General features: G+C 71.7%; 106 protein-coding genes, 1 tRNA gene and 2 pseudogenes (1 of these 109 cut by a window edge). 62 read left to right on the forward strand and 47 right to left on the reverse strand.

Going from position 1 to position 114,307, the window contains the following annotated elements; all coding sequences use genetic code 11:
* Positions 1–68: 68 nt before the first annotated feature.
* The 3 genes from AB0K82_RS18030 (at position 69) to AB0K82_RS18040 (ending at position 3,103) form a co-directional block, all read left to right on the forward strand.
* Positions 69–872, forward strand: coding sequence for an enoyl-CoA hydratase/isomerase family protein (locus AB0K82_RS18030; RefSeq protein WP_364398359.1), 804 nt, complete (start codon positions 69–71; stop codon positions 870–872).
* 231 nt (positions 873–1,103) lie between these two features.
* The gene (gene bioB, locus AB0K82_RS18035; protein WP_364398168.1) at positions 1,104–2,162 is read left to right on the forward strand and encodes a biotin synthase BioB; all 1,059 of its coding nucleotides are present in this window, start codon (positions 1,104–1,106) and stop codon (positions 2,160–2,162) included.
* 146 nt (positions 2,163–2,308) lie between these two features.
* The gene (locus tag AB0K82_RS18040; protein ID WP_364398361.1) at positions 2,309–3,103 is read left to right on the forward strand and encodes an aldo/keto reductase; all 795 of its coding nucleotides are present in this window, start codon (positions 2,309–2,311) and stop codon (positions 3,101–3,103) included.
* Positions 3,104–3,155: 52 nt separating this feature from the next.
* On the opposite strand, the gene AB0K82_RS18045 is transcribed toward AB0K82_RS18040, so the two are convergent.
* Positions 3,156–5,024: a Xaa-Pro dipeptidyl-peptidase gene (locus AB0K82_RS18045; protein WP_364398169.1), complete on the reverse strand. Its 1,869-nt coding sequence runs from the start codon at positions 5,022–5,024 to the stop codon at positions 3,156–3,158.
* Between the two features lie 269 nt (positions 5,025–5,293).
* Here AB0K82_RS18045 and AB0K82_RS18050 point away from each other — a divergent pair, with 269 nt between their 5' ends.
* The 4 genes from AB0K82_RS18050 to AB0K82_RS18065 all read left to right on the forward strand — a co-directional run bounded on the left by AB0K82_RS18050 (position 5,294) and on the right by AB0K82_RS18065 (position 8,630).
* Positions 5,294–7,249, forward strand: a complete 1,956-nt coding sequence (locus AB0K82_RS18050; RefSeq protein ID WP_364398363.1) for an ABC transporter ATP-binding protein — start codon at positions 5,294–5,296, stop codon at positions 7,247–7,249.
* Between the two features lie 134 nt (positions 7,250–7,383).
* Positions 7,384–7,566 (forward strand): hypothetical protein, encoded by a 183-nt coding sequence (locus AB0K82_RS18055; protein WP_364398171.1) that lies wholly within the window; start codon positions 7,384–7,386, stop codon positions 7,564–7,566.
* 123 nt (positions 7,567–7,689) lie between these two features.
* Positions 7,690–8,205: a hypothetical protein gene (locus tag AB0K82_RS18060; protein ID WP_364398172.1), complete on the forward strand. Its 516-nt coding sequence runs from the start codon at positions 7,690–7,692 to the stop codon at positions 8,203–8,205.
* Positions 8,206–8,231: 26 nt separating this feature from the next.
* Entirely contained in the window at positions 8,232–8,630 is a 399-nt protein-coding gene (locus AB0K82_RS18065) for a hypothetical protein (RefSeq protein ID WP_345347083.1), read from the forward strand.
* A gap of 334 nt (positions 8,631–8,964) precedes the next feature.
* Here AB0K82_RS18065 and AB0K82_RS18070 read toward each other — a convergent pair whose 3' ends face one another.
* The 5 genes from AB0K82_RS18070 to AB0K82_RS18090 form a co-directional block, all read right to left on the reverse strand.
* Positions 8,965–9,867: a sulfotransferase gene (locus tag AB0K82_RS18070; protein ID WP_364398174.1), complete on the reverse strand. Its 903-nt coding sequence runs from the start codon at positions 9,865–9,867 to the stop codon at positions 8,965–8,967.
* A gap of 169 nt (positions 9,868–10,036) precedes the next feature.
* Positions 10,037–10,447, reverse strand: coding sequence for a glycoside hydrolase family 3 N-terminal domain-containing protein (locus tag AB0K82_RS18075; RefSeq protein WP_364398365.1), 411 nt, complete (start codon positions 10,445–10,447; stop codon positions 10,037–10,039).
* Positions 10,378–11,145 carry a glycoside hydrolase family 3 N-terminal domain-containing protein gene (locus tag AB0K82_RS18080; protein WP_364398176.1) on the reverse strand — a complete coding sequence of 256 codons (768 nt, stop codon included), beginning with the start codon at positions 11,143–11,145 and terminating at the stop codon, positions 10,378–10,380. The genes AB0K82_RS18075 and AB0K82_RS18080 overlap by 70 nt, the downstream gene beginning before the upstream one ends.
* 185 nt (positions 11,146–11,330) lie before the next feature.
* Complete coding sequence (locus AB0K82_RS18085; protein ID WP_364398178.1) at positions 11,331–12,086, reverse strand: glucose 1-dehydrogenase; 756 nt, start codon at positions 12,084–12,086, stop codon at positions 11,331–11,333.
* A gap of 42 nt (positions 12,087–12,128) precedes the next feature.
* Positions 12,129–12,869, reverse strand: a complete 741-nt coding sequence (locus AB0K82_RS18090; protein ID WP_364398180.1) for an SDR family oxidoreductase — start codon at positions 12,867–12,869, stop codon at positions 12,129–12,131.
* A 320-nt stretch (positions 12,870–13,189) separates the two neighbouring features.
* Here AB0K82_RS18090 and AB0K82_RS18095 point away from each other — a divergent pair, with 320 nt between their 5' ends.
* The gene (locus tag AB0K82_RS18095) at positions 13,190–14,146 is read left to right on the forward strand and encodes an LD-carboxypeptidase (protein ID WP_364398182.1); all 957 of its coding nucleotides are present in this window, start codon (positions 13,190–13,192) and stop codon (positions 14,144–14,146) included.
* Positions 14,143–15,006 carry a hypothetical protein gene (locus tag AB0K82_RS18100; RefSeq protein WP_345347066.1) on the forward strand — a complete coding sequence of 288 codons (864 nt, stop codon included), beginning with the start codon at positions 14,143–14,145 and terminating at the stop codon, positions 15,004–15,006. The genes AB0K82_RS18095 and AB0K82_RS18100 overlap by 4 nt, the downstream gene beginning before the upstream one ends.
* A 43-nt stretch (positions 15,007–15,049) precedes the next feature.
* Here AB0K82_RS18100 and AB0K82_RS18105 read toward each other — a convergent pair whose 3' ends face one another.
* Entirely contained in the window at positions 15,050–15,640 is a 591-nt protein-coding gene (locus tag AB0K82_RS18105) for a TetR/AcrR family transcriptional regulator (RefSeq protein ID WP_364398183.1), read from the reverse strand.
* Positions 15,641–15,896: 256 nt separating this feature from the next.
* Between AB0K82_RS18105 and AB0K82_RS18110 the strand changes: the two genes are divergently transcribed.
* Positions 15,897–16,835 (forward strand): alpha/beta hydrolase, encoded by a 939-nt coding sequence (locus tag AB0K82_RS18110; RefSeq protein ID WP_364398185.1) that lies wholly within the window; start codon positions 15,897–15,899, stop codon positions 16,833–16,835.
* A 316-nt stretch (positions 16,836–17,151) separates the two neighbouring features.
* Here AB0K82_RS18110 and AB0K82_RS18115 read toward each other — a convergent pair.
* Both AB0K82_RS18115 and AB0K82_RS18120 read right to left on the reverse strand, forming a co-directional pair.
* Positions 17,152–17,418 (reverse strand): annotated as a pseudogene (locus AB0K82_RS18115) (IS5/IS1182 family transposase); the annotation flags it as partial.
* A gap of 121 nt (positions 17,419–17,539) precedes the next feature.
* Positions 17,540–19,339, reverse strand: coding sequence for a glycoside hydrolase family 15 protein (locus tag AB0K82_RS18120; protein ID WP_364398186.1), 1,800 nt, complete (start codon positions 19,337–19,339; stop codon positions 17,540–17,542).
* Positions 19,340–19,490: 151 nt separating this feature from the next.
* Between AB0K82_RS18120 and AB0K82_RS18125 the strand changes: the two genes are divergently transcribed.
* Positions 19,491–21,041 carry an MFS transporter gene (locus AB0K82_RS18125; RefSeq protein WP_364398188.1) on the forward strand — a complete coding sequence of 517 codons (1,551 nt, stop codon included), beginning with the start codon at positions 19,491–19,493 and terminating at the stop codon, positions 21,039–21,041.
* 6 nt (positions 21,042–21,047) lie between these two features.
* On the opposite strand, the gene AB0K82_RS18130 is transcribed toward AB0K82_RS18125, so the two are convergent.
* A complete protein-coding gene (locus AB0K82_RS18130) occupies positions 21,048–21,728 on the reverse strand; it encodes a hypothetical protein (RefSeq protein ID WP_364398366.1) in 681 nt (226 codons plus the stop codon).
* Between the two features lie 145 nt (positions 21,729–21,873).
* Between AB0K82_RS18130 and AB0K82_RS18135 the strand changes: the two genes are divergently transcribed.
* On the forward strand, positions 21,874–23,280 hold the full coding sequence (locus tag AB0K82_RS18135; protein WP_364398190.1) for a PLP-dependent aminotransferase family protein: 1,407 nt from the start codon (positions 21,874–21,876) through the stop codon (positions 23,278–23,280).
* Between the two features lie 100 nt (positions 23,281–23,380).
* Here AB0K82_RS18135 and AB0K82_RS18140 read toward each other — a convergent pair whose 3' ends face one another.
* Positions 23,381–24,274: an alpha/beta fold hydrolase gene (locus tag AB0K82_RS18140; protein WP_364398191.1), complete on the reverse strand. Its 894-nt coding sequence runs from the start codon at positions 24,272–24,274 to the stop codon at positions 23,381–23,383.
* Positions 24,275–24,296: 22 nt separating this feature from the next.
* Positions 24,297–25,106, reverse strand: coding sequence for a formate dehydrogenase accessory sulfurtransferase FdhD (gene fdhD, locus AB0K82_RS18145; protein ID WP_364398193.1), 810 nt, complete (start codon positions 25,104–25,106; stop codon positions 24,297–24,299).
* A 143-nt stretch (positions 25,107–25,249) separates the two neighbouring features.
* Here fdhD and fdh point away from each other — a divergent pair, with 143 nt between their 5' ends.
* The 3 genes from fdh to nrfD are packed head-to-tail and all read left to right on the forward strand — an operon-like array spanning position 25,250 to position 30,370.
* Positions 25,250–28,468, forward strand: a complete 3,219-nt coding sequence (fdh, locus tag AB0K82_RS18150; RefSeq protein ID WP_364398194.1) for a formate dehydrogenase — start codon at positions 25,250–25,252, stop codon at positions 28,466–28,468.
* A gap of 4 nt (positions 28,469–28,472) precedes the next feature.
* Complete coding sequence (locus tag AB0K82_RS18155; RefSeq protein WP_364398196.1) at positions 28,473–29,309, forward strand: 4Fe-4S dicluster domain-containing protein; 837 nt, start codon at positions 28,473–28,475, stop codon at positions 29,307–29,309.
* Positions 29,309–30,370, forward strand: a complete 1,062-nt coding sequence (nrfD, locus tag AB0K82_RS18160) for an NrfD/PsrC family molybdoenzyme membrane anchor subunit (protein ID WP_364398198.1) — start codon at positions 29,309–29,311, stop codon at positions 30,368–30,370. The genes AB0K82_RS18155 and nrfD overlap by 1 nt, the downstream gene beginning before the upstream one ends.
* 54 nt (positions 30,371–30,424) lie before the next feature.
* On the opposite strand, the gene AB0K82_RS18165 is transcribed toward nrfD, so the two are convergent.
* The 3 genes from AB0K82_RS18165 to selD form a co-directional block, all read right to left on the reverse strand.
* Positions 30,425–31,195 carry a hypothetical protein gene (locus tag AB0K82_RS18165; RefSeq protein ID WP_364398200.1) on the reverse strand — a complete coding sequence of 257 codons (771 nt, stop codon included), beginning with the start codon at positions 31,193–31,195 and terminating at the stop codon, positions 30,425–30,427.
* A 150-nt stretch (positions 31,196–31,345) separates the two neighbouring features.
* On the reverse strand, positions 31,346–31,987 hold the full coding sequence (locus AB0K82_RS18170; protein ID WP_364398202.1) for a trimeric intracellular cation channel family protein: 642 nt from the start codon (positions 31,985–31,987) through the stop codon (positions 31,346–31,348).
* Between the two features lie 69 nt (positions 31,988–32,056).
* The gene (gene selD / locus AB0K82_RS18175; protein WP_364398204.1) at positions 32,057–33,064 is read right to left on the reverse strand and encodes a selenide, water dikinase SelD; all 1,008 of its coding nucleotides are present in this window, start codon (positions 33,062–33,064) and stop codon (positions 32,057–32,059) included.
* Between the two features lie 209 nt (positions 33,065–33,273).
* Between selD and AB0K82_RS18180 the strand changes: the two genes are divergently transcribed.
* The 3 genes from AB0K82_RS18180 (at position 33,274) to AB0K82_RS18190 (ending at position 34,482) form a co-directional block, all read left to right on the forward strand.
* Positions 33,274–33,540 carry a DUF6412 domain-containing protein gene (locus AB0K82_RS18180; protein WP_364398206.1) on the forward strand — a complete coding sequence of 89 codons (267 nt, stop codon included), beginning with the start codon at positions 33,274–33,276 and terminating at the stop codon, positions 33,538–33,540.
* Positions 33,541–33,667: 127 nt separating this feature from the next.
* A complete protein-coding gene (gene yidC / locus AB0K82_RS18185; RefSeq protein WP_364398207.1) occupies positions 33,668–34,372 on the forward strand; it encodes a membrane protein insertase YidC in 705 nt (234 codons plus the stop codon).
* Positions 34,373–34,386: 14 nt separating this feature from the next.
* Positions 34,387–34,482 (forward strand) — tRNA-Sec (locus AB0K82_RS18190).
* A gap of 6 nt (positions 34,483–34,488) precedes the next feature.
* Here the strand turns inward: AB0K82_RS18190 and AB0K82_RS18195 are convergent.
* Positions 34,489–35,316: a helix-turn-helix transcriptional regulator gene (locus tag AB0K82_RS18195; protein ID WP_364398209.1), complete on the reverse strand. Its 828-nt coding sequence runs from the start codon at positions 35,314–35,316 to the stop codon at positions 34,489–34,491.
* 103 nt (positions 35,317–35,419) lie between these two features.
* Between AB0K82_RS18195 and AB0K82_RS18200 the strand changes: the two genes are divergently transcribed.
* Complete coding sequence (locus AB0K82_RS18200) at positions 35,420–36,799, forward strand: MFS transporter (protein ID WP_364398210.1); 1,380 nt, start codon at positions 35,420–35,422, stop codon at positions 36,797–36,799.
* A gap of 127 nt (positions 36,800–36,926) precedes the next feature.
* On the opposite strand, the gene AB0K82_RS18205 is transcribed toward AB0K82_RS18200, so the two are convergent.
* Entirely contained in the window at positions 36,927–37,463 is a 537-nt protein-coding gene (locus tag AB0K82_RS18205; RefSeq protein ID WP_364398212.1) for a hypothetical protein, read from the reverse strand.
* Positions 37,464–37,884: 421 nt separating this feature from the next.
* On the opposite strand from AB0K82_RS18205, the gene AB0K82_RS18210 reads away from it, so the two are divergent.
* The 3 genes from AB0K82_RS18210 to AB0K82_RS18220 all read left to right on the forward strand — a co-directional run bounded on the left by AB0K82_RS18210 (position 37,885) and on the right by AB0K82_RS18220 (position 46,655).
* Entirely contained in the window at positions 37,885–42,495 is a 4,611-nt protein-coding gene (locus tag AB0K82_RS18210; protein WP_364398213.1) for a HAMP domain-containing protein, read from the forward strand.
* A 91-nt stretch (positions 42,496–42,586) separates the two neighbouring features.
* Positions 42,587–45,034 carry a SpoIIE family protein phosphatase gene (locus AB0K82_RS18215; RefSeq protein WP_364398215.1) on the forward strand — a complete coding sequence of 816 codons (2,448 nt, stop codon included), beginning with the start codon at positions 42,587–42,589 and terminating at the stop codon, positions 45,032–45,034.
* 94 nt (positions 45,035–45,128) lie between these two features.
* Complete coding sequence (locus AB0K82_RS18220; protein WP_364398217.1) at positions 45,129–46,655, forward strand: alpha/beta hydrolase domain-containing protein; 1,527 nt, start codon at positions 45,129–45,131, stop codon at positions 46,653–46,655.
* Between the two features lie 513 nt (positions 46,656–47,168).
* Here the strand turns inward: AB0K82_RS18220 and AB0K82_RS18225 are convergent.
* Together AB0K82_RS18225 and AB0K82_RS18230 are read right to left on the reverse strand one after the other, a co-directional pair.
* Entirely contained in the window at positions 47,169–47,369 is a 201-nt protein-coding gene (locus tag AB0K82_RS18225; protein WP_364398219.1) for a hypothetical protein, read from the reverse strand.
* 211 nt (positions 47,370–47,580) lie between these two features.
* Positions 47,581–48,399, reverse strand: a complete 819-nt coding sequence (locus tag AB0K82_RS18230; protein ID WP_364398221.1) for a GPR1/FUN34/YaaH family transporter — start codon at positions 48,397–48,399, stop codon at positions 47,581–47,583.
* A 355-nt stretch (positions 48,400–48,754) separates the two neighbouring features.
* Here AB0K82_RS18230 and AB0K82_RS18235 point away from each other — a divergent pair, with 355 nt between their 5' ends.
* On the forward strand, positions 48,755–49,510 hold the full coding sequence (locus AB0K82_RS18235) for a protein phosphatase 2C domain-containing protein (RefSeq protein ID WP_364398223.1): 756 nt from the start codon (positions 48,755–48,757) through the stop codon (positions 49,508–49,510).
* A 128-nt stretch (positions 49,511–49,638) separates the two neighbouring features.
* Here AB0K82_RS18235 and AB0K82_RS18240 read toward each other — a convergent pair whose 3' ends face one another.
* Positions 49,639–51,099, reverse strand: coding sequence for an MFS transporter (locus AB0K82_RS18240; RefSeq protein ID WP_364398224.1), 1,461 nt, complete (start codon positions 51,097–51,099; stop codon positions 49,639–49,641).
* An 86-nt stretch (positions 51,100–51,185) separates the two neighbouring features.
* On the opposite strand from AB0K82_RS18240, the gene AB0K82_RS18245 reads away from it, so the two are divergent.
* The 6 genes and pseudogenes from AB0K82_RS18245 to AB0K82_RS18270 all read left to right on the forward strand — a co-directional run bounded on the left by AB0K82_RS18245 (position 51,186) and on the right by AB0K82_RS18270 (position 55,646).
* Positions 51,186–51,581, forward strand: coding sequence for a MarR family transcriptional regulator (locus AB0K82_RS18245; protein ID WP_364398226.1), 396 nt, complete (start codon positions 51,186–51,188; stop codon positions 51,579–51,581).
* 98 nt (positions 51,582–51,679) lie between these two features.
* Positions 51,680–52,633, forward strand: coding sequence for a hypothetical protein (locus AB0K82_RS18250; protein ID WP_364398228.1), 954 nt, complete (start codon positions 51,680–51,682; stop codon positions 52,631–52,633).
* Between the two features lie 228 nt (positions 52,634–52,861).
* Positions 52,862–53,635, forward strand: a pseudogene (locus AB0K82_RS18255) (DJ-1/PfpI family protein); the annotation flags it as partial.
* Between the two features lie 172 nt (positions 53,636–53,807).
* Entirely contained in the window at positions 53,808–54,341 is a 534-nt protein-coding gene (locus AB0K82_RS18260) for a DJ-1/PfpI family protein (RefSeq protein ID WP_364398229.1), read from the forward strand.
* A gap of 269 nt (positions 54,342–54,610) precedes the next feature.
* Entirely contained in the window at positions 54,611–55,486 is an 876-nt protein-coding gene (locus AB0K82_RS18265) for a helix-turn-helix transcriptional regulator (protein ID WP_364398231.1), read from the forward strand.
* Between the two features lie 25 nt (positions 55,487–55,511).
* Positions 55,512–55,646 carry a DUF397 domain-containing protein gene (locus AB0K82_RS18270; protein ID WP_364398232.1) on the forward strand — a complete coding sequence of 45 codons (135 nt, stop codon included), beginning with the start codon at positions 55,512–55,514 and terminating at the stop codon, positions 55,644–55,646.
* Between the two features lie 159 nt (positions 55,647–55,805).
* Here AB0K82_RS18270 and AB0K82_RS18275 read toward each other — a convergent pair whose 3' ends face one another.
* Positions 55,806–57,254, reverse strand: a complete 1,449-nt coding sequence (locus AB0K82_RS18275) for an MFS transporter (RefSeq protein ID WP_364398234.1) — start codon at positions 57,252–57,254, stop codon at positions 55,806–55,808.
* An 85-nt stretch (positions 57,255–57,339) separates the two neighbouring features.
* Between AB0K82_RS18275 and AB0K82_RS18280 the strand changes: the two genes are divergently transcribed.
* Positions 57,340–57,828 (forward strand): MarR family transcriptional regulator, encoded by a 489-nt coding sequence (locus AB0K82_RS18280; protein ID WP_364398236.1) that lies wholly within the window; start codon positions 57,340–57,342, stop codon positions 57,826–57,828.
* Between the two features lie 90 nt (positions 57,829–57,918).
* On the opposite strand, the gene AB0K82_RS18285 is transcribed toward AB0K82_RS18280, so the two are convergent.
* The gene (locus AB0K82_RS18285; protein ID WP_364398237.1) at positions 57,919–58,869 is read right to left on the reverse strand and encodes an ornithine cyclodeaminase family protein; all 951 of its coding nucleotides are present in this window, start codon (positions 58,867–58,869) and stop codon (positions 57,919–57,921) included.
* A 144-nt stretch (positions 58,870–59,013) separates the two neighbouring features.
* On the opposite strand from AB0K82_RS18285, the gene selA reads away from it, so the two are divergent.
* The 3 genes from selA to AB0K82_RS18300 all read left to right on the forward strand — a co-directional run bounded on the left by selA (position 59,014) and on the right by AB0K82_RS18300 (position 63,317).
* Entirely contained in the window at positions 59,014–60,318 is a 1,305-nt protein-coding gene (gene selA / locus AB0K82_RS18290; RefSeq protein ID WP_364398239.1) for an L-seryl-tRNA(Sec) selenium transferase, read from the forward strand.
* On the forward strand, positions 60,309–62,051 hold the full coding sequence (gene selB, locus AB0K82_RS18295) for a selenocysteine-specific translation elongation factor (RefSeq protein ID WP_364398241.1): 1,743 nt from the start codon (positions 60,309–60,311) through the stop codon (positions 62,049–62,051). The genes selA and selB overlap by 10 nt, the downstream gene beginning before the upstream one ends.
* A gap of 72 nt (positions 62,052–62,123) precedes the next feature.
* On the forward strand, positions 62,124–63,317 hold the full coding sequence (locus AB0K82_RS18300) for an RtcB family protein (RefSeq protein ID WP_364398243.1): 1,194 nt from the start codon (positions 62,124–62,126) through the stop codon (positions 63,315–63,317).
* 343 nt (positions 63,318–63,660) lie between these two features.
* On the opposite strand, the gene AB0K82_RS18305 is transcribed toward AB0K82_RS18300, so the two are convergent.
* Together AB0K82_RS18305 and AB0K82_RS18310 are read right to left on the reverse strand one after the other, a co-directional pair.
* The gene (locus AB0K82_RS18305; RefSeq protein WP_364398245.1) at positions 63,661–64,014 is read right to left on the reverse strand and encodes a PRC-barrel domain-containing protein; all 354 of its coding nucleotides are present in this window, start codon (positions 64,012–64,014) and stop codon (positions 63,661–63,663) included.
* 443 nt (positions 64,015–64,457) lie between these two features.
* Positions 64,458–64,946, reverse strand: a complete 489-nt coding sequence (locus AB0K82_RS18310; protein WP_364398247.1) for a DUF4232 domain-containing protein — start codon at positions 64,944–64,946, stop codon at positions 64,458–64,460.
* A gap of 220 nt (positions 64,947–65,166) precedes the next feature.
* Between AB0K82_RS18310 and moaA the strand changes: the two genes are divergently transcribed.
* From moaA to AB0K82_RS18330, 4 genes are read left to right on the forward strand one after another with little or no spacing between them, the layout of a single operon-like run.
* Positions 65,167–66,156: a GTP 3',8-cyclase MoaA gene (gene moaA / locus AB0K82_RS18315; RefSeq protein WP_364398249.1), complete on the forward strand. Its 990-nt coding sequence runs from the start codon at positions 65,167–65,169 to the stop codon at positions 66,154–66,156.
* 9 nt (positions 66,157–66,165) lie between these two features.
* Positions 66,166–66,477, forward strand: a complete 312-nt coding sequence (locus AB0K82_RS18320) for a DUF3467 domain-containing protein (RefSeq protein WP_364398251.1) — start codon at positions 66,166–66,168, stop codon at positions 66,475–66,477.
* On the forward strand, positions 66,464–67,048 hold the full coding sequence (locus AB0K82_RS18325; RefSeq protein WP_364398253.1) for a molybdenum cofactor guanylyltransferase: 585 nt from the start codon (positions 66,464–66,466) through the stop codon (positions 67,046–67,048). Before AB0K82_RS18320 ends, AB0K82_RS18325 begins: the two co-directional genes overlap by 14 nt.
* Positions 67,041–67,286: a DUF6457 domain-containing protein gene (locus AB0K82_RS18330; protein WP_364398255.1), complete on the forward strand. Its 246-nt coding sequence runs from the start codon at positions 67,041–67,043 to the stop codon at positions 67,284–67,286. Before AB0K82_RS18325 ends, AB0K82_RS18330 begins: the two co-directional genes overlap by 8 nt.
* Positions 67,287–67,348: 62 nt before the next feature.
* Here AB0K82_RS18330 and AB0K82_RS18335 read toward each other — a convergent pair whose 3' ends face one another.
* Entirely contained in the window at positions 67,349–68,125 is a 777-nt protein-coding gene (locus AB0K82_RS18335) for a YoaK family protein (protein WP_364398256.1), read from the reverse strand.
* A gap of 142 nt (positions 68,126–68,267) precedes the next feature.
* Between AB0K82_RS18335 and AB0K82_RS18340 the strand changes: the two genes are divergently transcribed.
* Complete coding sequence (locus tag AB0K82_RS18340) at positions 68,268–69,557, forward strand: acyltransferase (RefSeq protein WP_364398258.1); 1,290 nt, start codon at positions 68,268–68,270, stop codon at positions 69,555–69,557.
* A gap of 14 nt (positions 69,558–69,571) precedes the next feature.
* Here AB0K82_RS18340 and AB0K82_RS18345 read toward each other — a convergent pair whose 3' ends face one another.
* Positions 69,572–69,778, reverse strand: coding sequence for a hypothetical protein (locus AB0K82_RS18345; RefSeq protein ID WP_364398259.1), 207 nt, complete (start codon positions 69,776–69,778; stop codon positions 69,572–69,574).
* 214 nt (positions 69,779–69,992) lie between these two features.
* Between AB0K82_RS18345 and AB0K82_RS18350 the strand changes: the two genes are divergently transcribed.
* Positions 69,993–70,571, forward strand: a complete 579-nt coding sequence (locus AB0K82_RS18350; RefSeq protein WP_364398260.1) for a hemerythrin domain-containing protein — start codon at positions 69,993–69,995, stop codon at positions 70,569–70,571.
* On the opposite strand, the gene AB0K82_RS18355 is transcribed toward AB0K82_RS18350, so the two are convergent.
* The gene (locus AB0K82_RS18355) at positions 70,561–71,217 is read right to left on the reverse strand and encodes a hypothetical protein (protein ID WP_364398262.1); all 657 of its coding nucleotides are present in this window, start codon (positions 71,215–71,217) and stop codon (positions 70,561–70,563) included. The genes AB0K82_RS18350 and AB0K82_RS18355 overlap by 11 nt on opposite strands.
* Positions 71,218–71,376: 159 nt before the next feature.
* On the reverse strand, positions 71,377–72,408 hold the full coding sequence (locus AB0K82_RS18360) for a cation diffusion facilitator family transporter (protein WP_364398264.1): 1,032 nt from the start codon (positions 72,406–72,408) through the stop codon (positions 71,377–71,379).
* Between the two features lie 399 nt (positions 72,409–72,807).
* On the opposite strand from AB0K82_RS18360, the gene AB0K82_RS18365 reads away from it, so the two are divergent.
* Both AB0K82_RS18365 and AB0K82_RS18370 read left to right on the forward strand, forming a co-directional pair.
* Entirely contained in the window at positions 72,808–73,740 is a 933-nt protein-coding gene (locus AB0K82_RS18365; RefSeq protein WP_364398266.1) for an ATP-binding cassette domain-containing protein, read from the forward strand.
* Positions 73,737–74,573, forward strand: coding sequence for an ABC transporter permease (locus AB0K82_RS18370; protein ID WP_364398268.1), 837 nt, complete (start codon positions 73,737–73,739; stop codon positions 74,571–74,573). The genes AB0K82_RS18365 and AB0K82_RS18370 overlap by 4 nt, the downstream gene beginning before the upstream one ends.
* Positions 74,574–74,818: 245 nt before the next feature.
* Here AB0K82_RS18370 and AB0K82_RS18375 read toward each other — a convergent pair whose 3' ends face one another.
* Positions 74,819–75,133 carry a DUF3099 domain-containing protein gene (locus AB0K82_RS18375; protein ID WP_364398270.1) on the reverse strand — a complete coding sequence of 105 codons (315 nt, stop codon included), beginning with the start codon at positions 75,131–75,133 and terminating at the stop codon, positions 74,819–74,821.
* A 283-nt stretch (positions 75,134–75,416) separates the two neighbouring features.
* On the opposite strand from AB0K82_RS18375, the gene AB0K82_RS18380 reads away from it, so the two are divergent.
* Positions 75,417–75,629 carry a dodecin gene (locus AB0K82_RS18380; protein ID WP_364398271.1) on the forward strand — a complete coding sequence of 71 codons (213 nt, stop codon included), beginning with the start codon at positions 75,417–75,419 and terminating at the stop codon, positions 75,627–75,629.
* A 264-nt stretch (positions 75,630–75,893) separates the two neighbouring features.
* On the opposite strand, the gene AB0K82_RS18385 is transcribed toward AB0K82_RS18380, so the two are convergent.
* Positions 75,894–77,285 (reverse strand): metallopeptidase TldD-related protein, encoded by a 1,392-nt coding sequence (locus AB0K82_RS18385; RefSeq protein WP_364398273.1) that lies wholly within the window; start codon positions 77,283–77,285, stop codon positions 75,894–75,896.
* The gene (locus AB0K82_RS18390; RefSeq protein ID WP_364398274.1) at positions 77,282–78,781 is read right to left on the reverse strand and encodes a TldD/PmbA family protein; all 1,500 of its coding nucleotides are present in this window, start codon (positions 78,779–78,781) and stop codon (positions 77,282–77,284) included. The genes AB0K82_RS18385 and AB0K82_RS18390 overlap by 4 nt, the downstream gene beginning before the upstream one ends.
* Positions 78,782–78,896: 115 nt before the next feature.
* On the opposite strand from AB0K82_RS18390, the gene AB0K82_RS18395 reads away from it, so the two are divergent.
* Together AB0K82_RS18395 and fabI are read left to right on the forward strand one after the other, a co-directional pair.
* On the forward strand, positions 78,897–79,601 hold the full coding sequence (locus AB0K82_RS18395; RefSeq protein ID WP_364398276.1) for a beta-ketoacyl-ACP reductase: 705 nt from the start codon (positions 78,897–78,899) through the stop codon (positions 79,599–79,601).
* Between the two features lie 71 nt (positions 79,602–79,672).
* Entirely contained in the window at positions 79,673–80,437 is a 765-nt protein-coding gene (fabI, locus tag AB0K82_RS18400; protein ID WP_364398278.1) for an enoyl-ACP reductase FabI, read from the forward strand.
* A gap of 157 nt (positions 80,438–80,594) precedes the next feature.
* On the opposite strand, the gene AB0K82_RS18405 is transcribed toward fabI, so the two are convergent.
* Both AB0K82_RS18405 and AB0K82_RS18410 read right to left on the reverse strand, forming a co-directional pair.
* The gene (locus AB0K82_RS18405) at positions 80,595–80,696 is read right to left on the reverse strand and encodes a DUF397 domain-containing protein (protein ID WP_364398280.1); all 102 of its coding nucleotides are present in this window, start codon (positions 80,694–80,696) and stop codon (positions 80,595–80,597) included.
* Positions 80,693–81,502, reverse strand: coding sequence for a helix-turn-helix transcriptional regulator (locus tag AB0K82_RS18410; RefSeq protein WP_364398281.1), 810 nt, complete (start codon positions 81,500–81,502; stop codon positions 80,693–80,695). Before AB0K82_RS18410 ends, AB0K82_RS18405 begins: the two co-directional genes overlap by 4 nt.
* A 161-nt stretch (positions 81,503–81,663) precedes the next feature.
* Between AB0K82_RS18410 and AB0K82_RS18415 the strand changes: the two genes are divergently transcribed.
* From AB0K82_RS18415 to AB0K82_RS18430, 4 genes are all read left to right on the forward strand, one after another.
* A complete protein-coding gene (locus tag AB0K82_RS18415; RefSeq protein ID WP_364398368.1) occupies positions 81,664–82,062 on the forward strand; it encodes an ATP-binding protein in 399 nt (132 codons plus the stop codon).
* A complete protein-coding gene (locus AB0K82_RS18420) occupies positions 82,059–82,391 on the forward strand; it encodes a hypothetical protein (protein WP_364398283.1) in 333 nt (110 codons plus the stop codon). The genes AB0K82_RS18415 and AB0K82_RS18420 overlap by 4 nt, the downstream gene beginning before the upstream one ends.
* A gap of 135 nt (positions 82,392–82,526) precedes the next feature.
* Positions 82,527–83,033, forward strand: coding sequence for a hypothetical protein (locus AB0K82_RS18425; RefSeq protein ID WP_364398285.1), 507 nt, complete (start codon positions 82,527–82,529; stop codon positions 83,031–83,033).
* A 12-nt stretch (positions 83,034–83,045) separates the two neighbouring features.
* Complete coding sequence (locus AB0K82_RS18430) at positions 83,046–83,900, forward strand: phosphotransferase (RefSeq protein ID WP_364398286.1); 855 nt, start codon at positions 83,046–83,048, stop codon at positions 83,898–83,900.
* Positions 83,901–83,951: 51 nt separating this feature from the next.
* Here AB0K82_RS18430 and AB0K82_RS18435 read toward each other — a convergent pair whose 3' ends face one another.
* From AB0K82_RS18435 to AB0K82_RS18450, 4 genes are all read right to left on the reverse strand, one after another.
* Positions 83,952–85,214 (reverse strand): MFS transporter, encoded by a 1,263-nt coding sequence (locus AB0K82_RS18435; RefSeq protein ID WP_364398287.1) that lies wholly within the window; start codon positions 85,212–85,214, stop codon positions 83,952–83,954.
* 174 nt (positions 85,215–85,388) lie between these two features.
* Positions 85,389–86,036 (reverse strand): hypothetical protein, encoded by a 648-nt coding sequence (locus AB0K82_RS18440; protein ID WP_364398289.1) that lies wholly within the window; start codon positions 86,034–86,036, stop codon positions 85,389–85,391.
* 83 nt (positions 86,037–86,119) lie between these two features.
* Positions 86,120–87,724 (reverse strand): helix-hairpin-helix domain-containing protein, encoded by a 1,605-nt coding sequence (locus AB0K82_RS18445; protein ID WP_364398291.1) that lies wholly within the window; start codon positions 87,722–87,724, stop codon positions 86,120–86,122.
* A gap of 167 nt (positions 87,725–87,891) precedes the next feature.
* On the reverse strand, positions 87,892–88,830 hold the full coding sequence (locus AB0K82_RS18450; protein ID WP_364398292.1) for an aldo/keto reductase: 939 nt from the start codon (positions 88,828–88,830) through the stop codon (positions 87,892–87,894).
* A 274-nt stretch (positions 88,831–89,104) separates the two neighbouring features.
* On the opposite strand from AB0K82_RS18450, the gene AB0K82_RS18455 reads away from it, so the two are divergent.
* A complete protein-coding gene (locus AB0K82_RS18455) occupies positions 89,105–89,923 on the forward strand; it encodes an undecaprenyl-diphosphate phosphatase (protein ID WP_364398294.1) in 819 nt (272 codons plus the stop codon).
* 100 nt (positions 89,924–90,023) lie between these two features.
* On the opposite strand, the gene corA is transcribed toward AB0K82_RS18455, so the two are convergent.
* A complete protein-coding gene (gene corA / locus AB0K82_RS18460; protein WP_364398296.1) occupies positions 90,024–90,995 on the reverse strand; it encodes a magnesium/cobalt transporter CorA in 972 nt (323 codons plus the stop codon).
* Between the two features lie 103 nt (positions 90,996–91,098).
* Between corA and AB0K82_RS18465 the strand changes: the two genes are divergently transcribed.
* The 3 genes from AB0K82_RS18465 to AB0K82_RS18475 are packed head-to-tail and all read left to right on the forward strand — an operon-like array spanning position 91,099 to position 93,114.
* Positions 91,099–91,761 (forward strand): histidine phosphatase family protein, encoded by a 663-nt coding sequence (locus AB0K82_RS18465; protein WP_364398298.1) that lies wholly within the window; start codon positions 91,099–91,101, stop codon positions 91,759–91,761.
* Between the two features lie 9 nt (positions 91,762–91,770).
* A complete protein-coding gene (locus tag AB0K82_RS18470; protein ID WP_364398300.1) occupies positions 91,771–92,322 on the forward strand; it encodes a DUF3090 domain-containing protein in 552 nt (183 codons plus the stop codon).
* Between the two features lie 27 nt (positions 92,323–92,349).
* Positions 92,350–93,114: an SCO1664 family protein gene (locus tag AB0K82_RS18475; RefSeq protein ID WP_364398302.1), complete on the forward strand. Its 765-nt coding sequence runs from the start codon at positions 92,350–92,352 to the stop codon at positions 93,112–93,114.
* Between the two features lie 130 nt (positions 93,115–93,244).
* Here AB0K82_RS18475 and AB0K82_RS18480 read toward each other — a convergent pair whose 3' ends face one another.
* On the reverse strand, positions 93,245–94,219 hold the full coding sequence (locus tag AB0K82_RS18480; protein ID WP_364398303.1) for an alpha/beta hydrolase-fold protein: 975 nt from the start codon (positions 94,217–94,219) through the stop codon (positions 93,245–93,247).
* Between the two features lie 103 nt (positions 94,220–94,322).
* A complete protein-coding gene (locus tag AB0K82_RS18485; protein WP_364398305.1) occupies positions 94,323–95,936 on the reverse strand; it encodes an IS200/IS605 family accessory protein TnpB-related protein in 1,614 nt (537 codons plus the stop codon).
* Between the two features lie 422 nt (positions 95,937–96,358).
* On the opposite strand from AB0K82_RS18485, the gene mshC reads away from it, so the two are divergent.
* Complete coding sequence (gene mshC / locus AB0K82_RS18490; RefSeq protein ID WP_364398370.1) at positions 96,359–97,621, forward strand: cysteine--1-D-myo-inosityl 2-amino-2-deoxy-alpha-D-glucopyranoside ligase; 1,263 nt, start codon at positions 96,359–96,361, stop codon at positions 97,619–97,621.
* A gap of 45 nt (positions 97,622–97,666) precedes the next feature.
* Here mshC and AB0K82_RS18495 read toward each other — a convergent pair whose 3' ends face one another.
* Both AB0K82_RS18495 and AB0K82_RS18500 read right to left on the reverse strand, forming a co-directional pair.
* Positions 97,667–98,515 (reverse strand): PAC2 family protein, encoded by an 849-nt coding sequence (locus tag AB0K82_RS18495; protein ID WP_364398307.1) that lies wholly within the window; start codon positions 98,513–98,515, stop codon positions 97,667–97,669.
* 100 nt (positions 98,516–98,615) lie between these two features.
* On the reverse strand, positions 98,616–99,074 hold the full coding sequence (locus AB0K82_RS18500) for a universal stress protein (RefSeq protein ID WP_345346810.1): 459 nt from the start codon (positions 99,072–99,074) through the stop codon (positions 98,616–98,618).
* Between the two features lie 195 nt (positions 99,075–99,269).
* On the opposite strand from AB0K82_RS18500, the gene metH reads away from it, so the two are divergent.
* Positions 99,270–102,743: a methionine synthase gene (metH, locus tag AB0K82_RS18505; protein ID WP_364398309.1), complete on the forward strand. Its 3,474-nt coding sequence runs from the start codon at positions 99,270–99,272 to the stop codon at positions 102,741–102,743.
* A gap of 72 nt (positions 102,744–102,815) precedes the next feature.
* Here metH and AB0K82_RS18510 read toward each other — a convergent pair whose 3' ends face one another.
* The 5 genes from AB0K82_RS18510 to AB0K82_RS18530 all read right to left on the reverse strand — a co-directional run bounded on the left by AB0K82_RS18510 (position 102,816) and on the right by AB0K82_RS18530 (position 105,337).
* Positions 102,816–103,313, reverse strand: coding sequence for a S26 family signal peptidase (locus AB0K82_RS18510; RefSeq protein ID WP_364398311.1), 498 nt, complete (start codon positions 103,311–103,313; stop codon positions 102,816–102,818).
* A 37-nt stretch (positions 103,314–103,350) separates the two neighbouring features.
* Positions 103,351–104,058 (reverse strand): hypothetical protein, encoded by a 708-nt coding sequence (locus AB0K82_RS18515; RefSeq protein ID WP_364398313.1) that lies wholly within the window; start codon positions 104,056–104,058, stop codon positions 103,351–103,353.
* A 40-nt stretch (positions 104,059–104,098) separates the two neighbouring features.
* Positions 104,099–104,602, reverse strand: a complete 504-nt coding sequence (locus AB0K82_RS18520) for a TlpA disulfide reductase family protein (protein WP_364398315.1) — start codon at positions 104,600–104,602, stop codon at positions 104,099–104,101.
* Positions 104,602–105,099 carry a MauE/DoxX family redox-associated membrane protein gene (locus AB0K82_RS18525; RefSeq protein ID WP_364398371.1) on the reverse strand — a complete coding sequence of 166 codons (498 nt, stop codon included), beginning with the start codon at positions 105,097–105,099 and terminating at the stop codon, positions 104,602–104,604. Before AB0K82_RS18525 ends, AB0K82_RS18520 begins: the two co-directional genes overlap by 1 nt.
* A 70-nt stretch (positions 105,100–105,169) precedes the next feature.
* A complete protein-coding gene (locus tag AB0K82_RS18530) occupies positions 105,170–105,337 on the reverse strand; it encodes a hypothetical protein (protein ID WP_364398317.1) in 168 nt (55 codons plus the stop codon).
* 175 nt (positions 105,338–105,512) lie between these two features.
* Here AB0K82_RS18530 and AB0K82_RS18535 point away from each other — a divergent pair, with 175 nt between their 5' ends.
* The 8 genes from AB0K82_RS18535 to AB0K82_RS18570 all read left to right on the forward strand — a co-directional run.
* On the forward strand, positions 105,513–106,169 hold the full coding sequence (locus AB0K82_RS18535) for an HAD family phosphatase (RefSeq protein ID WP_364398319.1): 657 nt from the start codon (positions 105,513–105,515) through the stop codon (positions 106,167–106,169).
* 170 nt (positions 106,170–106,339) lie between these two features.
* Complete coding sequence (locus AB0K82_RS18540; protein ID WP_364398321.1) at positions 106,340–106,768, forward strand: hypothetical protein; 429 nt, start codon at positions 106,340–106,342, stop codon at positions 106,766–106,768.
* A 254-nt stretch (positions 106,769–107,022) separates the two neighbouring features.
* Positions 107,023–108,021, forward strand: a complete 999-nt coding sequence (locus AB0K82_RS18545) for an ABC transporter permease (protein ID WP_364398323.1) — start codon at positions 107,023–107,025, stop codon at positions 108,019–108,021.
* 46 nt (positions 108,022–108,067) lie between these two features.
* Entirely contained in the window at positions 108,068–109,816 is a 1,749-nt protein-coding gene (locus AB0K82_RS18550; RefSeq protein ID WP_364398325.1) for an ABC transporter substrate-binding protein, read from the forward strand.
* Positions 109,817–109,895: 79 nt separating this feature from the next.
* Positions 109,896–110,909: an ABC transporter permease gene (locus tag AB0K82_RS18555; protein WP_364398327.1), complete on the forward strand. Its 1,014-nt coding sequence runs from the start codon at positions 109,896–109,898 to the stop codon at positions 110,907–110,909.
* Positions 110,906–111,967 carry an ABC transporter ATP-binding protein gene (locus AB0K82_RS18560; protein WP_364398329.1) on the forward strand — a complete coding sequence of 354 codons (1,062 nt, stop codon included), beginning with the start codon at positions 110,906–110,908 and terminating at the stop codon, positions 111,965–111,967. Before AB0K82_RS18555 ends, AB0K82_RS18560 begins: the two co-directional genes overlap by 4 nt.
* Before the next feature lie 91 nt (positions 111,968–112,058).
* On the forward strand, positions 112,059–113,144 hold the full coding sequence (locus AB0K82_RS18565) for a dipeptide ABC transporter ATP-binding protein (RefSeq protein ID WP_364398331.1): 1,086 nt from the start codon (positions 112,059–112,061) through the stop codon (positions 113,142–113,144).
* A gap of 81 nt (positions 113,145–113,225) precedes the next feature.
* A protein-coding gene (locus AB0K82_RS18570) for an ABC transporter substrate-binding protein (RefSeq protein WP_364398333.1) crosses the window boundary here: on the forward strand, positions 113,226–114,307 show its 5' portion. 631 nt of this gene lie beyond the right edge of the window; only the first 1,082 of its 1,713 coding nucleotides appear in the window; the start codon lies at positions 113,226–113,228; its stop codon lies beyond the right edge, outside the window.

Here is a 114,307-nt window from a genome sequence, read left to right on the forward strand (position 1 = left end):
CGCGGCGGAACACTCTTCCTGCGGACGTCGCGCCGCTGCCCGGCATCGACCCGGATATCTCCCAGTCGATGGACCTGTTCGAGGCCGAGCACACCCTACCGCTCGACCCTGCCGAGCTTCAGCGAGCAGGCCTGCGCCTCGACGTCGACGGCGCCGTGGCGACGATCAGCCTTGCCCGGCCGGAGCGGCGCAACGCCCTGACCTTCAGCACCTGGCACACGCTCGCCCGCATCGGCGAGACGCTGCCCGAGACCGTCCGCGTCGTCGTCGTACGCGGCGACGGTCCCTCCTTCTCCGCAGGCATCGACCTGCGGCTCTTCAGCCCCGAGGGCGTGCCCGGCGAGGACACCTCCGGCCCCCGTGACGAAGAGTTCATCGCGGGACTGCAGGCGGGCTACCTCTGGCTCCGCCGCCCCGACATCGTCTCGATCGCGGCCGTGCAGGGGCACGCCATCGGCGGCGGCTTCCAGCTCGCGCTCTCCTGCGACCTGCGCGTGGTCGCCGACGACGTGAAGTTCGCCATGAAGGAGCCCGCGCTGGGCATCGTCCCGGACCTCACCGGCACCAAGCCGCTCGTCGACATCGTCGGCGTGCCGCGCGCCCTGGAGATCTGCCTGACGACGCGCACCGTCTTCGCCGAGGAGGCCGCCCGCCTCGGCCTGGCCGAGCTGGTCGTGCCCGCCGCCGAGCTCGACTCCGCGGTCGCCGACCTCGTCGCGGCGATCCTCCAGGTCCCGCCGGCCACCGCGGCCGCGACGAAGCGCCTCATTCGGCAGGCGCCGCACAACACCCTGGCGGAGCAGGCGGCGGCCGAGCGCCGCGAGCAGGTGCCCCTGCTCGGCGACCCGGCCGGCGCATCACCGGCCTCCTGACCCTGGGCCGCCGGCACGTCGCCGGAATTCTGGCCCTCGGCGGTCGGCGCGTCTCTGGCCTCCTGATCCGCGGTCTGCGGCGCGTGGATGGTCCCGATCCGCGGCCGCCGGCGGGTTCACGGGGCGCTCCGGGAGCGCTCACGTCAAGTAGATCGCGCCTACAAGCCACGGTCCGCCCTGTTGTGCCGGTGGCTCCTCCGCGCGTCGACCGGCACACGGCAGACTCGCCCCATGGACGATCTCGTGGATCCGATCGTGGCCAAGGCGATGCGCCGGGAGGCGCTGACCCGGGATGAGGCCCGTACGGTGCTCGCCGTCTCCGACGAGGGCACGCTCGAACTGATCGCGGCAGTGGGGCGGGTGCGGCGGGCGTTCTTCGGGAACCGGGTGAAGCTCAACTACCTGGTCAACATGAAGAGCGGCCTGTGCCCGGAGGACTGCTTCTACTGCTCGCAGCGCAAGGGGTCCGACGCCGACATCCTGAAGTACTCCTGGCAGGACACCGAGGAGATGGTCCGCGCCGCCGATCAGGCGGTCGCGCGCGGCGCCCGCCGGGTCTGCCTGGTCGCCAGCGGCCGGGGCCCCGCACAGCGGGACATCGACCGGGTCAGCGCGGCCGTCCGGGAGATCGCCGCGCGCGACGTCGAGGTCTGCGTGTGCCTCGGCCTGCTGAAGCCCGGCCAGGCCGAGCAGCTGCGCGAGGCGGGTGCGTTCGCCTACAACCACAACCTCAACACCAGCGCCGAACGCTACGGCGACATCTGCACGACCCACGGTTTCCAGGACCGGGTCGACACGGTCAACGAGGCGGCGGCCGCCGGGCTGTCGCCGTGCTCAGGAGCGATCTTCGGCATGGGGGAGGGCGACGAGGACGTCATCGACGTCGCGTTCGCGCTGCGCGAGCTGAACCCGGACTCGGTCCCGGTCAACTTCCTCATCCCGTTCGAGGGGACGCCGCTCGCGGGGAGGTGGGAGCTGACGCCGCTGCGCTGCCTGCGCGTCCTCGCGCTGTTCCGGCTGGTCTTCCCGGACGTGGAGGTGCGGCTGGCCGGCGGACGGGAGATCCACCTGCGCGGCCTGCAGCCGCTCGCGCTGCACGTCGTGAACTCGATCTTCCTCGGCGACTACCTCACGAGCGAGGGCCAGGCCGGCGACGACGATCTGCGCATGATCGCCGACGCGGGCTTCGTCGTCGAGGGCGCCGAACGGTCCACCGGACCCGAGGCCCGGCACGACCTCGTCGTCATCCGGGAGCGAGGAATAGGGACGGACACAGAGGGCAATACGTGACAGTCCGCCCCCTCGGCGGCAAAACGGGCCCGGCTGGAGGGGAGTTCCGGCCGGGCCCGTACTCTGCGAGGAGCGATTACTTCGACGACGATGGAAGGACCTTCGTGTCAAGCGTCCCGACGATCACGCTGAACACCAGTGCCGCCATGCCGCAGCTGGGGTTCGGCGTCTGGCAGGTTCCCGATGAGGAGGCGGCCCCCGCGGTCGGCACCGCCATCGAGGCGGGCTACCGCAGCATCGACACCGCGGCGGCCTACGAGAACGAGGAGGGCGTCGGCAAGGCCATCGCCGCCGCCGGCGTGCCCCGCGACCAGCTGTTCGTGACCACGAAGCTGTGGAACGGCGACCAGGGGTACGACGCCGTGCTGCGGGCGTTCGACCTGAGCCTCGACAAGCTCGGGCTCGACTACGTCGACCTCTACCTCATCCACTGGCCGCTGCCGGCCAAGGCCGCCTACGTGGAGACCTGGAAGGCGTTCGAGAAGATCTACAAGGAGGGCCGGGCCAAGGCGATCGGCGTCTCGAACTTCCAGATCCCGCACCTGCGGCGGCTGTTCGAGGAGACCGACGTCGTCCCCGCCCTCAACCAGATCGAGCTGCACCCGTACCTCCAGCAGGCGGACCTGCGGGCGTTCCACGCCGAGCACGGCATCGCCACGGAGGCGTGGAGCCCGCTCGCCCAGGGCGGCGGGCTGCTCAAGGACGACACGGTCACCCGGATCGCGTCCGCGCACGGCAAGACCCCCGCGCAGGTCGTCCTGCGCTGGCACGTCCAGATCGGCAACGTGGTGATCCCCAAGTCGGTCACGCCGTCCCGCATCAGGGAGAACATCGACGTCTTCGACTTCGAGCTGAGCGACGACGACCTGGCCGCCATCGCGGGCCTGAACCGGGACGAGCGCACCGGCCCGGACCCGGACACCTTCAACCTCGGCGCCTGAGCGCAGCCCAGGATGGGGCGGGCGGCGTCACGCCGCCCGCCCCATCGCCGTCTCAGCGCGGGGCGACCGGCAGGTGCAGGGTGCTCACCCCGGGCTGCACGGTCAGCCTCGTGCCGGCCGGATAGCGCAGCGTGTAGTCGTAGTCGGTGGACAGCACCACGACGCCGAGCCGGTGGCCCGCCTTGAAGACGTAGTCGTTCGGCTGGAAGTCCCAGGCGAAGTCGTACGTCTTCCCGGCCTTGAGCGGGTCGGTACGGGCCGGGTCGTGCCGGTTGCGCGCGTCCAGCCAGCCGCGCGTCACGATCTTGAACGGCTTGGTCTCGGTGACGTGCGCGGTCCGGGTGGTGCAGCCGTCGTCGTCGGGGACGCCCTCGCCGTAGCAGACCTGTTCGCCCGTGCTCGCTACCACACCGGTCGGCCGGGTGTCGGTGCCGTAGTCGACCAGCAGCGCGGTGAGGTACGGCGAGCGGCCGTCGAGTGAGGCGCGCAGCGAGATGCGCGGCGTGCCGCCGACCCGCACCGGCTTGGTGAGCTGTGGCGTCAGGTAGACCAAGCGGTTCGGATCCGGGGTCGTCGGGTCGGCCGCGAGCTGCTCGGCCGTCCGGGTGCGCCCCGCGTCGACCATCGACTGCGCCGCGCCGCGCCGCGGCTTCGCGGCCAGGTCACCGGAGGCGTTCAGGTGCAGGTCGACGGTGCGCGTGCCGGGCTCCGGCCAGTCCGCGTGCTGCTCCCACTGCCCGGGCGCCCGCTCGATGTCGACGCGCGGCTCCTGCATGATGCCGTTGTCGATCCCGTACAGCCAGTGGTCGAACCAGTGGTGCGTCTGCCGCAGCCACTCCTCGATCCGCCAGCGGAACGGCGTGTTGTGGTTCGCCTGGTGGAGCCACAGCTTCCGGGGGACGCCGACGCGCGCCAGCGCGTTCCACCACTGCACCGACTGCTTGGTCTTGACGTTCCAGTCGTTCAGGCCGTGCACGACGAACACGGCGGCGCGCACCTTCCGCGCGTCCTGGACGTAGTTCCGCTCGTCCCAGAACCGGCTGTAGTTGCCGGTGTCGCGGTCCTGCCTCGCCTCGATGTCGGCGATGACCTGCTTGCAGATCTCCCGGTCCGCGCGCGTGTAGACGTACTTGGCCAGGACGTCGAGGTCCTCGCCCTGAAAGCCGCCGGGCGCGAGCACGCCGCCGTTGGCGCGGTAGTAGTCGTACCAGGAGGAGATCCCGGCGATCGGCACGATCGCCTTGAGCCCCGGCACACCGGTGGCGGCCGCCATGTTCGGCAGCGTCCCGTCGTAGGACTGACCGATCATGCCGACCTTCCCGGTCGACCAGGTCGCCTTGACCGGGGTGCCGTCGGGGGCCCAGCCGCGGGCGCGGCCGGTCAGCCAGTCGACGGCGGCGCGGACCCCGGCCTGTTCGTTGCGCGCGCCCGAGGTCGGGCAGCCGGTCGAGCCGCCGGTGCCCAGGCTGTCGAGGTCGGCGACGGCGTAGCCGCGCGGCAGGAAGTAGTTGTCGTAGTAACCGGGGAAGGCGCCGGCGAGGACGTCGGCCGACCGGTTCTGCCGCAGCCCGCGGGCGCTCAGGCCGTCGATGTCGACGTCGTGGTTGGGCACGTCGTTGCCGCCGGCCCAGTACGGGCTCGGCTCGACGATGGTCGGGACCTTGAGGCCCTGGTCGGTCTCCTTGGGGCGCATGATCCGCATCTGCACCCGGTCCCGGACGCCGTCGTGGTCGCTGTCGACCGGGACCTCGATGTTCACCGTCTGGGTAGTGGCGTCGGCGCGGGAGAAGACCGGCTGGGTCTCCCCACCCGACACCGTGGCGTGGGGGGTGGGCGCGGCGTCGGCGGGACGGGCGGAGATGGCGGGCGCGGCGGTGATCGTGGTGATCGCCAGGACCACGCCGAGCGTGCGTTGTCGCATGGGGGCTCCGTTGGGGGGTTGTCGGGGCTTGTGACATTCCACGCAAGATCGACTTCCGGCACAAGTCCGTGGAAGGGAGGACTAGGTCGCGGGTCCGGGGGCCGGTTCGGCCGGACGGCGGATGGCGGGGAACCGCGTGCATGGCGCAGGCTGGGATGGAGGCGAGCGACGAACCGGAAACCCGGGGGAATCAACCAACGATCCGGTACGTTCTTGCCGACGCGCTTACATGATTACGTCGCGAATCCTCGGGAGGGACCGCCGTGGGGATGCCGGACAACGGCTGGATGATGATGGCGTCGTTCCGCCGCGACAGGTCGGTCGTCAAGGAACGGCTCAAGGCCGGGACGGTGCGCCGCATCGCCGGGTACGCCCGCCCGTACATCCGGGAGCTCGTGCTCTTCCTGGCGCTGAACGCCGTGGCCGCCGTCATCGTCGTGGCCAACCCGCTGCTGCTGAAGACCATCATCGATCACGGGATCGTGCCGCACCGGACCGGGATCGTGATCACACTGGCCTCCGCCGTCGCGGGCCTCGCCCTGGTGGAGGCGCTCATCGGCCTCGGCCAGCGGTGGTACTCCGCGCGCATCGGCGAGGGGCTGATCTACGACCTGCGCACCCAGGTGTTCGACCACGTGCAGCGCATGCCGGTCGCGTTCTTCATGCGCGCCCAGACCGGTTCGCTGGTCAGCCGCCTGAACAGCGACGTCATCGGCGCGCAGCGCGCCCTGACCACCACGCTGTCCTCCGTCGTCTCGAACGTGATCAGCCTGGTCCTCGTGCTGGTCACGATGCTCGTGCTCTCCTGGCAGGTCACGCTGGTCGCCCTGGTGCTGCTGCCGATCTTCATCTTCCCCGCCAAGTGGGTGGGCCGGCGGCTGCAGAAGATCAGCCGGGAGCAGATGCAGCTCGACGCGGAGATGAGCTCGCTCATGACCGAGCGGTTCAACGTCGCCGGCGCGATGCTCGCCAAGCTGTACGGTCGTCCCGAGGAGGAGTCGGCGGGCTTCGCCGACCGGGCCCGGCGGGTGCGCGACATCGGGGTGACGTCCGCGATGTACGGCCGGGTCTTCTTCACCGCCCTGACGCTGGTGGCCTCGCTGGCGACCGCCATGGTGTACGGGGTCGGCGGATCGCTCGTCGTCGACGGCAGCTTCCAGCTCGGCACGCTCGTCGCCCTGGCGACGCTGCTCACCCGCATGTACGGTCCGCTGACCGCGCTGTCCAACGTGCACGTCGACGTGATGACCGCGCTGGTCAGCTTCGACCGGGTCTTCGAGGTGCTCGACCTCAAGCCGATGATCGACGAGAAGTCCGACGCCCGGCCCCTGCCGGAGCGCTTCTCGGCCTCCCCTGGCACGGACGGCCCCGCCGGGTCCGCGGCGGATGATCTGGATCTGCTCGTGGCGGACGACGCGCCGGCGATCGAGTTCGACGACGTGGTCTTCCGCTACCCGGCGGCCGCCGAGGTCTCGCTGGCCTCCCTGGAGTCGATCGCGCGGACGGACACCGCGCCGAGCCGCGAGGTGCTGCACGGAGTGAGCTTCCGCGTCGCTCCGGGGACGATGACCGCTCTGGTCGGGCCCTCCGGCGCCGGTAAGACGACCATCACCCAGCTCGTGTCCCGGCTGTACGACGTGACGGAGGGCGTCGTCCGCATCGGCGGCCAGGACGTACGGGACACGACCCTCGAGTCGCTGCGCGGCACGGTCGGCGTGGTCACCCAGGACGCGCATCTGTTCCACGACTCGATCCGCGCCAACCTCGCGTACGCCCGGCCCGACGCCACGGACGAGGAACTGGCCGAGGCGCTCCGGGCCGCGCAGATCTGGGAGCTCGTCGAGAGCATGCCCGACGGTCTCGACACCGTCGTCGGAGACCGGGGCTACCGGCTGTCCGGCGGGGAGAAGCAGCGCCTGGCCATCGCCCGGCTGCTGCTGAAGGCCCCCTCGGTCGTGGTGCTCGACGAGGCCACCGCCCACCTGGACTCCGAGTCCGAGGCCGCCGTGCAGCGGGCGTTGCGCACCGCCCTGGCCGGCCGCACGTCGATCGTCATCGCCCACCGGCTGTCGACGATCCGCGAGGCCGACCAGATCCTCGTGATCGAGGACGGCCGTGTGGCCGAGCGGGGCCGGCATGACGAGTTGCTCGCCGGGGGCGGGCTGTACAGCGAGCTGTACCACACGCAGTTCGCCCGGCAGGACGTGCCCGACGCGGTGCACTGAGCCTCTCACGGCGGCCGGCGCGGCCCTCTGGGGCGCCGCGCCGGCCGCCGGGAGGCGGCCCGTCCCGCGTACAACGCCCGTTCGCGGGTAGACGGACTCAGCGAGCATCCGTCCACGAGTGAAGGGAACGGTCGATGGCGATGCCGGGTGACCGCGCCCGTACCCATATCCCGCCGCCGCGTGAGATCTGGCCGAGCAGCGAGCTGTTCCGCGAGGTCGGCCGTATCGCCGCCGAAGAGCTCGAACGCCCGGCACCGGACGCCCGCTCGCGGGATTCGGATAACACCCCTGATGAGCAGGGTGCCGACCGGTCATGACGCAGACGATCGGCTCCGTTTCGGGCAGCGGGGTGGAATAGGCTTTTTGTCCTTTGCGGTGATTTGTCGGCGCTCGGTCAGCGCACAGGAATGAGCCGGTGGCGACGAGGGTAGATCCTCGGCGTGAGCTTTCCGTATACCAAGCGGGCACGCTGGGTGACCATCGTCGCGTTGATCGCCTGCGCCGGGGCTCTGCTGCTGACCGGCGCGAGGACCGACCCGCCGGGCCCCGACGCCCCGTCGGCGGGTCCGGACCCGGGCGGGCCGGGCGCGTCGTACGCCGACCGCTCTCGCGTCTTCGGCCTGGTCATGGTCGGCCCGACGGCGGAGGTCGTGCTGTTCGCGCCGGCCCGCAAGGTCCAGCCCGGCGGGCCGGAGACGGTGCGCCCGGCGGACGTGGGGCGTTACGTCCCGCTGCGGCTGGCGCCCGGGGCGGTGATCCGGGCGTCCGCCCCGATCGCCAACGACGGCGTCACCGACTGGGTACGCGGCGTCCGGCTCACTCCGGAGGAGTTCCGCGCGCTGCTCGTCAAGCTGCAGGCGCGGCTCCACCCGCTGCTGGACCGGTCGCACATGTTCGAGCTGTGGTTCGACGGCCGGGGCCGGGTCACCCGGATGCAGCACTACTTCAGTCCCTGAGCGGGACGCGGATCGGGGGAGACGAGATGAGACGTTCGCACGCCATGGTGGGCGCGGTCTTAGGAGCCGCGCTGGCGATGACCGGCTGCCGCCAGAGAGTCGAGCCGGTGGACCGGGACGTGAACGTCTCCCATCATCAGACCGCCCGGGCCGGGTCCGCCCACCACCGGCCGCTCCGCGAGGGCCGGCACCACCGGCCGTCGATCGCGGGGATCAGGGCGGGGGTCGTTCGCGACGTCCCGGAGCCCCGGAGAGGGGGACGGCGGCCGCCCCCGCTGCCGGCGAACGGATGCGCCACCGTCCGCGAACCCGGCCACGGCGTCGCCGTGCGCTGCGTGCAGGGATCCGGCGAGGACTTCGACCGATCGCACGACGCCGTCCTGCGCGGGCCCACCGACGCCCCCGACGACGACAACGAGGACTGAGCCGGCTCCGGCGTTCCGGGCCGGCGCCCCGAAACGCCGACGCGCCGGCGCCCCGGAACGCCGACGTCGGGGGACGCCGACGTGCCGGCGCCCGTTCGGCGCGGCCGGCCCCGCGGACCGTCCGCGGGGCTTCACCTGAGCGCATTCTCATCGCAACGCCGCCGTCGCGCGCTCGGGACAGTGTGGGAGCAGGCGGCGAATCGTCACTGCGGAGTGAGTGGGATGGTGAAGAACAGGCGCGGGATGCGGCGGATCACCGCTCTTCTCGTCGGGTGCGGTGCGGCCGGACTGGCGATCGGCTGGCGGTACGCCGAACGCGGGAGCCCGCCGACGGCTATCCCCGGTCGCTGAGCCGGTAGCCGAGGCGGGTCAGCTCGGCCCCGGCGATCTTCTCCACCTGGGTGACCTGCTTGGGCGTCAGCCCCTCCTGCCACCGGCCGACGCCTCCGTCGTGGAGGCCGTACAGCGCGGTGCGGGAGACCCGCTGGCCTAGGTAGTCGGACAGGGCGGAGACGACCTCGCGGGGCCGGGCCACGAGCTCCTCGTACCGGACCGTGAGCAACTGCTCCTCGGGCGTCTGCGCCCGGAGCCGGGCACTGAGCCGGATCGACCCCCGCCAGCGCAGCGCGCACTTGACCGCGACCCCGGCCTGTGGCCAGCGGGCGCGCTCGGTGACGTCCTCGACCCCGAAGAAGGGGTTCGGGAAGACCTCGTCGAGGTTGGCGAACCCGGGCCGGAACCAGGCCAGGCAGCGCTCGTCGGTGAGCATTCCGGCGACGACGTCCCGGCCGTCCCGGATGATCTGGATGAGCTGCGCGTCCGGGAAGGCGTCCAGGATCACGTCCGTGCTGTAGATCAGGTCCGGGGTGGCGTCGGCGAACCGCTGGACGCCGCGCGGATCCGCGCAGGTGCCGTCGGCCCCGATCCGGCCCAGTCCGCGGCAGTCCGCCGGGCACTCGCCGCAGCCCTCGCGCGTCACCTGCCAGGTGTGGGCGTACGCGTCACGCAGGACGCGCGCCGCGCCCTGCCCTCGCTCATTGGCGATCGAGGGTCGCCGGGCGAAGGCGTACACCGTGCGGACCACCCCGGGGCGTCCCATCGTGACGTGGAACGCGCCCGAGCGTCTGAGCGCGCGGGCGAGGAGGTCCGTTCCCGAGTGGGGTGCGCCCAGGAGGAAGACCGGGCGACGGACCTTGGTGCCATTGACCACCAGGATGTGGGGGGACGTCGTGCGCATGGGTCCCATAAGTCTGCCACTCTCGTCAGGTCGACTTCGCCCTGATCGCCACTCATGGAGCCTCTCCCCGGATGCGTCGGCCGTGCCCACGACCGGTTGACGGACACATCGGATGTTAGTGCCAGAAAACCGGATTCTGCCGCAGGCGCGGAGGGGCGAACGCGGGAATTCAGCCGGACCTGTGGCGAAGATCGGAGACCCGGGTCCGCGCGGCGTCGAAGGCGCGCCGGTCCAGTCGTCCGCTCCGCAGGGCAGCGGCCAGGCCGGAGACGACCGCCTGCCCGTCGGCGACCCGCTGGGAGCAGACGAGGATGAGGTCCATCCCGGCCCGCGCCGCCGCGACCGCTCGCTCCGCGTACGTGCCGAACCCCTCCAGCCCCCCGGCGTTGATCGCGTCGCTCACGGTCACGCCCCGGAACCCGAGCCGGCCGCGGAGCGACCCGAGGACGACCGGGGACAGGCCCGCCGGCCGCGCCGGGTCCAGCGCCGGATAGACCGCCCAGGACGGCATCACGAGCCGAACGCCGGCCGCGATCGCCGGAGCGTACGGGGGTTCGTCGACGCTCCGCAGGACCGACAGGGGGACCGCAACGTGACGGGCCGCAGGTCGGTGTTCTCGTCCGGACCGGCCGCGCCGAGCCCCGGGAAGTGCTTGACGGTCGCCGCGACCCCGGCCCGCTGCTGCGCCGTGACGAAGGCGGCGCCCAGCCGGCCGCAGACGGCCGGATCCGTGCTGTACGAGCGGCCGAGCCGGTCGGCGAAGTCGCCTTCCGTGCGATGGACGTCGAGGACCGGCGCGAGGTTGACGTTCATCCCGACGCCCGTGAGCAGCCGTCCGGCCTCCGTGCCGGCCCGAGCCGCCGCCGCGGCGGGATCGGACGCCTGACCGATCTCCTTCTGCGAGCCGACGGGGCCGCCCGGGAGCCGTCGTACCCTGCCGCCCTCCTGGTCGGTCATCAGCAACAGCGGAGCCGGCACCGGACCCGCCTTCCGCGCGACCTCCAGCCGGCGGGTCGCCGCGGCGATCTGGTCCAGGCTCGTGACGTTGTCCGCGAAGAAGATGACGCCCGCCGCGGTCCCGGCCTCGATCTGCGCCAGCAGCGCGGGCGGCACGGTGGAGCCGGAGTAGGAGAAGATCACACACTGCCCGGCCTGCTGCTCCGGCGTCAGACCGGTCCACGGGCGCGCGAGGGCGGCGGGCGCCGGCGCGAGCGCCGCGACGGTCAGGCCGGCGCGGAGGGCCTCCCGCCGGGTCAGCGGCCGGTCCGGGTGTTCCATCACGTCCCCCGGTTCGAGTGCGGAGCCCGCCTCCTCGGCCCGGCGAGCGGCCGCGGCCCGTGGCCCACGCCGCCCGCGTGCGGGCTCTTCCTTCGATTGTGGAACGCCGCCGTGCCCGGGACCGGACCGGGGCCGGTGGGACGACGGTCCGGGTCGTCCCGTGCCGTGATCAGGACACCGGCGGCTCAGTCGCCCACGATGTCGTCGGTCATGCGCTGGTTGCCCGCCAGCAGCCCGCCGTCCACGGGCAGCGTCGTCCCGCTGATCCACGCGGCCTCGTCGGAGGCCAGGAAGGCCACCGCGGCTGCGACGTCGTCCGGAGTGCCGACGCGGCGCAGCGGATACCAGCCGGCGACGCGGTCCAGGACGCCCGGGCGGTGGCTCTCGCGCTCGTCCCACGCGCTGGTGCGGATCGTGCCCGGTGCGACGGCGTTGCAGCGGATCCCGGCCGGGCCGTAGCGCACCGCGACGCTGCGCGTGAGGCTGAGGACGCCCGCCTTGGCCGCGCTGTAGGCCTCGTTTCCGAGATGGGTGATGCCGTTCACCGAGGCCACGTTGACGATGACGCCCCCACCCCGCCGCAGCATCGCCGGCAGGACGGCCTGGGTGCACAGGAACGTTCCCTTCAGGCACAGATCGACGTCCCGGTCCCAGGCGTCCTCGGACAGTTCCTCGAACGCCGCGTCGACCGCGCCGCCGGCGTTGTTCACCAGGACGTCGACGGGCAGGTCCGCCAGCGCCGCCCGGACGCCGGCGCCGTCGGTCACGTCGACGGCGACCGCGCGAGCGCAGGGGATCTCACCGGCCGTACGCCCGGCGCTCGCGGCGTCCAGGTCGGCGACGACGACCCGGGCGCCCTCCGCCCCGAACCGCAGGGCGATCGCCCGCCCGATCCCGGCGCCGCCGCCGGTCACCACCACCGAACGCCCGGAGAATCGCATCCCCCGATGATGCATCATCGCCGCGTCGGACGGCCGAGCAGGTCAGCGGCCCGGGAACGCGCCCCCGTTGACGTGGATCACCTGGCCGGTGATGTGCCCCGCCGCAGGGGACGCCAGGAAGGCCACGGCCACCGCGACCTCGGCGGGCGTGGCGACCCGCCCGGTGAACGTCTCGGAGCTCGATCGCGCGCGCCGCTCCTCCGACAGCGTGCCGTTGAAGAACTCGGTGTCCTCGACCAGGCCGGGCGCCACGGTGTTCACGGTGATGCCCCGCGGGCCGAGCCGCGCTCCGAGGTCGGCGGCCAGGTTGTGCACCGCCGCCTTGGCGGCGCCGTACGACCCGTTGCCACGTGCGCCGCCGCCGCGCGCGCCCGCGATCGACCCGACCAGGACGACCCTGCCGTTCGCGGCCAGGCGCGGCGTCAACGCCGTCGTCACCAGGACCGCGCTGACGACGTTCTGGTCGTACTGCGCGAGCCACAGTTCGCGCAGGCCCGCCAGGTCGCCGTCGGCCGGCGGGGAAAGACGGCGCGTGGCGTTGCCGCCGGCGTTGTTCACCAGCACGTCGACCCGCTCGGGCAGCGCCGGGAGCGCTTCCTCGACCGCGACCGGATCGGCGGCGTCGAACGCCACGGCCCGCGCCCCGATCGCGGCGGCGGTCTCCTCGAGCACCTCCTTCCGGCGGCCGGTGATGGTCACGTCGACGTTCTGGGCGATCAACGCCTCCGCGATCGCCCGGCCGATGCCGGTCCCGCCGCCGGTCACCACGGCCGTCCGCGTCATGACACACTCCTCGTTCAGGTCCGAACAACTCGCCGATCACGCTAGGGGGTGTCCGGACGGCGCCGCGCGCCGCCCAGGTCATCGCCGGAGCCGATCTCGGGCGGGCCGCCGAGTGACCGAGGCGTTTCGGATCGTTAAGGAACGGCAAAGACCGTATGATCTCCCTTGCCGCGTGATCCGCGAGCCGATCGGGGACGTTCTGACCGCAGGGTGTCAGGGGCGAGCTGACACCGGAGGCTCGGTCACGCGACACCTGACCTCTTCCGCTGCGGGGGTTGTTGGTGCCATGCTCTGACGCAGCACATAACAAGGAGGGGCGGATGCGCGACCCCGGGGGCGGTCAGCCATCGTCACTGCACGCCGGGGATCGAGTCGCCGTCATCGCCCCCAGCGGGCCGGTCGACCCCGGCCGTCTCGAGCGCGGTGCCACGGTGCTGCGGAGCCTCGGCCTCGAGGTGACGTTCGGGCGGCACGCCCTCGACATCGCTCCGACCCTGCCCCACCTCGCCGGCGCCGACGCCGACCGCGCGGCCGACCTGCAGGCGGCCTGGTGCGACCCGGAGATCGCGGCGGTCCTGTGCGCCCGCGGCGGGTATGGCGCCGCGCGGCTCCTCGACCACCTCGACTGGACCGCGCTCGGCCGCGCGACACCGAAGCCCCTGCACGGGTCCAGCGACATCACCGCCCTGCACGTGGCGTTCGGACGACGACTCGGGGTGACCACCTCGTTCGGGCCGATGGTCGCCTCCCTCATCGCCGACGGCGAGCCGGAGGCGGTCGACCACCTGCGAGCCGCCCTGTTCGACCGCGGCGCGCCCGTCACCGGCACGCGCGCGCTGCGCCCGGGCCGCGCGACCGGCCCTCTGACCGGCGGCAACCTCGCTCTCCTGACCTCCCTGCTCGGCACGCCGTACGCCCCGGAGCCGGCCGCCGGCCGCATCGCCTTCCTCGAGGACGTCGGCGAGGCGCCCTACCGCGTCGACCGCATGCTCACCCAACTACGCCAGGCGGGCTGGTTCGACGGCGTCGCGGGCATCGTGCTCGGCACCTGGACCGGCTGTGGCGACCTCGACGCGGTGTTCGCCGACCGTCTCGGCCCGCTCGGCGTGCCGATCCTCGCGGGGGTGCCGGTCGGGCACGGCCCCCGCCAGCTCACCATCCGGCTGGGCGCTCCGGTCCTGCTCGACGCGGACGCGCTCGTACTTCATCCGGGCGTGCCGGACGCCCGGGGACGGCGGTCCGGACCTCCGGGCGCCTTCGCGGGGGAGACACCATGACGACGTACGAACGCCGCGACCATCGGCCCGCACCGGCCGGTGGAGACGACCGGGCCCTCGACTCGCTCGTCGTGCTGGTGGCCGAGAGCCACGGGTACGGCTGCCGTCCCGTCCAGAACGACGCGATGCTCCTCGACGGCCCGCAGCGTCTCCACATCGGCATGCGCAACCTGCGCCAGCTGGCCCGCCAGGTGCCGCGCGACGACTGGCCCGCACTGGTCGCCGACCACGTCGGCACCATCATCACCGCCATCGAGGAGCCGCTCGACCTGCGCGACTTCGCGCTGGTGCGCGGCCTCCTGCGGGCCCGCGTCTACCCGGCCGAGGCCCGCACCGGACGCCTCATCTGCCGGCCGTTCGCGCCCGGGCTCATCGAGGCGATCGTCGCCGATACTCCCACGACCGTGCGCACGATCGTCACCGACGACGCCATGACGTGGCCGGTGACGGCCGACGAGCTGTTCGCCGTCGGCCGCGAGGGCGTGCGCGCCGACGGCCCGCTGGAGTGCGACGTCATCGACGACACCGGCATCCGCGTGCTGGAGGGACAGACGTTCTACGCCGCGACGCACCTGCTGTGGCTGGACTCCTACCTCGACCCGGGACCGTACGGCGCGCTGGCCGTCGCCCCCACCCGGAGCGCGATCGCCGCCTGCGCCATTCGCAAGAACACCGCGATGATCACGGCTGAGCGCCTGCACGCCTTCGCCAGGAACGCCTACGACGAGGGCCCCGGCTCGCTCACCCCGGAGCTGTTCTGGATTCGGAACGGCACCCTCACCCTCCTGGAGTCCCGCACGATCGGCGGCCGCCTGGTGCTGCCCGCCGACTTCATGCACTTCCTCGACACCCTCCCCTGATCCCCACGCCACCGCAGTCCGTCAGCGCGGGGTTCCTGAGCGCCTAGTCGCGCGCGTGCAACGCTTGCGAGAGCGCGTCAACGGTCACGCGCACTATGGCCAGGAGCTGCGCCGGGCTCGCCCCGGCTCTGCTCATGACGGCGAGAGACTGGTTGACGGCCGCCGCGTGTTCAGCGAAGGCATCGGCGTCCTGGTCGGTCAATCGCCCGGCCTTCAGCGCGGCGCGCAGGCGCAGGCGCTGGAAGCCGAGCGCCTCCTTCGCGTGCGCCGCGACGCTCGGGCTCAGCACCGGGATCGCCATGGCCGACTGGGCGACCAGGCATCCATCTGGCAGTTCGGGATCGGCGATGCGCTCGAGGGTGACGTCGAAGAACGCGCGAACAGCCGCAAGCGGTTCCGAGGCTGCACACGACAGGGCGGCGTCGTACTTGTCGCCGTAGCGCGCGGTGTAGCGAGCCAGGCAGCGCAGGAAGAGCGTGTCCTTGTCGCCGAGCGAGGAGTAGATGGAGCTGCGGTTCAGGCCGGTCGCCCGGGACAGATCGTCGACTGAGGTGTCGGCGTAGCCGGCGCGCCAAAACTGGATCATCGCGGCGTCAAGCGCCGTGTCCATGTCGAACTGCTTCTTGCCTGCCACGTGGCACTTCCTTGCCGGTGTGTCGATGTCTCGGGCCATGCTGCGCACCATTCTATCTTGAACCAATCAGTTCAAGATGTGCTAGCCTCCGAGCATGGTCATGGCCGGGCGTCCCCCACACCTCGCGACAGCGCGGCAAGCACACCACCGACGTAGGACCGGGACAGCCCTGCTGGCCATCGGAATGATCGTCATCGAGGAGGCGCTCTGGATCCACTCCGCGCCTGTCTTCATCGCCCGCCTTCGGAGGATTCCCGTGACTGACCCTGCGCCCACCACTCAGCATGTCCCCGAAGCCAACCCTGTCCGCGGCCTGCCCCTGCACGACCTGGACGGGTTCACCCACCGCTGGGTCGACGCAGCCGGCATCCGCCTTCATGCCGTCGAAGGCGGCCAGGCTTCCGGTCCGGCCGTTGTCCTGCTCGCCGGATTCCCGCAAACCTGGTGGGCCTGGCGAAAGGTCATGCCCAGCCTCGCCGGCCGGTTCCGCGTCATCGCGATCGACCTGCCGGGCCAGGGCCACTCCGAGCGCCCGGAGTGCGGCTACGACACCCATACGGTCGCCGCGCACGTCCACGCCGCCGTGAACGCTCTCGGAGTGCCGACCTACTGGCTGGCCGCCCATGACATCGGCGCCTGGGTCGCCTTCTCCCTCGCCCTCAACTACGAGAGCCAGCTGCACGGAGTCGCCCTGCTCGACGCCGGAATCCCCGGCATCACTCTGCCGGAAGCGATTCCCACCGACCCGGCCCGGGCGTGGAAGACCTGGCATTTCGCGTTCCACCTTGTGCCCGACCTGCCCGAGACCCTGATTGCCGGCCGCGAACGGGAGTACGCCAACTGGTTCCTGAAGGTGAAGTCCCTCGCTCCCGGCACGTTCGACGACGCCGACCTCGACCACTACGCAGCGGCCCTCGCCGCCGACGGCGGCCTCCGCGCCTCCCTCGCCTACTACCGAGACGCCGCCGAGTCGGCGCGCAAGAACCACCAGGCACTCAGGCGGCAGCACCTGACCGTGCCCGTCCTCGGAATCTCCAGCAGCCACGGCTCCATTCCGGACATGGCGGCCTCCATCAGCCCGTGGGCCGACAACGCCACCGGAGTCGTCGTGCCCGACGCCGGGCACTTCATCCCCGATGAGCAGCCCGAAGCCGTCGCTGCCGCTATATCCGGCTTCATCGACGGCGGCGACTGACGCCGCTCAGACCTGCCCGGCGCCCACCCGCCCAGGCGCGCGGCCACCACGGGCGAGGCTTTCGCCGAGCAGCCGGTACGGCCCCGCACGACCATCCCGAGGAGAAGAACGGGCAATCTCCACAGATCGCACACCAGGGTCGCCCGGCCTCTTCCACCGGCGTCTACCCACAGGAGAATTGTCTCCGCTGAGGAGACACCACCAGAAACGACGCCCCACCCAGCGGGCGGACCGGCAGGTGCCGCACGCACCCCTTGCCGCGCCGTCACAGATCGACCACCACGTGATCCATGGCAGTGCGGAGACCAAGGTGATCGCTGGAGTTGCCCTTGCCGGCGATCAGGTGCGCCGGACGGGTGCGTGGCCGGCCCGCGCCGGGCCGGGCGATGCGGATGGCCTCGACGACCCGCACCAGACGGGAGCAGGCCTCGACGTTGCCGGGCGTGACCACGAACGACAGCGGCAGACCGCGGCTAGGTGGACCTTGGTCGCCAGCCCGCCCCGGGACCGCCCGAGCGCCTGGCGTGTCCCGACTCGTCCCTGCCTCATCCCCTTTGCGGGCTCCGGCGGCGTGCTGATGCGCCGGCCCGATCCGCTGCCAGGCCGCATCGGTTGACTCATGTCGCCGCACCACGACCCACCATCAAGGCCGGCCCCGAGACCGACCTCAGCCGAACACCAAGAATCACCGGATCGGGACGACCTCAGGCCGTTGCCGTTCCACGGCGGACGCCGTCGTGGCCCTCCAGGTCGTAGGCGGTGAGGACGAGGGGCACGTGGCTGAACGCCTGCGGGAAGTTGCCGACCTGGCGGCGCAGCCGCGGGTCGTACTCCTCGGCCAGCAGGCCGACGTCGTTGCGCAGGTCCAGCAGCCGCTCGAACAGCTCGCGGGCCTCGTCGACCCGGCCGATCTGCTGGAGCGCGCCGGCCAGCCAGAAGCTGCAGGCGAGGAACGCGCCCTCGCGGCCCGGCAGGCCGTCGACCCCGGCCTCCTGTTCGCCGGTCTCGTACCGCTGGACGAAGCCGTCCACGGTGAGCTCCCGCTGGATCGCCTCGACCGTGCCGACGACGCGCGGGTCGTCGGGGGGCAGGAAGCCGACGCGGGGGATGAGCAGCAGTGCGGCGTCGAGCTCCCTGGACCCGTACGACTGGGTGAACGTCCCCCGGTCGGAGTCGAACCCCTTGGCGCACACCTCACGGTGGATCTCGTCGCGCAGCGCCCGCCACTGGTCGAGCGGGCCCTGCCGGTCGAATGTCTCGATCATGCGTACGGCGCGGTCGACCGCCACCCACGTCATGACCTTCGAGTGGACGAAGTGCCGGCGGGGACCGCGGATCTCCCACAGTCCCTCGTCCGGGTCGCCCCAGTGCTCCTCGAGGAAGCCCGTCAGCGCGCGCTGCAGCGACCAGGCGTGCCGCTCGGGCTGGATGCCGGTGTTCAGCGCGAGGAACAGCGAGTCGGCGACCTCGCCGAAGACGTCGAGCTGCAACTGCTTGGACGCCGAGTTGCCGACGCGGACCGGACGGGAGTCCTCATACCCCGGCAGCCACGGCAGCTCGTACTCCTCCAGCCGGCGCTCGCCCGCGACGCCGTACATGATCTGCAGATCCTCGGGGGTGCCGGCCGCGGCGCGCATCAGCCAGGACCGCCAGGCCTTGGCCTCGTCGCGGTAGCCGCTGCGCAGCAGGGCCTCCAGCGTCATCGTCGCGTCGCGCAGCCAGCAGAAGCGGTAGTCCCAGTTGCGCACGCCGCCGACGTCCTCGGGCAGCGAGGTGGTCGCGGCGGCGACGATGCCGCCGGTCGGCTCGTAGGTCAGGGCCTTCAGCGTGGCCAGCGAGCGGACGACCGCGTCGCGGTACCGGCCGTCGTAGGTGCAGTGCCGCGCCCACTCGGTCCAGAACCGCTCGGTGCCGTCGAGGGCCTCGTACGGGTCGACGTCACGCGGGGCGGGCAGGTGCGAGGGGTGCCAGGTGCAGACGAACGGCAGCGAGTCGCCCTCGCACACCACGAACGTCGCGCGGTGGGCGAAGTCGCGGCCCTCCAGTTCGATCGGGCTGCGTAGCCAGACCGAGTCGGGCCCGGCGGTGGCGGTGAGGTGGTCGCCGATGCGGCGCATCCAGGGGACGACCCGGCCATAGTCGAAGCGGAGCCGCAGGTCGAGGCGCATGGGCACCCGGCCGGACACGCCCTCGATGATGCGGACGACGTCGGCCGCCTCGCCGCGTTCCGGCATGAAGTCGATGACGCGGACGGTGCCCTCCGGGGTGTCCCACTCGGTCTCCAGGATCATCGTGTCGCCGCGGTAGCGGCGCCGGGTCGCCCGGCCGCCGGAGACCGGGGCGATCTGCCAGCGGCCGTTGTCGGGCGTGCCGAGCAGCCCGGCGAAGCAGGCGGGGGAGTCGAACCGGGGCAGGCACAGCCAGTCGATGGAGCCGTCCACCCCCACGAGCGCGCAACTGAACAGGTCGCCGATGAGTGCGTAGTCCTCGATTCGCCCGGGCAACGCCGCCCCCTCCCGTCGCGGATGTTCGTCGTACCGTAGCGCGGCACGAGTCCGACGTGACCGCAGGACGTATGACATCGTTGTTTACCGCTCGATCGCTCGGTTACGTCTCTCCTGTCCCTCGCGAGGGCGCGTGGACCAAGGAGATGACATGCACGAGACCGGTGACCCGGCCTCTCCGCCGGACGTCGTTCGCAGTCTGGTACCCGCCCGGATCGACCGACTGCCCTGGTCGCGGTTCCATACCCGGATGATCGTGGCGCTCGGTGTCGCCTGGGTGCTGGACGGCCTGGAGATCCAGATCGCCAGCATCGTGGGGCCGGTCCTGCAGCATCACGGCACGCTCGGGCTGAGCTCCCGGGCCGTCGGCTTCGCCGCGACGGTCTACCTGCTCGGCGAGGTCGCGGGCGCGCTGATCTTCGGCCGGTTGTCCGACCGGCTCGGCCGCCGCAAACTGTTCATCGCCACGCTCGGGCTGTACCTGGCGGCCAACGCCCTGACCGCCCTGTCGTTCAACTACGGGATCTTCCTGCTGTTCCGGTTCATCGCCGGGATGGGCATCGGCGGGGAGTACGCCGCGATCCACTCGGCGATCGACGAGCTGATCCCCGCCCGGTACCGGGGCCGGGTCGACCTGGCCGTCAGCGGCACCTACTGGTTCGGTGCGATCCTCGCGTCCCTGGGCGAGTACGTCCTGCTCAACCCGAGCCTGCTGCCCCAGAACCTCGGCTGGCGGATCGGCTTCCTGATCGGCCCGGTGATCGGTGTGGCGATCTGGACGCTGCGCAGAACGCTGCCGGAGAGCCCCCGCTGGCAGCTCATGCACGGGCGCGCCGAGGAGGCGGAGGAGACGGTCGCGTACATCGAACGCGAGGTGGAGGCGTCCGGTCACCGGCTGCCGCCCGTCGACGAGAGCCGGTACCTCGACGTCCACCCGCACGAGTCCGTGTCGTTCCTGACCGTCGGGCGCACGCTCTTCCGGGAGTACCCGTCGCGGTCGCTGCTCGGCGCCACGCTGATGATCAGTCAGTCGTTCCTCTACAACGCGATCTTCTTCACGTACGGCCTGGTGTTGAGCCACTTCTATGGGGTGGCCGACCACGACGTGCCGAAGTACTTCTTCGCCTTCGCGGCCGGGAATCTGCTCGGCCCGCTGCTCCTGGGGCCGCTGTTCGACACCATCGGCCGCAAGCGGATGATCGCCGGGACCTACCTGTTGTCCGGCACACTGCTCGCGGTCAGCGGCTACCTGTTCAAGCTCGGCGAGCTGTCCGCCCTGACCCAGACGATCCTCTGGTCGGTGATCTTCTTCATCGCCTCGGCGGCGGCCAGCTCCGGCTACCTGACCGTCAGCGAGATCTTCCCGCTGGAGCTTCGGGCCCAGGCGATCGCGCTCTTCTTCGCGATCGCCCAGGTGTTCGGCGCCCTCGGCCCGACGATCTTCGGGGCGCTGATCGGGGACCAGGACCACCCGGATCCCGGACGGCTGTTCGTCGCCTACCTGATCGCGGCGGGGATCATGCTCGTCGCCGGAGTGGTCGAGGCGGTCTACGGCGTCCGGGCGGAGCGCGCCTCGCTGGAGGACGTCGCGACGCCGCTGTCGGCGGCGCGCCGGGCGGCCGAACAGGTCGGTCGCCGGCTCGATCCGGGCTCCGGGGCCGGCCCGGCCGGCACCGGGCCGACCGGGACGGCGGGCGCCTGACAGGCCCTAGCGGGCGTCGCCGCATTCGGCGGGCACCGCGGCGGCCGGGACGGGGGTTCCGCCCTCGCCCTCCGGCCGTTGCCGCGCCGCCGCGCGGGGCGTCTCCTCGCGCGGCGCCTTCCTGATCTCCAGCCTCGGGATGAAGACGTGCGTGAGCGGGCCGATCGCGACCGCGTAGAGCAGTGTGCCGATGCCCACGGTGCCGCCCAGCAGCCAGCCGACGGCGAGCACCGTCAGCTCGATGCCGGTGCGGACGACGCGGATGGAGTGGCCGCGGGCCGCCAGGCCGGTGGTCAGGCCGTCCCGCGGTCCCGGTCCCAGGCCGGCCCCGATGTAGCACCCCGTGGCGAACCCGCCGATGAGGATCGCCGCGACGAGGTAGCCCCACTGCGCGACGACCGTCCCGGGGTGGGGGAGCGCCCAGAGGAAGAGGTCGGCGAACGCGCCGACGAGGACGGCGTTGCTGATCGTTCCGATGCCGGGCCGCTGGCGGAGCGGGATCCACAGGGCCATCACGGCCACGGCGGCGATGATGATCCAGGTGCCGATGGACAGGCCGGTCTGGCGGGCGAGCCCCTGGTGGAGGGTGTCCCACGGGTCGTTGCCGAGCCCGGAGGCCACCTGCAGGGCGATCCCCAGCCCGTAGAGGGCCAATCCAACGTACAACTGGGCCAATCGGCGGACCATCACCGGTCTTCTCCGCTCACGTGTGACTGCTTCCAGCAGGAACGCCGATGGGTCGGCGCCCGGCTCTCGGACGTGGCTCATTCACCCATGGAAGTGGCTTGCAGATTAATGGCCAATCAGGAAAAGTGGCCATATGACGTCGCGAGTGATCAATGCCACGAGCCTCGCCCGGCTGCTCGGTGGCACGCCGCAGAGCCGTCCCCGGTACGCGGCGGTGGCCCGGAGCATGCGGGCCCTCGTCCTCGACGGCCGGCTCCCGCTGCGCACGCGGCTGCCCGCCGAGCGCGATCTCGCGGCCGCGCTGGGACTGAGCCGGACGACGGTGACCTCCGCGTACGACGCCCTGCGCGCCGAGGGGTACGTCCAGAGCCGTCAGGGGGCGGGCAGCTGGACCGCACTGCCCGCCGGCAGCCCGAGGGCGGCCCGGCAACGGCTCGCCGAGGACCGCTCGCTCATCGACCTGGCCTGCGTCACGCCGTCCGCTCCCCGTGGTTTCGAGGACGACGTCGCCGCCGCCGTGGCCGAGCTTCCGCCCTACGCGTGCGGTCCCGGCTACGAGCCGCTCGGGCTGGCGCCGCTGCGCGAGGCCGTCGCCGCCCGCTACACCGCGCGCGGCGCGCCGACGCTGCCGGAGCAGATCCTGGTCACGACCGGTGCCCAGCACGGGCTGTGCCTCGTGCTTCAGGCGCTCGTCCGTCCCGGGGACTCCGTGCTCGTCGAGTCGCCGACCTACCCGCACGCCCTCGACGCGCTGCGCCGCGCGGGAGCGCGCCTGGTGCCCGCGGGCGTCAACGCCGGCTGGGATCCCGAACTCATCACGAGCGGCCTGCGGCAGTCCGCCGCCCGGCTGGCGTACCTCATCCCGGACTTCCAGAACCCCACCGGCCTGCTGATGGACGATCAGGTCCGCGCCGCGCTCGTCTCGGCCGCACGGGCCACCGGAGCGTACGTCGTCGGCGACGAGACCTTCGCCGAGCTCGCCGTGGACGACGTCGCGCGGCCGCGTCCGCTGGCCGCCCACGACACCGACGGACGCGTGATCAGCATCGGGTCGGCGTCCAAGGTGCTGTGGGGCGGCCTGCGCATCGGCTGGATCCGGGCGACGCAGGCGCTCGTCCGCAGGCTGGCCGAGGCCCGCGACACCGTCGACCTGGCCAGCCCGGTGCTCGAGCAGCTCATCGTGGCCCGGTTGCTCGGCCGCATCGACGCGGTGGCCGACGAGCGGCGCGCGATGCTGCGGGAGCGCCGCGCGGTCCTCGTCGAGGCCCTGCGCCGCGAGTGCCCCGACTGGACGTTCACCGTCCCGCCGGGCGGGCTGTCACTGTGGGCCCGGCTGCCGGGGACGTCGAGCACGGCGCTCGCGACGGCGGCGGCCCGCTACGGCCTGCACGCCGTGCCGGGGACGGCCTTCGGCGTGGACGGCGTCCTGGACGACCACCTCCGCGTGCCCTACGTGCTCCCGCCGGAGGTGCTGCGCGACGCCGTCTCCCGGCTCGCCGCGGCCGCACGGGAGGCCGTCGGCGCCCAGCCGCCTCCTCCCGCCTTCGTCTAGCACCCCCTGGACCGCGCGCCGGATGCCCGGAGCGCTCGGCTCGGGTACGGCCCGTTCACGGAGCACGCCGCCAGTGCCTCCCGAGCTCACGTGCGCGGCTTCAGGCGGCGGAGGCCTGCTCGGCGTGCTCGGCGATGAGCCGCGCGAACTCCGCCGGCCGGGTGAGGAGCCCCCAGTGCGACGTGGCGACGGGCCGTACGCGCAGGCGCCCGGTGAACGGGCGCGGCGCCTCGGCCGTCAGCGCCGCGGTGGCGTACGTGTCCTTCGTCGGCACGATGACCTGCGTCGGCACGGTCACCTTCAGGGAGACGCCGGTCCGGCGCGCGCTGCGGGTCCCGCCGAGCATGTTCGCCCGGTAGAGGTTCAGCCCGGCCACGGCGTCCTGGAGGAGCGTCGGCGCGGGGTGCCCGTCGCCGGCCGGCACGCCTTCGAGCCGCTCCAGGCGCCGGCCCCACCGGCCGGCCAGCCCGCGCCTCCAGACCAGCTCCGGCACGACCGGCACCTGGAAGGCCGCGAGATACCAGGACCGCGCCAACTGCCGCGCGACGACCGGCACGCCGGACGGCCGCCGCGGGCGCGTCCGGAACCAGTGCGAGGCGTGCGCCAGGCAGGGCCCGGAGATGGAGGTGAAGGACGCGAACCGGTCGGGCATCTCCCGGACCGCCTCCCACGACTGGATGGAGCCCCAGTCGTGGCCGACCAGGTGCACCGGCGCGTTGGGGGAGACGGCGTCGAGCACGGCGCGCATGTCGGCCACCAGGTGCTGGAACCCGTACGCCTCCCGCCGCGACGGACGCGAGGACGCGCCCGCGCCCCGCACGTCGTACGCCACGACGTGGAAGCGGTCCGCCAGCCGGGCGGCGACCGCGTCCCATACCGCGTGGGTGTCCGGGTACCCGTGCACGAGCAGCACCGTCGGCCCGGAGCCGCGCTCGTACACCGCCAGCTCGACGCCGTCGCCGTGGACCCGGCGGGTACGCGTGTCGTCCGACATGACGCCTACCGTAGGCCCGCGGTCAGTCCTTGATCCGCTCGGCCCCCGTGTAGACGTTCATCGAGGACCCGCGGAGGAAGCCGATGAGCGTCATGCCGGCCTCCTCGGCGAGTTCGGCCGCGAGCGAGGACGGCGCGGACACGGCCGCGAGCGCCGGGATGCCCGCCAGCATGGCCTTCTGGGTGAGCTCGAACGACGCGCGGCCGCTGACCAGGAGCACATGACCGGTGAGCGGGAGCCGCCCGTCCTTCAGCGCCCGGCCGACCACCTTGTCGACCGCGTTGTGCCGTCCGACGTCCTCCCGGAGCGCGACGAGCGTGCCGTCCGCGTCGAACAGCCCGGCGGCGTGCAGCCCGCCGGTCCGCTCGAAGACCCGCTGCGCCTCGCGGAGCGTGTCCGGCAGGGCGGCCAGGACCTCCGGGTCGAGGACGGTCGTGTCGGACCGCAGGTCGTAGCGCGCCCGCTGCCGGAGGGCGTCGATGCTCGTCTTCCCGCAGACCCCGCACGCGCTGGTCGTGTAGAAGGAACGCTCCACCGAGACCTCCGGCGGGCCGACCTCCGCGGCGAGCGCGACGTCGACGACGTTGAACGTGTCGGTGTCGGCGCAGTAGCGCATGGCGGCGACGTCCTCCGGCGCCCGGATGACGCCTTCGGCGTACAGGAGGCCCGTCACCAGGTCGAAGTCGTTTCCCGGCGTCCGCATGGTGACCGACAGCGGGCGCCCGTCCAGGCGGATCTCGAGGGGTTCCTCGACGACGAGGGTGTCCGGTCTCGCCCGGCGTCCGCGTTCGTCGATGTGCGCGATCCGCCGCCGCACGGTCACTCGGCCCATGATCCGACCGTACCGCCTGTGCTACTCGTCGGAGCGGGCGCGGTCCGCCGCGTCGGATGAGAAAACCGCGGCCCACGGTGTTATAAAGAGCCCGGAAAGGGCACTGGACGACGAGATCGACACGGGAAGGGGGAGGCGCGGGCGTGGGCATCGAGTCCTGGCCGGTGATCCGGCAGCTCACCGGCACCGACCCCCTGGGGCGCGGCCGGTCCGCGCGCTCCTCGCGGACGGACGGCCTGCGGGCCCGGACCGAGCGGGCCGACCGGGTCGTCGACTCCATCTGCCCCTACTGCGCCGTCGGCTGCGGGCAGAAGGTCTACGTGAAGGACGAGAAGGTCGTCCAGATCGAGGGCGACCCGAACTCCCCGATCTCCCGCGGCAGGCTCTGCCCCAAGGGCTCGGCCAGCAAGCAGCTCGTCACCTCGCTGAGCCGGCAGACCAAGGTCCTGTACCGCCGGCCGTACGCCACCGAGTGGGAGCCGCTCGACCTCGACGAGGCGATGGACATGATCGCCGACCGGGTCATCGCGGCCCGCCGCGAGGGCTGGCAGGACACCTTCGAGGACAAGCCGGTGCGCCGCACGATGGGCTTCGCGAGCCTCGGCGGCGCCACCCTCGACAACGAGGAGAACTACCTCATCAAGAAGCTCTGGACCGCGCTCGGCGCGATCCAGATCGAGAACCAGGCCCGTATTTGACACTCCGCCACCGTCCCCGGTCTGGGGACCAGTTTCGGACGTGGCGGCGCGACGACGTTCCAGCAGGACCTCGCGAACTCCGACTGCATCGTCATCCAGGGCTCGAACATGGCCGAGTGCCACCCGGTCGGGTTCCAGTGGGTGATGGAGGCGAAGGCGCGCGGGGCGCGGATCTTCCACATCGACCCGCGGTTCACCCGCACGAGCGCGATGGCGCACCGGCACATGCCGATCCGCGCGGGCAGCGACATCGTCCTGCTCGGCGCGCTGATCAACCATGTGCTGAGCGGCGGGCACGACTTCCGTGAGTACGTCCTGCGCTACACCAACGCCTCGGTCATCCTGAGCGACGACTTCCAGGACACCGAGGACCTCGACGGGCTGTTCTCCGGCTACGACGCCGAGTCCTCGTCGTACGACCCGGAGACCTGGGCGTACGCCGGGGGCGAGCAGGAGGCGCCGGCCGCCGGTGCGCGCGACGAGCAGGAGAAGGGCGACGAGGACGGGCCGTCGGGCCGCATCACCCAGGAGCACGGCCCCGGCGCCACGTACGAGGCCACGCCGTCCCAGACCGGCCACGCGGAGCGGCGCGACGAGACGCTGCGGCACCCGCGCTGCGTCTACCAGGTGCTGAAGCGGCACTTCGCGCGCTACACCCCGGAGATGGTCGAGCAGGTCTGCGGCATCGCGCCGGACGCCTTCGCCGAACTCGCCGAGGCGATCGTGGCGAACTCCGGGCCGGACCGGACCACCGCCTGGGTCTACAGCGTGGGCTGGACTCAGCACACCGTCGGCGCGCAGTACATCCGCACCGCCTCGATCCTGCAGCTCCTGCTGGGCAACATCGGGCGGCCCGGCGGCGGCATCCTCGCGCTGCGCGGGCACGCGAGCATCCAGGGCTCCACGGACATCCCGACGCTGTTCAACCTGCTGCCCGGCTACCTGCCGATGCCGTACGCCCACCACCACGAGGACCTCGACACGTACCTCGAACGCGCCGCGGGCGACACCGGCTTCTGGGGGCGCAAGCGGTCCTACATGGTCAGCCTCCTCAAGGCGTGGTGGGGTGACGCGGCGACCGCGGACAACGACTTCTGCTTCGACTACCTGCCGCGCCTCACCGGGGACCACGGCACGTACCACACCGTGATGGACCAGATCGAGGGGAAGGTCAAGGGCTACTTCCTGCTGGGTGAGAACCCGGCGGTCGGCTCGGCGGGCGGCCGGCTGCAGCGCCTGGGGCTGGCCGCGCTGGACTGGCTCGTCGTACGGGACCTGCAGCTCATCGAGAGCGCGACGTTCTGGAAGGACTCCCCGGAGATCGAGACCGGTGAGCTGACCTCCGAGGGGATCGGCACGGAGGTGTTCTTCCTGCCCGCCGCCTCCCACGTGGAGAAGGACGGGACGTTCACCAACACCCAGCGGCTGCTGCAGTGGCACCACAAGGCGATCGAACCGCCGGCCGACGCCCGCAGCGACCTGTGGTTCATCTACCACCTCGGCCTGCGGATCCGCGAGCGGCTGGCCGGCTCCGCCGATCCGGTCGACCGGCCGATCCTGGACCTGACGTGGGACTACCCCGAGGAGGGGCCGCAGCGCGACCCGTCCGCGGAGGCGGTGCTGCGCGAGATCAACGGCCACGACGCCGACGGCGACCTCCTGACCGGGTTCACCGCGCTCAAGGACGACGGTTCGACGTCCTGCGGCTGCTGGATCTACTCCGGCTGCTACACCGACGGCGTCAACCAGACCGCCCGCCGCAAGCCGGGTTCGGAGCAGTCGTGGGTGGCGCCCGAGTGGGGCTGGGCCTGGCCGTCGAACCGCCGCATCCTGTACAACCGCGCCTCCGCCGACCCGCGGGGCCGCCCGTGGAGCGAGCGCAAGGCGTACGTCTGGTGGGACGGCGAGCAGTGGACCGGCCACGACGTCCCCGACTTCGAGAAGACCAAGCCGCCGTCGTACGAACCGCCGGCGGACGCGAAGGCCGAGGCCGCCATCGGCGGGGCCGACCCGTTCATCATGCAGACCGACGGCAAGGCCTGGCTGTTCGTGCCGCGCGGGCTGGTCGACGGGCCGCTGCCCGCCCACTACGAGCCGCACGAGTCGCCGGTGGAGAACCTGCTGTACAAGCAGCAGGGCAACCCCGTACGGCAGACCTACGAGCGTCCGGGGAACCGCTACGACCCCGTCGGCAGCGACGTCTACCCGTACGTCTGCACGACCTACCGGCTCACCGAGCACCACACGGCGGGCGGCATGAGCCGGTTCCTGCCCTACCTGTCCGAGCTGCAGCCGGAGATGTTCTGCGAGGTGTCGCCGGAGCTGGCCGCCGAGCGGGGCCTGGTCCACGGCGACTGGGCGACCGTCATCTCGGCGCGCACGGCCATCGAGGCGCGGGTCCTCGTCACCGAACGCGTCCGGCCGCTGCGGATCCAGGGCCGGGTCATCCACCAGATCGGACTGCCGTACCACTGGGGGTCGGCCGGCGCCGTCCGCGGCGACTCCGCCAACGACCTGCTGCCGATCGTGCTGGACGCGAACACCCACATCCAGGAGAGCAAGGCGGCGACCTGCGACATCCGACCCGGACGCCGCCCGCAGGGGCCGGCCCTGCGCGCCCTCGTGCGGCGCTACCGCCGTATGGCCGGGATCCCGGAGGACTGACGGAATGAGCAACAGCCTGTACGGCCCCCTCCCAGACGTCGCGGAGGACGCCGGCTACACCGACGCGCCCGAACGCCGGGGGTTCTTCACCGACACCTCGGTGTGCATCGGCTGCAAGGCCTGCGAGGTCGCCTGCAAGGAGTGGAACGCCGTCCCCGACGACGGGTTCGCGCTGACCGGTATGTCGTACGACAACACCGGCGCGCTGGGCGCCAGCACCTGGCGGCACGTCGCGTTCGTCGAGCAGACCCGGCCGCATCAGGTCGGCGAGGGCGCCGACACCCGCTGGCTGATGGCCTCCGACGTGTGCAAGCACTGCACGCACGCCGCCTGCCTGGACGTCTGCCCCACCGGTGCGCTCATCCGCACCGAGTTCGCCACCGTCATCGTGCAGTCCGACGTCTGCAACGGCTGCGCGTACTGCGTGTCCGCCTGTCCCTACGGCGTCATCGACCGCCGCGAGGACGACGGGCGCGCGTGGAAGTGCACGCTCTGCTACGACCGGATCGGCGACGGCCTCGAACCCGCCTGCGCCAAGGCCTGCCCCACCGACTCCATCCAGTACGGCCCGCTCGACGAGCTGCGCGCACGCGCCAAGGCCCGGCTGGACACACTCCACGAGGAGGGCGTGACGGAGGCGCGTCTGTACGGTGAGGACGACGGCGACGGCGTCGGCGGGGCCGGCGCGTTCTTCCTGCTGCTCGACGAGCCGGAGGTGTACGGCCTGCCGCCGGACCCGGTCGTCACCACCCGCGACCTGCCGGCCATGTGGAGATGGGCCGGCGGCGCCGCCCTGGCCCTGGCCGGGGGAGTGGCCCTGTCCTTCCTCGGGAGGCGCTGATGCGGCCGGACCGGGACGAAGAACGGCACGCGGGGGAGCGCGGCGAAACGCGCGAGCGACGCGGCGAAGAACGGCACGCCGGGGAGCGGGAGCGGCGCGGTGGGCGTCGGGAGCGGCGCGGCGGAGGGGGATCCGGGGGCCGCGAGGAGCGGATGGTCCCGCGCGCGGACTTCCGGTCCTACTACGGCCGCCCGATCCTGAAGAAGCCGCGGTGGAAGGCCCCGCACATGCCCGGCTACCTCTACCTGGGCGGGCTCTCGGGCGCCTCCTCGACGATGGCGGCGCTGGCCGACGCCACCGGACGGCACCGGCTGGCGCTGACCGGCAAGGTCACGGCGGCGGCCGCGGCCACCGCGGGCGCCGGACTGCTCGTCGCCGAACTCGGCCGCCCGGAGCGGTTCCTCAACATGCTCCGCGTGTTCAAGCCGACCTCGCCGATGAGCGTCGGCTCGTGGATCCTCGCCGGGCAGGGCGGCTTCACGGCGGTGGCCGCCGCCTCCGCCGTCACCGGGATCGCCCCGGGGCCGGGCCGTGCGGCCGGCGCGGCGGCCGCGGTCACCGGTCCCCTCGTCGCGACCTACACGGGCGTACTGCTGGCCGACACGGCCGTGCCCGCCTGGCATGAGGCCTACCGGCACCTGCCACTGCTGTTCGCGGGCAGTTCACTGGCGAGCGGCGGAGCGGTCGGCATGATCGCCACGCCGCGCGCCGAGGCCGGCCCCGCCCGCCGGATGGCGCTGCTCGGCGCCGGTCTGGAGCTGGCCGTGGCCGGCGCCCTCGAGCGCGGCGTCGGCCTGCGCGAGAGCCCGGAACTCGTCTCCGAGCCCTACCGGACCGGACGGCCCGGGGCGCTCCTGCGCGCCGGGCGGGCGCTGACCGTCGCCGGGGCGGTCGGGACCGTCGCGGCGGGCCGGAGCCGGGCGGCCGGCGTCATCGCCGGCCTGGCGCTCACCGGGGGCGCGCTGTGCACCCGCTTCGCGGTCCTGTACGCCGGGCACACCTCGGCGGAGGACCCGAAGTACACGGTCGTGCCACAGCGTGAACGCCGGACCGTGACCTAGGACCTGTCCCCGGACACGCCCTGGCGGCCGTCGGCCCGGCGCGCAGGCCCTCGCTCAGAGCTTCTTCATGCAGAGCACGAAGCTCAGGATGGTGATGGTGTTCTTCCGGCGGTACGCCGCCGTGTAGCCGGGCACGCCCTTGCACTTGTCCCAGTCGGACGTTCCGCTGATCCGCTTGAGCACCTTGTAGGTCCCCGAGTGGCAGGTCGTCTCCTCCAGGTGCGGGGTCGACTGAGTGCCGCTGTTGCGCACGCAGTCGCCCGGCTGCACCGTCGCCGCCGCGTCCAGGGTCGGGGAGGACGAGGGGCTGTCGCTCGGGCTCGGCTCGACCGTCGGATAACCCCCCGTGGGCACGCCGGTCGGCAGGCTGTACGACGGGGTGGGCAGCGAGATCGGCTTCTTCGGGTCGTCGCCACTGCTCAGCGCCCACGCGATCGCGCCACCACCTCCGAGCACGACCAGCGCCGCCACGATCGCCACCACGATGAGCGGACCGTTGTTCTTGCGCGGCGGCCCCGGCGGTGGGCCCCATCCGCCCGGACCCGACGGCTCCGACGGGCCGAAGCCGCCGCCTCCGCCTCCGCCCCACGGCGTGTTGGGCGGAGGCTGCTGGCCGCCGCCGTACGGGTCACTCGGGTAGTAGGGCTGCTGCCCGCCCTGGCCCGGGTAGGGCTGCTGGCCCCCGCCGCCCTGGCCGGGATAGGGCTGCTGCTGCCCCGGGTAGCCCCCCTGCCCCGGGTACGGCTGCTGGGGAGGGTAGCCGCCCTGACCCTGCGGTTGGTTCGAGTACGGCCCTTGGCCGTAGCCCTCAGGTGATTCGTGCACGGACGACCGCCCCTCGTTGCATTACCCCACAAAGCTGTACTAGCCAACTAGTCTGCGGGCCGGTGCGCAAACCGGCCTTAACCTAAGACGTTAGGTTCCGGGTCCCGGATCCCGCCGATCCGTGCCTGACCGAAGCCGGACAGTACCGGATCATGTGCGATCCTCGAGCCCCCGGGCGCGCGGCATCTGCCAGCGCATCCGGAGCGCCAGCAGGCGGACGCCGAACGCCAGGGCGGCTGTGACGAGGGTCACAAGATATCCGTGCGCTCCGAGCAGGTACGCGCCCGTGGCCGTCCCGGCGCCGAGGAGGGCGGGAACGATGTACAGCTGCCGGTCGTGGAGGACGTTCGGCACCTCCCGGGCCAGCACGTCGCGCAGGATGCCGCCGCCGATCGCCGTCGTCACTCCCAGCGCGGCCGCGGCGGGCGCCCCCAGCCCGTACGTCAGCGCCTTCATCGCGCCGGCCACGCTGAACAGTCCCAGCCCTGCGGCGTCGAGCACCAGCACCGTACGGCGGATGCGCTCCAGGTGCGGATGCCAGGCCGCGGTCAGCGCCGTCGCCACCAGCGGCACCATCGTGTAGCCGACGTCTCGGAACGCCGCCGGCGGCACGGCCCCGATGACGAGGTCGCGCAGCACGCCGCCGCCCAGGGCGGTGATCTCCGCGAGCACCGCCATCCCGACGACGTCGAAGCGCTTCCGGACGGCGACGAGCGCGCCGGTGACCGCGAAGACGAAGATCCCGGCGAGGTCGACGACGTACTCGACCTCGGTGCCGTGGACGGAGCTCACAGCTGGATCATGCCGTGTCCGCCGTCGCGCCGGGCGCGAGGGGTGGTGGAACCGTGGCGTACGGGCGTGTCACCGGACGATCAGGGCGGCGGCCTCACGGGGGATGAGTTCCCCCACCACCGGCGCGCCGGGCAGCTCACCGGCGACGAGCAGGCCCCCGGACGTCTGGGCGTCCGCGAGGAGCAGGCGGTCCTCCTCCGGCACGCGGCCGAGATCCGCGTGCGGCGTCACCCAGGCCAGGTTGCGGCGGGTGCCCCCCGAGACGTACCCGGCGCGCACCGCGTCGCGCGCGCCGTCGAGATAGGGGACGGCCGCGGCGTCCACCACCGCGGTGACGCCACTCGCCCGCGCCATCTTGTACAGGTGGCCCAGCAGCCCGAACCCGGTGACGTCGGTCGCGCAGCGGTGCCCGCGCTCCAGCGCGGCCCGGGACGCCTCGGCGTTCAGCGTCGTCATCGCCGCGACGGCGTGCGGGAACACCTCACCCGTCGCCTTGTGCCGCGTGTTCAGCACCCCGACGCCGAGCGGTTTGGTCAGCGAGAGCGGCACCCCGGGCCGCCCGGCGTCCAGCCGCAGCAGCCGCGCCGGATCCGCCAGGCCGGTGACCGCCATGCCGTACTTCGGCTCTGGATCGTCGACGCTGTGCCCGCCCGCGACATGGCAGCCGGCCGCGCGCGCCACGTCGAGACCGCCGCGCAGCACCTCGCGCGCCAGCTCCATCGGCAACGTGTCCCGGGGCCAGCCCAGGAGGTTCACCGCGACGACCGGGGCGCCGCCGACGGCGTAGACGTCCGACAGCGCGTTCGTCGCGGCGATCCGCCCCCAGTCGTACGGGTCGTCGACGACGGGGGTGAAGAAGTCGGCGGTGGCCACCACCGCCCGGTCACCCTCGATCCGCACCACCGCGGCGTCGTCGCCGTCGTCCAGCCCGATCAGCAGGTCGTCCGGGCGGTCGGCGTCGATCAGCCCGGCGACGACCTCCTCCAGCTCCCCGGGCGGGATCTTGCAGGCGCATCCGCCGCCGTGCGCGAACTGCGTCAGGCGATAGGTCGTCCCGAGTGCGTCACCACTGCCCATGACGTGAACCTATCCTGGGCGCCGGTCCGGCCCGCCGGTTCGGTCCGGCGCGGCGAGAAGCGTGATTCGGCGCGGGGCCGCTCTGCGCCGGATCGCGGCCATGGGCATCCCCCGCGCCGGCGCACCATGATCCAGACCGGTTCCCCGGACCGCGGACGGCGAGGTCCGCCGGCGGGAACCCGGCACGCGGCCGGCGCGTCTGTAAGGGCATGGTCCGGGTACTCGCCGCCGCCGTCGCGGCGATGATCGCGTGGTGGGATCTCGCCGACGCGCTCACCCCGTCCGTGGTCCTGGCCGCGGCGGCGGCCCTCGCGGTCGCCGGACTCATCGTCCTGGTCGCCGGCCGAGCCCCGGTGGCCGTCGCCGCGGGCCCGCGGGTCCGCGCGGCCGCCCTTCGCGACCGCGCGGGCCGGTCCGCCCTCGTACGCCTCCGCGACCCCGACGCCCCCGGCCGTCCTCGAGTGCGCGCCCCTTAGGCGGGAGAGTTCGCCGTACCGCCCCTCCCCGCGTCCGCGGTCCTCCTGACCGCGCGCCTGCCGGGGACGGGCGGCGTACGGCCGTTCGCCGTTCCCACTCGATCACCTGCCGAAGGGTCCTTCTCCCATGCTCGCCGTTCTCGACGGTCCCGTCCGCGTGGCGTACGACCTCGTCACCGGGCTCACGTCCGCTCTCCACCCGCTCACCGGCGGCCTCAGCGCCGCCCTCGCGATCGTCGTCTTCACCGCCGGGGTCCGCCTCGCCCTCCTTCCGCTCAGCCGCCGCCAGGCGGCCGCAGGGCGGGCCCGCCAACGGCTGGCCCCGCAGGTCGAGGCGCTGCGCCGCCGCCACCGCGACGACCCCGTCCGCGCCCACCAGGAGGTGACCGCGCTGTACCGGGCCGAGGGCACCTCGATGTTCGCCGGCATCGGCCCGGCGCTGCTGCAGATGCCCGTCTTCACCGTCGTCTACCGGCTGTTCCTGTCCCCGGCCGTCGGCGGCCACGCGAACCTGCTGCTGGCGAACACCCTCTTCGGAGTGCCGCTGGGGAGCCGATGGCTGCTGTGGCCCGGGGCCTTCGGCCCGCACGGGCTGGTCTTCCTCGCCCTGTTCATCCTGCTGGCCGTGGTGGCCTGGTGGACGTCACGCCGAATGTACGCCGGTCAGCCGGTCCCGGCCGGACCGCTCGGCAGGGCGATGCGCCTGCTGCCGTTCGGCACCGTCGCGATCGCCGCGTACGTCCCGCTGGCGGCCGGCCTGTACCTGCTGACGTCGACCGCGTGGAGCGCCGCCGAACGCGCCATCCTTTGGCGCGGCGTCACCGCGGGGTGAGTAGGCTCTGCGGCGGAGGCGGGAGGGTGCCTGGTGGCCCTCGTGGTCTTCAAAACCATTGGACGGCGCTCGGCGTCGTCGGCGGGTTCGATTCCCGTGCGCCTCCGCCACCAGATCTAATGCCCCGTTGACCAGAGCCGGGCCAGCGCGGCGTGCGAGTCGGAGCCCGGGTCGGCGCTGTAGGCGACCAGCCGCTGCCCCGCGGCCCCTGGGGCGGCCAGTACCGCGTAATCCAGCGTCAGGCGGCCGACTCGTGGGTGGCGTAGTTCCTTACGCCCGTCGTCCTTCTGGCGCAGTTCCCGGGCCGTCCACAGTCGACGGAAATCGGGGCTGACCTCGTGGAGTTCGGTGACGAGCTCGGTGAGTTCGGCGTCGTCGGGGCGGTGCCCGCTCGACGCGCGCAGGTGGGCCACCGAGTCCGCGGCGATGTGCGGCCAGTCGACGAACAGCCGCTTGGCCTCCGGGTCGGTGAACACGTACCGGACGTTGTTGGGGCGACGCGGACCGTCGACCAGGTGCCCGAACAGCGCGCCCGCGGTGTCGTTCCATGCCGGCACGTCGCTGTTCCTGTTGATCACATAGGCGGCGGTGGGCGGACGGAGCAGTCCGAGCATCCGGCGGCTTCCTTCCGTGAGCTCCTCCGGCTCCGGCGCCGGGCAGGTATCGCCGGCCAGCGCGAACAGGTGCTCGCGCTCCGGCTGGGACAGCCGCAACGCCCCGGCCAGCGCGCCCAGCACACTCGCCGACGGATGCAGCGCGCGACCCTGCTCCAATCGGACGTAGTAGCCGTCACTGACGCCGGCCAACCGGGCGATCTCCTCCCGGCGCAGTCCGGGCGTACGCCGAGCACCCGTGACCGGCAGTCCCACCTCGTCCGGCGTCAGCAGTGTTCGCCGCGCCCGCAGGAACGCGCCGAGCTCCCGTGCTCTGAGTCGACTGGCCAACCCCACCGCTCCTCGTCCTGTCCGGCGTCGCCGGTCAGGGTAGCCCCGTCAGGTACACCCTCACCGATTGCCCGTCGGTCACCTTGATCAGCAGTCTGGAGCGGTGAACATCGCATTGACCGCCGATCTCCCCGTTGCCGCTGCTTCGTCGAGGGCACGGTGGACTCTGTTCGCCGCCTCGTTCGGGTTCTTGATGGTCAGCCTCGACGCGACGATCGTGAATGTCGCGCTGCCGACCCTGAGCCGCGAACTGGGCGCCGGGCTGACCCAGTTGCAGTGGGTCGTGGACGGTTACACGCTGATGTTCGCCGCGTTCCAGCTGATCGGCGGATCCCTGAGTGATCGGCTGGGCGCGCGTCGCGCGTTCACCATCGGCCTCGGCCTGTTCGTGCTCGCCTCAGTGGCCTGCGGCCTGGCCACGTCGCCGCGCATGCTCATCGCGGCACGGTTCGTCCAAGGCGTCGGCGCTGCCACGCAGCTACCGGCGTCCCTGGCCATGATCCGGTACGCCTACACGGACGCCACGGCACGCACCAGAGCGGTCGGGGTGTGGGCGGCGGCCGGCGGCGCGGCCGTGGCAGCGGGGCCCGTGCTCGGCGGGCTCCTCCTGGTCTGGCTGGGCTGGCGATCGTTGTTCCCGGTCAACCTGGTGATCGGAGCGGTCGGCCTGCTGATGACCGCCAAAGCGGACGCCACCCCCTCCGCCGGCAGGCGCCGCCTGGACCCGGTCGGCCAGGTGGCCGTGATGCTGGCATTGTCCGGGCTCACCTTCGGGCTGATCGAGGGCGGCACCTTGGGGTGGGGTTCGGCGCCGGTGCTGGGGGCGCTGCTGATGGCCGTGATCGTCGGCGTCTTCTTCGTGTGGTGGGAAAGGCGGGTCCCCGAGCCGATGCTGCCGATGCGGCTGTTCGCGCACGCGAAGTTCGGCGCGGCCAGCGTGGCCGGCTTCGTGCAGAACTTCGCCTACTACGGCATCGTCTTCCTGCTGAGCCTGTTCCTCCAGAATCAACGGGGCGATTCGGCGCTGGCCACCGGCCTGATCTTCCTGCCGATGAGCATCGCCGCGATGACGTCCAACATGCTCGGCGGTCGCCTCACCGGACGGCTCGGCCCCCGGCCGCCCATGACGGTCGGTCAGCTCGTCTTCGCGCTCGGCCTGCTCGGGCTACTGGCAGCCGGGCCGGACGCCCCGTACTGGGTGCTCTCGCTGACCACGCTACCGGTCGGCGTCGGCGCGGGAGCCGTAGTCCCCGCCATGACCAGTGCCGTGCTGGAATCGGTCGAGCCGGAGTACGCCGGGGTGGCCTCCGCGCAGCTGAACACCGCCCGGCAGGTCGGCGGCGCGGTCGGTGTCGCGCTCTTCGGCACGCTCGTCGCCGGGTCCTTCATCCCGGGCCTGAGGCTGTCGCTGGTGATCGGATCCGCCGCATTGGTCATCGGCTCCGCGACGGCGGCCCGCTGGGTCCGTGCCCGCCAAAGCTGAACCCGCGCGATGACGTAGTCGCCAGGCCCCGCACCGGCACCCCGAACGACCCGAGCCGCGTGCCGGTCCGGCGGCCGTGACCTGAGCTGGTCCGTGGTCGGTTGAAGCCGGCGGCACTCCAGACCGTTCAGCGGGGAGTGCCGCCGATCTGCGGTGGATCTTGGCCTCGGACCTTGAAGATCTGCGGCCCGTACTCTTCCTTGATCCTCTCGAAAGTCTGGCGGAATTCCTTGAACCGCTCGCGCAGCCGCTCGCCGGAGAGTTCGCCCGCATCGGTGGTGAAGTCGCGCAGCGCCTTCTGGAACCTGACCGCGGCCTGATGAGCGATCTGTGACTGCTCTCGGTCACGGCTGAGGCCCTGGACGTACTGCCCGACGGCCGCGAGGAAACCCAGCGACGCCGGCACCCACGTGGGTGCCCGAACAGCCACCGCCAGCGTGACCGCGAGTGCCAGCACGCCCGAGGCCAGCGCCACGGCCTTGAACCTGATCGACCGGATTCTCGCTCCCCGGATGACCCAGTCGGTGTGGTCTCCCGCCCAGACCACGTACTTCTCTTGAGACGGAAGCAGGCCGTCGGGAGGCTCGTACCTCGGGAAGGCTCTCGGATCAGGCCTGTATTCCTCGGTCACCGACACTCTGAGCAGCGTGACGACTCCGATCATGGCGAGCAGGATCCGGGAGACCGTCCGGCTCAGAGCCCTGCGACGACCCACGATCATCTCCTTCCGGCGCGTCGAGCGTAAGCGGTTCGTCGACCACCGAGCCGATGGTCGTCCGTTGTGAGGTCCATCGCCCCCGATGCCGGAAACGCAACCCGGTCTCGCAATGCCGGTGTCGTCGGTGGCGCGCCGCCCCCGCGCGCGCGACGCCGCCGCCGACCGCCACTCGGCCGCTGGAGTCGGCCGGCCGGGCATCGGCGAAAACGGCGGGGGCCGCGGTGGCCCCCGGGGAGGCGACCGCGGCCTTGAGGTACGGTCGGTTCCTGCTAGTTGTCATAGGGCAATTTATGAGATCGCGCAGGAAAACCGAGGTTTCTCCTCGTGATCGACATATGCCTGTCCGTTATGAAGCAAGGAAATGGTCATGGTGGATCCCGCAGGCAGGGCAGTGCGCAGTGAGCGCGGGCGGGCGCGAACCCCGGGCAAGGTCGGTGAGGCCGAGCTGCGGCAGCTGCTGGCGGGATTGACGGCCGTCCGTGACGGCGATTTCGGCACCCGCCTGCCCGAGGACGGCGACGGGCTGCTCCATGAGATCGCGACCGTCTTCAACGGGATGGTCGACCAGCTGTCCCTGTTCACCAACGAGGTGACCCGGGTCGCCCGTGAGGTCGGGACCGAAGGGCAGCTGGGCGGGCAGGCGGAGGTTCCCGGGGTGTCGGGGACCTGGAAGGACCTGACCGACTCGGTGAACGCGATGGCCGGGAACCTCACCACCCAGGTGCGGGACATCGCGCAGGTCGCCACCGCGGTCGCCAAGGGCGACCTGTCGCAGAAGATCGACGTCGATGCGCGCGGGGAGATCCTGGAACTGAAGAACACCGTCAACACGATGGTGGACCAGCTTTCGTCGTTCGCCGACGAGGTCACCCGGGTCGCGCGTGAGGTCGGCAGCGAGGGGCGGCTGGGCGGGCAGGCCAACGTGAAGGGCGTGTCGGGGACCTGGCGGGACCTGACCGACTCGGTGAACTTCATGGCCGGCAACCTGACCGATCAGGTCCGCAACATCGCCCAGGTGACGACGGCGGTGGCCAAGGGCGACCTGTCGCAGAAGATCACCGTGTCGGCTCGCGGGGAGATTCTGGAGCTGAAGAACACCATCAACACGATGGTGGACCAGTTGTCCTCCTTCGCCGACGAGGTCACGCGGGTGGCCCGTGAGGTCGGCACCGATGGCCGCCTCGGCGGGCAGGCGCAGGTGAGCGGGGTGGCGGGCACCTGGCGGGACCTGACCGACTCGGTGAACTTCATGGCCGGCAACCTGACCGATCAGGTCCGCAACATCTCCCAGGTCGCCACCGCGGTCGCCAGCGGTGACCTGTCGCAGAAGATCACCGTGTCGGCTCGCGGGGAGATTCTGGAGCTGAAGAACACGATCAACACGATGGTGGATCAGCTGTCCTCCTTCGCCGACGAGGTCACGCGGGTGGCCCGTGAGGTCGGCACCGAGGGCCGGTTGGGCGGCCAGGCCGACGTCAAGGGCGTCTCGGGCACGTGGAAGGCGCTGACCGAGTCGGTGAACGTCATGGCCGACAACCTGACCGCCCAGGTCCGGTCGATCGCCCAGGTCACCACCGCGGTCGCCAAGGGCGACCTGTCGCAGAAGATCCGCGTCGACGCGCGCGGGGAGATTCTGGAGCTGAAGGACACCATCAACACGATGGTGGATCAGCTGTCGGCCTTCGCCGACGAGGTCACGCGGGTGGCCCGTGAGGTCGGGACCGAGGGCAACCTCGGTGGCCAGGCCACCGTGCGCGGGGTGTCGGGAACCTGGAAGGACCTGACCGACAACGTCAACGTCATGGCCTCCAACCTGACGGGACAGGTCCGGTCGATCGCGCAGGTGGCCACGGCGGTGGCGAAGGGCGACCTGTCGCAGAAGATCACCGTGGAGGCCAAGGGCGAGGTCGCCGCGCTCGCCCAGACGATCAACACGATGGTCGACACGCTCGGCGCGTTCGCGGACGAGGTCACGCGCGTGGCCCGCGAGGTCGGGACCGAGGGCCAGCTCGGCGGCCAGGCGCGTGTGCCGAACGTCGCCGGGACGTGGAAGGACCTCACCGACAACGTCAACTCGATGGCCAACAACCTGACCAACCAGGTCCGGAACATCGCCCAGGTGACCACGGCGGTCGCGCAGGGTGACCTGACCAAGAAGATCGACGTCGACGCGCGGGGGGAGATCCTGGCGCTGAAGACCACGATCAACACGATGGTGGACCAGTTGTCGGCGTTCGCCGCCGAGGTCACACGGGTCGCCCGCGAGGTCGGCAGCGAGGGCCGCCTCGGCGGCCAGGCCGAGGTCGAGGGCGTGTCGGGCACCTGGAAGCGGCTCACCGAGAACGTCAACGAGCTGGCCGGCAACCTCACCCGGCAGGTCCGCGCGATCGCCGAGGTCACCAGCGCGGTGACGTCCGGCGACCTGACCCGATCCATCACGGTGGACGCGTCCGGTGAGGTCGCCGAGCTCAAGGACAACATCAACCTGATGGTGAAGTCCCTGCGTGAGACCACCCGGGCCAACCACGAGCAGGACTGGCTCAAGACGAACCTGGCGCGCATCTCCGAGCTGATGCAGGGACACCGCGACCTGTCGGTGGTCGCCGAGCTGGTCATGGACGAGCTGGCCCCGCTGGTGGACGCCCAGTACGGCGCCTTCTACCTCGCGGAGGACAACGGCCGGCTCGAACTTCGGCTGGTCGGTTCCTACGGCTATCCCGAAGACGACGATCCGGCCGCCCCGGCGCGTCCGGCCCGGTTCCGGCCCGGGCGTTCCCTCGTGGGCCAGGCCGCGCGCAGCCGCCAGACCATCGCGGTCGACGAGGTCCCGCCCGGGTATCTCACCATCTCGTCGGGCCTGGGGGCGGGCAACCCGGCGAGCCTGATCGACCTGCCGATCGTGGCCGAGGACCAGGTTCTGGGCGTGATCGAGCTGGCGTCGCTGAAGCCGTTCAACCCGGTGCAGCGGGACTTCCTGGAGCAGCTGCGCGAGAACCTCGGCGTCAACGTCAACACCATCATCGCCAACGCCCGTACCGACGAGTTGCTCGCCGAGTCCCAGCGGCTCGCCGGCGAGCTGCGGGCACGCTCGGAGGAACTCCAGGCCCGCCAGGAGGAGCTGCAGCGCTCCAACGACGAGCTGGAGGAGAAGGCGGAGCTGCTGGCCCAGCAGAACCGCGACATCGAGGCCAAGAACAGCGAGATCGAGCAGGCCCGCCAAGAGCTGGAGAACCGCGCTCAGCAGCTCGCCCTCGCCTCGAAGTACAAGAGCGAGTTCCTGGCGAACATGAGCCATGAGCTGCGCACCCCGCTCAACTCGCTGCTCATCCTCGCCCAGCTGCTGGCCCAGAACCCGACCCGCAACCTCACTCCGAAGCAGGTCGAGTACGCCGGCATCATCCACTCGGCGGGGTCGGATCTGCTGCAGCTCATCAACGACATCCTGGACCTGTCCAAGGTCGAGGCGGGCAAGATGGACATCAGTCCCGAACGAGTCCCGCTGCGCCATCTGGTGGACTACGTGGAGGCCACCTTCCGGCCGCTGACAGCCCAGAAGAACCTGACGTTCCGGATCACCACGGCGCCGGGCTCGCCCACCGAACTGCTGACCGACGACGCCCGGCTGCGGCAGGTGCTGCGCAACCTCCTGTCGAACGCGGTGAAGTTCACCGAGTCGGGGAGCGTCGAGCTGCGCATCGAGCCCGTGGAGGCGGCCGAGCTGCCGCCCGCCTTCCAGGCGCACGGCCCGGCCCTCGCGCTGCGCGTGGTCGACACCGGCATCGGCATCGCCGAACACCAGCTCGAGTCCATCTTCGGGGCCTTCCAGCAGGCGGACGGCACCACCAGCCGCAAGTACGGCGGCACCGGCCTCGGCCTGTCGATCAGCCGGGAGATCGCCTACCTGCTCGGCGGGGTCATCACCGCCGACAGCACGCTCGGGCAGGGCAGCACCTTCACCTTGTACCTTCCGACCGCCCGGCCCGACTTCGAGGCGGCGATCGAGGTCGCGCCGTCCGAGGACGATCGGCCGGCCGTCGCCGCCGGCGAGCCGGCGGACCCGGATCCGGTGGCGGAGCGGTCCCCGGCGGTGGAGGCGGCGTCGCCGCTCCCGCAGCGGGACGACTCGGGGCGGCGACGGCTGCTGGTGATCGAGGAGCGTCAGGGCGGACTGCTGTCCCTCGTCGCCGAGAACGCCGCCGCCGACAGCCACCACATCGGTGATCCGCGCGGCCCGGTCGAGATCGTCACGGTCGTCGGGGCCGATGAGGCGGCGTCCGCCCTGGCCAGCGCACCCTGTCACTGCGTGGTGCTGCAGATGGACATGCCCGACGACGCGGCACTGCGCTTCCTGCGGGCGATGGACGGGGACTCGGCGCTGGAGGGCCTGCCGGTCCTGGCGCACAGCGGCCGACGGCGGGACCCGGAACGCGAGCAGCGGTTCACCGAGCAGGTCGCCTCACGCGGCCTGGAGCTGCTGAGCAGCCTGGACGAACTGCGCGAACGCATCACCCTGCACCTGTCGGCGGAGCATCCCGGCGCCATGGTGCCGCTCGTCAGCCACGAGGACACCGCCGCGCAGGCTCCCGCCGAGATCGACACGTCCCTGGCCGGGAGGCTCGCGCTCATCGTCGACGACGACCCCCGCAACGTCTACGCGCTGACCGGCATCCTGGAACTCCACGGGATGCGGGTGGCGCACGCCGAGAACGGCCGGGAGGGCATCGAGGCCCTCAGCGCCCATCCGGACGTCGACGTCGTGCTGATGGACGTCATGATGCCGGAGATGGACGGCTACACCGCGACCGCCGCGATCCGGGCGATGCCCCAGCACGCCGACCTGCCCATCATCATGGTGACGGCCAAGGCGATGCCCGCGGACCAGGAGAGGAGCCTGGCCTCGGGCGCCAACGCCTACATCACCAAGCCACTGGACGCCGCCGACCTGATCGCCTGTATCCATCGCTGGCTCGACGCCTGATCCGGCGCGCCCAGTCACGAACACCCGTCGGCAAGGAGAGATCTCAGTGGACAGCGCCCGGCGATCTGGCACGCCCGGTGATCCGACGCCGGTGGATGCGCCCGTCGGCGCCCCCACCGGGGGCGGGGGAGCAGCCGGCGCGGCGCTGCCCGAACGCTCCCGTGCCGGCACGAACGGTACGGACCCGGCCGTCAGCCGGCTCGCCGCCACCGTCGTGCGGCTGCGCCGGCAGGTCGAGCAGGCCCAGTTCGACGCCGACGGCCGCAGCGTCATCGAGTTGGCCAAGGGCGTGCTGGTCGAGCGGCTGCACTGCGCGCCGGCCGAGGCCGCCCGGCAGTTGGAGGACCTGGCCGCCGAGACGGACCTGCCGGTCCTGCAACTGGCCGCCGAGATCATCAACCAGGCCGCCCGTGACCAGGTCGCCGAGGTGACCAAGGCGTTCCTGGCGCAGGCGTCCGGCGGCCGGTCATGCGACGATCCGGAGGAGAACAGCGGGACCACGGTCGCCACGCGGCTTCGTACGGCCGAGAGCGGCGTGCTCGCCGCGGCCGACACCCAGGCCGTCGCCGACTCCCTGCTGACACACGCGCTGCGGCCACTGGACGCCGTCTCCGTCGCCGTCTGGGCCGTCGCGCCGGACGGCTCCATGAGCCTCGCCGGAGCGGCCGGCTTCCGCGCCGACGAGGCCGCCCGCTGGCACTACGTGCCCCCCGGCGTCACCACGCCCGCCTCCAAGGCCCTGCTCGAGCGGCAGCCGGTCTGGTTGCCCTCGTTCGCCGAGACCGGACTGCCGTCCGTCGGCCGTCACGACACCCCTGACGGCGGCCGGGTCGCCATCCCGACCGGTACGGGCGGGCGCCTCACCGGCGTGCTGGAGATCTGCTGGCCCGGCTCCCCACCGCCGCGGTCGCCGCAGATCGAGCGGCAGTTGGAGGCCCTGGCACAGCTGTGCGCGCACACGCTGGAGACCCGGCCCGCCGCCGGACTGCCGGGCCCGGCACTGTCCGACTCCGCCTACCGGGACCTCACCGAGCTCATCGACCTCGTCGACGGCCTGCACGACCCGGCCCTGGTCCTCCGCCCGCAGATAGACGCCGACGGCCACCTGATCGACTTTCGGATCCATCACGCCAATCCGCGGTTCGTCGACCCGGTGGGCCGTCCCCGCAGCAGCGTCACCGGGGCGCTCCTGCTCGAGGCCTACCCCCTCGCAGCCGGTCAGAGTGGCCTGTTCGACAAGGTGGAGCGCGTCTATGCGACCGGGGAGCCGTTCCGCGCCGACGACACTCTCCTGACCACCCTGGTCGACCAGGTACCGCTGACGTCTCCGGCCGACATCAGCATCAGCCGGCACAGCGACAGCGTGCTGCTCATCTGGCGGGTCAAGGACCAGGCCGACCGCCTGGCCAGCCTTCTCCAGCACGCCCAGCGCCTCGGGCGGGTCGGAGGCTTCGAGGAGAACCTCGCGACCGGAGAGATCACCTGGAACGACCAGATGTTCGCGTTGTTCGGCCTGCGGCCGACGGCGGTTCCGATCCCGCTGACCCAACTGCCGGCCCATGCCCACGCCGACGACGAGACCGGTATCGGCCGCTTCCTGCGCACCCTGCTGCACCAGCGGCGATCGGCGTCCACCGCCTTCCGCCTGAAACGGCCCGACGGCATCACCCGCCACCTGCGCGTCGTCGCCGAACCGGTCCTGGACGGCACCGGCCACGTGCTGCTCGTCCGTGGGGCGTACCAGGACATCTCGGCTCAGCACTGGACCGAGGTGGCTCTCGCCGCAACGCGCGATCAACTGGCGCACACCGAAGAGCAGGCCGCCGAGAACAACCGGCTCACGCTGAAACTCCAGCGCGCGATCATGCCGCCGACCCGCGGCCCCATCGACGCCGCCGGCCTGCGCGTGGCCGTACGCTACCGGCCCGCCGAGGACGACCACCTGGTCGGCGGCGACTGGTACGACGCGGTGGTGCTGCCGTCCGGCCGGGTCCTGCTGTGCGTCGGAGACGTCGCCGGCCACGGGATCGAGGCCGCGACCGGCATGGTCGTGCTGCGCAACGCCCTGCGCGGCCTGGCCACCACCGGTGCCGGCCCCGGCCAGCTGCTGCGCTGGCTCAACCTGGTCGCCCACCACCTCACCGACTACGTCACCGGCACCGCCGTCTGCGGTCTGTACGACCCCGGCACCCGCACGCTGGAATGGGCGCGGGCGGGCCACCTGCCCCCGGTGCTCGTCCGCGACGGGCGAGCGACCGCACTGCCCCTGATCGGCGGGATGCTCCTCGGCGGCCCGCCCGACAGCCAGTACGAGGAGGGCCGTCTCACCCTCGAAGCCGACGACGTTCTCCTGCTCTACACCGATGGCCTCGTCGAACGCCGGGACACCTCCATGGGCGACACCCTCGACCGGCTCCTCGTCACCGCGGGGCAGCCGGCCCCGAGCCTGGAGGACCGTCTCGACCACCTCCTCACCCACAGCGACGCCGACACCGACGACGACACCTGCCTCATCGGGATCCACCTCCCGCCTTCATGAGGCAGAGCCGAAGACCGGTGATTTCCCCGATTCGCGGCCGGGACGGGCGGCCGACACTGTGCTTCCCCGACCCCTGTTCTCCAGGAGGCACCCCGTGCGCCCACCCGTTCGGCTTCCGCGGCGGCCGATGATCGCCGCCGCGCTGGCAGCGGTGCTCTGTGCCGTCTTCCTCGGCGTTCCACCGGTGACCTCGGCCGCGCAGGCCGCGGCCGCCGCCCCGACGATCTCGGTCCCGCCCAGCGGCGGCCACGGCTTCCCGTTCCTCGCGGCGGCGGAGGACCTCGGCGCGTTCGGTTACACCGAGAGCGAGTACTTCATCGCGGGCATCGCCACCTCCTACGTCAAGTCCGGGATCTGGACCTCGGACGGCCGATGGGACGTCCACGCGGCCCTCCGCGCCCCGTACAAGACCCGGATCCTCGTCCGCCGGCCCACCGACCCGGCGAAGTTCAACGGCACCGTCGTCGTCGAGTGGCTCAATGTCAGTGGCCAGCTCGAGATCTCTCCGGACTACTGGTTCGCCCGAGACGAGCTGCTCCGCAAGGGCTACGCGTGGGTCGGCGTCTCGGCGCAGGCGGTCGGCGTGAACGGCGGCCTCGGCCAGATCCACGGTCTCAAGGGCTGGGACCCGGCGCGGTACGGCACCCTCTTCCACCCCGGCGACGCGTTCTCGTACGACATCTTCTCCCAGGCCGGGCAGGCGCTGCGCACCCCGAACGGGCCGAACCCGCTCGGCGGGCTGCACATCAGAACGCTCCTCGCCGACGGCGAGTCGCAGTCGGCCGGGTTCATGACGACGTACGCCGACGCCGTCCAGCCGGTAGCGCGGGTCTACGACGGCTTCATGATCCACAGCAACAGCGCCATCGCCGCGCCGATCAGCGGCAACGCCGCCGACACGCTGCTGATGCCGAATCCCTCACGGATCCGGACCGACCTGTCGGTCCCGACGTTCGTCGTGCTCACCGAGACCGACGTCCCGCTCGCGTCCGCCGCCCGGCAGCCGGACACGAACCGGGTGGTGCACTGGGAACTGGCCGGCACCTCGCACGGCGACCAATGGGCGTACGACCTCGGTGACCCGACGCTGCAGAAGTCGGCCGGCTCCGCCGCCCCGCAGCCCGACTGCGCCGCGGGGTCGGCCCCGTACAACGACGGGCCCGGCCACTACGCGATGAACGCCGCCCTGCGCCACCTGACCGACTGGGCGCAGGGCGGAGCCCCGCCGCCGAGTGGTCCGGCGCTCGACGCCGACGTGCGCGACCCGAGCACCGGCCTGGCCACCGGCGGGATCCGGCTCCCCGACGTGGCGGTTCCGACGCGTACGCTCACCGGGCTGCGGGACATCAGCGGCAGCGGCGTCTTCTGCGGTCTGTACGGCGCCACGGACCCGTGGAACGGCGACGCCGACCCATGGGACCGGCACGACGCGGGCGACCCGTCCGACCCCGCCGCTCCGCCCAACGCCGAACCGGTGCTCAGCCGGCTGTACCCGACGCACGCGGACTATGTGAGCAAGGTGCAGGCGGCCGCGCAGGCATCGGTGAACGCCGGCTATCTCCTGCCGGAGGACGCCACGACCATCGTGACCGCCGCGCAGAACTCCGGCATCGGCGGCTGACCTCCACGCCGGCCGTCGGCCCCGTCCCGGGACCGGATCGTACGCCCCCGCCCCGGGCGGGACCGGCCCGGGCCGGTCCCGCCCGGCAGGCGGCGGCCGGCGTGCCTGACCGGGCGGACCGGGACAGTGGGCCTTGCCGCGCCCGGCCGTTCTCACGCGGATGGGACGATCTTCGCGATCACCGAGGGGAGCGGGTCGCCGTCGAGCGCCTCCCGGAGCTCCCGTACGCCCTCGGCCCGCCGCGCCGGGCCGGGCTGAGGGGGAGGTGGTGCTCGATCCGTTGGTTGAACGTGTCTCGGAAGCGTCGGTGGAGCCCGTCGTCCGCACGGATCCGGCCGGCGATCCGTACGAGGGCCGCGGTGCCGGCGAGGTCGTCATCGGGCACCGGGTCCATGACGCTCCAGAGCAGGAGTAAGGATCGCCATCATCGCACGAAGTGGCCGATGACTCACGGAAAGTGCGCGCCGGGGGGAGGCGTGTGCTCCGAGGTCGTACGGAGGTGGCGTCGCGCGCTCAGACGGCGGTGTGGCCGGTGCAGACGTGGTCCGACGAGGCGTCGGTCTGGAGGAGCACCGTGTCACATCCGGAGCAGGCCCATACGCCCTCGGGGACGACCACACTCCAGGTCGCCGCGTCGTCACGCGCGCAGGCGATGCGGTACGCGCGGAGGGAACGGCGCGTCAGGGATCTACAGAACCCGGCCACACGAGACATGGGGGACTCCCGCTGGACAAACCGTGTCGAATCAGACGTGTTCGTCGAGCGTAGCGGACCATGAGGCAGTCCCTGACCAGGGGTTTCCTCTATCGGGCGACCGGACGACCTTCACCGGTGAGGTCTCGCCTCTTCCGTCGCCCGTCTCCGGCCGTGCCCGGGGCGGCGCTGTCCGCGCTGCCCCAGGGCGACGTCCGCGGTTCCGAGGCGGTCACTGGCCGATCTTGACCCCCGGCTGACCGTACTTGTACTCCAGCGGCCGGGTGATCCTCCGGCCCGGGATGTTGGCCGCGGCGCTGTACTTGCCCAGCGGCAGCATGGTCCGTCCGAAGCTACCCTCCACCATCATGGCGCCGGCGATGTACAGGGCAGCGGCGGCGGATGCCACGAAGAGCCAGCCCGCCACGATGACCGGCCACGACGCCCCGGAGACGAAGCCGGCGGCGGCGAACCCGGCCGCCACGGCGAGCAGGACCAGCATCACCGTCAGGCCCATGTTCTCGGCCGTCGCGGCCATCGCGCAGAGTGCGGTGATCAAGCACAGCGCGATCAACCAGAAGGCGAACGGCGTGTTGGCGGCCCCGATGTGCGGTGCCAGCAGGATCGGGAAGGTCCCGGCGGCGACCAGCATGAACATGAAGCCGAACGCGAGCCAGAACGCCCCCCATATCCCGTGTACGGCGGTGGCCAGACCGTCTCGCGCGCGATAGGACCACATGCCCGCCAGGAACTGCGCGAGCCCGCCGGCGGTCAGCACGAAGGGGAACAGGATCACCGGGCTCAGCGCGTTCCCGTACCAGCGCGCCATCCACGCGCCGACCATCAGGTTCGCCGTCGCCAGCCCGAAGAGCCCCAGGATCGACGGCGCCGCGATGGGCTGCAGGAACACCCGGCTTCTGTCCTGCCAGAAGGAGAACTCCTGCTGTTCGGCCTCCATCTCCCCGCCGGTGGGCGTCGCGCCGACCTCGTGCCCTCGAGCTCCGGCTCCCGTAGGTCTGTTGTAGGCGCCTTGGCCCCTTGACTCGGTCATGGCATCCTCCCCCCTAGCTCACGGATGCCCACCCTGTCCATACCGCGAATTTCTCCGCCAAAAACCTCTTATGGGTAGATATTGGCGTATTGACCCAGCATTATCGCAAGCCTCACAAAGGTCATTTCATTTCGCCGAACACCGCGGACACTCCCTGATATCCGGTGCCGCATTCGTCCTTGCCCTTGAATGATCTCTTCGGGATGGAGGGCATCGCCGGGCTCGTTCCGTCCCACCGTGGGCCCGGTCATGCCGGATACCCGCCCGCGGCCGATCGCCGCTACGGTCAGGGGCGGCGAACACCGGGCGTGGGCAGGGCGCCCGCCGGGATCCCAGGGGAAAGGACGTTCGGTCGGTGCAGATCACCTATGCGACCCAGGCGGCACCCGGCACCGTCAACGAGGACTGTGTGGTCGCCGGCCCGGACTGGGCGGTCGTGCTGGACGGGGCGACCGCGCCGGCCGGCGTGGACAGCGGATGCGTGCACGACGTCGCGTGGCTGGTGCGGCGGCTCGCGGGGGCGCTCGGCGCCCGGCTGGCCGAGGCCGCGGACTGTGCGCTCACCGACCTCGTGGCCGACTCGATCGAGCAGGTCTGCGCGTCGCACGCCGGAACCTGCGAGCTGGCCAACCCGGACAGCCCGTCATCGACGCTGGCGGTGACGCGGCGGCGCGGTGGCCGGGTCGAGTGTCTGGTCCTGGCCGACTCGCCCATCGCGGTGCGCGGTCGTGACGGCTCTCTTCACCTGGTGGAGGACGATCGGCTCTCGCACCTGCCGGGCGGGCGCCCGTACACGCTGGAACAGGTCCGGACGCACCGGAACCGGCAGGGCGGGTTCTGGGTGGCGAGCAGTGCCCCGGAGGCGGCCCATCAGGCGGTGACGGCGGTCTTCTCCGCGTCGGAGGTCGACCAGGTGGCGATGTTCACCGACGGAGCGACCCGTTTGGTCGAGCATTACGGGTACGACTGGCCGCGGCTCCTCGAGGTCCTGCGCGACGGCGGCCCGGCACACGTCATCGGTCTTGTCCGGCGGGCGGAACGGGCTCGGCCGATACCCGGGGCGAAGCCGCACGACGACGCCACCGCGCTGCTCGCGACCGTGCCGGCCTGACTGAGGGCCGCCATCGGCACGCCTCGGCACCGGATCCGGCTCCGGCCACCGAATCGGCCCTCGGCCCACGCGCCACGGCCGGATCACCCGGGTCGGACACCCCGGGTGATCCGGCGAGCGGTGGCGGTTCAGCGCTGGGCGGCGTGCCGTGCCGACCGGCGGCGCAGCAGCGGGACGACCGAGATCAGCAATCCGCCGAGGGCCACGGCCGTGACGAAGACCAGGCCGGGCCGGTACTGCGCGAGCATCGCGGCGGGGGAGTGGGACCCCGGCCTCGTGTCGTCGCCCGTGATGATCGCGGTGGTGACCGCAAGGACCAGCGCGGCGCCGACCTGCCCGGCCGTCTGCACGAGCCCGGCGGCCAGTCCCTGCTCGTCGTCCTCCACGCCCGCGGTGGCCTGCACGTTGATGGACGGGAAGCCGAGGGCGAAACCGGAACCGAGCAGCAGCGCTGTCGGAAGGACGGCCAGGACGTAGACCGGATGCGTGTCGACGCGCAGGAACAGCAGGTAGCCGACCGACATCGCGGCCAGCCCGCCGACGATGAACCGGGCCGTGCCGAACCGGTCGATCAGCGTGCCCGTGAACGGCGCGCTGAACACCACCAGGAGCCCGGCGGGCAGCAGCGCCAGGGCCATCGTCAGCGGCGCCCAGCCGAGAACGGACTGCAGGTACAGCGTGACGACGAACTGGAACGAGGTGTAGGAGCCGAGCAGCGCGACGATCGCCAGGTTGGCGCGTACGAGCGTGCCCTTTCGCAGGATGCCCAGCCGGACCAGCGGGTGCGGGACACGACGCTCGACCAGGATGAAGGCGCCGAGCAGGACGACGACGGCGCCGAACAGCGCCAGCGTCACCGGTGCGGTCCAGCCGCGGTCCGGGGCGGACACGAGGTCGTACACCAGCAGCAGCATCGCGGCCGTGGACGTGAGGGCTCCGAGGAGGTCGTGGCCGCCGTCGGAGGCCGGGCGGTCACGGGGGATCAGCGACAACCCGGCGACCAGCGCGACGAGCGCGATCGGCACGGGCATCAGGAAGGTCCAGCGCCAGCCGAGCCCGGTCATGAGGCCGCCGAAGATCAGGCCGAAGGAGTAGCCGCTGGCGCCGAAGACCGTGTAGATCGAGAGCGCCTTGTTGCGCGCCCGGCCCTCCGCGAACGTCGTGGTGATGATCGACAGGCCGGTGGGCGCCGTGAACGCCGCGCTGACCCCCTTGATGAAGCGGGTGGCGATCAGCAGCGGCCCCGAGTCGACCAGGCCGCCGAGCAGCGAGGCGACGGCGAACACGGCCAGTGCGATCAGGAACACCCGCCGCCGGCCGAGCAGGTCGGCGGTGCGGCCGCCGAGCAGCAGCAGACCGCCGTAGCCCAGGACGTATCCGCTGACGATCCACTGGAGGCTGGAGGTGGTCAGGTCCAGCGCCCTGCCGATGGACGGGAGCGCCACGCCGACCATCGACACGTCGAGTCCGTCGAGGAAGAGGACCAGGGAGAGAACGGCCAGGATGCCCCACAGCCGGGCGGGCCACCGGTCCCGGACGGCCGGGGCGCCGGGAAGCGTGCGTGAGTCGGGGAGTGCTGTCGTGGTCACGGCGAAGAAGTTACATGCACATGCATCAGTTGTCCACGCATTAAATGCGTTTGCATCTTTGTTCAACGCGTGTTAAGGTCCGGGCCATGACGGAGACGGGCGAGACCGAGCTCGTGCGCCGCTGGCGCGACGTTCTGGCCTGCTACAGCACGGTCTCCTGCGCTCTCGATCGTGCGCTGCAGGAGACGCACGGGATCGGCATGAGCGAGTTCGAGGTGCTCGATCGGCTGATCGACGCCTCCTGCGAGGACCTCCGCATGCACGATCTCGCGACCTCGATGTACCTCAGCCAGAGCGCGCTGTCGCGGACGGTCGCCCGGCTGGAGCGCGACGGCCTCGTGGAGCGGTCCATGTGCGCCGACGACCGGCGCGCGATCTTCGTGAAGCTCACCGCCGCCGGGCGAGAGCGCCACACGCGGGCGAGGACGACACAGCGCGCCGTCCTCGCCGAGCATCTGACGGCCGAGCCGGCCCGGGCCTGACCCCGCGGGGTCGGCGGCGGGCGTAGCATCGGGAAAGACCGACCCCCGACCCCTGAGCCGCGCGCCCTCGGCCGACAGCAGGCGGCGGCAGGAGAGCCGTGCATCACGGATCAGGCCGTTCCCCGGACCCCGTGTTCCCGCCCGTCACCGCCCCCGGACGCGAGCTGCGTGCTCTCGGCTACGCCGAGGACCCCATCGCCCGGCCGCTCATTTATCCCGGCCGGCGGCCGCCCGGATCCGGTCTCCTGGTCGACGGATGCTTCCTCGACCTGCGCGTGACGCCCCCACCGCCCGTCGCCCGGCCGCCCGGCCGGCCGATCCCCGTCGCGGCCGAAGCCGGCGCGACTCCGCCGGCCCCGCAGTCCCCACCCGGTCACTGGGTCCTCGACGCGTCGGCGGTGCCGCCGCACGTGTTCGGCGGGCCGGAGATCCCGCTGGACGAGGCGCTGCGCGCCTGCGGCCGCCCGGTCATGGCCGACCGCCGGCCGGTGCTGGCCGTCGGGTCGAACGCCGCACCGGCCCAGATCGCCCGGAAACTGGCGGGGCGGACGCGCCTGGTCGTCCCGATGACGTACGCCCACGTGTCCGGGCTGACCGCCGGGGCGTCCGCGCACGTGAGCCGGCCCGGATACGTGCCGGCCGTCCCGGTGCTGACACCCGGCGCGAGCACCGAACTCGTCGTCCTGTGGCTGGACGACGAGCAACTCGCCGCCGTCGATCGTACGGAGCCGAACTACCACCGGGTGCGGCCGTCGGCGTCGGTGACCGTCGCGCTGCCCGGCCTCGCACCGCTCGGTTGTCACCTCTACGCCGGGCGGCACGGCTGCCTGACCGACGCGGGCGGCGTCCCGATCCGCCTGGCCGGACAGCCCGGTCTGCTGGCCGGGCTCCTGGCGGCGTCTCCCCGCCTGGTCCGGCTGACCGGCGCCCGTACCCCGGAGGAGTTCGTCGCCCGTGCCCGAGCCGACGCCCGCCTGCGGGACGACGTACGGCGGCTGTGGCGTCGGGAGGGGATCGTGCTCGCCCAGCCGGAGCTCGCCCCACTGCCCTGAACAGCGTCCCACGGCGCCCGGTCGACCACTCGCGGCGGGTGGAACAGGATCCGGCCCAGCGTCGGCCGGAGGGGATACGGCTCAGGGCGGGCCGATGGCGTGATCCGTGGGGTGTGTGTCGTTGACGCCACATGGGGGACCGGAGAGCCTGAAGTCGTGGACGCCCTCCGGATCTGCTTCGTCATCTTCGACGGCTTCCAGCCGCTGGACCTCATCGGACCGTACGAGGTGTTCGCCGACGCCGGGTACCGGTCGCGGATCATCGCTCCGCGGGCCGGGCTCGTACGCTCCGGCAGCGGTCTGCCCGTCCACGCGGAGTACGGGGTCGGCGACGTCGACCCCGCCGGTGTGGACACGCTCGTCGTGGTGGGCGGTACGGGCGTCGACGCGGCGCGGCTCGACTCCGCGCTGGTCGGCTGGATCGCCGCGGCGGGGGCCGCGGCCCGGCGCGTCGCCTCCGTCTGCAGCGGGGCCCTCCTGCTGGCGGCGACGGGTCTGCTGGACGGCCGGCGGGTGACGACCCACTGGAAGCGCCGCGACCAGCTCGCCGCCGAGCATCCGCAGCTGATCGTCGACTGCGATCCGATCTTCATTCGGGACGGCAGGTTATGGACGTCCGCGGGGGTGACGGCGGGCATGGACCTGGCGCTCGCCCTCGTCGAGAAGGATCTCGGCCGGGACGCCGCCCATGAGGTGGCTCGCGAACTCGTGATGTTCCTGCGCAGGCCCGGAAGTCAGTCGCAGTTCAGTGTTCCGCTGTGGTCGGCACAGCCGTCGAGCGACCCGATCCGCGTCGTCGTGGACGCGGTGCACGCGGCGCCGGGGGCGCGGCACGGCATCGGGGACCTGGCGGCGAGGGCCGGCCTGAGCCCACGCCACCTGCAACGCCGGTTCACCGCCGAGCTCGGCGTGCCGCCGGCGGCGTACGTCGAACGGGTCCGGGTGGAGGCGGCGCGGCGTGCGCTCGCCGAGGGGGACGACCCGGTCGAGGCCATCGCCCGGCGGTGCGGCTTCGGGACCGCCGAGACGCTGCGCCGGGCGTTCCACCGGCACGTCGGCGTCCCCCGTCCGACTACCGGGACCGTTTCCGATCGACCAGGGAGTACGCGTGACCACTTATGGACTGTTGGTGTTCGACGGCGCGGAGGAACTGGACGTCGTGGGGCCGTGGGAGGTGTTCACCGCCTCCTCCATGCTCCGCGACGGCGCCGACACCGCGGTGACCATCGCCGAGAGGTCCGGACCGGTGCGCTGCGGCAAGGGGCTCCGGGTGCTGGCCGACCATTCCTTCGGCGACCACCCGCCGCTGGACGTCCTGCTGGTGCCGGGCGGACAGGGCACCCGGCGTGAGGTGTCCAACCCGGCGCTGATCGACTGGATCGCACGGACCGACGCCTCCTGGGTCACGGGGGTCTGCACCGGCGCGCTCCTCCTGCACGAGGCGGGGCACGCGCGTGGTCGTCGGGTGGCGACGCACCATGCCTTCGAGGACACGCTGCAGGCGCGGGGCGACGTCACGGTCGTACGCGACGCGCGCTACGTCGTCGACGGGAACCTCGTCACCAGCCAGGGCGTCTCGGCCGGCATCGACATGGCGCTGTGGCTGGTCGGCCGGCTGCACGGCAGGGATCACGCCCGGGCCGTCCGCAGATACATCCAGTACGAGCCCGCTCCGCCGTACCTCGCGGACGAACCTCAGGACGCCTGACCGGAGGCGATGTGGGTAGCGTCACAAGATGGGTACTGCGGGGTCGAACGGGCAGATGGGCTGCTATGTATGCGGGGTAAGAGTCGGATCGTCCAACCGGGACGATCCAACTCGCTGTGCGACGTCCGCTAAGGTATATTGCGTCGCAAGTTTCACTAAATGTTGTGACGGCGATTTCTTGACACTATTACGGCCGACCTCTATAACGGTTATGCCGAGTGGTAGCGCACGACCGGTGAGGTCTCGCCGGTCGGCTGGGGAGGAACAAGGTGCCCGGGCCCGGAAGTGGCACGGTTCGTAACCGCAGACTGGCCACGGAGTTGCGCCGCCTCCGCGAAAGAAGCGAACTGACCGGTGATGACGTCGCCGACCGACTCGGATGGTCGGCCTCGAAGGTCAGTCGCATCGAGAATGCCCGCCAAGCCCCCCGTCTGGGAGACGTGAGGAGCTTGCTGGACCTCTACGGTGTCGACGGTACGTACCGGGACCAACTGCTCCAGTTGGCCCGGGATGCCGGTCGAAAGGGCTGGTGGGAGGCGTATTCGGACGCTCTCCCTGAGCCGTACGCCTCCTATATCGGTCTCGAGATGGAGGCGGAGGAGATCCTCCAGTGGGAGACCCAGGTCGTGCCCGGCCTGCTGCAGACGGAGGCGTACGCCTCGGCCGTCGAGCAGGGGTCGCACTCGATCGAGGTCATCCCGCCGAGCCGGGTCGACGCGCGCGTGGAGACTCGGCTGGCGCGTCAGTCCGTGCTCACCCGCGAGTCGCCGCTGCGGCTGTCCCTCGTCCTGGACGAGGCCACCCTGCTGCGCCGCTTCGGAGACGCGAGCGTCATGGGCGAGCAACTCGAACGCCTTCTGGAGTTGGCCGAGTTGCCCAACGTCACGCTCCAGGTGCTTCCACTTGATGGGCCCCATCCGATCACCACGGGGTCCTTCACGCTTCTGCAGTTCCCGCAAGTCGGCGGAATCAAGTTCCACGACGTCATCTATATCGAGCATCAGAACGGCTGCTCGTATCTCGAAGAAGAGACCGAGACCTACCGGCATCGGCTCAGTTTCGAGCGACTCAGCGCAGAGGCGCTCGCGCCTGCGGAATCCATGGAATTGATCTCCAGGATCACCCGGGATGCGTGGGGTTCTTAGCCGAAAACGGAGGGGGGTGATAATGATGGACCAGGCGATCAGGCATCCCGGCGTCATCTGGCGCAAAGGATCTCGGAGCATGGCCAACGGCGCATGCGTCGAGGTCGCGACGGTGCCGGCGGCCGCGTCGGAGGACGACACGGCTCGGGCGGCGGAGTAGCGCCACAACTGAACAACGACGAATAAGTTGGATCGCTCGCAATAGCAATATTGTGAGCGATTGTGCGTGAAATAGCAGTGATGACGGTCCACTTCCTTTGCGGCGTGGCAGAGGAAGTGGACCGTTCGGGGTCTCCGGCTCGGGGTTTCCGGCTTGAGGTCAGGAGATCTCGAGCGCCTCGACCGCGTGCGGGGCCGACTTGTGCCGGACACCGTGCACCACCGCCACGGCGGCCGCCAGCACCGCGCCGATCGTCGCGATCACGAAGCACACGACGTACGCGTGCTCGGTCGGGACGCCCGGCGTTCCCGGGATGGTCTGCCCGGTCAGCACCGCGGCGGTCACCGCGCCCGAGACGCTGCCGCCCGCCGTCCGGACGAGAGAGTTGATCCCGCTGGCGATGCCGCTCTGGTCCATCGGCACGTGCTGCACCGCGAGGGTGCCCAGCGCGGCGTACGCCACCCCGACGCCGATCCCCTGCACGGCGCTGAAGCCCAGCATGTCGAACCCGTGCCCGTGTGACACGGCCAGCCAGAGGTAGCTCAGCCCGGCGCCCACCGACCCGATGGCCAGGGTGTACGCCGCGCCGATCCGGCCGGCGATCCGCCCCGAGAGCGCCGAGCAGACGAACATGGTGAACGTGCTGGGCAGCATGTACAGGCCCACGTCGAGCACGGAGCCGCCGAGGCCGTAGCCGACCGCCTTGGGGGTCTGTACGAAGTTCGAGATGAGGGTGAACGCCGCGAACATCGCGAACCCGAGCAGGAGCGAGGCGGCGTTCGCCGACAGCGACTGCAGGCCGACCAGGAGGTTCAGCCGGACCAGCGGCTGGTCGACGCGCAGCTCGATGGCGACCCACACGGCCGCCAGGACCACCGTCGCGCCGAACAGGCCGAGCACGCCGGCGGAGGACCAGCCCCAGTCGTTGCCCTCGCTGATCCCCAGCAGCAGGCATACGAGGAGACCGGCGAGGACCATTGCGCCCGGGACGTCCGGCCGGCCGCCGACGCGGACGCCGACGTCCCGCGCGCTCAGCGCGACCAGCACGAGCCCGACCCCGGCCGCCCCCGCGGCGATCCAGAACTCCGGGCGGTAGCTGCTGGTGTGGTCGGCGATCAGCCCGGTGACGATCATGCCGATGCTGCCGCCGACGCCCATGGTGGCGCTGACGATGCCGATCCCCGAGGTGACCTTCTCCCGTGGGAAGGTGTCCCGGATCATGCCGATGGCCAGCGGGATCAGGGCGGACGACGTGCCCTGCAACGCTCGTCCGACGATGAGGACGCCGAGTGAGTTCGACAGCGCGCAGATCGTGGAGCCGACGACCAGCAGCCCCATCGCGATGATGATGAGGTTCTTCTTCCCGTACATGTCGCCCAGGCGCGACAGCAGGGGAGTGGCCACCGCGCCGGCCAGCAGCGATGCGGTGAAAACCCAGGTCACCGCGCTGACGGACGCGTCGAAGTGACGCATCAGCGCCGGCAGCAGAGGGAGCACCAGCGTCTGCTGCACGGACGCGACCATGCCGGCGGTGGCGAGGGCCAAAAGGGTCAATCCGGTGTGCGTCTGCTCCCCGCTCTCACGCGACGAGACGGCGACGTCGACCATCGGGGGACTCTCCTTAGGTTGTGATCTCGCCGCTCATGATGACTTACTTAATTAAGGTAAGCAATCAATGAATATGCTGGATGACATGCCTCCGCCCGACGACATGGCCGAACTCGAACGGGCCCTCAGCCGGATATCCCACCTGCTCAGCCGCGCCAAGGAGCACGACCGGACGATCGAGGAGGCCGGCGTGGCCGTGGACCGGGCGAGCGCGCCGTTCCTGCGCGCACTTGCCGACGCGCCCGCGCCGCTACGGCTGGGGGAGTTGGCCACGCTGCTCGGCGTCGAGGCGCCGCACGTGACCCGGCAGGTGCAGCGTCTGGAGCGCGCGGACTTCGTCGAGCGCGTCCCGGACCCGGACGACCGCCGGGCCCAGCGGGTGCGGATCACCCCCAAGGGCGCGGACGCGGTCGAGTGCATTCGCGCCGTGGGGCGGCGCTGGATGTCCGATGCGCTCGCCGACTGGTCCGAAGAGGACCGGCACCGCCTGGCGGCGCTCTGCCACCGTATGGTCGACGACTTCCTCCGGTTCGGGGCCGAACGCCGCGAGTCCGGCCGGAGCCGCCCCGCGTGACGCCGAGCGCTCGCCCGAGGAGGGCGAGCGCCCGGCCGCGCCGGGCGGCTACCCGGCCAAAAGCCTGCGCTCAGTCGGCGGGGCGGGTGCTCAGCCGAGGAAGTCGAACCGGGTGCCGGACCCCGCGGCCTGGTAGGCCGCCCAGCTCAGCGCCAGGTCCTGCCACGGCAGGCCGACGGGCGCGTAGACGGTCACCTCGGACGGTTCCGTGCGGCCCGGGGCGGTGCCCCGCAGCACTTCCGAGATCACGCCGGCGGCGGCCTCCGGGCCGAGGCCCGCGTTGCCGAGCGCTCCCATCGCGACGGCGAGGTCGAGGTCGTCCACGAACGTACGGCTCGTCCGCAGCAGGTCGGCCGACAGTTCCGCCTTGCCCGGTTCGTCCGCGCCGAGGGAGGTGACGTGCGTACCCGGACCGACGTCGCCGGCGTGCAGCAGCGGCGTCCTCGACCAGGTCGCGGTCACGATCACGGCCGCCTCCGCGACGCCGGGCGGGACGCCGCGGCCGGTCCCGCCGGCCTCCACCGGCACCGCCCGGCCACCGTGGCGGGCGGCGAACGCGGCGGCCCGCTCGGCGTCGAGGTCGGTGACGAGGAGATCACGGATCGGCCGGAGGCGGCGCAGGCCGGTGACCACCAGGTGGGCCTGGGCTCCTGCCCCGATGACCGCGACCGTGTCCGCGTCGGGCCGGGCGAGCGCGTCCGTGCCCAGCGCCGCGGCCAGACCGGTGCGCCAGGCCGTCACGGTCGCCGAGTCGAGCAGCGCGAGCAGTTCGCCGGTCCGCAGGTCGTGCAGGCAGACGACGCCCCGCAGCGCGGGCGTGGCGCCCGGGAACTTGGCGTTGACCTTCACCGTGTAGGCCGGCACCCCGTCGATGAGACCGGGGATGAGCGCGGTCGCGGTGCCCGGTCCGGGCAGGTCGGTGCGGACGCGCTGCGGCCGGACGCGGCCGGGGGACGCCAAGGAGCCGGCGCGGAGCGCGTCCAGGCACTCCCGGGGATCGAGAAGGGCCTCCAGGTCGCTTCGGCTCAGCAGTACGGTCACCGGACGATCTTCGCTCATCCGCGGCGAAGGAACGCCGTCGGGCTACCTCGGCGGATGCCGGACGTCCGCGCCGCGGCCGGCGCGGCGCGGACTCGGGCCGAGCCGCCTTGGCGTCCCGGGCCGGGCTGGTCATAGGTTTCTGCCATGGACTCTCGACGCCGGGTGCCGCGTACGGACACCGTGCTCGCCGACCCGAGGCTCGCCGAGGCGGTCCTGCGGCTGGGGCGCGGCATCGTGAAGTCGGCCGTCGCGGCGGCGCAGGAGCGCGCGCGGCGCGGTCAGATCGCTCCCGAAGGCGTCGCCGACGAGGCTCTGGCGTCTCTGCCGGCGCACGCCGCGACGCTGCGGCCGGTGATCAACGCGACGGGCGTCCTCCTGCACACCAACCTGGGCCGCGCGCCGCTGTCCGCGGCCGCCCGCGAGGCGGTGCTCGCCGCCGGCGGCTGCACGGACGTGGAGTACGACCTGGCCACGGGGCGCCGGAGCCGGCGTGGCCGCGGCGCCCTGGCGGCCCTCGCGGAGGCGTGCCCGGCGGCCGAGGCGGTCCACGTGGTCAACAACAACGCCGCCGCCCTCGTCCTGGCCGCCACCGCCCTCGCCCGCGACCGGGAGATCGTCATCAGCCGCGGCGAGATGGTGGAGATCGGGGACGGTTTCCGTCTCCCCGACCTGCTCGTCTCGACCGGCGCGCGGCTCCGCGAGGTCGGTACGACCAACCGCACGACCGCCGCCGACTACGCGGCCGCGCTCGGCCCCGAGACCGGGTTCGTGCTGAAGGTCCACCCCTCCAACTTCCGGATCGAGGGCTTCACCGCGCAGGCGCCGGTGCGCGAGCTCGCCCGGCTCGGCGTCGCGGTCGTCGTCGACATCGGCTCCGGGCTGCTCGCCCCGGATCCGGTCCTGCCCGATGAGCCGGACGCCGCCACCGTTCTGCGGGAGGGCGCCGACCTCGTCACCGCCAGCGGCGACAAGCTGCTGGGCGGCCCGCAGGCCGGTGTGCTCCTCGGCCGCGCCGACCTGATCGAACGCCTGCGGCGCCACCCTCTCGCCCGCGCGCTCCGCGTCGACAAGCTGACCCTCGCGGCGCTCGAGGCCACCGTCCGAGGTCCCCGTACGCCCACCGAGGAGGCCCTGCACACCGACGTCCGAGCCCTGCGGCAGCGGGCCGAGCGGCTCGCCAAGCGGCTTCCCGAGCATGACGCGCTGGCCGTCGAGTCGACCGCCCGCGTCGGCGGCGGGGGAGCGCCCGGCGTCGAGCTGTCCAGCGCGGCCGTCAGCCTGCCCGCGTCGTACGCCGTCCCGCTCCGCGCGTCCGGCGTCGTCGGGCGGCTGGAGTCCGGCCGGCTGCTCCTGGATCTGCGCACCCTCCCCGCCGACCTCGACGACGCCGAGTTCGTCCGGCGGATCGAGCGGGCGGTCGCGGCTGGGGAGGAGCGCCCGTGCACGTGATCGCCACCGCCGGCCACGTCGACCACGGCAAGTCCACGCTCGTACGGGCGCTGACCGGGATGGAGCCGGACCGCTGGGCCGAGGAACGCCGCCGCGGCATGACCATCGGCCTCGGGTACGCCTGGACGACGTTGCCGTCGGGAGACCGGATCGCGCTCGTCGACGTGCCGGGCCACGAGCGGTTCGTCACCACGATGCTGGCCGGGATCGGCCCGGTGCCCGCGGTGATGTTCGTGGTCGCCGCCGACGAGGGCTGGATGCCGCAGTCCGCCGAGCACCTCGCGGCGATCGACGCCCTCGGCGTCCGCCACGGCCTGCTCGTCGTCACCCGCGCCGACCTCGCCGACCCCGCCGCCGCCCGCGACGAGGCGGCGGCCGAGATCGCCCGTACCGGCCTGGGCCGGGTCGAGACGGTCACGGTGAGCGGCGCCACCGGCGCGGGCCTGCCCGCGCTGCGAGACGCCCTCGACCGGCTCGTCGCGCGGCTGCCCGCGCCCGACGCGACGGCGCCCGTACGGGTCTGGGTCGACCGGGCGTTCACGATCAAGGGCAGCGGCACGGTGGTCACCGGCACCCTGCCCGCCGGGACGATCCGGGTCGGTGCCGAGCTGCGGCTCGACGGCCGTCCCGTACGCGTCCGGGCCCTGCAGACGCTCAAGGAGACCGCCGAGACCGTCTCCGCCGTCTCCCGCGTCGCGATCAACCTGCGCGGCGTCGACCGCGACGAGGTCGCCCGCGGCATGGCGCTGACGAGCGACGAGTGGACCGTCACCGGCCTCGTCGACGTGCGCGTGCACGGCGCCGAGACGTCCGCGCTGCCTCGCGAGCCGGTGCTGCACATCGGCTCCGCCGCCGTCCCCGTCCGCCTGCGTCCGCTCGGGGAGGACACGGCACGGCTGGCGCTGACCCGGCCGCTGCCGCTGCACATCGGGGACCGCGCGCTCCTGCGCGAACCCGGCGCCCGGCGCGTCGCCGGAGTGACCGTCCTCGACGTACGGCCCCCGGCGCTGCGGCGGCGGGGCGCCGCGGCCGACCGCGCCCGCGAGCTGGCGGCCGGCGTTCCGGACGCCGAGGCGCTGCTGCGTCGCCACGGCCTGATCCGGGTCCCCGACCTCCTCGCCATGGGCGTCGCCGCGGCGGCCGAGCCGGTCGCCGGTGACTGGCTGGCCGATCCGGAGCGCTGGACGGAGTTGCGCCGCCTGCTGGCCGAGGCGGTGGAGCGCCACGACGCCGCCGACCCGCTCGACCCAGGCCTCCCGGTCGAGGCGGCGCGCGCCCTGCTGGACCTGCCCGACCGGCGACTGGTGGACGCGCTGGCCCACCCCCCGCTCCGCCTGGACGGGGGCCGGGTCCGCGGCCCCGCCGCGGCGACCATCCCGGCGCCGGTGGCCGGCGCGGTGCGGCGACTGCGCGACGAACTGGAGAAGGATCCGTTCCGCGCCCCGGAGGCCGGCCGCCTCGCGGAGCTGGGCCTCACCGGCCGCGCCCTGGCCGCCGCCGTACGCGCGGGCGCGCTCCTCAAGATCGCCGATGGCATCGTCCTGCTACCCGGCGCGGACACCGGCGCCGCGCGCCTGCTGGCCGGGCTGCCGCAGCCCTTCACGGTGAGCGAGGCCCGCCGCGCGCTCGGCACCAGCCGGCGGGTCGCCGTCCCCCTGCTGGAACACCTCGACCGGCGCGGCCTCACCGAACGCACCGGGGACCGGCGTCGCGTACGGCCCATCGGGGATTAAATCGGTTGAACGGGGCACCGCCTTTCTGGCGTCATAGACCCGGCTCACCGATGATCTGGAGAGGAGATGGTGATGCCGTACCGCACGATGAAGGGCGGCCACGTTCCGATCCGGATGTGGACCGACCCGGCCGACGTCGAGACGGTCGCGCTCGACCAACTGCGCAACGTCTCGAGCCTGCCGTGGGTGCACGGCGTCGCGGTCATGCCCGACGTGCACTACGGGAAGGGCGCGACGGTCGGCTCCGTGATCGCGATGCGCGACGCCGTGGCGCCGGCCGCGGTGGGCGTGGACATCGGCTGCGGGATGACCGCGGTCAAGTCCAGCCTCACCGTCGCGGACCTGCCCGACGACCTCGGCCGCCTGCGGGCGAAGATCGAGAAGGCCGTTCCGGTGGGGCGTGGCGCGCACAAGACGCCGATCGACCCCTCGGCGGTCCCCGGGCTGAAGGAACGCGGCTGGTACGAGTTCTGGAAGCGGTACGACGAGCTGGCGCCGGTCGCGCGGTCCCGCCGGGGCAAGGCGACCTCGCAGCTGGGCACGCTCGGTTCGGGCAACCACTTCCTGGAGGTGTGCGCCGACGACGAGGGCTCGGTCTGGATCGTGCTGCACTCCGGCTCCCGCAACATCGGCAAGGAGCTGGCGGAGCACCACATCGAGGCCGCGATGCGGCTCCCGCACAACCAGGACCTGCCCGACCGCGACCTGGCGGTCTTCCTCAGCGGCACGCGGAAGATGGAGGAGTACCGCCGGGACCTGTTCTGGGCGCAGGACTACGCGCGGCGCAACCGCGCCGTGATGATGGCCCTCACCCAGAACGTCGTCACCCGGTTCTTCGCGGGCACGCGGGTCCGCTGGGACGACATCATCTCCTGCCACCACAACTACGTGGCGGAGGAGGTCTACGACGACGTCGAAGTCCTCGTCACCCGTAAGGGCGCCATCCGCGCGGGCGACGGCGACCTTGGGATCATCCCGGGCTCGATGGCGACCGGCACGTACATCGTGCGCGGGCTCGGCAACGAGAAGGCGTTCAACTCCGCGTCGCACGGCGCGGGCCGGAGGATGAGCCGCAACCAGGCGAAGCGCTCGTTCACCGTGGACGACCTCATCGAGCAGACCAAGGGCGTCGAGTGCCGGAAGGACTCAGGGGTGATCGACGAGATCCCGGGCGCGTACAAGGACATCGAGTCGGTGATCGAGGCGCAGTCCGACCTGGTCGAGGTCGTCGCCCACCTGCGCCAGCTGATCTGCGTGAAGGGTTGACAGGGCCCCGCCGGGCCACGGCCCGGCGGGCGCCAGGGCTCCCCGGGAGCCGTCGAGCCGTCCCCACCGGGGAGGTGGGGACGGCTCCGGCGTCACGTCGCCCGATGCCCATGGGCTTGACCGGGCGGATCGAGAGCGCGGCGGACCGAAGTCTCGGCGAAGACCTGGTGGAGTCGCTCGTCCGCGGTCTTCGTCCTCTTCGCGATTGCGGTTACCGAGCATTCGGTGCGCACGCCGGAGGCCGGTGCGTCGCCGGCAGGGGACGATCGCCGTCCTTGTCGGTGGTGAGAGTGCCGCGGTGCGGCCTTGAGGCGTGAAGACGGGATGCGGAACCGGCGTTGGCCTACCGCCGAGCGAGCCACCGCTCCGTCGGCTCCGCCTGATAGGGCAGCTCGTAGTGGGCGAAGACGGCTTCCTCGTCGCCGGCGAGCAGTTCTCCGTCGATGTCGATCGACGGAGCGTCCTTGACCTGGCCGCGGGTGCGGGCGATGCGGATGTAGCCAGGACCGACCGTGGCGTCGGCCAAGGGTACGAACACCAGCCGATAACGGGTGGGCAGGCCGACCCGGACGGTGGCGAACGAGGGCTGATCCGTGCGGGTGTCGACGTACACGGCTTCCAACTTGCCGATCTTCTTGCGGTTCGCGTCCACCACGTCGTGGCCGCGCCATTCGCGGATGTCGTGAGCTTCCAGCATCCTGCCGCTCCTCCCTGGTGGACGGATCTACAGGGGCAGGGGAGGTGCTCTCCTTCACTACCGGAGGTGTGTCAACGACGGCCCTGCCCCCTGGGCCGCATTCCAGTCGCGCGTCGCGCAATGGTTTCCCCAAACCGTGCGCCCGGCGGCCTTGACCCGCCCAGACACGGATCGAACCGTTGCCGCCGGCTGGTGAGGGGGCTCACCGGAGGCCGCTGAGCCGTCCCCGCCGGGTAAGCGGGGACGGCTCCGGCGTCGCCTCATCTCAGGCCGCTGGGCCTGACCGGCCGGATCCAACCTGCGGGGGACCGAAAGCTCGGGGAAACCGCGGTGGAGTTGCTGGTCCGCGGTCTTCGTCCCTTTCGCACTCGCGGTCACCGAGCCTTCGGTACGCGACTTCGATGGGACGCGGACCTACGGTGACGCGACGGCGCGGGGGCCGGTCAGTCCAGCCAGGGCTTGATGGCGCCGACCTTGATCTTGGAGCTCGGGGTGTTGGAGTTCCACTTGACGGGGCCGAACGTCCCGGCCTTGGGCGACACCGTGACGCGGACGTACGCCGGGTGGACGGGGTGCTTGCCGCCCGTCGTGAAGGTCAGGTCGAACACCGCCTCCCGCCCGGGCCCGACCAGGGCCTGGCCCTTGGCGCCCTTGTAGACGCCGATGACCTTGTGCTTCTTGTTCAGCAGCCGTACGATCGGCCGGCCGCTGAGCAGGCAGGTCTTCTTGCCCTTCGTGCTGATCGACAGCGGCTGGTCGACCTTCTTGCCCTCGACGTAGCCGTGGGCGAACTGGAGGACCAGACGGTTCTTGGCGACCGAGCAGGCCGGCGCCTTCGCCGTCGGCGTCGCGGCCTGTGCCGGCGCGGCCAGGCCGGCCACGGCGATGGCACCGGCGACGCCGGTCATCGCGAGCGTGGTGCTGAGTTTCACCTTGGGTGACCCTCACTCTCCGTTGAGCGTGGCTCCCGCTGCGCGCGGGAGGGACGGAACGCCCGTCCAAGGCCATGATCATCTAAATCCACGGTACGAGGCGCCGTTTCGTGACAAGTCGCGTCAAGGCCGCGATGAGCGGAGGGCCCGATCGGGGGCGCGCGGATCGTCGGTGCGACGGCATAGGCTGGAGTGTCCGCATCGACAGAGGGGGTCGTCCTTGCTGGTGGACGGGTTCGGCCGAGTGGCGACCGACCTTCGCGTGTCCCTGACCGACCGCTGCAACCTGCGTTGCTCTTACTGCATGCCCCCCGAAGGCCTCGAGTGGCTGCCCAAACCGGAGCTGCTCACCGACGACGAGGTCGTCCGGCTCGTACGGGTGGGCGTCGAGCGCCTCGGCATCACCGAGGTCCGCTACACCGGAGGCGAGCCACTGCTCCGCAGGGGGCTGGTCGACATCGTGGCCCGCACCACCGCGCTGCGCCCGCGCCCGCAGGTCTCGCTGACCACGAACGCCATCGGGCTGGCCCGGCTGGCCGGGCCGCTGCGCGAGGCCGGCCTCGACCGGGTGAACGTCTCCCTCGACACCCTCGACGGGGACACCTTCGTGCGCCTCTCGCACCGGGACCGCCTGCCGGACGTCCTCGCCGGCCTCGCCGCCGCGCAGCGCGCCGGGCTGCGGCCGGTGAAGGTGAACACCGTGCTGATGCGCGACGTCAACGACCACGAGGCCTCGTCGCTGCTGCGCTTCTGCCTGGAGCAGGGCTACGAGCTGCGCTTCATCGAGCAGATGCCGCTCGACGCCCAGCACGGCTGGCGCCGGGACGACATGGTCACGGCCGACGAGATCCTCGACCGGCTCACGGCGGAGTTCACGCTCGTGCCGGACGACGCCGCCGCACGCGGCAGCGCCCCGGCCGAGACGTTCCTCGTCGACGGCGGCCCCGCGCGGGTCGGCGTCATCGGCTCGGTCACCCGGCCGTTCTGCGGGGCCTGCGACCGGGTCCGGCTCACCGCGGACGGCCAGATCCGCAACTGCCTGTTCGCGCGCGAGGAGTCCGACCTGCGCGCCGCGCTGCGCTCCGGCGCCTCGGACGACGACCTCGCCGAGCGCTGGACGGCCGCGGTCGCGGCCAAGCGCGCGGGGCACGGCATCGACGACGTCGGCTTCCTGCAGCCCGCCCGTCCGATGTCCGCGATCGGCGGGTAGAAAGGACGCGTGACCGAACAGCCGCAGGAACACCGGGTCGAGATCACCGTTCCGCCCGACCATGAGGTGGGGGCGTACGCCGGGTTCGCGTCGGTGTGGCGCACCCAGGACTCGTTCGTCATCGACTTCTCCACCGCGGTGCGTCCCCCTGAGGTGATGCAGGACACCGAGAGCGGCACCTCGTACGTCCACGTCCCCGCCCAGGTGGTGTCCCGCGTACGGATCCCGCCGAGTCAGGTCTGGGAGCTGATGAAGGCCCTCGAGCAGAACCTCAGCGCGTACGAGCGGGAGAGCGGCAAGAGCGCGCATGACGACGGATGACGCGTACGACGCCGTGATCCTCGCCGGCGGGGCCGCGTCGCGGTTGCGCGGTGCCGACAAGCCCGGTCTGCTCGTCGGCGGGCGGGCGCTGGTGGAGCGCGTCGGCGCGGCCGTGACGAACGCGCGGCGCATCGTGCTCGTGGGGCCGGACCGTCCCGAACTGCCCGCCGCGATCGTCGTCCGGGAGGAGCCGCCGGGGGCCGGGCCGGTGCCCGCCCTGTGCGCCGGGCTGGCGCGGGTGGCGGCGCCCTGGGTGGCCGTGCTCGCCGCCGATCTGCCGTTCCTCACCGCCGATGACGTCGGCGCGCTGCACCGTCGGGCTCGTGGCCGGGCCGGGGCCGTGTACGTCGACGACGAGGAGCATCCTCAGTGGCTGACCGGGGTGTGGCGGACTTCGGCCCTGCGCGACGCCTTGGTCGAGTATCCCGGCGCGTCGCTGCGCGGGCTGATGGCACCGCTCGACCCGGCCCGCGTACGGGCCGCCGGGAGCCGCCCGCCCGCGTGGTACGACTGTGACACGGAGGACGACGTCGTCCAGGCGTCCCGGCTGATCGAGGAGAACGATGCTTGAGGAGTGGCTCGACACGGCCTGCGCGGAGCTCGGTATCGACCGCGCGGAGGTCGACCGTGACCTGGTCCTCGACCTCGCCCGCGACGTCGCGCACGGGGTGGCCCGGCCCGCCGCTCCTCTGACGGCCTACCTGCTCGGCCTGGCCGTGGGCCGTGGCGAGCCCGCCCGGGACGCGGCGGCCCGTATCACCGAACTCGCCACCGAGTGGCCCGCGCACCGGGAGGGCCGGCCGTCGTAGCCGCACGACCGCCGGGACGAGGACGCCGGTCCCCGCGACCGCCACGACGGGGAGTTCTGCTCTCACGACCGCCGGGGACGGGGCACGGCGCGGCCGACGGTCATGGCCGCCACGACCGTGAGGGCGGCGAGCAACGGCAGCGCGGGGGCGACCGGGCGTACCCAGGTCAGGAGCACCGCCTCCAGCGCGGCACCGCCCAGAGCCGCCGTCAGCACCGCCGCGCGCCGGCGCATGGTGAGCGGTGATCCGGTGGTCGCCGTCTCGGTCATGAGCGAGGTCAGCGTTCCGGTGAGGTAGGTGGTCGCGGCCCCGCTCACCGCGAGTGTGTTGACCGCCGTGCTCTGCACGCCCATCGCCGCGGCGGCCCCGGCGATCAGGGCGACCTGCGGGGCGGTGCCGGGCCGGGCCGCCGCGGCGAGCCAGCCGGCGAGCACGGCGGCCTGTGCCACGGGCACGACGGTCAGCGCGGCGACGACCCGATCGGGCCACGGCCCGGGATCCGCGGGCGACGTGTCCCGCAGCCACGACGCGGCGCCGAGCACCCCGGTGGCGTACGCCGTGATGGACACCACGGAGCGTACGGCGCCGCCGGCGTCGGTGTGGACGACGGCGACGCCGAGCAGTACGAGGTTTCCGGTCATGACGCTCGTGAACACGGCGCCGAGCGCGACGAAGCTGAACGCGTCGGCCGCCCCGGAACCCAGCGCGAGCAGGAAGACGGCCGCCGTGACGGCGCCCTCCCGGGGCGCGACCGCAGGCCGTGCGGACCACCTCGGCCGGACCGGCCGCGCGAACCGCCGGAACCGCGCCGGCCGCGGCGTTCGTCTCCCAGGGCTCACGCAGGTCGTGTTCCCGCCTGCGCCCGTTCCATGGCGGCCGCGTCGATCCCGCTCACGCCGCGCTTGATCTTTTCGCGCCGCGCCGCATGCGGTGGACCGGTAGGCTCCCCGAACGATTTCGTCGGAAATGCCGGGAGAGTTGTTGAGTTCCCTTATCGGGGCGGGTTCCAGCCGTGGAGATATCGCCGCGCCGGTCTCCCCGTATACGGTTCGGCGTCCCCGCCTCGCGTGGCTGGACGCGCTCCGCGGGGTGGCGGCGCTGACGGTGGCCCTGCACCATGCGTCCTATGACTACCTTCCCGGAGTACGGCAGGCGGTCCTCGGCTGGTTCGACGCGGGTACTTACGGCGTCATGGTGTTCTTCCTGGTCAGCGGCTACATCGTGCCTGTGTCGCTGGAACGGGACGGCAGCGTACGGCGGTTCTGGATCAGCAGGGTCTTCCGGATCTATCCGCTGTGGACCGTCGCCTGCGGCGTAACGCTCGGGCTGATGACCGCCGGCCTGTACCGGAGCAGGGGAGGGCCGAACGGCCTGACCGCGACGATCGCGCACGCCACGATGCTGCAGGATCTGCTCGCGGTGCCCAATGTGTTGAACGTGCTATGGACCCTCTCTTATGAGATGGCGTTCTATCTGCTGGTGGTGGCCTTCTTCGCCGTCAGAATTCATCGCCGCTCAATGACGATCGCCCTCGTCTTCTCGATGGCGAGTCTGACGTTGGGCGGTGTGCTTCCCACCGCGGCGTTGTCCGGGTCCCGGTACAACGACATGATCGTGCTGCTCGTCGCCCTGCTGGCGGCGGGGACGATCGCCCTCGCTTCGCGGAGCTCGGTCACCGGTGCCGTACTGGGGGGCGCGCTGGCCATCGTCCTCGTGGCGGTGAACGGCCGGGTGAGTCCGGCGGAGGGACTGGCCATCCTGGCGGTCATGTTCACCGGCACGGCGATCCATCGGGCCGAGAAGGGACAGATCGATCACCGCGCCGCCATATCGGCCATCGGCGTCGTGCTGTTGGCGACGGTGCTCACCGGCGTATGGAACATCTATCGCGAGGACATCTCGCTGCAACGCGGTTGGTGCACCGCCATCGTGGCGGCGGCGATGACGTTCTGCCTGGCCATGGCACTGCGCCATCGTCGGATACCGCAGTGGCTGAGCGGCCTCGGCAGGATCAGTTATTCGCTGTACCTGTTGCATCCGGTTCTTCTCGCCGTCTTCCGCGTGGCCTTCGGCGGCGGTCCGGATCGCCCGGAACACGGCAGCGTCCCGCTGTTGATCGCCTTCGTCCCCGTGCTCGTGGCCCTGAGCTGGATGACGCAGCGTTTCGTCGAGGCGCCGGTGCAACGCCTCGGCCGTCGGCTGTCCAGAAGAGCGGAGGAGAAGGGGGACGCCCCTGCGGGTGCCGCTCTCGTCAGGGGTGAGCAGGCGTAGGTCCGACGGCGGGTCTAGCGGATGTCGTCGACCGGGACGGTGTCGCGCAGGAAGCCGCGGCGTGCCAGGAAGGTGCTCAGGTGTTCCTTGTGGTCGTCGCAGGCCAGCCAGACCTTGCGCCGGTCGGCATCGTGGATCTTCGGGTTGTTCCAGCGCAGTGCCCACCGGGCGTCGGCCCGGCAGCCCTTGGCGGAGCACTGGAGGGGTTCGGCGGCGGTCACCTTCCCAGTCTGGCGGATCCGCGAACCGGCCGTGATCCCACGGCGGCGTGATCCGCGCCGCAGCTCATCCACTTCACCCTGACTGTACGTATTCGTAGTGATTTGTTTGGGTTGTGGGTGTCCGGGTAACGGGGGCGAAACGGTTGAGCAGACAGCCGATCCCGCGCGGGCGGGGCTGTCGCTCGTCCCGGGGATCGGCGGATGAGGAGGCACCGTGCCGTCCGATCGTGGATCCCGGGACGTCATCGACGTGCTCACCAGGGATCACCGCCGCGTGAAGGAGATGTTCGTCCGCGTCATCGCGCTTCCTCCCGGAGACAGACGGCGCCGCTACTTCGTGGCGAGCGTGATCACCGAGCTCATGCGTCACGCCCTGACCGAGGAGATGTACCTCTATCCGGCGGTCCGGGCCCACGTGCCGGACGGTGACCGGCTCGCCGCGGAGAAGATCGCGGACCATGCCCGGGCCCGGCAGACGATCAACGAGCTGGACGGGCTCGACCCGTCGGACGCGCGGTTCGACGAGGTGTTCCGCCGCCTCTTCGGGACCACCCAGGAGCATCTCGCGGACGAGGAGACGAACCTCTTCCCGCGACTGGCCGGCGCCTGCGACACCGCCATGCTCCACGACCTGGGCACCAAGGTCGAGCGGGCCAATCGGGCGACGCCCGTGTGGCCGTCCGTCGAACCGGCCGACGTCCCGCCGCTTCACGGATGGTCCCGGCCCGGCCTCACCGATCATTCGGGCCCGGGGCTGGACGGCTGGCCGGGCTCCGGACCCCTCAGGCGGTGAACAGGAGCAGCCCGAACAGCGCCACCCCCGCGGTGAGCCACGCGGCGTACTCCCCGACATGGCCGGAGTGCGCCGCCCGCAGGTGATCGACCACGGGCCGCAGGAGGCGCGGCACCGGGTAGCGGAGGCCGAGCCCCGCGACCACCGCCGCCGGCACGACGCCGGCCGCTCCGCCGGCGAGCCCGGCGGTGGTCCACAGATGGAGCGGAACGGATGCCGCGCGCCAGACGCCGCCGGACAGCACCGCCGAGACGTAGCCGCCGTGGTCGACGAAGATCCCCGCCGCGTGCGAGACGCCGCGGCCCAGCCCGGGCACGAGGCCCAGCACCACGGCGCCCGCGGCGAGGACGACGGCCGGCGCGGCCATGGTCCAGGGCGGGCGCGACAACCTCGGCCCGGTCTCGGTGTCCTCATGCTCGGCCGTGCCGCCGCCGGACGGGCCGGCACCGCGGAACACGCGGAGCCACACCCGCAGCACCGCGCCCGCCGTGAGCGCGGACGCCACCACGCCGACCGGCGCGGCCCACCACCAGCCCGCGCGCTCGGCGGCCTCGTCCATCACGGTCTTGCCGGCCCACAGCCCCGAGGGCGGCATTCCCGCCAGGCCCAGACCGCCGATGAGGAACACCGCGCCGGACACCGGCATCGCGCGCCCGCGACCGTGCAGCTCGCCTTCGTCGAGGGTCTCAAACCGGCTGAGCAGCGTCCCCGCGGCGATGCTCGGTCACCGAGACCGTCGAGATGATCCCCAGGTAGATCACATACAGGGCCGCCCACCACACCGCCGACTCGACGACAGACGGCGTCAGGCCGGCCGGCCGGTCGTCGTGCCCGGGTCCTCCGCCCGCGCCGCCTGGCCGTCTTCGTCGGAACACGAATGGCCGTATACCCGCTCGCCCGACCCGAAACCCGGACGCTGCGCGGCGGACCGCTGCCGCGTCGGGTCGATGAACACGTGCGGGGTCACGGACAGTCGTTCCCCGACCCGCCGGTCGATGTCCTCGGCCATGTCCTCGACCTGCTCGGCGGTGATGTCGTCGACGAAGCTCGCCCGCGCCGCGATGAGGAGATGGTCGGGCCCGAGCCGCATCGTCAGCAGCTCGGCCACGTCGTCGACGCCCTCGGTCGCATTGATCTCCTCGGCGATCAGCCGCTGCTCGTCGGGGTCGGCCGCGTGGCCGATGAGCATGTCCCGGCTGTCGCGGCCGAGACGGTACGCGACGACGATGAGCAGCACGCCGACGGCGACGGACGCGGCACCGTCCCACACCGAGGAGCCGGTGAGCTGGGTGAGGAGCAGGCCGCCCGCGGCGAGGACGAGACCGATGACGGCGGCGGTGTCCTCGAACAGTGCCGCCTTGACCGTCATGTCCGGGCTGCGGCGCACGTGGTCCAGGACCTCCCGGCCCTGGTTCTCGGCCTCCTGCCGCATCTGGTGGACGGCACGGGCGAACGAGATCCCCTCGGCCACGAACGAGACGGCCAGCACGATGTACGCGATCAGCGGATCCTCGTGCCCATGGGGCCGCAGCATCGCGAGGATGCCCTCGAACACGGAGAATCCGGCGCCCGCCACGAAGATCCCGAAGGCCGCCAGCAGCGACCAGAAGTAGCGCTCCTGCCCGTAGCCGAACGGGTGGTCGCGGTCCGGCGGCCGGTTGCTCTTGCGCAGCGACGCGAGCAGGAACGCCTGGTTGAGGGTGTCGGCGAGGGAGTGGGCCGCCTCGGCGAGCATCGCGCTCGAACCGGAGATCAGGCCGGCGGCCAGTTTGGTCGCGGCGACCACCAGGTTGGCGGCCCCGGCGACGAGGACCGTACGACGGGTTGACCGATTCATGGGGGTTCCGTTACCCGTCCCAGACCCGTCGATACGCGTCGGTCCGAGTCCTCCGCGCGAGAAGGCCGAGCAGCCTCCGCGGGGCGGCCGAGCCGCCTGCCCGGGGCGGCCGGGGTGCCTGCGCGGGGCGGTCGGGTCGCCTGCCCGGGGCGGTCGGGGTGCCTGCGCGGGGCGGTCGGGGTGCCTGCGCGGGGCGGTCGGGTCGCCTCCGCGGGGCGGTCGGACCCGGCCACCGGTTCGGGGCGGTCGCTGAAGGGATGCGCCCCGTTCGGCCGACCGGCCACCGGAAATGGCCGGTCGGCGATGCTGGATCGATACGAAGGGTGGATCCGCCGACACGGACGCAGCGTCTAACGTGAACGACCGCACGTCCCCTTTCCCCCAACTCAGGATCTGCTGATGATCGAGGCGAAGAACCTCACCAAACGTTACGGCGACAAGGTCGCCGTGCACGATCTGTCCTTCACCGTCGAGCCCGGCAGGGTCACCGGGTTCCTCGGGCCGAACGGCGCCGGGAAGTCGACGACGATGCGCCTGCTGCTCGGGCTCGACCGCGCGGACGGCGGTGACGCGACCATCGCCGGCCGGCACTACCCGGACCTGCCGCGGCCGCTCTCGGTGGTCGGCGCGCTGCTGGAGGCACGGGCGGTCCACACCGGCCGCAGCGCCTACAACCACCTGCTGTGCCTGGCCCAGACCCAGGGCATCGGCTCCAAGCGCGTCCAGGAGGTCATCGACCTGGTCGGGCTCCACGAGGTCGCCCGCAAACGCGCCGGCGGCTTCTCGCTGGGCATGGGCCAGCGGCTCGGCATCGCGGCGGCCCTGCTAGGCGACCCGGCCGTGCTGATCCTCGACGAGCCGGTCAACGGCCTCGATCCCGAGGGGATCCTGTGGATCCGCAACCTGATGAAGTACCTCGCCGCCGAGGGGCGCACCGTCTTCGTGTCGAGCCACCTGATGAACGAGATGGCGGTCACCGCCGAGCACCTCATCGTCATCGGCCGGGGGCGGCTCATCGCGGACTGCTCGACGGAGGAGTTCATCGAGCGCAGCACCGAGCAGCAGGTGGTCGTCCGCAGCCCGGACGCCGAACGGCTCGCCGCCGTCATCGGTGAGGAGGGCGGCAAGACCACTCTGGACGGCGACGGCGCCCTTCTCGTGTCCGACCTGGAGGCTCCGCGCATCGGCGAGCTCGCCGCCGCAGGCGGCCTCGTGCTGCACGAGCTGACCCCTCGGCGGGGCTCGCTGGAGGAGGCATTCATGGAGCTGACCCGCGAGAGCGTCGAGTACGGCGCGGCGTCGGCCCCGCACGTCGAAGGAGACCCGCGATGACCACCGCTGCCAGCGCGACCGCCGGCCCGGCCGCTCCCGCCGACCACCGGCCGGGCTTCCACCACCTGTTGCTGAGCGAGTGGACCAAGATCCGCTCCGTGCGCTCGACGGTGTGGTCGCTGATCCTGCTGGTCGTCCTCGACCTGGGCTTCACCGCCCTGTTCATGGCCGTCACCGCCGCGCAGTGGGACAAGACCGACCCGGCGGGACGCGCGTCCGTGGCCGCCGACCCGACGAGCACGATCCTCGGCAGCGGGTTCTTCCTCAGCCAGCTCACCGTCTGCGTGCTCGGCGTCATGGTGATGGCCTCGGAGTACTCCACCGGGATGATCCGCGCCAGCCTCCTCGCGGTGCCCCGGCGGCTGCCCATGCTCGCCGCCAAGGCGACGGTGTTCGGCCTGCTGATCCTGGTCCTCGGAACGGTGGTGTCGTTCGCCTCCTTCTTCATCGGCGCGCCGATCCTCCACTCCAAGGTGCCGGTGTCGCTGAGCGACCCGGGCGTCCTGCGCGCCATCGTCGGCGGCGGGCTCTACCTCGCCCTGCTGGGGCTGTTCGCGCTGGCGATCGGCGGGATCGTCCGGCACACCGCGGCGGGCATCACGGGAGTGATCGGGTTCGTACTGGTCCTCGCCCCGTTGACCCAGTTGCTGCCCGGCAGCATCGGCAAGCACGTCCACGCGTACCTGCCCTCCGAGGCGGGCCACCTGATCGCCCAGGCCCATCAGGGCAAGAGCGACCTGCTGACACCGTGGCAGGGGTTCGGGGTCTTCTGCCTCTGGACCGTCGTCATGCTGGCGATCGCGGCGATTCTGTTGAAGCGGCGCGACGCCTGACAGGCGGTGCACGGGAGGTCGGCGGCTCGCCGCCCTGATCGACCGGGAATCAGCCCAGGTCGGCGGCGAACTGAATAAGAGGAGAAAAGTGGCGGCGCCGGGAGGATACGGGGGCAATCCTCCCGGCGCCGCAATCATCGGTGTTCCGACGGGGGCCCGGAACACCGGCACGGGCGCTCCGACGGGGGACCAGAGCGCCGGAACAAATCGTACACCGAACCCCCCCTCTGTTAGTCAAGAGATTGTCACGAGCCGATTTCGTCGCGCGGGCCGGAAATCTCTTTTCGGTCAACGGTGTTTGGCTCGTACGGCGTGAATCGAGAGGCCGAGTCGGGCTCACGGCCGCCGTTCGCAAAGATGACGGCGACGTAGGGCAACACCACCGCGCCGAGCAGCGCGACGATCGCCAGCAACCGCCATGAGCCGGGAAGCGTCACGGCGAAGATGATGCTCAGCAGGAAGCAGAGCGCTCGCACGCCCATCGTGAGCAGGTAGCGGCGCTCCCGGTAGCCGATGTCCTCGGACAGGGGCCGGCGGGCGTCCGTCACCGTGTACACCACGGGCCGCTCATGTCGCCGGGGCGGTCTCACCTTCACACCTCCAAGGTAGTCGTCGTGCGGAACCGGGCAAGTGCCCGGGTGATCCGCGCCGGTCCGGTACGACGCCCCCGCCCGAGACCGCGCGCCGATCCGGTACGACACCTCGCCCGAGACCGCGCGCCGGGTCGCCCGGCGACCTCGGGCAACGTGGCCGGGCGGGGGCGCCCGCTTCGCATCGCATGGCGCGTGCGGCGGGCGGGAAGGAGGATCAAAGCAGGTTCATCGCGGCGCGGGAGGAACTGTCATGACGGACCGGACATACCGGGTAACGGAGATCGTGGGCACCTCACCGGACAGCGTGGACGCCGCGATCCGCAACGCGCTCAGACGGGCCGGGCAGACGCTGCGGCACCTGGACTGGTTCGAGGTCACCGAGGTGCGCGGCCAGATCGTCGACGGCGAGGTCGCCCACTACCAGGTGGGTCTCAAGGTGGGCTTCCGCCTCGAGGACGCCTGAGCGGCACGCCCGCCGCACACGGCGACGGACCGACCCCCGGTCTCCCGTACGGTCACCGGGCCCTCGTACGGCCCCCTGTGTCTCGCGTACGGCTCCCGGTCCGTACGGGATCGCGCTGGATCTCCCGTACGGCCACGGGCCCCGGTACGGCGGCCGGAGCGCCGGCGGCCGGCTGAGCGGTCGGTCGGCCGACCGGTCCGAGTCGGCCGACCGTTTTCGGGCGCGGTCGGCCGACGTTACGGACATAGTCGGCGGGGTAGATCGTTAGTTGGCTTTGCTGACCGTCGACATGTTGAAGTCGGTGATCCGGAGCGGCGGCATCGCCGTACGGGTGAAGTAGTCGGACCACTCGCGGCCGAGCGTCCGCTGCGACGCGCCGGCCTCCGCGATGCGGGCCAGCATGCCGACCGGGCTCTCGTTGAACCGGAAGTTGTTCACCTCACCGACGACCTCGCCGTCCTCGACGAGGTACACGCCGTCGCGGGTCAGGCCGGTGAGCAGCAGCGACTGCGGGTCGACCTCGCGGATGTACCAAAGGCAGGTGAGCAGCAGCCCGCGACGGGTGCCCGCGATCATCTCGTCGAGCGTCTTCGCGCTGCCCGGCACCTCCATCAGCAGGTTGTCGACGCCGGGAGTGAACGGCAGGCCGGTCAGCCCGGCAGAGTGACGGGTCTGCAGCAGCGCGGACAGCCGGCCCTCGGAGATCCAGTCGACCGACCGGAGCGCGACCCCGTTGTCGAACGCCGACGAGTCACGGCTGGACGCGTGCGCCACCGCGAACGGCGTGCACTCCAGGCCGGGCGCCGCCGGGTCGCTGTACAGCCGGACCGGCGTGTCGGTCAGGCTCTCGCCGACCCTGGTGCCCCCGCCCGGCTTGCTGAAGACGGTACGGCCGTCGTTCGCGTCGCGGGCTCCGGCGGACCAGTAGAGGTAGACCATGAGGTCGGCCACCGCGCTGGGCGGCAGCAGCGTCTCGTAGCGGCCGGCGGGCAGGTCGATCCGCCGCCGCCCCCACTCGAGGCGCCGGGCGAGGTCGTCGGCGAGCGCCGTGACGTCGACGTCGCGGAAGTCCCGGGTGCCGACGCCGTTCCAGGCGGACCGGGACAGGTCGTCGGACTTGGCGTTCAGCTCCACCTTCCCGGTCGGCTCGTCGGACCGGAGCCGCAGTCCGGCCGAGGTGCCGAGGAAGGTGGTGTTCATCGAGTGTTCGGCGAAGCCGTACAGCCTGCGGGCGTTCCCCTCCGCCGCGGCGAACGCCTCCCCGAGCGACGGCGCGAAGCCCTCGAAGACGCCGATGGACGTCTCGGCCGGCGGGTCCTCCCAGCGGCCGCTCGGACCGGCCTCGGCCGCCTCGATCAGCGAGGTGGCGTCCTCGGCCGGGGCGTTGTCGGCCGCCGCGCGCTCGGCCGCGCGCACCAGGTCCTCGACCTGGTCCGCGGTCACTCCCGCACGGGACATGACACCCGTCGAGACGCCCTCGGCCTTGTTCTTGATCGCGATGACGGTGAGCCGCCGGGAGCGGGTGACGCCGTTGGTGGTCAGCGTGTTGCCCGCCCAGCGCAGGTTCGTGCCGCTGGACTCGTCGGCGATGACGACGCAGCCGTCGGTGCGCGACAGCGACAGCGCCCGCTCGACCGTCTCCTGCGGGGTGGTCACTTGCCCGCCTCCTTCACCGCGTTGAGGATGTTGACGCCGCGGAACAGCGCGGAGGGCGTGCCGTGGCTGACCGGCGCGACCTGGCCGGGCTGGCCCTTGCCGCAGTTGAACGCGCCGCCGAGGACGTAGGTCTGCGGCCCGCCGACGGCCTCCATCGAGTTCCAGAAGTCGGTGGTCGTCGCCTGGTAGGCGGCGTCCCGCACCTGGCCCGCGAGCCGGCCGTTCTCGATCTTGAAGAACCGCTGGCCGGTGAACTGGAAGTTGTAACGCTGCATGTCGATCGACCAGCTCTTGTCGCCGACCACGTAGAGCCCGCGCTCGACGCCGGCGATGAGCTCCTCGGTGGACGGGCCGTCCGGGGCCGGCCGCAGCGAGACGTTCGCCATCCGCTGCAGCGGCATGCTCGACGGCGAGTCGGCGAACGCGCAGCCGTTGGACCGCTCCGCCCCGGTCAGCCGCGCGATCCGCCGGTCCAGCTGGTAGCCGACGAACAGGCCGTCGCGGACGATGTCCCAGCGCTGCGTCTCGACGCCCTCGTCGTCGTAGCCGATCGTGGCCAGGCCGTGCTCGGCGGTGCGGTCCCCGGTGATGTTCATGACCTTGGAGCCGTACTGCAGGCTGCCGAGCTTGTCGGGCGTCGCGAACGACGTGCCGGCGTAGGCCGCCTCGTACCCGAGCGCCCGGTCGAGCTCGGTCGCGTGCCCGATCGACTCGTGGATGGTCAGCCAGAGGTTCGACGGGTCGATGACGAGGTCGTACGTCCCGGCCTCGACCGACGGCGCCGCGAGCTTCTCGGCCAGCAGCTCGGGGATGCGGGCCAGCTCGTCGTCCCAGTCCCACGCGCTGCCGGTGAGGTACTCGTAGCCGCGGCCGGCCGGCGGGGCGAGCGTGCGCATCGTGTCGAACGCGCCGTCGCGGATGCCGACGGCGGTCAGCACCGGGTGCAGCCGCACCCGCTGCTGCGTCGTGACGGTCCCAGCCGTGTCGGCGTAGAACTTGTTCTCCTTGACCTGCAGGAGCGACGCGTCGGCGTGCGCGACGCGGTCGTCGCGCAGCAGCCGGGCGCTCCAGTCGGCCAGCAACGCGGTCTTGTCGCGTACGGCGACGTCGAACGGGTCGACCTCGTACGCGGAGATCCAGACCCGCTCGCCGTGCGCGGGCTCGGCGGCCAGCTCGATGCGTTCGCGGTTGATGGCCGCGGCGATCTTGGCGACCTCGACCGCCTGCTCGGCGACCCGGACGGCCGCGTCCGTGGTCAGGTCGATACCCGAGGCGAATCCCCAGGTGCCGTTCAGGATCACCCGGACGGCGAAACCGGTGTCGTCGGCGTCGATGGCCGTCTCGAGGTTGCCGTCGGACAGGCGCAGCGTCTGGTGACGGATGCGCTCGAGGCGGAAGTCGACGTGCTCCGCGCCGAGTTCGCGCGCCCTGGACAGCGCCGCGTCGGCCAGCACCCGCGACGGTAGCGCGGTGAAGTCTGAGTCGATCTCTCTCACTTGAGCAACCTATCGCGTCCTACAAAGACCGGCCGGTCCTCCTTGGCGGTGCCGTGCTCGTGTTACCTATCGGTAGGGCAATAGGCTCGCCACGATCGAACTGGAGGTTTGTCGAATGAGTCGCTCCGTCCTGGTCACCGGAGGCAACCGGGGAATCGGGCTGGCCATCGCCCACGAGCTGAAGGACGCCGGGGACGCCGTCGCCGTGACCTACCGCTCCGGAGAGCCCCCGGAGGGCCTGTTCGGAGTGCGCTGTGACATCACCAGCGCCGAGGACGTCGACGCCGCGTTCGGGAAGGTCGAGGCCGAGCAGGGCCCGGTCCAGGTGCTCGTCGCCAACGCCGGCATCACCAGGGACAACCTGCTGGCGCTGATGAGCGAGGACGAGTTCACCTCCGTCCTCGACACCAACCTCACCGGCGCCTATCGCGTCGCCAAACGTGCCGTACGCGGCATGATGCGCAAGCGCAACGGCCGGATCATCCTCGTGTCCTCCGTCGTCGGGCTGCTCGGCTCCGGCGGGCAGGCCAACTACGCCGCCTCCAAGGCCGGTCTCGTCGGCTTCGCCCGGTCGCTGGCCCGCGAGCTCGGTTCGCGCAACATCACGGTGAACGTCGTCGCGCCCGGCTTCGTGGACACCGACATGACCGCTGCGCTGGGGGAGGACCGCCAGGCGGAGATCAAGAAGCAGATCCCGCTGGGCCGCGTCGCCCAGCCGGCCGAGATCGCCAAGGCCGTCCGCTTCCTCGCCGGGGAGGACGCCGCCTACATCACCGGCGCCGTGATCCCCGTCGACGGCGGCCTCGGCATGGGTCACTGACCCCGCGCATCCCCGAAACGAGCACCGGGCCGCGGGCGACCGGCGGCCGACATCTGGAAATGGGACACTGAATGGGCATTCTCGACGGCAAGCGGATCCTCGTCACCGGCGTCCTCACCGACGCCTCCATCGGCTTCCATGTGGCACGGCTCGCCCAGTTGGAGGGCGCCGAGCTCGTCCTCACCGGGTACGGCCGCATGTCGCTCGTCGAACGCATCGCCAAGCGCCTCCCGGAGGCCGCGCCGGTCATCGAGCTGGACGTCACCGACGCCGAGCACCTCGACGGCCTCGCCGGGAAGGTCGCCGAGCACGTGGACGGGCTCGACGGGATCGTGCACTCCATCGGGTTCGCGCCGCAGACCGCCATGGGCGGCAACTTCATAAACACCGAGTGGGACGACGTCGCCACCGCGGTGCAGGTCTCGGCCTACTCCCTGAAGTCCCTGACGGCCGCCTGCCTGCCGCTGATGAAGAACGGCGGCTCGGTCGTCGGCCTGGACTTCGACGCCACCCAGGCCTGGCCGGTGTACGACTGGATGGGCGTGGCGAAGGCCGGCCTGGAGTCGACCGCCCGCTACCTCGCCAAGTACCTCGGCCCGGACGGCGTGCGCGTCAACCTCGTCGCCGCCGGACCGCTCAAGACCATGGCGGCCAAGAGCATCCCGGGCTTCGAGGAGTTCACGAACGTCTGGCCGGACAAGGCCCCGCTGGGCTGGGACGTCGCGGACCCGGAGCCGACCGCCAAGGCCTGCGTCGCGCTGCTGTCCGACTGGTTCCCCGCGACGACGGGTGAGATCGTCCACGTCGACGGCGGCGTGCACGCCGTCGGCGGCTGAGGTTCGAGAACGGCCTGGCGCCCCGCCTGCTCGGCGGGGCGCTCGGTGGCCGGTGGCGGGTCGGCGTCGGTGACCTCGCCGAGGTGGCGGATGCCGACCCGCCCGGATGGTCCGGCCCCACTGAGGTGTGAGCGGAGGGGCTTTCGTACGTCCGGCGTCAGGCGGACCGGGTGTCCTCCAGGACGGTGACCTCGACGCACTGGCCGCCGGAGTTGCCGCTGCGGCTGCTCTTCTTCCAGGGCTGCTGGTTGAGATTCACAGGTACTCCTTCACCTTGTTCAGGCTGTCCTCGCCCGGCAGCGCCGACGTCCGGACGAGATCCCACGTTAACGTGATCTCCCGGACACGCGCCTGCTGATCGATCAGATAGCCGCCGCGCACGGCGTCGACGTAGGCGATGTCCGCGCCGTCGTGGAAGCTGAGGATGGTGAACGCCCCTTCCAGCCCGGCGTACGTCTGCGCGGACTCGGGGACGACCTGAAGCGTGACGTTGTAGCGGTCGGCGATCTCGAGGAGATGGCCGAGCTGGGCGGCCATGACGTCTGGTCCGCCGACCTGGCGGCGAAGTGCCGCCTCATCGATCAGCGCCCATAGCCGGGCGGGCGCGGGGTCCGCACGGAAGAGGATCCGCTGGCGCTCCAGGCGGGCCGCCACGGAGTGCTCCAGCTCGTCAGGACCGCGTCCGGCCCGGAGGACGGCCGTGGCGTAGTCCTCGGTCTGGAGAAGGCCGGGGATGAGCAGCGGATCGTGCGTCCGTAGCTGATCGGCGGTTCGTTCCTTCTCGACGTATCCCCGGAAGAAGCTGGGGACGGCCTCTTTCTTGATCAGGTCGTACAGGTGACCGAAGCGGTCGGTGTGGAAGTAGGCGTCGAGGGCTTCCGCGTGGTGGCGCCTGGGCACGCGTTCGGCCAGTTCGAACATGCTCACGATGGGTCTGGTCCAGCGGAGCTCGGCGGCCAGTTGGTCCTGGGTGAGTTGCTCGTGTTCGCGGTGCCTTCGCAGTTCATATCCGAAGTAGGCGGTGGGGGAATCGCCCGGTCTGAGCTGCTTTGCTGGTCTGCCCATTTATACCCCTTATATCGACGTGGCGTTTGTCGCGAGTCGCGGTGCGCCGCCTTGTGACGAAAAGCGGGTGGCCAGCATAACGCCGTCCTGCCATGGTGAGAAAGGGCCAACCCGGAACGGGAACAGGATAACCACGACACAGAGGGGAGCCGGCCGTGCCGATGCTATGTGGCGACCCCGATCAACGATGCGTTATACATCCGACGGCGGATCGCCGATCGGTGAGGCGCATCCGGCGCTTCCTTCGAGACGTACTCACAGACTGGAAATGTGGCGAGCTGCTGATCGATAACGCGATCAGCGTCGTCGCCGAGCTGTCCAACAACGTTATTCTTCACGTAGAGAACGTCACAGAATTCCGGGTCGTGGTGTCCCGCGAAGCCGGGAAGCTCTGTCTTGAAGTATGGGACCCCTCCGGCGACATCCCCGAGCCGCGTCACGCGGGCGTCGAGGACACCGCCGGCAGAGGTCTCGCCATGGTCGAGGCGCTGTGCGAGTCGTTCGAGTGGCGGCGCGACGACCACGGCAAGATCGCGAGGGCGGTGCCATGCGCCGAGTGACGGGGATCGGCAAGGCGGATGCCGACAGGATGACCGCGCGGATCGAAGGCCGTTATCCCGGTTGGATCGTCGGCTACGGCGTCTGTCACGGATACGGCTACGAAGGCCGGGTGCTGAAGCCCTGGTGGGCGCTTACGGACCGGCTGGCGAGTAGGACGTTCTTCGTGCGACTCGAAGCCGATTCGGCGGCCGAACTGGAGAAGCGGATGGCCTACTACGAGGACCGGCTCGCCAGACGCCAGGACTTCAGCATATTCGCGAATTTCCCGGTGTCGGGCTATCTGGTGAAGCGGGATGAAAGCCCGGCAGAAACGACGCTGGTCGCATGAACTCCACCGCGCTGATGCCTTCGGAGACGACCTGCATCAGCACCGTGGTCACCAATATAGACGCGACTGTGAAGGGAGCAGGCCGGTAAACAGCTCCACGTCAGTAGCAGCATCATCAACCGGAAGGAGCCGGTCGTGACGATCACGACGGAACATCCTCTGCACCAGGCCCAGGTCGATCCGAAGGACCCACGAGACCTCGTCTCACCCGAGGTCTTCGAGAAGGTCACCACGCACCTCGCCAAGAAGATGGAGGTGACGAAGGTCTACGCCGAGCGGATGTTCGGCCAGGCCCTCGTCTTCCTCAAGGCGTACGCCGACACCCGCAAGGCCAAGTCCAAGGCCATGCTGCTGCCGGACGGCGCGGGCTACCGGGTCGTCCCGGACGTCACGGTCGACCCGGCCTGGCACGCCTTCATCGAGCACACCGAGGACTACGTGCCGTTCTGCAGGGAGATCGCGGGCGAGTACATCCACCACCGGCCGGTGCTGACCGCGGAGATGCGGTCCGGCCACGCGCTGGAACACACTCTCCCGGCGTTGTACGCCACCGGCTACCGCGTAGACCCCGAGTTCTGGTCCACCGCGACGAGTTGCTGCCCGCCCTGCTGCGCACCGCCCATCCTTCCGCCGCTTTCCTAGAGTAGGAGTCCCATGCGCACCGCCTGGACCGAGCTGCCTGGACAACTCCAGGCAGCGATAAAGGACCGCGCCGGTCGGATTCGTGCCCTCCAACCGGCTACACGGGGAAACCACGCGGACTTCGCGTCCACATTGCATACGTCGGACGGACGTGTATTCGTCAAAGCCGCGCGGAAGGTGTCGACGGACGTCGACGGTCCCGAGGTCCGGGCGCTGCGCTGGGAAGCGGCGATCAATCCGTACGTGGCCGAGCTCGCCCCCCGGCTTCTGTGGCGGGCGGAGGCCGGGGAGTGGCTCGCCCTCGGATTCGAACATGTAGCCGGCCGACATGCCGATTACTCGCCCGGCTCTCCAGATCTGGCCGCACTCGATCGGGTGATTCGTACGCTTCAGGAGACGGTCGCTCCTGAGGTGGTCAAGGGTCGCGTGGAACGCCGTTGGACTTTGGCGGATGTCGATGTGTCCGGTGCGGCCGGTGATGTGCTGCTGCATACTGACATCAACGCGGACAACCTGTTGATCACCCCGGACGAACGTGTCTATCTCGTGGACTGGGCGTTCGTCGCGCGAGGTGCGGCCTGGGTCGAGTTGGGCTTGATGATTCCGTGGCTGATCAAAGCCGGCCATAGCCCTTCCCGGGCGGCGGCATGGGCTGAACGGTTCCCGGCATGGAACCGGGCCGATTCAGCCGCGATCGATGCGTTCTCCATGGCGCTCGCACAGTGCTGGCGCGTGCGATGTGAGCACGACCAAGCAGAATGGGTCGCAGAGCGCGCGGCGCTCACGCGACAGTGGGCTGAACATCGACTGAGAGGGCGAGAGGTGAACGGCGTGGGCGAGAAGCCGAGCGGCGTCAGCTGGGCCTGATCTGCCCCGCGCAGGGGACGATGGCCGGTATCGCATCGCCGACTCCTCTGCTCAGCTCACCGTGCGGGGTTCTTCGCGGGTCCGATCGGCGTCGGCGGCGGCACGTCGCGTCGCGGTCGTCAGGCTCGGCTCCATCAGTCGTACGGCGACGAGGGCGAGGCAGTCGATCGCGCCGAGGGCGACCCACGGCAGGGCGCGGTGGACACTGAACAGCCGGGTGAAGAACGCTGGCGCGATGATCCCGGCGAGGGTGAACGAGTACTGGAAGGCGGCCATGTAGCGGCCCCTGAGTTCGACGGGGGAGATCGCGGCCGCCAGCGCCATCGAGACCGGTGCGTGCATCACCTCGGCCAGGGTGAACAGCACCGTCGCGCCGGCCAGCACGGGGATCGTCACGGCCGGCCGGCCGGGGACGAGACCGGCCAACACGAAGCACCACGCGGCCCACAGGGCGGTCGCGGTCATCAGCACCCGGGTGCGCCGGTACCCGGCGAGTCGCTCGACGACGGGTGCGGCCAGCACCGACACCAGGACGGTGTTGCCCACGAAGAGCGCGGACGCGAGCCAGGACGGCCCTCGAAGGCCGGTGAGCACGAACGTGGGCAGGGCCAGGCCGAGCATCATGCTCGTCATCGCCAGGACGGTGTTGACACCGGTCAGGGCGAGGAACGGGCGGTCCCGGAGGAGCGTTCCATATCCGGATCGGGCCCGTCCGGTGCCGTCGCGGCGGCGTGGCGCGCGGACGAAGACGCCGATCGCGGCGGCGGCCACCGCGAAACAGCCGGCCGCGCCGTAGGCGAGCGCGCGATAGGCGGCGGCGCGGCCGTCGGCCATGACGGCGCCCGTGATCAGGCCGCCCACGCCGAGCCCCGCGGTACGGGTCATGTTGGCCCAGGCGAACCAGGAGTCGGTGCTCCGGGCGGAGGGGCTCGCGTCGGCGTAGTCCGCGATCGCGGTGAAGACGGAGGACCAGAAGAACCGCACGCCCACGGCCACCAGGGCCGCCGCGAGAAGGACGCCGACGGGAGTCCGCACGTGGACGTAGGCGAGGTAGCCCAGCGCCTGCATGACCTGGGCCGCGACGACCAGGGGCAGGGCGCCCAGCCGGTCGGCCAGCGCACCGACCCACACGGGGACGGGGAGCGTGACGGCGTTGGCGGCACTGATCAGGACGCCGAGCAGACCGAGCGGGATGTCGGTGAACCGGGTGAAGAAGACCAGCGACAACGGAAGGAAGAGCCCGTTGCCGACCGCGTCGACGACCAACGCGCCGATCAGGACGCCGCCCCCACGAGCCTTGATCGAATCCGCCATCTCCGGCGTCACTCTAACGGACTTCGCACCGCCGTCTCAGGCCCGAACCGTGGTCGGCGGCGGACGTCAGGACAGCGTCGGCGGCAGGCCGCCAGGACGGCGTCGGCGACCTCGCCGTCGCCTCCTGGACGGTCGATGGGTCCGCGCCGGCGGGGTTCTGGACGTACCCGACCGTCAGCGCGGCCGGCGCAGGCGGCGGCCGAGCACGCTCAGATTGAGCGCCGTGACCGCGCCGATCAGGCCCGAGGCGGTCGCCACCAGGAGCGGCGGCACCGGGTCGCTCTCGGGGGCGCTGGCGGCCACGAGGCGGGCCGGGGTGGCCTGGTCCTGGCCGACCGGCGAGTCCTGTGGGGACACGACCGGATCCCGCGACACGATGTCGGGCAGCGCGGGGCCCTGCTGCTGCGGCGCGGCGACCTCAGGGGCGCTGCCGCCCGCACCGGCCGCCGGCGGGGCGATCGGCGCGTGCACCGAACCCGAACCGCTCGAGCCGCCGGAGCCGCCGGAGCCGCCGCCCGAGCCGGAGTGCGTGGCGCGGCCGGAGGCGGGCTTCGGCTTGGGTTGTGGCTTGGGCTTGCTCGGCTTCGTCGTCGGTTTGGACGATCCGCTGCCGCCCGACTTCGGCGGAGACGAGGCGCTGCCCTTTCCGCCGTTCAAGATGCTGCACAGCAGGGGGCCGAGCTTGCACTCACCCGCCGTACGGACCGCGGCGCTCGTCTCCGCCGACGCCGGACCGGTGCCGATCGCGAAGAACACCACCGCGCCGGCGGACACCGTCGCCGATGCCGCACCGACGCGCCGCCAGTCTCGCCTTGGACCCATGTCACTCCCTGCGTCGCTCCCGTTGTTACTGACAACTGGTCCAACGAGACGAGCGTTACACGGAAACGGCGGAAACGACAGACTTACAGGTCCGCCAGGTTCGCGCGCAGCAACGCGGCGAGGCGGGTCCGGCGGGGTGGTTCGGCGCGGTCGCGGACCGCGCGGGCCAGCTCCGCGCCGGCGGCGTGCACGACCGACAGGTGCCGCCGTGCCCGGCTGAAGGCGCCCACCGCGAGCGGCCGGGACAGCGCCCCGCCCGCCTCACCGGGCAGGACGGCGACGACGGCGGGCCAGCGCGTGCCCTGGGCCCGGCGGACGGTCACCGCCCAGCCGTGCCGCACCGCGGAGTCCGGCACCGTCGCCTCACCGGCCGGGAACGCGACGACCAGGGTGCCCTGGTCCGGACGGACGGCGGTGACCGTGCCGAACTCGCCGGCGGCGGCCACCGGCAGGTCGGCGACGGCGACGACCCGGTCCCCGGCGTCGTACGGACCCGCGCCCGGGTTGAGCCGCTCCTTCAGCGCGCGGTTGAGCGCGATCGCGCCGGCCTCCCCGCGCCGTACGGGCGTAACGACGAGGATCTCCTCGCCGGGGATGCCGAGGGCGCGCGGGATCGAGTCCGTGACGAGCTGCACCGCGCGGTGGGCCGCCTCACGGGCCTCCGCGGCCGGGACGATGACGACCTCGCGGTCGGGCGACTCCACCGGGGCGAGGGTGCCCTGGCGTGCCGCCGCGGTCAGCCGGCCGATGACGTCACGAGGCGTCGCGGGCAGCTCGGTCACCGGGACCGTCCCGGACGCGATGACGTCGGCGAGGATGCGGCCCGCGCCGGACGGGGACGGCGCCGCCGGGTCGCCGGCCAGCACCAGGTGCGTCCCGTCCATGCACGCCTCGACGAGCGCGGCCGCGCGTTCGACGTCGAGGGTCTCCGCCTCGGCCACCACCACCAGGTCGGCCTCGAGCGGGCGGTCCTCACCGCGGGAGTAGCCCCCGGGTCCCGGCTCGAGCAGCAGGTGCAGGGCGCGGGCGCCGCCCAGCGCCCGCGCGGACCGGTCGGTCGGCGCGGTGACGATCACGCCGGGGACGTCGCGCAGCCGACCGAGGACCTCCTCGACGGCCTCCGGCGCGCCCGCGAGCACGCTGACGCCGCTCTCGCACACCGCTTCCGGAACGCGCTCGACCGCGGCCAGGGGATCGGCGGTGGCGGTCAGCCGGGCGAGGCCCTCGGCGACCGTCTCCTCCGCGAGGGTGAGCCGGGCGAGGCCGAGCAGTTCGGTCTCGGACTCCTCGTCCATCACCGCGGCGATCTGCCCGGCGGCGATGGAGGCGCGCAGCACCTCGACCGCGTCACCCGGGTCCAGGGCCTCGAGCGCGGACAGGATCGCCTTGGCGGACGTCACGGTGTGGCCGTCGCCCGCCGCCCGCAGCAGCAGGTGCGCCGCCAGCGCCGCCGCGCGCCGCGGATCGTGCGGTCCGGCCTCCGCGCCGAGCAGCCTGCGGGCGAAGAAGTCGGCCTGCTCGGGCCGTACGCCGGGGATCTCCAGCAGACGCCACGGGTCGTCGCGCAGGATCTTGGCGGCGGACTCGCCGAGACGGATCAGCGCCTCGGGCGCCAGCCGGGCCGGTACGTCGCTGGCCGCGAACAGCTCGGTCACATCGGAGAGCGGGCCGGAGAAGGTCTCAGTCATCGCCCGCTCACTCTAGGGCCTATCTCAAAGCCCCGCTGTCCTACCGCGCGGTGTCCAGGCGGCGCCTCGCCGCGTTGCCGCCGGTCGGCGGCCGAACCCAGGCCGCCTCCCTCCTCCGCCTCGCGCGGCACGGGGCCGAATCCCCGGCCTTCGGGCCGGGGAGCGCGTCAATCGGATGAGACGTCGTCGAGCGCGTCGCGGATCTCGGCGGGCAGCGTGACCTCCTCCGCCTTGAGGATCGCGGTGAGCTGGCCCGCCGTACGCGCCCCGACGATGGGAGCCGTGATGCCGGGCCGGTCGCGCACCCAGCTGAGCGCGACGGCCAGCGGCGAGACGCCGAGCCCCTCGGCGGCGGTCGACACCGACTCGACGATCTGGGCGCCGCGCTCGCTCAGGTAGGGCTGCACGAACTCCGCGTAGTGCGGCGTCGCCGCGCGAGAGTCGGCGGGGATGCCGGTGCGGTACTTGCCGGTCAGCACCCCGCGCCCGAGCGGGGAGCACGGGAGCACGCCGACGCCGAGTTCCGCGGACGCCGGCAGCACGTCGTCCTCGATGTCCCGGCGCAGCAGGGAGTACTCCACCTGCGTGGAGACGATCGGGGTACGCCCCGGCCACGCCTTCTGCCACGTCGCGGCGCGGGCGAGCTCCCACGCGGCGAAGTGCGACACGCCGGTGTAGCGCGCCCGGCCGGAGGCGACCGCGTCGTCGAGGGCGGACAGCGTCTCCTCCAGGGGCGTCCGGGCGTCGTAGGCGTGCAGCTGCCAGAGGTCCACGTGGTCCGTGCCCAGCCGCTCGAGCGAGGCGTCGAGGGCGCGCAGCAGGTGCCGCCGGGAGGCGTCGCGGGTACCGTCGGCGGTCAGCACGGCCTTCGTGGCGATGACCAGGTCGTCACGCGCGACGACCTGGCCGACGAGGGCGCCCAGGACCCGCTCGCTCTCCCCGCCGCAGTAGACGTCCGCGGTGTCGACCAGGGTGCCGCCCGCCTCGACGAAGGCGGTGAGCTGGGCGGCGGCGTCCTCGACCTCGGTGTCCCCGCCCCAGGTCATCGTTCCGAGGCCGAGACGGGAAACGGCCAGGCCGCTTCGGCCCAGGTGACGCTGTTCCATGCCTGCGGAGCGTATCGGCAGTCGGCGGACCCGGCATACGCCCGCCCAGTGGCCCGGGACACACGCCGGCCGTGGGCCGCAGGCGCGTCGACCGCCGGCCGGATCCCGACGACGACGGGCCGGTGCGCTGGGCGGACCGCGGCGGGGACGCTCGCCGACCGCCGGTCGGGACACGCCCCGCCCGTGGGTCGGGCCGGGTCCGCGCGGCACTAGGCTGCCATCGTCATCAGCGACTCCCCGCGCGGCGGCGGGTGAACAAGGAGACTCCGGACCCGTGAACTTCGTGCAAGCGACCGTGCTGGGCATCGTGCAGGGCCTCACCGAGTTCCTGCCGATCTCCAGCTCCGCACACCTTCTGATCGTGCCGCGGCTGCTCGGCTGGAAGGACCCCGGCGCGGCGTTCACGGCGGTCATCCAGCTCGGCACGATGCTCGCGGTCCTGCTGTACTTCTGGCGGGACATCGTCCGCATCATCACCACGTGGTTCCGCAGCCTCACCAACAAGGAGCTGCGCGGTCACCTCGACGCGCGGATGGGATGGTACGTCGGGCTCGGCACGATCCCGGTCTCGGTCATCGGGCTGGCGTTCAACCACTTGATCGAGGGACCCGCCCGGAACCTCTGGATCAACGCGGCCTCGCTCATCGTCATGGGCCTGGTCTTGATGGTCGCCGAATGGGCGGGCCGGCAGAAGCTCGAGGTCGGCGACCTCAACATGCGGGACGGCCTCATCATCGGCGGCTTCCAGTGCCTGGCGCTGATCCCCGGCTCCTCGCGGTCCGGCTCCACGATCACCGGTGGCCTCTTCCTCGGGTACACGCGGGAGGCGGCGGCGCGCTACTCCTTCCTGCTGTCCATCCCGGCGGTGGTCCTGTCCGGCCTGTTCGAGCTGCGCAAGGTGAGCGAGGGCGGGCTGCCGATCGCCGGGACCGCGGTCGCGACCGTGGTGTCCTTCGTCGTCGGGTACGCCTCGATCGCGTGGCTGCTGAAGTTCCTCGTCCGGCACTCGACGCTGCTGTTCACCTACTACCGAGTGGCGCTCGGCGGCGTCCTGATCGGTCTGCTGGCCGCCGGAGCGATCACCGCGACCTGAACCGCGGCCCGCGCGTCGCCCCGAACCGCCGCTCGTACCCGCCGCCCGCGCGTCGTCCCGAACCGCCCCGGCCGCGACCTCTGCCGCGGCCGGGGTCACGTCACAGCCAGCCGCTCTTGCGGAACCAGCGGTACAGGCCCAGGCAGATCCCGAGGATCAGCAGGAGCGCCGCGGGATAGCCCCACCACTGCTTCAGCTCCGGCATGTGCGTGAAGTTCATCCCGTACACGCCCGTCACCATGGTGGGCACCGCCAGGATCGCCGCCCAGGCGGAGATCTTGCGCATGTCCTCGTTCTGCTGCATGCCGACCTGGGCCAGGTGCGCGTTGAGCACGTTCGTCAGCAGTTCGCTGTGGGAGTCGACGCGCTCGTCCACGCGCAGCAGGTGGTCGAGGACGTCGCGGAAGTACTCCAGCGTGCCGGGCGCGACCTCGACCCGGCCCTTGACGATGTCCTGCAGGACCGGGATCAGCGGGTCCTCGGCGCCGCGGAACTCCAGCACCTCCCGCTTGAGGTCGTAGATGTCCTCGGTCACCATGCTGCGCCCGGGCGAGAAGACCGCGCGCTCCAGCTCGATGATGTCGGTCTCGACCTCGTGCGCGATCGCCTCGTACCGGTCGACGACCTCGTCGAGGACCGTGTAGAGGACGGCGCTCGGCCCGTGGCCCATCAGGCGGTGGTCGCCCTCGAGCCGCCGGCGCACCTCCTTGAGCGGGCTGCCCTGGCCGTGCCGGACGGTGATGACGAAGTCGGCGCCGACGAACAGCATGATCTCGCCGACCTCGATGTCGGACGTCTCGTCGATGTAGCGCAGCGTCTTCACGACGACGAAGAGGGTGTCTCCGTAGCGTTCGAGCTTGGGACGCTGATGGGCCTTGACCGCGTCCTCGATCGCCAGCGGGTGCAGGCAGAGCTCGTCGGCGACCAGGTCGAACTCCTCCCGGGTCGGCTCATGCAGTCCGATCCACATGAACGCGTCGCCGTCCTCACGGGCGACGTCGAGCGCGTCGCTGAGGTCGCCGTCGACGGTCTCCCGCTCGCCTTTACGGTAGATGGCGCAATCCACGATCATGACGGGACATTGTTCCGCATCGCCGGTTAACAAAACGTCCAACAGTGCTTACCCACAGGTGCGCGAGGCAAGCGCCACCCCCGAGTGCCACTAGAGTTCACGGGTGGCCACACTTCTGCTGGTACGCCATGGGCTGACCGAGATGACCGGACCGGTGCTCGCGGGGTGGACTCCCGGCGTGCACCTGGACGAACGCGGCCGGAAGCAGGTCGCCGAACTCGCCGCGCGGCTGGCGCCCGTTCCCCTCGACGCGATCGTCTCCAGTCCGCTGGACCGCTGCCAGGAGACCGCGGAGGCGATCCTGACCGGTCGGGACGACCTCGGCGTCCAGACCGACGACCGGCTCGGCGAGGTCAAGTACGGCGAGTGGACCGGCCGCCCGCTCGAGGAACTGGCCAAGGAGGACCTCTGGAAGGTCGTCCAGGCGCATCCGAGCGCCGCCCGCTTCCCGGGCGGGGAGTCCCTCGCGGAGGCGCAGCACCGGGCCGTGTCCGCGATCCGCGAGTGGAACGACCGGCTCGGGCCGGAGGCGACCTACGTCGTCTGCAGCCACGGCGACATCATCAAGGCGATCGTGGCCGACGCCGTCGGACTGCACCTGGACCAGTTCCAGCGCATCCAGGCCGACCCGGCCGCGCTCACCGTGATCCGCTACACCGAACTGCGTCCCTTCCTCGTACGCCTGAACGACGTCGGCGGCCGGGTCGACGATCTTCTTGCGAAGTCGGGGCGGGACAGTGACGCGGCGGTCGGCGGCGGAGCGTAGGGTCATCTCATGCCGGTCATCGCATACGACATGCCCGACAGGTTCGTCGCTGGCACCGTCGGCCAGCCGGGCGAGCGCGCCTTCTTCCTCCAGGCACGGGCCGGCCGCCGCGTCACCAGTGTGGGCCTGGAGAAGTTCCAGGTGACGCTCCTGGCCGAACGCCTCGAGGAGCTGCTGGACGAAGTGCTGCGCCAGGGCGGTGCCGCCGCGGTGGTCCCCGCCGTCGCGCCCGTCGAGCTGCAGGACGACGAGCCCCTCGAGCAGCCCGTCGAAGAGGAGTTCCGGGTCGGCACCATGGCCCTCGCCTGGGACCCCGAGGACGAGCGCATCGTCATCGAGGCCCAGGAGATGACCGAAAGCGAGGAGGACGAGGCCGACATCGGCAGCGAGAACCCCGCGGTCGCCGTGCTCCGGGTGCGGATCACCGCGGCCCAGGCGCGGGCGTTCGCGCAGCGGGCCTTGAAGATCGTCGCCGCGGGTCGCCCGCCGTGCCCGCTCTGCGGCCTTCCCCTCGACGCCCAGGGTCACGTGTGTCCTCGCCAGAACGGCCATCTTGGCTGAGACCCCGATCCCCTGGACACTAAGCACATGAGTCAGCCCTCCAGGTACGGCATCGGCGGGGACGGCGCACTGAGCCCCGCCGACACCGAGGCCGCCCTCCGCCTCCTCCAGCACGGCGACATGACCGTCGAAGGGCGACTCGTCGCGGCCAGCAACGCGACGCTGTACTGCTCGATCGCGCACGATGACCTGCGCGCCAACTGCGTCTACAAACCCGTCTCCGGGGAGCGCCCGCTGTGGGACTTCCCCGACGGCACCCTGGCGGGACGCGAGGTGGCCGCCTACCTCGTCTCGGAGGAGATGGGCTGGCACGTCGTGCCTCCGACGGTGCACCGCGACGGGCCGTTCGGGCCCGGCATGGTGCAGCTGTGGATCGACCACGACTCCGAGGTCGACCTGGTGGAGCTGTCCCGCGGTGACGACCCGGGCGTGCGCCGCATGGCCGTCTTCGACGCCGTCGTCAACAACGCCGACCGGAAGATCGGTCACCTGCTGCCCACCAGGAGCGGTCACGTGTACGGCTGCGACCACGGGGTCTGCTTCTCATCCGAGTACAAGCTCCGTACGGTGCTGTGGCAGTGGCGAGGGAAGTCGCTCACCTCCGAGGCGGTCGACGCGCTGCAGCGACTGCGCCGCGCCTTCACCCGCGACGGCTTCGCCCGGCGGCTGTCCGGGCTGCTGACCGCCGAGGAGGTCGAGGCGGTGCACGGCCGGATCGAGCTCATGCTCAAGCACCGGATCCACCCGTACCCGCCGGAGGATTGGCCCGCCATCCCCTGGCCGCCGCTGTAGCGCCCGGCCGCGGGCACCACTCCGACGCCGTTCTCGCGCCGCGTCGTTCTCGCGCCGCGTCGTTCTCGCGCCGCGTCGTTCTCGCGCCGCGCCGTGCGCGCTCGCCAGGGGAACCGCCGCGGACGGGACCCTACTGCGGCGAACCGCTGGGGCCGGGCGCCGTGTTCACCGGCCCGGGCGCGCCGGCCTTGGTCCATCCCTGCGCGAGGAAGCCGAACGCGTCGGGCAGGACGCTGCGCACGTAGTCCCAGTCGTGGCCGCCGGGGCGTTCTTCGTAGACGGCCCGCACGCCGGCCGCGTCGAGCAGCTTCTTGAACCGCTCCGGCTCGCCCTTGATGACGTCGTTGTCCTCGTCCTCGGCGGCCGACAGGAAGATCCGCACGCGCCGCGCGGCGGGGATGTTCTGGTCCGGCCGGTTGGCGGTGATGGCGGCGGCCTGGTCGCCGAACATGTGCGACGGGTCGTCGACGTGGAAGTAACCGGAGATGGACGTCACCGCGCCGAACACGTCGGGGTGGCGCAGCGCGAGGTTCATCGAGCCGTACCCGCCCATGGAGAAGCCGCCGATCGCACGGTGCGCGGCGTCACGCCGGTGCCGGCCCTCGACGGCGGGGATGACCTCATCGAGCAGCCGGTCCTCGATCCGGTCGGATCCGTCCACGGCGTTCGCCCACTCGGTGTCGTCGTGGTGGCTGCCGTTGCCGTCCGGCACCGCCAGTTCGAACGGCGTGCCGCCCTTGGCGACGTACGCCGCGACCTGCTTGGCGAGCCCTTCGTCGTCGATGAGCGTCTTCGGGTCGCTCGGCACGCCGTGCAGGAAGTACAGCACCGGCAGCATCCGCGTCTCCGGCACGTCGGGACGCCACACGTAGACCCCGTACGCCTTGTGGTCGACCGGGTCGGTGACCGTGAGCCGGGTGAGCCCCGGCCGCGCCGGGGAGGGGGTGTCGACGTCCCGCGGCCGGCGCGTGGCGGCCGAGCCGTGGTACAGGCCGACGTCCACGGTGAGGTACGCGATCCCGAGCGCCGCGGCGAGCGTCGCCGCCCACACGGAAAGGCCCGCCAGCGGCGGGCGACGAGGCTTCTTCCTGCGGTGTTTCGACACGGTGCGGGTTCAGGCTAGGGGAGGGGGACAAGCGTGACCAGACTTCCACATCGCTGGCGGACCAGCAGTTATTCCACACGACATGGCGCACTCTTTACCGTTCCTATGGACTGAGCACGGGATGGGCGTGCTCAGCCGGACGCTCCGAACGGTGTTGGGCATCCTGGTTCCCCGCGTTCGCTCCGTGTCCGGGCGGCGCGGATCGTGTCCGTGGTCCGGGACTGCGGGGGCGGGGTTCCTTACGCGCTGGGGTCACCGGTGCGGCCTGGACGGTCCGATGCCCCGCGCGATCGCTCCGGTCGTGCGGGGGCGGTGCCGTCCGTCGCCGGATCGGGTGCCCCAGGGCGCGTCGTCCGATCGCCACGGCCGCCGCCTCATGGCGACTGACGCGGCGACGGGTGGTCGTGAGGGGGCGCTGCCAGTGCTGGACCCCCCATTTCGAGGTATAGGCCGGGTCGACGGCGACGATTGTGACGCCGAGCTCGGCCGCCATGCCCACCAGCCTGCCGCGCAGCCTGCTGACGGGCACGCCGGAGATCAGCTTGCGGAATCGTTTACGGCGCCCGTGCTTCTCGCGGGTCGTCTCCGCCTGAAAGTCCAGGTTCTCGATCGCGATTGCCAGATTGCGCCGCTGTGCCCAGCGCAGGAGGCGGATGAGGGCGTGCCGGATCTGGGCGTCACGGTGGGCGGCGGTGCCGGACAGGTCGTAGTCGAAGCGGCGCGGGTTGCCGACGGGGTTGCCGTGGTGATCGAGTCGCCAGGCGGCCAGGTGGTCGGCGTTGGTGTCTACACCGATCAGGCCCCCGGCGCGGACGCTTGCGAGTGGGACGGTCTTGACCGGTGAGAGCGTCCAGGAAGCGGTCACATACCAGTGGCCGCGCTGGACGTCTTCGTGAATGCGGTAGGCCACGGCCCGATTGGTGCTGATGCGGTCGCGCCATCGATCGCCCCGGTGCGTGAACGACAACTTCGCAGTGAGGACGTACCGGCCGTGCCCGGTGTTGGCCAGATACGCCAGGCGTGCCGGGAGTTTGATACTGACCTCACCTTCGGATGTGATGCGGATGGTCTCGTTGCCGTAGCGCTTGCCGGACTCGCCATCGGCCTGGAGGAACCGGCGTTCGGCCCGCCATCGGTCACGCCATTCGGCCGGGGTGAGCTCGGCGGCGTCCAGGTTGTGCCGGGTGCGCAGCAGCCGTTTACCGCCCCGCACGACACGGACCAGCCCGACCCAGTGATCGGCCTGTTCGTGTCGAAGCCGGTCCTGGAGCAAGCGCAGGCGCCGGGTCTTGGCGAACCACTCTTCGGCGTCGCGGTAACCGCCCGGCGCCTTCTTGGAGCCCTTTTCACCGACCGGCAGGGACAGGCGGTGGGTGATCGTGGCGATCCCGGCCTCGAGACTGCGGATGTGGGCGAGCTGGTTACGCCGCGCTAACGCCCACTGGTCGTGCGTGGCCTTGGTGATCGAACCGGCCCACCGCGACGACGACTCACCCGTCAACGCTCGTTTGCGGTCCGCCCACTGGCCGGTGTCGTGCTTCAGCCCGGCCGTGCACCGCACCTTCAGGTCCCGGGAAGCAAGCGAGCCGAGGTGGTCACCCACCAACTGCAGCACCATTACATCCTGCGGCGTCAGGCCCTTGAGCCGGTCACGGATCGCCACACCGGACGGCCCCGGCGCAACGAACAACGCCTCGCCGGCAAGCAGCTCAGCCACGACGGGCCACGTCCAGCGTGCTGTGAGTACGGTTCTGCACCGAACTACGGCCATGACAACAGGAACAGATCGAGATGGGCCTCTTGACCATACCCCGCGCGAGAACGCCTGCGACCTCGCCGTCACCTCCGATTATCAGACGGCGGCCACGCGCCGCGAACCGCGTGCCCGGACGAAACCAGCGGTAAGAGATGCGGGGACTGACGCCCTCCGCCCGCGCCTCCTCCGCCAGATTCACGCGGCAACCATAGCGTCACTCAGCGACATAACGGGAGGGGATCCGGTTCCACAGACTGCTGCGTCGATGAATTCCAGCAGGTCGCTACCTAACTGTGCGACGCTCGGAATCCGAGCGGTATTCGGGTTACCGTCCGGTGAACCGAACCTGCCTGATCGTGGACCCGTGGACGCCGGTTAGGCTGCTGGGTATGCGATCGTGGCCCGCCCCCAAGGTCCCCAGCCTGGCCGAACACGGCCTCCCCGCCCCCGGCGACGTCCGGCTGAGCGTCTATGACTCGTCCGCCGGCGCCGTACGCCCCACCGATCCCGGCCCGACCGCGCGGATCTACGTCTGCGGCATCACCCCCTACGACGCGACCCACCTGGGTCACGCCGCGACGTACCTGGCGTTCGACCTGGCGAACCGCGTCTGGCGCGACGCCGGCCACGACGTGCACTACGTGCAGAACGCCACCGACGTCGACGACCCGCTGCTGGAGCGCGCCGGCCAGACCGGAGAGGACTGGCGGGCGCTGGCCGAGCGGGAGATCTCGCTGTTCCGCGACGACATGACCGCCCTGCGCGTGCTTCCGCCCCGTGACTACGCCGGCGCCGTCGAGTCCATCCCGCTGATCATCGAGTTCATCGAGCTGCTCCGGGCCAAGGGCGCGACGTACGAGCTGGACGGCGACCTGTACTTCCCCATCTCCGCCGACCCGGCGTTCGGCGGGGTCAGCGGCCTGTCGCCGAAGGAGATGCTCGCGCTGTTCGCCGAGCGCGGCGGCGATCCCGGACGCAAGGGCAAGAAGGACCCCCTGGACGCGCTGCTGTGGCAGGCCGAGCGCCCCGGGGAGCCGTCGTGGGACTCCCCGTTCGGCCGGGGTCGGCCCGGCTGGCACGTCGAGTGCTCGGCGATCTCCGTGCGCACCCTCGGCATGTCCTTCGACATCGAGGGCGGCGGCTCGGACCTGGTCTTCCCGCACCACGAGATGGGCGCCTCGCACGCCGAGATCGCCACCGGCGAGCGGCCGCACGCCAAGGCGTACGTCCACGCCGGAATGGTCGGCCTGGACGGCGAGAAGATGTCCAAGTCGCGCGGCAACCTCGTCTTCGTGTCCCGCCTGCGCGCCGCGGGCACCGACCCCATGGCGATCCGGCTCGCGCTGCTGGACCACCACTACCGGTCCGACTGGGAGTGGACGGAGGACGACCTCACCCGGGCCCAGGCGCGCCTGGCCCGCTGGCGTGAGGCGGTCCTGCTGCCCGCGGGCCCGCCGGCGGGCGATCTCGTCGGCCGGATCCGCCGGCACCTGGCCGATGACCTCGACGCCCCGGCGGCGCTCCGGGCCGTCGACGAGTGGGCCGACCACGCTCTCGGCGTCACCGACGAGGACCGCGAGGCCGACGGCGCGGCGCCCGGCCTGGCCCGCGTCGCCGTCGACGCGCTGCTCGGCGTCGAGCTCTAGAGGAAAGCGAGGAGGGGAGGCGTGGAGCCTCCCCTCCTCAGCGTGTCACTGGGCGTCGCCGCGGCGGCGCAGGTAGCGCTCGAACTCCCGGGCGATCGCGTCGCCGCTCGCCTCCGGGAGCTCCGTCGCGTCCTTCTGCTCCTCCAGCGCGCGGACGTACTCCGCGACCTCGGAGTCCTGCTCGGCCAGCTCGTTGACGCCGTGCTCCCAGGCGCGCGCCTGCTCGGGCAGCTCACCCAGGGACACCGAGAGGTCGAAGATGTCCTCCACCCAGCGCAGCAGCGCCAGGGTCGCCTTCGGCGACGGCGGCTGCGCCACGTAGTGCGGCACCGCGGCCCACAGCGACACCGTCTCCAGGTCCGCCTTCGCGCAGGCGTCCTGCAGCACGCCAAGGATGCCGGTGGGTCCCTCGTACCGCGCCGGCTCCAGTTGCAGCCGCGTGGTCAGAGCCGCGTCGGAGGAGGCCGCGGTCACCGGCACGGGCCGGGTGTGGGGGGCGTCGGCCAGCAGCGCCCCGAGCAGCACGACGGTCCGGGCGTTCAGCTCGAGCATGATGCCGACCAGGTCACGGCAGAACGCCCGCCAGCGCATGTTCGGCTCGATGCCATGGATCAGTACGACGTCACGGTCGGAGCCGGGCATCTTCGCCACCGACAGGCGTGTCGTCGGCCAGCTGATGCGCCGGGTCTCCCCGTCGACCATCTCGACGGTCGGACGCGTGACCTGGAAGTCGTAGTAGTCGTCCGGGTCGAGTGCGGCCAGCGGGGTGGCGTCCCAGATGTCCTCCAGGTGCCGTACCACGCCGCTCGCCGCTTCTCCGGCGTCGTTCCACCCTTCGAAGGCGGCGATCACCACCGGGTCGACGAGCTCGGGCACGTCGTCGAGCTCGACCACGCGCTGCCTCCCAACCGACGTCCGATAAACGACATCTCCAGCCTATGTCCTGTACGCCCCCCGGCGTCCCCTGAAGATCACAGCGGACCGAACCGTCCGGTCACCGGCCATCGGTCGTGCGGACGATGAGCACGTCGCAGGGGGAGCGGTGGGACAGGTTCGCCGGCACCGAGCCGAGCAGCCGGCCCGCGAGGCTGTTCAGCCCGCGGTTGCCGACCACGACGAGGTCGGCGCGGCGGTTCTCGGCGAGTTCCACGAGGGAGTCCACGGCGTCGCCCTCGACGGCGACCTCGTCGATGTCACGGGCCCCGGCGGCGACGGCCCGGTCGCGGGCGGCGCGCAGCGCGTCGTCGGCGGGCGTGGAGCCCTCGACCTTGTAGGCGAGGTCGCCGAGACGGTCGGCGGCGTGCTGGCGCTGGCGCTCGGGCATCGGGTGGTAGGCGCAGGCGAGGACGAGCGTGGCGCCGGCGTCGGCGGCGATCCGCGCCGCGGCCTCGACCGCCCGGAACGAGGATGTGGAGCCGTCGGTGCCGACGAGGACGGTGCTGTACGAACCCACGGGTCCTCCTTGGGGGAGACCAGGCCGGACAAGGCCTGGCGGTGGACGATCAGGACCGGCATATGGTGCTGTTCAGGACAACGCGTATCGACCGTAACGGTTACGGAACGCACGCGGACGGAGATGTCGATCACGTCCGCACCCTCGAGGCGCGTACGAGCCGGGCTCCAGCGGCCGCGGATAGGCTTGGGACCCATGAGCGCGACGCCAGAGACCTTGCGCCAGGCCCTTCGTGACCAGGTCGTCGTGGCCGACGGCGGCATGGGAACGATGCTCCAGGCGGCCGGCCCGACCCTCGAGGACTTCGAGGGCCACGAGGGCTGTAACGAGATCCTCAACGTCACCCGTCCCGACATCGTGCGCCAGGTCCACACGGAGTACTTCGCCGCCGGCGTCGACTGCGTCGAGACCAACACGTTCGGCGCCAACCTCGGCAACCTCGGCGAGTACGGCATCACCGAGCGCATCGAGGAGCTGTCGGAGGCGGGAGCGCGGATCGCCTGCGAGGTCGCCGCGGAGCTGTCGACGCCCGACCGGCCGCGCTGGGTGCTCGGCTCGATGGGACCGGGCACCAAGCTGCCGACCCTGGGTCACGTGTCGTTCGCCGAGCTGCGCGACGCGTACGAGCGCAACGCCGCCGGCCTGATCGAGGGCGGCGCGCACGCGCTCATCATCGAGACCTGCCAGGACCTGCTGCAGGCGAAGGCCGCCATCATCGGCGCCAAACGGGCCATCGCCCGGGCCGGCACCGACACGGTCCTCATCGGCCAGGTCACGATCGAGCAGAACGGCGCGATGCTGCTCGGCTCGGAGATCGGCGCGGCGCTGACCGCCCTGGAGCCGCTCGAACTGGACGTCATCGGCCTCAACTGCGCGACGGGTCCCGCCGAGATGAGCGAGCACCTGCGCTACCTGGCCCGGCACGCGACGACCGCGCTGTCGTGCATGCCGAACGCCGGGCTGCCGGAGCTGACCGCCGACGGCGCCTTCTACCCGCTGACCCCGGACCAGCTCGCCGACGCGCACGACACCTTCACACGGGAGTTCGGCCTGTCGCTGGTCGGCGGCTGCTGCGGCACGACCCCGGAGCACCTGCGCCGGGTCGTGCGGAAGGTCCGCGGCCGGGAGGTCGCCGCGCGACGGCCGCGGCCGGAGGCGGGCGCCGCCTCGCTCTACCAGCACGTGCCGTTCCGGCAGGACACCTCGTACCTGGCGATCGGCGAGCGCACCAACGCCAACGGCTCGAAGGCGTTCCGCGAGGCGATGCTGGAGACCCGCTGGGACGACTGCGTGAAGATCGCCCGGGATCAGGCCCGCGACGGCGCCCACATGCTCGACCTGTGCGTCGACTACGTCGGTCGCGACGGCGTCGCCGACATGAAGGAGCTGGCCTTCCGGTTCGCCACCGCCTCCACCCTGCCGATCGTGCTGGACTCCACGGAGCCGCCGGTCATCCAGGCGGGCCTGGAGATGCTCGGCGGCCGAGCCGTGATCAACTCGGTGAACTACGAGGACGGCGACGGCCCGCGGTCCCGCACCGCCCGGCTCATGCCGGTCGTCAGGGAGCACGGCGCGGCGGTCATCGCCCTGACCATCGACGAGGAGGGCCAGGCCCGTACGGCCGAGTGGAAGGCGCGGGTGGCCACGCGGCTGATCGAGGACCTCACCACGAAGTGGGGCATGCGGCCCGAGGACATCATCATCGACTGCCTAACCTTCACGATCGGCACCGGCCAGGAGGAGTCCCGGCGCGACGCCGTGGAGACGATCGAGGCGATCCGCGAGATCAAGCGGCGGCACCCGAGAGTCCAGACCACCCTGGGCCTGTCGAACGTCTCGTTCGGGCTCAACCCGGCCGCCCGGATCGTGCTCAACTCCGTCTTCCTCAACGAGTGCGTCAACGCCGGCCTCGACTCGGCCATCGTGCACGCCTCCAAGATCTTGCCGATGGCGCGGATCCCCGACGAGCAGCGCCAGGTCGCGCTCGACCTCGTGTACGACCGGCGCCGGGACGGCTACGACCCGCTGCAGCGGTTCCTGGAGCTGTTCGAGGGCGTCGACGCCGCCGCGATGCGCGCCGACCGCGCCGCGGAACTGGCCGCCCTGCCCCTGTGGGAGCGCCTCAAGCGCCGCATCATCGACGGCGAGTCCGACGGCCTGACCGCCGACCTGGACGAGGCGCTGGCGCAGCGCCCCGCCCTGGAGATCGTCAACGAGGTGCTGCTCGACGGCATGAAGACCGTCGGCGAGCTGTTCGGCTCCGGTGAGATGCAGTTGCCGTTCGTGCTGCAGTCCGCCGAGGTGATGAAGACCGCGGTCGCCCACCTCGAACCGCACATGGAGAAGAGCGACGAGGGCGGCAAGGGCCGCATCGTGCTGGCCACCGTCAAGGGCGACGTCCACGACATCGGCAAGAACCTCGTCGACATCATCCTGTCCAACAACGGCTACGAGGTGGTCAACCTCGGCATCAAGCAGCCGATGTCGGCGATCCTCGACGCGGCCGGGGAGCACCGGGCCGACGTGATCGGCATGTCCGGTCTCCTGGTCAAGTCGACCGTGATCATGAAGGAGAACCTCGAGGAGCTCAACTCACGCGGGCTGGCGGGCCGCTGGCCCGTGCTGCTCGGCGGCGCCGCGCTGACCCGAGCGTACGTCGAGCAGGACCTCGCCGAGCTGTTCGACGGGGAGGTCCGCTACGCCCGCGACGCCTTCGAGGGACTGCGCCTGATGGACGCCTTCATGGCCGTCAAGCGCGGCGAGGCCGGCGCGGCGCTGCCGCCGCTGCGCCGCCGCCGGGTCACCGGTGGCGCGAGGCTCCAGGTGACCGAGCCCGAGGACATGCCGAAGCGCTCGGACGTGGCCACCGACAACAAGATCCCCGACCCGCCGTTCTGGGGAGACCGGGTGGTCAAGGGCGTGCCGATGGCCGACTACGCCGCCTACCTGGACGAACGGGCCACCTTCATGGGCCAGTGGGGCCTGCGCGCCGCCCGCGGCGGCGATGGCCCCTCGTACGAGGAACTCGTCGAGACCGAGGGACGGCCGCGGCTGCGGATGTGGCTGGACCGCGTCCAGACCGAGGGTCTCGTCGAGGCCGGCATCGTGTACGGCTACTTCCCCTGCGTCAGCGAGGGCGACGACGTCGTCCTGCTCCACGACGACGGCTCCGAGCGCACCCGGTTCACCTTCCCCCGGCAGCGGCGCGACCGGCACCTGTGCCTCGCCGACTTCTTCCGGCCCCGCGAGTCCGGCGAGACCGACGTGATCGGCTTCCAGCTCGTGACGGTCGGCTCGAAGATCAGCGAGACCACGCAGGAGCTGTTCGAGAAGAACTCCTACCGCGACTACCTGGAGCTGCACGGCCTGTCGGTACAGCTCGCGGAGGCGCTCGCCGAATACTGGCACACCCGCGTCCGCGCGGAGCTGGGGTTCGGCGGCGAGGACCCCGGGGATCTCGACGCGTTCTTCAAGCTCGGCTACCGGGGCGCGCGGTTCTCCCTCGGCTACGGCGCCTGCCCGGACCTGGAGGACCGCGCCAAGATCGTGGACCTCCTGCGGCCGGAGCGGATCGGCGTGACGCTGTCGGAGGAGTTCCAGCTCGTCCCCGAGCAGTCCACCGACGCCATCGTCGTGCACCACCCGGAGGCGAAGTACTTCAACACCTGACGCCGTCCGGAGACGCCGCGGGGGGCCCGCACACGGCCGCGTCGGCGATCGCGACGCCGTCCGGAGACGCCGTCACCCCGCGGAGAGCCGGCGGACCGCCACGCCGACGAACTGCTCGGCGTGGACGAACCCGTAGTCGCGGGAGTCCCAGCTCGTGGCCGCGTTGTCGCCCAGCACGACCAGGGCGCCCGGTGGCACGGTCGGGTGCGGGGCATCCCGCAGGCACGGCACCCGGTCCACCGGGACGGGGTCGCCGGCCACCGCGATCACCCGCTTGACGAACAGGAACCCATCCGGGTGCATCCGCTCGACCGGCGCCTCCGGGAGCTCGTCCTCCGGGACGAGGTCCGGTGGTGGCGCGTCCAGCGTCGGCGGCTGGATCCGGACCACCACGATCTCGCCCACGCGCACGCGCCGGGTCCGGCGGACCAGCAGCCGGTCGCCGGAGTAGAGGGTGGGCTCCATGCTGGGGCCGTCGACGGTGGCGACCAGGTAGCGCCGGCGCACCCATCCGGTCACGACGCCCGCCACCACCAGCAGGCCGACCACTGCCGCCGCGAGCGAGGTCATCCGATGTCCTCCCAGGGGTGAGAGCCCTGCCGCGGGCTCACCCGGCAGCCTCCCGGTATCCGGCCGCCTGCAGCCGGAACGACCGGGCGTAGTCGCCGCCCGCCGTCATCAGCGTCTCGCCGAGTTCGGCGACGCGCCCGCCGTCGAGAACGGCGATGAGGTCGGCGTCCCGTACGGCGCTGAGCCGGTGTGAGATCAGCAGGCTGGTACGGCCGGCCCGGTGGCGGCGCGTCTGGGCATGGACCTCGTGCTCGGCCTCCGGGTCGAGCCCTCCGACGAAGCCGATGAGGGACAGCGTGCCCCGCGCGACCCCGCAGACGGAGTCGACCAGGTACCCGGTGCTGCCGCTCGCCTCCTGCGCCAGGCGCAGCCGGTCCAGGAAGACCGGATCCTCGAATCGCCGCAGCCCGACCCGGCGTTCGGTCGCGGCGAACAACCGGTCGGTCGCCCGGACCCCGGCGACCCGCCCGGTCTGGGCCCGCAGGTGGCGGCCGATCCCGGGGAGGGCCGCGGCGGCCAGCCCGGCGGCCACCAGCGCGGCGGCGGGACCCGCGACCGGGCCCTGGGACGCCTTCAGCCGGTCGACCACCGTCTTCGTCAGCCACGCGGTCGCGATCGGCGCGGCGGACTCGGCCAGGGTGACCAGGAGGTATCCGGAGACGCCGCCGGGCGCCGACCGCCAGGTGAGCGCGGTCGCCTCGGCCGCGGCGACGGCCAGTTCCCGTAGGCGGGCATGCCGTCTCATCGCCGCGGCCCGCCCGGTCCCCGGCCCGCGTTCGAGGTCCTCATACCGGGGATTCGATGGGCAGGTCCTCCAGGCGTCCGCCCGTGGCCACCACCCGGTGCTCCCCGTCGATGAGGTACAGCGACGGCGTCCAGGTGTTCTGGAAGGCGCCGCTCACGACGCCGTCGTAGCCCTCGACGACGACGCGGGCCGCCGGCGACAGGACCGCGACCAGTTCGGGGTCGTCACCGGTGACCACCGCGAGCCGGGGGAGTCCCGTCGCGAGTCCCGCGAAACGCGGCGCCAGCTCGTGGCACGGCTCGCAGCCCGCGGAGAAGAAGCCGACCAGGCCGATGAGGTCCGCGCGGGAGACCGGCTCGTCGTCGACGGTCGTGGTGGCGAAGTCACCGACCTCCGAGCCGGGTTTCAGCACTGTCGGCGGCCCGGCGTGCCGCGGCTGCGCCGCGCCCTGCTCCCGGAGCCGGCGGATCAGGCTGAGCGTGAGGAGGAGGTTCAGCACGCACAGCAGGCCGACGAGGACGACGGCGGCGGCAAGGTAGGGCATCAGGGATTCCTCCCGAACAGGTCGACGATGTCGTCGAGAAAGACGATCAGCACCGCTCCGACGAGCCCTGTCGCCGCGGCCACCGCGACTCCGGCCGCGGGCGGCAGGCCGCCGGGGGACAGGCCGCCGAGCGCGGCGCAGGAGAACAGCACTCCGTTACGGACGAGATGGCGGGGTCCGAGCGGGGCGCTGGAGGGGCCGAAGCAGCGACAGGTCGCACGGCGTCCACGCCGTATCGCGGCCGCGATGGCCGTGGTGAAGGCGGCCAGCAGCACGGCGGCCAGACCGAAGCCGTACGACGTGGTGGGCGGCGCGACCAGCAACAGGGGCACCAGCGCCTCGAGCGCGGTCGTGACGATCGCCAGGAGCCGGGCACGACCGGGCCACGCCGGCACCAGGGAGGGAGCGGACCTGGCGAAGCCGTCGAAGTCGCGGAGCTTGGAGACGGCCGACACGGCGAAGACCAGCCCGATCAGGCAGGCGCTCGCGATCCGCATGAGTTCCACGCGCGCTCCTCACAGAACACCCGTCGCGGGCGGGGGCGTCGCGTCCCCGCCGCGAGGGACCTCACGGTGATCCGCAGGCGCCGATCACGGGGGTGTGGCACCCCTCGTCGAGGCAGCACTGACGGAGGTAGTACAAGCCGCCGGAGCAGTAGCGGTCGTTGCTGCAGCCGGCGGACACGGTGGCCTTCGGGGCCACACGAGCCAGAAAACGATCGATGAGACGCGTCATGTGCCTCCTCTCCCGGCCGTGACGGCCGTGTCCGGCAGTACGACCATGATCATCGGGCCGACCGGATTATGACGCAAGGCCTGGCCCGCAACTCCGGTAAAATGACCAACTCTTCCCAGGTGCTCCTGCTGTCGGCGGTTGTTCGGTGCCCCGTTTCCGCGCGGGATGTGAGGAGATGGTGCGCGTGCTGCAGGCGGTCCTGTTCGACATGGACGGGCTGCTGCTCGACTCCGAGCGGCTCTGGCTGGAGGCCGAGGCCGAGGTGGTGGCCTGGCTCGGCGGCTCGTGGGGGCCGGAACACCAGGAGTTCCTGGTCGGCGGCTCGCTCGATCGCACGGTCGCCTACATGCTCGACCTGACCGGCGTGCCCGCCACCCCCGAAGAGGTCGGCGGCAGGCTGCTCGACGCGATGGGCCGGCGGTTGCGGGCCGAGGTCCCGATGATGCCGGGCGCCCGCGACCTGCTCGACGAGGTCCGCGCCGCCGGGCTGCCGTCCGCCCTGGTCTCCTCCACCCACCGGGCGCTGATGGAGCACGCCCTCGACGGGATCGGGCGCGACAGCTTCACCGTGACGGTGGCCGGGGACGAGGTGAGCCGCACCAAGCCCCACCCGGAGCCGTACCTGGCGGCGACCCGCCTGCTCGACGTCGACCCGCGCCGCTGCGTCGCCCTGGAGGACTCGCTCAACGGCGCGACCAGCGGCGCCGCCGCGGGCTGCCACGTCGTCGCCGTGCCCAGCGTGGTGCCGATCGAGGAGGCCCCGCGCCGCACGGTCGTCGCCTCCCTGCGCGAGGTCGACCTGGACCGCCTGCGCGCCCTGATCCGACCCTGAGGTCATGCCCGGGGAGTACCCGGAACGGTCCCGGAGGAGGAGCGCCGAACGCGTCATGACGTGTCAGGATGGAGACGTCATGAAAAAGGCCGGAACGAACCGGCCGGCCCGGCGGCGTCCGTCCGCGTCGGGCGGGCGGCGGACCGGCCGGGTCGCTGGTGAGGTGTGCGATGAGCGATGTCCTTCTGTTCACGATCAGCCTGGCGGCGACCGTGCTGGGTCTGCTGGGCAGCTGGGCGGCCTACCGCAGGCGCGGCGCCGCGTCCGGCATGCGGGGCGCCGCCTGGTCCATGGTGCCGATGGGCGCCTACCTGACCGGCCTCACCAAGTTCCTGTCGGACCTGGTCTTCAGCCCGGTCAAGTGGGCCGGTGTCGCTCTGTTCGGTCTCGGCGCCCTGCTGTACGTCGCCTCCGGCGTCATGCTGCGGAAGGGCCCGGCCGCGGACGGCGGGTCCGGCCGGAAGAACGCACCGAAGAGCGCACCCAAGGGCGCGGCGTCAAAGGGTGAGCTGCAGAGCCGCCGGCCGACCGCCGGACCGGCCGTCGACCCGGACCTGGCGGAGATCGAACAGATCCTGAAAAACCGTGGTATCAGTTGATGACCTGCGAAGATAACGACAGGGGATAACGCTCCGCGTTCGCGGCATCGCGTTGCCGTGACGCACGTCTGCCCTTGATGACGACCGGATCACAATCGAGACACGGGTACTAGCGCCAGCCTGCTCACGGGCGTGAGAGTCATCCCGGAGGGGATACGGTCCCTCTCCGACGGGCCGAAACCACGGGAGTCCACAGGTGGACTTCTGGGTGGCCCGTGGATGAACAACGCGGCCCAACGTGGGAGGTACCTGTCGTGACCGCACCGATCGAGGTCACCGGGTCGGAGCTCGAGGCCAGGCCCGATGCCGTCCTCGGCGGCGCGCGAAAGATCGAGGGACGCTCCCTCGGTCAGATCGCGCTCATGCGCCTGCGGCGCGACAAGCTCGCGATGGGCGGCGGCATCGTGGTGCTGCTGCTGATCCTGGTGGCGATCTTCGCTCCGTTCCTGAGCGACTGGTTCGGGCACCCGCCGAGCGAGTTCCACCAGGACCTGATCGACCCGAACCTGCAGCGCCCGCTGCACGGCCCCTGGCACTCGGGGATCAGCGGGAAGTTCCCCCTCGGCATCGAGCCGACCAACGGCCGGGACATCTTCAGCCGCATCGTGTACGGCGCCCGGATCTCGCTGCTGATCGCCTTCCTGGCGACGCTGCTGTCCGTGGTGATCGGCACCGTCCTCGGCATGATCGCCGGCTACTTCGGCGGCTGGGTCGACACCCTGATCGCCCGGGCGATGGACGTCTTCCTGGCCTTCCCGATCCTGCTGTTCGCGATCGCGCTGGGCGGCGTCGTCCAGGGCAAGGCGTTCGGGCTCTCCGGCAACGGCCTGCGCATCGCCCTGCTGATCTTCATCATCGGCTTCTTCAACTGGGCCTACATCGGCCGGATCATCCGCGGGCAGACGCTCACGCTGCGGGAGCGGGAGTTCGTCGACGCCGCGCGGGCGATGGGCGCGCGCGCCCCGTACATCCTCTTCCGCGAGCTCCTGCCGAACCTCGTCGCCCCCATCCTGGTCTACTCCACCCTGCTGATCCCGACGAACATCCTGTTCGAGGCGGCGCTGTCCTACCTCGGTGTGGGGGTCAGCGAGCCCACCCCGACCTGGGGCGGCATGCTCTCCCAGGCGGTCCCGATCTACTCGGTCGACCCCTGGTTCATGGTGGTGCCCGGTCTGGCGATCTTCGTGACGGTGCTCGCGTTCAACCTGTTCGGCGACGGCCTCCGCGACGCGCTCGCCCCGCGGGCCCGCTGACCACACGCCTTCTCCAAGAAACCCCCACAAGGAGGAACGTAGCCAAATGAGGAGATCAATACCTCTCGTCGCGACAGGGCTCGCGGCGACCCTCGCCCTGGCCGCCTGTGGCGGCGGGAGCGGCGGTTCGGGCGGCAGCGGCGGTGACGGCACGTTCAACGCCGCGCTGACCAAGCCCGTGAACCCGTCGACCAAGACCGGCGGCACCCTGCGCCTGGCCAACTCGGGTGACTGGGACAACGTCGACCCGGCCGACACGTACTACGCCTACTCGTGGGACTTCGCCCGGCTCTACGGCCGGACGCTGATGATGTTCAAGTCCGTGCCGGGCAAGGAGGGCACGGAGCTGACCCCCGACCTCGCGCAGGGCCCGGGCCAGCACAGCGCGGACCTGAAGACCTGGACGTACAAGCTCAAGCCGGGCATCAAGTACGAGGACGGCACCCCGGTCCGGGCGCAGGACGTCAAGTACGACATCGAGCGGACGCTCGACAAGAAGACGTTCCCGCAAGGGCCGACCTACTTCAACGACTACCTCGACCTGCAGGGCTACACCTCGCCCTACAACGACAAGACCCCCGGCAAGCTGGGGCTCAAGGCCGTCGAGACGCCGGACGACCAGACGATCATCTTCCACCTGAAGAAGCCGTTCGCCGCGTTCGACTACTTCGCGATGCTGCCCGCGACCATGCCGGTCCCGCCGGCGAAGGACACGGGCGCCAACTACAAGATGCACGTCGTCGCCACCGGTCCGTACAAGTTCGAGAACTACACGCCGGGCAAGTCGATGACGCTGGTCCGCAACACCAACTGGGACCCCGCCACCGACCCGAACCGCAAGCAGCTGCCCGACCGGATCGAGGTGCAGCTCGGCATCAACGCCGACGACCTCGACAACCGCCTCATAAACGGGTCGCTTGACAGCGACGTCGTGGGCACCGGCGTTCAGGCGGCCGCCGCCGCCAAGATCCAGCAGCAGGCGCGCCTGAAGAAGAACGCCGACGCCGCTCCGACGGCCCGCCTCTGGTACACCGCCATCTCCGGCGATGTCGCGCCGTTCGACAACATTCACTGCCGCCGCGCGGTGGAGTACGCGGCCGACAAGCAGGCCATGCAGACCGCCTTCGGCGGCCCGCTGTCCGGCGGTGACATCGCCACGCACCTGATGATGCCGATGCTCCCCGGCAGCAAGGACATCAACCCCTACCCGTCCGGTGCGGGCAACCACGGCGACATCGCCAAGGCCAAGCAGGAACTGGCGGCCTGCGGCAAGCCCAACGGCTTCAAGACGGTGATCACGGCCCGCACCGAGCGGACCAAGGAGGTCAACGGCGCGCTGGCCCTGCAGCAGAGCCTCGCCAAGGTCGGCATCCAGGCGGAGATCAAGAAGTTCCCGCAGGGCGACTACTTCAAGCTGTACGCCGGCAAGCCGGAGTACGTGAAGAAGAACGGCCTCGGCCTGATCATGATGGCGTGGGGCGCGGACTGGCCGGAGGGCTTCGGCTACCTGTCGCAGATCGTCGACAGCCGCGTCATCCGCGACGCCGGCAACACGAACCTCGGCGTCAAGGACCCCGAGGTCGACAAGCTGGTCGACAAGGCCGCGACGACCGCCGACGCGACCGCCCGCAACGACCTGTGGGCGCAGATCGACGCCAAGGTCATGGACGACGCGTACATCATGCCGTTCCTCAACGTGAAGGGCCTGCTGTACCGCCCGCCGGGCGTGAAGAACGTCTTCGTGAACCAGGGCCTCAACGGCCTGTACGACTACGCCCAGATGGGCGTGAAGTAACCTCCGCTCCCTAGAAGGCAGGTGAAGGCCGTCGGTGGCCGGCGGGCGACCCGCCCGCCGGCCACCGTGGCCGGGCACTGTGGTCACATTCCTCATCCGGCGTCTGATCGCCGCGATCGCGCTGCTCGTCATCGTCAGCATGGTGACGTTCGCGATCTTCTTCCTCGTCCCGAGGCTGACGGGGGCCACCACCGCGGATCTCGCCTCGCGGTACGTCGGCAAGAGCGCCGGACCGCAGGCGATCCACGAGGTCGAGGTACGGCTCGGGCTGGACAAGCCGATCGCGATCCAGTACTGGAACTTCGTCAAGGGCATCGTCCTCGGCGCCCACTACGACTTCGGACCCTCGAAGGTCTACTGCGGGCCACCGTGCTTCGGCTACTCCTTCATCAACCAGACGCCGGTCTGGCCCGACCTGCTCGACCGGGCCCCGGTCACCCTCTCGCTCGCGGCGGGCGCCGCGGTCATCTGGGTGCTGTTCGGCGTCGCGGCCGGCGTGGTGTCCGCGCTGAAGCGGGGCACGGCCGTCGACCGCGTCTCGATGGGCATCGCGCTGGCCGGCGTCTCACTGCCCATCTTCTTCACCGGCCTGGTGTCGCTGGCCATCTTCCGCGACAACCTGAACTGGTTCCCCAACGCCGGAACCTACGTCGGACTGACCCAGAACCCGCTCCAGTGGGCGTCGGCCCTGGTTCTGCCCTGGGTCACCCTCGCCTTCCTCCAGGCGGCCCTGTACGCCCGGCTGACCCGGGCGGGCATGCTGGAGACGATGGGCGAGGACTACATCCGGACGGCGCGCGCCAAGGGCCTGCCCGAACGCACCGTCATCGTCCGGCACGCCCTGCGGTCCACGCTCACCCCGGTGCTCACGATCTTCGGTCTGGACCTGGGCATCCTGCTGGGCGGGGCGGTGCTCACCGAGAGCACCTTCTCCCTGCCGGGGCTGGGCAAGTTCGCCATCGACTCGATCAACAACAACGACCTTCCGCGCGTGCTCGGCGTGGTGATGATGGGCGCGTTCTTCATCGTGCTGTGCAACCTCGTCGTGGACATCCTGTACGCCGTGGTCGACCCGAGGGTGAGGCTGTCGTGACCGAGGACCAGACCGCGGGCCCGGCCGCCGCCACGGCGCCGAAGTCGTTCCTGGACGTCCGGGACCTGCGCATCCACTTCCCGACCGACGACGGGCTGGTCAAGTCCGTCGACGGACTGTCGTTCCAGCTCGACCGCGGCCACACGCTCGGCATCGTCGGGGAGTCCGGCTCGGGCAAGAGCGTGACGAGCCTCGGCCTGCTCGGCCTGCACAACCGCCGCAACGCACGGGTCTCCGGCGAGATCTGGCTGGACGGCCAGGAGGTCATCGGCTCCTCACCGGAGCAGGTGCGCCGCCTGCGCGGCCGGAAGATGGCGATGATCTTCCAGGACCCGCTGTCGTCGATGCACCCGCTGTACACGGTCGGCGCGCAGATCATCGAGGCGTACCGGATCCACAACGACGTCAGCAAGGAGGTCGCGCGCAAGCACGCGATCGACATGCTGGGCCGGGTCGGCATCCCGCAACCGGACCGGCGGGTCGACGACTACCCGCACCAGTTCTCCGGCGGCATGCGGCAGCGCGCGATGATCGCCATGGCGCTGTCCTGCGACCCCGAACTGCTCATCGCCGACGAGCCCACCACGGCGCTCGACGTGACGGTGCAGGCGCAGATCCTCGACCTGATCCGCGACCTGCAGGAGGAGTTCAACTCCGCCGTCATCATGATCACCCACGACCTGGGCGTGGTCGCGGAGCTGTCCGACGACATCCTCGTGATGTACGGCGGCCGGTGTGTGGAGTACGGCTCGGCCGAGGACATCTTCCACCGGCCCGAGCACCCCTACACCTGGGGCCTGCTCGGTTCGATGCCGCGCCTGGACCGCGACCGGTCCGAGCGGCTCCTGCCCATCAAGGGCTCCCCGCCCAGCCTCATCAACGTCCCGGTCGGCTGCGCGTTCAGTCCCCGCTGCGGGTACTCCGAGCTCAACGACGGCCGCAGCGAGACCGAGCGGCCAGAGCTCCGCGAGGTCGCTCCCGGCCACCGTGTCGCCTGCCACCTGGGCAGGGAGGACCGGCGCCGCATCTGGAACGAAGAGATCCGGCCGAAGCTGTGATCGAGGAGATCGTGGGGGACGGGCACGCCGCGCCGGCGCGTACCGTCGTCGAATGGCACCGGCCGAAGAGCCGGATCGAACTGGAGAGACAGTGACTACACCCGACAGCGAGGTCGTGGCGGACCAGCGGCCGGCCGGTGACGGCGACGCGCTGCTGGAGGTCCGCGGGCTCCGCAAGCACTTCCCGGTCACCCGCGGCGCGATCGTCAAGCGTCAGGTGGGCGCGGTCAAGGCGGTCGACGGGGTCGACTTCGCGGTGCGCGCGGGGGAGACGCTCGGCCTCGTCGGCGAGTCCGGCTGCGGCAAGACCACCACCGGTCGGATGATCACTCGGCTGCTGGAGCCGTCGGACGGGCAGATCATCTTCGCGGGCCAGGACATCACCCACGTGTCCCAGGCCAGGATGCGGCCGCTGCGGCGCGATCTCCAGATGATCTTCCAGGACCCGTACTCCTCGCTGAACCCCCGCAAGACCGTCGGGTCGATCATCGGGGCGCCGTTCCGGCTGCAGGGCATCGCGACCGAGAGCGGCGTCAAGCGGGCCGTGCAGGACCTGCTCGAGGTCGTCGGGCTCAACCCCGAGCACTACAACCGCTACCCGCACGAGTTCTCCGGCGGGCAGCGCCAGCGCATCGGCATCGCCCGCACCCTCGCACTGCGGCCCAAGCTCATCGTCGCGGACGAGCCGGTCTCCGCGCTGGACGTGTCGATCCAGGCCCAGGTCGTCAACCTCCTCGAGGACCTGCAGGAGGAGTTCAACCTCACCTACGTCGTCATCGCGCACGACCTGTCGGTGGTGCGCCACATCTCCGACCGCGTCGGCGTGATGTACCTCGGCAAGCTGGTCGAGCTGGCCGACAGCGCGGCGCTGTACAAGAGCCCGATGCACCCCTACACCGTGGCGCTGATGTCGGCGGTCCCGATCCCCGACCCGGCCAAGCGCAAGGGCCGCGAGCGCGTCCGGCTGCAGGGCGACGTCCCCAGCCCGCTGAACCCGCCGCCGGCCTGCCGTTTCCACACCCGCTGCTGGAAGGCCCAGGAGATCTGCGGCACGATCGAGCCGCCGCTGGTCGAGGTGCTTCCGGGCCACCGCGTCGCCTGTCACTTCCCGGAGAACGCCCCCGAGGGCGCCGGCGCCAAGGTGACCAAGGCGGCCGAGGAGGCCGGCCTCGCCTGACCGTCGGCCTGCCGCATCCGAGTGGCGGAGATCTCATGCGGCCGTTTGGTCCAATGATGCACTGACTGAAATAATTTACCGGTGAGAGGTAGATTCGCGGCCTGCGCCGTCCTTGTCGTGCTCGGTACCGCCGCCTGCGGCGGGCCGGCCACGGTGCGCCTCGACACGTCGTTCGATCAGGCGTCGTCCCGTGTCGTGTACCCGTCCACCGTGCGCGGGGGCACCCTGCGGCTGGCCGTCACGGACGCCCCGGTCTCCCTCGACCCCGGCGACGTCGGCCTGGCCTACGAGGCCGACCTCGCCCGCCTGTACGCGCGCTCCCTCGTCACCTACGCGGCGGCGCCCGGCTCGGCCGGGCTGCGGCTCGTCCCCGACCTGGCGGAGTCGCTCGGGCGGCCCAGCGACGGCGGCCGGACCTGGACGTACAGGCTGCGCCCCGGGATCACGTACGAGGACGGCACCCCGGTCCGGGCCCGCGACGTCAAGTACGCGGTCGCGCGCAGCTCCTACACCGCCCAGCTCACCCACGGGCCGCGCGACCTGCGTGAGGCCCTCGCCGGCAGGTACTGGGGCCCCTACCTCGACCGCGACCTCGACCACTTCACCGGCGTGACCACGCCCGACGACCACACGGTCGTGTTCCACCTGAAGCGGCCCGACTACGACTTCGACCAGCTCGCGGCCGGCCCGCAGACCGCCCCCGTGCCGCAGGCGAAGGACACCCGGACCGACTACGAGAAGCACCCGATGTCGACCGGGCCGTACCAGTTCGCCCGGCACGACGTCGGCAAGGGCTTCACGCTGGTGCGCAACCCGCACTGGCACGACGATCCGAACCGCGCGGCGCTGCCCGACCGCATCGAGGTGACCGAGAAGGTCGCCGCCGCAGACCTCGACGCGAGGCTGGGCTCGGGGGTCCTGGACGCCGACCTGGCCGGCGCCGGCGTCCAGCCCGCCACCCGGACCACGATCCTCGGCGCGCCCGCCGCGAAGGCCCGGGCCGACGACCCGACGACCGGGCTCGCGCACTACGCCGCGCTGTCCACCCGTGTCCGGCCGTTCGACAACGTCCACTGCCGGCGCGCCGTCCAGTACGCCGTCGACCGCACGGCGGTCCAGCGCGCCTACGGCGGCCCCACCGCGGGCGTGCCGGCCACCGGCGT

Source organism: Actinoallomurus sp. NPDC052274, from assembly GCF_040679475.1.
Lineage (GTDB): Bacteria > Actinomycetota > Actinomycetes > Streptosporangiales > Streptosporangiaceae > Actinoallomurus > Actinoallomurus liliacearum.

Bases quoted from the DNA above. Each gene is read 5' to 3' on its own strand.
- AB0K82_RS18030 (WP_364398359.1), top strand. From the start codon at position 69: ATGGACCTGTTCGAGGCCGAGCACACCCTACCGCTCGACCCTGCCGAG.
- bioB (WP_364398168.1), top strand. From the start codon at position 1,104: ATGGACGATCTCGTGGATCCGATCGTGGCCAAGGCGATGCGCCGGGAG.
- AB0K82_RS18040 (WP_364398361.1), top strand. From the start codon at position 2,309: ATGCCGCAGCTGGGGTTCGGCGTCTGGCAGGTTCCCGATGAGGAGGCG.
- AB0K82_RS18045 (WP_364398169.1), bottom strand. From the start codon at position 5,024: ATGCGACAACGCACGCTCGGCGTGGTCCTGGCGATCACCACGATCACC.
- AB0K82_RS18050 (WP_364398363.1), top strand. From the start codon at position 5,294: ATGCCGGACAACGGCTGGATGATGATGGCGTCGTTCCGCCGCGACAGG.
- AB0K82_RS18055 (WP_364398171.1), top strand. From the start codon at position 7,384: ATGGCGATGCCGGGTGACCGCGCCCGTACCCATATCCCGCCGCCGCGT.
- AB0K82_RS18065 (WP_345347083.1), top strand. From the start codon at position 8,232: ATGAGACGTTCGCACGCCATGGTGGGCGCGGTCTTAGGAGCCGCGCTG.
- AB0K82_RS18070 (WP_364398174.1), bottom strand. From the start codon at position 9,867: ATGCGCACGACGTCCCCCCACATCCTGGTGGTCAATGGCACCAAGGTC.
- AB0K82_RS18080 (WP_364398176.1), bottom strand. From the start codon at position 11,145: ATGGAACACCCGGACCGGCCGCTGACCCGGCGGGAGGCCCTCCGCGCC.
- AB0K82_RS18085 (WP_364398178.1), bottom strand. From the start codon at position 12,086: ATGCGATTCTCCGGGCGTTCGGTGGTGGTGACCGGCGGCGGCGCCGGG.
- AB0K82_RS18090 (WP_364398180.1), bottom strand. From the start codon at position 12,869: ATGACGCGGACGGCCGTGGTGACCGGCGGCGGGACCGGCATCGGCCGG.
- AB0K82_RS18095 (WP_364398182.1), top strand. From the start codon at position 13,190: ATGCGCGACCCCGGGGGCGGTCAGCCATCGTCACTGCACGCCGGGGAT.
- AB0K82_RS18100 (WP_345347066.1), top strand. From the start codon at position 14,143: ATGACGACGTACGAACGCCGCGACCATCGGCCCGCACCGGCCGGTGGA.
- AB0K82_RS18125 (WP_364398188.1), top strand. From the start codon at position 19,491: ATGCACGAGACCGGTGACCCGGCCTCTCCGCCGGACGTCGTTCGCAGT.
- AB0K82_RS18130 (WP_364398366.1), bottom strand. From the start codon at position 21,728: ATGGTCCGCCGATTGGCCCAGTTGTACGTTGGATTGGCCCTCTACGGG.
- AB0K82_RS18140 (WP_364398191.1), bottom strand. From the start codon at position 24,274: ATGTCGGACGACACGCGTACCCGCCGGGTCCACGGCGACGGCGTCGAG.
- fdhD (WP_364398193.1), bottom strand. From the start codon at position 25,106: ATGGGCCGAGTGACCGTGCGGCGGCGGATCGCGCACATCGACGAACGC.
- AB0K82_RS18155 (WP_364398196.1), top strand. From the start codon at position 28,473: ATGAGCAACAGCCTGTACGGCCCCCTCCCAGACGTCGCGGAGGACGCC.
- nrfD (WP_364398198.1), top strand. From the start codon at position 29,309: ATGCGGCCGGACCGGGACGAAGAACGGCACGCGGGGGAGCGCGGCGAA.
- selD (WP_364398204.1), bottom strand. From the start codon at position 33,064: ATGGGCAGTGGTGACGCACTCGGGACGACCTATCGCCTGACGCAGTTC.
- AB0K82_RS18180 (WP_364398206.1), top strand. From the start codon at position 33,274: ATGGTCCGGGTACTCGCCGCCGCCGTCGCGGCGATGATCGCGTGGTGG.
- yidC (WP_364398207.1), top strand. From the start codon at position 33,668: ATGCTCGCCGTTCTCGACGGTCCCGTCCGCGTGGCGTACGACCTCGTC.
- AB0K82_RS18205 (WP_364398212.1), bottom strand. From the start codon at position 37,463: ATGATCGGAGTCGTCACGCTGCTCAGAGTGTCGGTGACCGAGGAATAC.
- AB0K82_RS18210 (WP_364398213.1), top strand. From the start codon at position 37,885: ATGGTGGATCCCGCAGGCAGGGCAGTGCGCAGTGAGCGCGGGCGGGCG.
- AB0K82_RS18225 (WP_364398219.1), bottom strand. From the start codon at position 47,369: ATGTCTCGTGTGGCCGGGTTCTGTAGATCCCTGACGCGCCGTTCCCTC.
- AB0K82_RS18230 (WP_364398221.1), bottom strand. From the start codon at position 48,399: ATGACCGAGTCAAGGGGCCAAGGCGCCTACAACAGACCTACGGGAGCC.
- AB0K82_RS18245 (WP_364398226.1), top strand. From the start codon at position 51,186: ATGACGGAGACGGGCGAGACCGAGCTCGTGCGCCGCTGGCGCGACGTT.
- AB0K82_RS18270 (WP_364398232.1), top strand. From the start codon at position 55,512: ATGGACCAGGCGATCAGGCATCCCGGCGTCATCTGGCGCAAAGGATCT.
- AB0K82_RS18275 (WP_364398234.1), bottom strand. From the start codon at position 57,254: ATGGTCGACGTCGCCGTCTCGTCGCGTGAGAGCGGGGAGCAGACGCAC.
- AB0K82_RS18280 (WP_364398236.1), top strand. From the start codon at position 57,340: ATGCCTCCGCCCGACGACATGGCCGAACTCGAACGGGCCCTCAGCCGG.
- selA (WP_364398239.1), top strand. From the start codon at position 59,014: ATGGACTCTCGACGCCGGGTGCCGCGTACGGACACCGTGCTCGCCGAC.
- AB0K82_RS18300 (WP_364398243.1), top strand. From the start codon at position 62,124: ATGCCGTACCGCACGATGAAGGGCGGCCACGTTCCGATCCGGATGTGG.
- AB0K82_RS18305 (WP_364398245.1), bottom strand. From the start codon at position 64,014: ATGCTGGAAGCTCACGACATCCGCGAATGGCGCGGCCACGACGTGGTG.
- AB0K82_RS18325 (WP_364398253.1), top strand. From the start codon at position 66,464: ATGACGACGGATGACGCGTACGACGCCGTGATCCTCGCCGGCGGGGCC.
- AB0K82_RS18330 (WP_364398255.1), top strand. From the start codon at position 67,041: ATGCTTGAGGAGTGGCTCGACACGGCCTGCGCGGAGCTCGGTATCGAC.
- AB0K82_RS18355 (WP_364398262.1), bottom strand. From the start codon at position 71,217: ATGCCGGTGTCCGGCGCGGTGTTCCTCATCGGCGGTCTGGGCCTGGCG.
- AB0K82_RS18360 (WP_364398264.1), bottom strand. From the start codon at position 72,408: ATGAATCGGTCAACCCGTCGTACGGTCCTCGTCGCCGGGGCCGCCAAC.
- AB0K82_RS18365 (WP_364398266.1), top strand. From the start codon at position 72,808: ATGATCGAGGCGAAGAACCTCACCAAACGTTACGGCGACAAGGTCGCC.
- AB0K82_RS18370 (WP_364398268.1), top strand. From the start codon at position 73,737: ATGACCACCGCTGCCAGCGCGACCGCCGGCCCGGCCGCTCCCGCCGAC.
- AB0K82_RS18380 (WP_364398271.1), top strand. From the start codon at position 75,417: ATGACGGACCGGACATACCGGGTAACGGAGATCGTGGGCACCTCACCG.
- AB0K82_RS18395 (WP_364398276.1), top strand. From the start codon at position 78,897: ATGAGTCGCTCCGTCCTGGTCACCGGAGGCAACCGGGGAATCGGGCTG.
- fabI (WP_364398278.1), top strand. From the start codon at position 79,673: ATGGGCATTCTCGACGGCAAGCGGATCCTCGTCACCGGCGTCCTCACC.
- AB0K82_RS18410 (WP_364398281.1), bottom strand. From the start codon at position 81,502: ATGGGCAGACCAGCAAAGCAGCTCAGACCGGGCGATTCCCCCACCGCC.
- AB0K82_RS18415 (WP_364398368.1), top strand. From the start codon at position 81,664: ATGCTATGTGGCGACCCCGATCAACGATGCGTTATACATCCGACGGCG.
- AB0K82_RS18430 (WP_364398286.1), top strand. From the start codon at position 83,046: ATGCGCACCGCCTGGACCGAGCTGCCTGGACAACTCCAGGCAGCGATA.
- AB0K82_RS18435 (WP_364398287.1), bottom strand. From the start codon at position 85,214: ATGGCGGATTCGATCAAGGCTCGTGGGGGCGGCGTCCTGATCGGCGCG.
- AB0K82_RS18440 (WP_364398289.1), bottom strand. From the start codon at position 86,036: ATGGGTCCAAGGCGAGACTGGCGGCGCGTCGGTGCGGCATCGGCGACG.
- AB0K82_RS18445 (WP_364398291.1), bottom strand. From the start codon at position 87,724: ATGACTGAGACCTTCTCCGGCCCGCTCTCCGATGTGACCGAGCTGTTC.
- AB0K82_RS18450 (WP_364398292.1), bottom strand. From the start codon at position 88,830: ATGGAACAGCGTCACCTGGGCCGAAGCGGCCTGGCCGTTTCCCGTCTC.
- corA (WP_364398296.1), bottom strand. From the start codon at position 90,995: ATGATCGTGGATTGCGCCATCTACCGTAAAGGCGAGCGGGAGACCGTC.
- AB0K82_RS18470 (WP_364398300.1), top strand. From the start codon at position 91,771: ATGCCGGTCATCGCATACGACATGCCCGACAGGTTCGTCGCTGGCACC.
- AB0K82_RS18475 (WP_364398302.1), top strand. From the start codon at position 92,350: ATGAGTCAGCCCTCCAGGTACGGCATCGGCGGGGACGGCGCACTGAGC.
- metH (WP_364398309.1), top strand. From the start codon at position 99,270: ATGAGCGCGACGCCAGAGACCTTGCGCCAGGCCCTTCGTGACCAGGTC.
- AB0K82_RS18510 (WP_364398311.1), bottom strand. From the start codon at position 103,313: ATGACCTCGCTCGCGGCGGCAGTGGTCGGCCTGCTGGTGGTGGCGGGC.
- AB0K82_RS18515 (WP_364398313.1), bottom strand. From the start codon at position 104,058: ATGAGACGGCATGCCCGCCTACGGGAACTGGCCGTCGCCGCGGCCGAG.
- AB0K82_RS18520 (WP_364398315.1), bottom strand. From the start codon at position 104,602: ATGCCCTACCTTGCCGCCGCCGTCGTCCTCGTCGGCCTGCTGTGCGTG.
- AB0K82_RS18525 (WP_364398371.1), bottom strand. From the start codon at position 105,099: ATGCGGATCGCGAGCGCCTGCCTGATCGGGCTGGTCTTCGCCGTGTCG.
- AB0K82_RS18530 (WP_364398317.1), bottom strand. From the start codon at position 105,337: ATGACGCGTCTCATCGATCGTTTTCTGGCTCGTGTGGCCCCGAAGGCC.
- AB0K82_RS18535 (WP_364398319.1), top strand. From the start codon at position 105,513: ATGGTGCGCGTGCTGCAGGCGGTCCTGTTCGACATGGACGGGCTGCTG.
- AB0K82_RS18540 (WP_364398321.1), top strand. From the start codon at position 106,340: ATGAGCGATGTCCTTCTGTTCACGATCAGCCTGGCGGCGACCGTGCTG.
- AB0K82_RS18550 (WP_364398325.1), top strand. From the start codon at position 108,068: ATGAGGAGATCAATACCTCTCGTCGCGACAGGGCTCGCGGCGACCCTC.